At 63.4% G+C, this 115,343-nt stretch carries 100 protein-coding genes and 5 pseudogenes (1 of these 105 running past the window's edge); 72 read left to right on the top strand and 33 right to left on the bottom strand.

What is annotated here, in order from left to right:
- Positions 1–561, bottom strand: a 561-nt coding sequence (locus AB0N75_RS10075) for an N-acetylneuraminate synthase family protein (protein ID WP_364649529.1), incomplete at its 3' end; no start/stop codon positions are given.
- A gap of 126 nt (positions 562–687) precedes the next feature.
- A pseudogene (locus tag AB0N75_RS10080) lies at positions 688–1,788 on the bottom strand (acylneuraminate cytidylyltransferase); the annotation flags it as partial.
- 140 nt (positions 1,789–1,928) lie between these two features.
- On the opposite strand from AB0N75_RS10080, the gene AB0N75_RS10085 reads away from it, so the two are divergent.
- From AB0N75_RS10085 to AB0N75_RS10095, 3 genes are read left to right on the top strand one after another with little or no spacing between them, the layout of a single operon-like run.
- Positions 1,929–3,521, top strand: coding sequence for a glycosyltransferase 87 family protein (locus tag AB0N75_RS10085; RefSeq protein WP_364648808.1), 1,593 nt, complete (start codon positions 1,929–1,931; stop codon positions 3,519–3,521).
- Positions 3,518–4,957, top strand: a complete 1,440-nt coding sequence (locus AB0N75_RS10090) for an NAD(P)/FAD-dependent oxidoreductase (protein ID WP_364648811.1) — start codon at positions 3,518–3,520, stop codon at positions 4,955–4,957. The genes AB0N75_RS10085 and AB0N75_RS10090 overlap by 4 nt, the downstream gene beginning before the upstream one ends.
- Positions 4,958–4,997: 40 nt before the next feature.
- Complete coding sequence (locus AB0N75_RS10095) at positions 4,998–6,017, top strand: PHP domain-containing protein (protein ID WP_364648814.1); 1,020 nt, start codon at positions 4,998–5,000, stop codon at positions 6,015–6,017.
- A gap of 149 nt (positions 6,018–6,166) precedes the next feature.
- On the opposite strand, the gene AB0N75_RS10100 is transcribed toward AB0N75_RS10095, so the two are convergent.
- From AB0N75_RS10100 to AB0N75_RS10110, 3 genes are all read right to left on the bottom strand, one after another.
- Positions 6,167–7,996, bottom strand: coding sequence for a DUF222 domain-containing protein (locus AB0N75_RS10100; RefSeq protein ID WP_364648817.1), 1,830 nt, complete (start codon positions 7,994–7,996; stop codon positions 6,167–6,169).
- A gap of 164 nt (positions 7,997–8,160) precedes the next feature.
- Positions 8,161–8,886 carry an ABC transporter ATP-binding protein gene (locus AB0N75_RS10105; RefSeq protein WP_364648820.1) on the bottom strand — a complete coding sequence of 242 codons (726 nt, stop codon included), beginning with the start codon at positions 8,884–8,886 and terminating at the stop codon, positions 8,161–8,163.
- Between the two features lie 129 nt (positions 8,887–9,015).
- Positions 9,016–10,122, bottom strand: a complete 1,107-nt coding sequence (locus tag AB0N75_RS10110; protein ID WP_364649532.1) for an FtsX-like permease family protein — start codon at positions 10,120–10,122, stop codon at positions 9,016–9,018.
- A 175-nt stretch (positions 10,123–10,297) separates the two neighbouring features.
- Here AB0N75_RS10110 and AB0N75_RS10115 point away from each other — a divergent pair, with 175 nt between their 5' ends.
- The 7 genes from AB0N75_RS10115 (at position 10,298) to AB0N75_RS10145 (ending at position 19,254) form a co-directional block, all read left to right on the top strand.
- Positions 10,298–11,776 carry a sensor histidine kinase gene (locus AB0N75_RS10115; RefSeq protein WP_364648823.1) on the top strand — a complete coding sequence of 493 codons (1,479 nt, stop codon included), beginning with the start codon at positions 10,298–10,300 and terminating at the stop codon, positions 11,774–11,776.
- On the top strand, positions 11,773–12,432 hold the full coding sequence (locus tag AB0N75_RS10120) for a response regulator transcription factor (protein ID WP_364648826.1): 660 nt from the start codon (positions 11,773–11,775) through the stop codon (positions 12,430–12,432). Before AB0N75_RS10115 ends, AB0N75_RS10120 begins: the two co-directional genes overlap by 4 nt.
- Before the next feature lie 294 nt (positions 12,433–12,726).
- A complete protein-coding gene (locus AB0N75_RS10125) occupies positions 12,727–13,209 on the top strand; it encodes a transporter substrate-binding domain-containing protein (protein WP_364648829.1) in 483 nt (160 codons plus the stop codon).
- The gene (locus AB0N75_RS10130) at positions 13,206–14,201 is read left to right on the top strand and encodes a cation transporter (protein WP_364648832.1); all 996 of its coding nucleotides are present in this window, start codon (positions 13,206–13,208) and stop codon (positions 14,199–14,201) included. Before AB0N75_RS10125 ends, AB0N75_RS10130 begins: the two co-directional genes overlap by 4 nt.
- Before the next feature lie 108 nt (positions 14,202–14,309).
- Positions 14,310–15,134: a fumarylacetoacetate hydrolase family protein gene (locus tag AB0N75_RS10135; RefSeq protein ID WP_364648835.1), complete on the top strand. Its 825-nt coding sequence runs from the start codon at positions 14,310–14,312 to the stop codon at positions 15,132–15,134.
- 39 nt (positions 15,135–15,173) lie between these two features.
- Positions 15,174–18,044: an AAA family ATPase gene (locus AB0N75_RS10140; protein WP_364648838.1), complete on the top strand. Its 2,871-nt coding sequence runs from the start codon at positions 15,174–15,176 to the stop codon at positions 18,042–18,044.
- Between the two features lie 79 nt (positions 18,045–18,123).
- Positions 18,124–19,254: an alcohol dehydrogenase catalytic domain-containing protein gene (locus tag AB0N75_RS10145; RefSeq protein ID WP_364648841.1), complete on the top strand. Its 1,131-nt coding sequence runs from the start codon at positions 18,124–18,126 to the stop codon at positions 19,252–19,254.
- A 27-nt stretch (positions 19,255–19,281) separates the two neighbouring features.
- On the opposite strand, the gene AB0N75_RS10150 is transcribed toward AB0N75_RS10145, so the two are convergent.
- Positions 19,282–20,208, bottom strand: coding sequence for a 2-dehydropantoate 2-reductase (locus AB0N75_RS10150; protein ID WP_364648844.1), 927 nt, complete (start codon positions 20,206–20,208; stop codon positions 19,282–19,284).
- A gap of 387 nt (positions 20,209–20,595) precedes the next feature.
- Here AB0N75_RS10150 and AB0N75_RS10155 point away from each other — a divergent pair, with 387 nt between their 5' ends.
- The 6 genes from AB0N75_RS10155 (at position 20,596) to AB0N75_RS10180 (ending at position 27,418) form a co-directional block, all read left to right on the top strand.
- Positions 20,596–22,278, top strand: a complete 1,683-nt coding sequence (locus AB0N75_RS10155; protein ID WP_364648847.1) for an ATP-binding cassette domain-containing protein — start codon at positions 20,596–20,598, stop codon at positions 22,276–22,278.
- A 97-nt stretch (positions 22,279–22,375) separates the two neighbouring features.
- The gene (locus AB0N75_RS10160; protein ID WP_364649535.1) at positions 22,376–23,533 is read left to right on the top strand and encodes an MFS transporter; all 1,158 of its coding nucleotides are present in this window, start codon (positions 22,376–22,378) and stop codon (positions 23,531–23,533) included.
- Between the two features lie 169 nt (positions 23,534–23,702).
- Complete coding sequence (locus AB0N75_RS10165) at positions 23,703–24,845, top strand: ABC transporter permease (protein ID WP_364648850.1); 1,143 nt, start codon at positions 23,703–23,705, stop codon at positions 24,843–24,845.
- The gene (locus AB0N75_RS10170) at positions 24,842–25,558 is read left to right on the top strand and encodes an ABC transporter ATP-binding protein (protein WP_364648853.1); all 717 of its coding nucleotides are present in this window, start codon (positions 24,842–24,844) and stop codon (positions 25,556–25,558) included. Before AB0N75_RS10165 ends, AB0N75_RS10170 begins: the two co-directional genes overlap by 4 nt.
- 114 nt (positions 25,559–25,672) lie before the next feature.
- Entirely contained in the window at positions 25,673–26,239 is a 567-nt protein-coding gene (locus AB0N75_RS10175; RefSeq protein WP_364648856.1) for a TetR/AcrR family transcriptional regulator, read from the top strand.
- A 360-nt stretch (positions 26,240–26,599) separates the two neighbouring features.
- Positions 26,600–27,418, top strand: coding sequence for a class I SAM-dependent methyltransferase (locus AB0N75_RS10180; protein ID WP_364648859.1), 819 nt, complete (start codon positions 26,600–26,602; stop codon positions 27,416–27,418).
- Between the two features lie 71 nt (positions 27,419–27,489).
- Here AB0N75_RS10180 and AB0N75_RS10185 read toward each other — a convergent pair whose 3' ends face one another.
- A complete protein-coding gene (locus tag AB0N75_RS10185; RefSeq protein WP_364648861.1) occupies positions 27,490–28,290 on the bottom strand; it encodes a hypothetical protein in 801 nt (266 codons plus the stop codon).
- Between the two features lie 56 nt (positions 28,291–28,346).
- Between AB0N75_RS10185 and AB0N75_RS10190 the strand changes: the two genes are divergently transcribed.
- Together AB0N75_RS10190 and AB0N75_RS10195 are read left to right on the top strand one after the other, a co-directional pair.
- Positions 28,347–28,562 (top strand): hypothetical protein, encoded by a 216-nt coding sequence (locus AB0N75_RS10190; protein WP_364648864.1) that lies wholly within the window; start codon positions 28,347–28,349, stop codon positions 28,560–28,562.
- Positions 28,559–29,218: a nucleoside/nucleotide kinase family protein gene (locus tag AB0N75_RS10195; RefSeq protein ID WP_364648867.1), complete on the top strand. Its 660-nt coding sequence runs from the start codon at positions 28,559–28,561 to the stop codon at positions 29,216–29,218. The genes AB0N75_RS10190 and AB0N75_RS10195 overlap by 4 nt, the downstream gene beginning before the upstream one ends.
- A gap of 41 nt (positions 29,219–29,259) precedes the next feature.
- Here AB0N75_RS10195 and AB0N75_RS10200 read toward each other — a convergent pair whose 3' ends face one another.
- Positions 29,260–30,489 (bottom strand): alpha-hydroxy acid oxidase, encoded by a 1,230-nt coding sequence (locus AB0N75_RS10200; protein ID WP_364648870.1) that lies wholly within the window; start codon positions 30,487–30,489, stop codon positions 29,260–29,262.
- A gap of 23 nt (positions 30,490–30,512) precedes the next feature.
- The gene (locus tag AB0N75_RS10205; protein WP_364649538.1) at positions 30,513–31,829 is read right to left on the bottom strand and encodes an MFS transporter; all 1,317 of its coding nucleotides are present in this window, start codon (positions 31,827–31,829) and stop codon (positions 30,513–30,515) included.
- A 93-nt stretch (positions 31,830–31,922) separates the two neighbouring features.
- On the opposite strand from AB0N75_RS10205, the gene AB0N75_RS10210 reads away from it, so the two are divergent.
- The 10 genes from AB0N75_RS10210 to AB0N75_RS10255 all read left to right on the top strand — a co-directional run bounded on the left by AB0N75_RS10210 (position 31,923) and on the right by AB0N75_RS10255 (position 39,593).
- Entirely contained in the window at positions 31,923–32,582 is a 660-nt protein-coding gene (locus AB0N75_RS10210; RefSeq protein WP_364648873.1) for a GntR family transcriptional regulator, read from the top strand.
- A 227-nt stretch (positions 32,583–32,809) separates the two neighbouring features.
- Positions 32,810–33,796, top strand: a complete 987-nt coding sequence (locus AB0N75_RS10215) for an ABC transporter ATP-binding protein (RefSeq protein WP_364648876.1) — start codon at positions 32,810–32,812, stop codon at positions 33,794–33,796.
- A 2-nt stretch (positions 33,797–33,798) separates the two neighbouring features.
- Positions 33,799–34,647 carry an ABC transporter permease gene (locus AB0N75_RS10220; protein WP_364648880.1) on the top strand — a complete coding sequence of 283 codons (849 nt, stop codon included), beginning with the start codon at positions 33,799–33,801 and terminating at the stop codon, positions 34,645–34,647.
- A 21-nt stretch (positions 34,648–34,668) separates the two neighbouring features.
- Complete coding sequence (locus AB0N75_RS10225) at positions 34,669–35,937, top strand: sensor histidine kinase (protein ID WP_364648883.1); 1,269 nt, start codon at positions 34,669–34,671, stop codon at positions 35,935–35,937.
- Entirely contained in the window at positions 35,930–36,649 is a 720-nt protein-coding gene (locus AB0N75_RS10230; protein WP_364648886.1) for a response regulator transcription factor, read from the top strand. Before AB0N75_RS10225 ends, AB0N75_RS10230 begins: the two co-directional genes overlap by 8 nt.
- A gap of 261 nt (positions 36,650–36,910) precedes the next feature.
- Positions 36,911–37,216 (top strand): 30S ribosomal protein S6, encoded by a 306-nt coding sequence (gene rpsF, locus AB0N75_RS10235; RefSeq protein WP_127514040.1) that lies wholly within the window; start codon positions 36,911–36,913, stop codon positions 37,214–37,216.
- A gap of 95 nt (positions 37,217–37,311) precedes the next feature.
- Entirely contained in the window at positions 37,312–37,890 is a 579-nt protein-coding gene (locus AB0N75_RS10240) for a single-stranded DNA-binding protein (protein WP_364648890.1), read from the top strand.
- A 59-nt stretch (positions 37,891–37,949) separates the two neighbouring features.
- Complete coding sequence (gene rpsR, locus AB0N75_RS10245; RefSeq protein WP_136787674.1) at positions 37,950–38,189, top strand: 30S ribosomal protein S18; 240 nt, start codon at positions 37,950–37,952, stop codon at positions 38,187–38,189.
- Positions 38,190–38,216: 27 nt separating this feature from the next.
- Entirely contained in the window at positions 38,217–38,666 is a 450-nt protein-coding gene (gene rplI, locus AB0N75_RS10250; protein ID WP_364648893.1) for a 50S ribosomal protein L9, read from the top strand.
- 87 nt (positions 38,667–38,753) lie between these two features.
- Positions 38,754–39,593: a PhzF family phenazine biosynthesis protein gene (locus tag AB0N75_RS10255; RefSeq protein ID WP_364648896.1), complete on the top strand. Its 840-nt coding sequence runs from the start codon at positions 38,754–38,756 to the stop codon at positions 39,591–39,593.
- A gap of 69 nt (positions 39,594–39,662) precedes the next feature.
- Here the strand turns inward: AB0N75_RS10255 and AB0N75_RS10260 are convergent, their stop codons facing one another.
- Together AB0N75_RS10260 and AB0N75_RS10265 are read right to left on the bottom strand one after the other, a co-directional pair.
- Complete coding sequence (locus tag AB0N75_RS10260) at positions 39,663–40,094, bottom strand: DUF1801 domain-containing protein (RefSeq protein ID WP_364648899.1); 432 nt, start codon at positions 40,092–40,094, stop codon at positions 39,663–39,665.
- A 66-nt stretch (positions 40,095–40,160) separates the two neighbouring features.
- The gene (locus AB0N75_RS10265) at positions 40,161–40,871 is read right to left on the bottom strand and encodes a hypothetical protein (RefSeq protein WP_364648902.1); all 711 of its coding nucleotides are present in this window, start codon (positions 40,869–40,871) and stop codon (positions 40,161–40,163) included.
- Positions 40,872–41,359: 488 nt separating this feature from the next.
- Between AB0N75_RS10265 and dnaB the strand changes: the two genes are divergently transcribed.
- Together dnaB and AB0N75_RS10275 are read left to right on the top strand one after the other, a co-directional pair.
- Entirely contained in the window at positions 41,360–42,727 is a 1,368-nt protein-coding gene (gene dnaB / locus AB0N75_RS10270) for a replicative DNA helicase (protein ID WP_353917371.1), read from the top strand.
- A 280-nt stretch (positions 42,728–43,007) separates the two neighbouring features.
- Positions 43,008–45,953 (top strand): hypothetical protein, encoded by a 2,946-nt coding sequence (locus tag AB0N75_RS10275; protein ID WP_364648905.1) that lies wholly within the window; start codon positions 43,008–43,010, stop codon positions 45,951–45,953.
- 656 nt (positions 45,954–46,609) lie between these two features.
- On the opposite strand, the gene AB0N75_RS10280 is transcribed toward AB0N75_RS10275, so the two are convergent.
- Entirely contained in the window at positions 46,610–47,278 is a 669-nt protein-coding gene (locus tag AB0N75_RS10280) for a hypothetical protein (RefSeq protein ID WP_364648908.1), read from the bottom strand.
- Positions 47,279–47,346: 68 nt separating this feature from the next.
- Positions 47,347–48,078, bottom strand: coding sequence for a hypothetical protein (locus tag AB0N75_RS10285; protein ID WP_364648911.1), 732 nt, complete (start codon positions 48,076–48,078; stop codon positions 47,347–47,349).
- A 222-nt stretch (positions 48,079–48,300) separates the two neighbouring features.
- Between AB0N75_RS10285 and AB0N75_RS10290 the strand changes: the two genes are divergently transcribed.
- The 8 genes and pseudogenes from AB0N75_RS10290 to AB0N75_RS10325 all read left to right on the top strand — a co-directional run bounded on the left by AB0N75_RS10290 (position 48,301) and on the right by AB0N75_RS10325 (position 58,022).
- Positions 48,301–48,915 carry a hypothetical protein gene (locus AB0N75_RS10290; protein ID WP_364648913.1) on the top strand — a complete coding sequence of 205 codons (615 nt, stop codon included), beginning with the start codon at positions 48,301–48,303 and terminating at the stop codon, positions 48,913–48,915.
- A 206-nt stretch (positions 48,916–49,121) separates the two neighbouring features.
- On the top strand, positions 49,122–49,892 hold the full coding sequence (locus AB0N75_RS10295; protein WP_364648917.1) for a DUF6414 family protein: 771 nt from the start codon (positions 49,122–49,124) through the stop codon (positions 49,890–49,892).
- Positions 49,882–51,042 carry an AAA family ATPase gene (locus AB0N75_RS10300; protein ID WP_364648920.1) on the top strand — a complete coding sequence of 387 codons (1,161 nt, stop codon included), beginning with the start codon at positions 49,882–49,884 and terminating at the stop codon, positions 51,040–51,042. Before AB0N75_RS10295 ends, AB0N75_RS10300 begins: the two co-directional genes overlap by 11 nt.
- Positions 51,043–51,356: 314 nt before the next feature.
- Positions 51,357–51,776, top strand: a pseudogene (locus AB0N75_RS10305) (TniQ family protein); the annotation flags it as partial.
- Between the two features lie 153 nt (positions 51,777–51,929).
- Complete coding sequence (locus tag AB0N75_RS10310) at positions 51,930–53,897, top strand: LysR family transcriptional regulator (protein WP_364649541.1); 1,968 nt, start codon at positions 51,930–51,932, stop codon at positions 53,895–53,897.
- Positions 53,898–54,118: 221 nt separating this feature from the next.
- On the top strand, positions 54,119–54,832 hold the full coding sequence (locus tag AB0N75_RS10315; protein WP_364649543.1) for a TnsA-like heteromeric transposase endonuclease subunit: 714 nt from the start codon (positions 54,119–54,121) through the stop codon (positions 54,830–54,832).
- Positions 54,829–56,913 carry a hypothetical protein gene (locus tag AB0N75_RS10320; protein WP_364648923.1) on the top strand — a complete coding sequence of 695 codons (2,085 nt, stop codon included), beginning with the start codon at positions 54,829–54,831 and terminating at the stop codon, positions 56,911–56,913. The genes AB0N75_RS10315 and AB0N75_RS10320 overlap by 4 nt, the downstream gene beginning before the upstream one ends.
- A gap of 125 nt (positions 56,914–57,038) precedes the next feature.
- Positions 57,039–58,022 carry an ATP-binding protein gene (locus AB0N75_RS10325; RefSeq protein WP_364648926.1) on the top strand — a complete coding sequence of 328 codons (984 nt, stop codon included), beginning with the start codon at positions 57,039–57,041 and terminating at the stop codon, positions 58,020–58,022.
- 23 nt (positions 58,023–58,045) lie between these two features.
- Here the strand turns inward: AB0N75_RS10325 and AB0N75_RS10330 are convergent, their stop codons facing one another.
- On the bottom strand, positions 58,046–58,531 hold the full coding sequence (locus AB0N75_RS10330; protein ID WP_364648929.1) for a hypothetical protein: 486 nt from the start codon (positions 58,529–58,531) through the stop codon (positions 58,046–58,048).
- Between the two features lie 120 nt (positions 58,532–58,651).
- On the opposite strand from AB0N75_RS10330, the gene AB0N75_RS10335 reads away from it, so the two are divergent.
- On the top strand, positions 58,652–58,954 hold the full coding sequence (locus tag AB0N75_RS10335) for a hypothetical protein (RefSeq protein ID WP_364648932.1): 303 nt from the start codon (positions 58,652–58,654) through the stop codon (positions 58,952–58,954).
- Positions 58,955–59,045: 91 nt separating this feature from the next.
- Here AB0N75_RS10335 and AB0N75_RS10340 read toward each other — a convergent pair whose 3' ends face one another.
- Positions 59,046–59,444, bottom strand: coding sequence for a hypothetical protein (locus AB0N75_RS10340; protein ID WP_364648935.1), 399 nt, complete (start codon positions 59,442–59,444; stop codon positions 59,046–59,048).
- A gap of 402 nt (positions 59,445–59,846) precedes the next feature.
- Entirely contained in the window at positions 59,847–60,527 is a 681-nt protein-coding gene (locus tag AB0N75_RS10345; RefSeq protein ID WP_364648937.1) for an FCD domain-containing protein, read from the bottom strand.
- Positions 60,528–60,902: 375 nt separating this feature from the next.
- On the opposite strand from AB0N75_RS10345, the gene AB0N75_RS10350 reads away from it, so the two are divergent.
- From AB0N75_RS10350 to AB0N75_RS10375, 6 genes are all read left to right on the top strand, one after another.
- The gene (locus tag AB0N75_RS10350; RefSeq protein ID WP_364648940.1) at positions 60,903–61,862 is read left to right on the top strand and encodes an ABC transporter substrate-binding protein; all 960 of its coding nucleotides are present in this window, start codon (positions 60,903–60,905) and stop codon (positions 61,860–61,862) included.
- Positions 61,849–62,808, top strand: coding sequence for an amino acid ABC transporter permease (locus AB0N75_RS10355; protein WP_364648943.1), 960 nt, complete (start codon positions 61,849–61,851; stop codon positions 62,806–62,808). Before AB0N75_RS10350 ends, AB0N75_RS10355 begins: the two co-directional genes overlap by 14 nt.
- 19 nt (positions 62,809–62,827) lie before the next feature.
- Entirely contained in the window at positions 62,828–63,622 is a 795-nt protein-coding gene (locus AB0N75_RS10360; protein ID WP_364648946.1) for an amino acid ABC transporter ATP-binding protein, read from the top strand.
- A gap of 198 nt (positions 63,623–63,820) precedes the next feature.
- Positions 63,821–65,032: an aminotransferase class I/II-fold pyridoxal phosphate-dependent enzyme gene (locus AB0N75_RS10365; RefSeq protein ID WP_364648949.1), complete on the top strand. Its 1,212-nt coding sequence runs from the start codon at positions 63,821–63,823 to the stop codon at positions 65,030–65,032.
- Positions 65,033–65,135: 103 nt separating this feature from the next.
- Positions 65,136–65,999 carry a fumarylacetoacetate hydrolase family protein gene (locus AB0N75_RS10370; RefSeq protein ID WP_364648952.1) on the top strand — a complete coding sequence of 288 codons (864 nt, stop codon included), beginning with the start codon at positions 65,136–65,138 and terminating at the stop codon, positions 65,997–65,999.
- 378 nt (positions 66,000–66,377) lie between these two features.
- Positions 66,378–66,887, top strand: a complete 510-nt coding sequence (locus tag AB0N75_RS10375; protein ID WP_364648955.1) for a RidA family protein — start codon at positions 66,378–66,380, stop codon at positions 66,885–66,887.
- 316 nt (positions 66,888–67,203) lie between these two features.
- Here AB0N75_RS10375 and AB0N75_RS10380 read toward each other — a convergent pair whose 3' ends face one another.
- The 7 genes from AB0N75_RS10380 to AB0N75_RS10410 all read right to left on the bottom strand — a co-directional run bounded on the left by AB0N75_RS10380 (position 67,204) and on the right by AB0N75_RS10410 (position 74,831).
- Positions 67,204–67,935: a fumarylacetoacetate hydrolase family protein gene (locus tag AB0N75_RS10380; protein ID WP_364648958.1), complete on the bottom strand. Its 732-nt coding sequence runs from the start codon at positions 67,933–67,935 to the stop codon at positions 67,204–67,206.
- 129 nt (positions 67,936–68,064) lie between these two features.
- Positions 68,065–68,877 carry a carbon-nitrogen hydrolase family protein gene (locus AB0N75_RS10385; RefSeq protein ID WP_364648961.1) on the bottom strand — a complete coding sequence of 271 codons (813 nt, stop codon included), beginning with the start codon at positions 68,875–68,877 and terminating at the stop codon, positions 68,065–68,067.
- Complete coding sequence (locus tag AB0N75_RS10390; RefSeq protein WP_364648964.1) at positions 68,874–69,941, bottom strand: ABC transporter permease; 1,068 nt, start codon at positions 69,939–69,941, stop codon at positions 68,874–68,876. Before AB0N75_RS10390 ends, AB0N75_RS10385 begins: the two co-directional genes overlap by 4 nt.
- A 4-nt stretch (positions 69,942–69,945) precedes the next feature.
- Complete coding sequence (locus AB0N75_RS10395) at positions 69,946–71,484, bottom strand: sugar ABC transporter ATP-binding protein (RefSeq protein ID WP_364648967.1); 1,539 nt, start codon at positions 71,482–71,484, stop codon at positions 69,946–69,948.
- A 22-nt stretch (positions 71,485–71,506) separates the two neighbouring features.
- A complete protein-coding gene (gene torT, locus AB0N75_RS10400; protein WP_364648970.1) occupies positions 71,507–72,646 on the bottom strand; it encodes a TMAO reductase system periplasmic protein TorT in 1,140 nt (379 codons plus the stop codon).
- A gap of 100 nt (positions 72,647–72,746) precedes the next feature.
- On the bottom strand, positions 72,747–74,234 hold the full coding sequence (locus tag AB0N75_RS10405) for a 4-hydroxyphenylacetate 3-hydroxylase N-terminal domain-containing protein (protein ID WP_364648973.1): 1,488 nt from the start codon (positions 74,232–74,234) through the stop codon (positions 72,747–72,749).
- A gap of 66 nt (positions 74,235–74,300) precedes the next feature.
- The gene (locus AB0N75_RS10410; RefSeq protein WP_364648976.1) at positions 74,301–74,831 is read right to left on the bottom strand and encodes a MarR family transcriptional regulator; all 531 of its coding nucleotides are present in this window, start codon (positions 74,829–74,831) and stop codon (positions 74,301–74,303) included.
- A 178-nt stretch (positions 74,832–75,009) separates the two neighbouring features.
- On the opposite strand from AB0N75_RS10410, the gene AB0N75_RS10415 reads away from it, so the two are divergent.
- The 4 genes from AB0N75_RS10415 (at position 75,010) to AB0N75_RS10430 (ending at position 77,994) form a co-directional block, all read left to right on the top strand.
- Positions 75,010–75,504, top strand: coding sequence for a flavin reductase family protein (locus tag AB0N75_RS10415; protein WP_364648979.1), 495 nt, complete (start codon positions 75,010–75,012; stop codon positions 75,502–75,504).
- A gap of 27 nt (positions 75,505–75,531) precedes the next feature.
- The gene (locus AB0N75_RS10420) at positions 75,532–75,843 is read left to right on the top strand and encodes a Dabb family protein (protein ID WP_364648981.1); all 312 of its coding nucleotides are present in this window, start codon (positions 75,532–75,534) and stop codon (positions 75,841–75,843) included.
- Positions 75,840–76,775, top strand: a complete 936-nt coding sequence (locus AB0N75_RS10425) for a cyclase family protein (RefSeq protein WP_364648984.1) — start codon at positions 75,840–75,842, stop codon at positions 76,773–76,775. The genes AB0N75_RS10420 and AB0N75_RS10425 overlap by 4 nt, the downstream gene beginning before the upstream one ends.
- 145 nt (positions 76,776–76,920) lie before the next feature.
- Positions 76,921–77,994 carry an alkene reductase gene (locus AB0N75_RS10430; protein ID WP_364649545.1) on the top strand — a complete coding sequence of 358 codons (1,074 nt, stop codon included), beginning with the start codon at positions 76,921–76,923 and terminating at the stop codon, positions 77,992–77,994.
- 78 nt (positions 77,995–78,072) lie between these two features.
- On the opposite strand, the gene AB0N75_RS10435 is transcribed toward AB0N75_RS10430, so the two are convergent.
- A complete protein-coding gene (locus AB0N75_RS10435) occupies positions 78,073–78,732 on the bottom strand; it encodes an FCD domain-containing protein (RefSeq protein ID WP_364648987.1) in 660 nt (219 codons plus the stop codon).
- Positions 78,733–79,054: 322 nt separating this feature from the next.
- Here AB0N75_RS10435 and AB0N75_RS10440 point away from each other — a divergent pair, with 322 nt between their 5' ends.
- From AB0N75_RS10440 to AB0N75_RS10470, 7 genes and pseudogenes are all read left to right on the top strand, one after another.
- Positions 79,055–80,359: an ABC transporter substrate-binding protein gene (locus AB0N75_RS10440; RefSeq protein WP_364648990.1), complete on the top strand. Its 1,305-nt coding sequence runs from the start codon at positions 79,055–79,057 to the stop codon at positions 80,357–80,359.
- Positions 80,360–80,398: 39 nt separating this feature from the next.
- Positions 80,399–81,289, top strand: a complete 891-nt coding sequence (locus AB0N75_RS10445) for a branched-chain amino acid ABC transporter permease (RefSeq protein ID WP_364648993.1) — start codon at positions 80,399–80,401, stop codon at positions 81,287–81,289.
- A complete protein-coding gene (locus tag AB0N75_RS10450; RefSeq protein ID WP_364648996.1) occupies positions 81,286–82,317 on the top strand; it encodes a branched-chain amino acid ABC transporter permease in 1,032 nt (343 codons plus the stop codon). Before AB0N75_RS10445 ends, AB0N75_RS10450 begins: the two co-directional genes overlap by 4 nt.
- A gap of 1 nt (position 82,318) precedes the next feature.
- Entirely contained in the window at positions 82,319–83,107 is a 789-nt protein-coding gene (locus AB0N75_RS10455) for an ABC transporter ATP-binding protein (RefSeq protein ID WP_364648999.1), read from the top strand.
- Positions 83,094–83,867 (top strand): ABC transporter ATP-binding protein, encoded by a 774-nt coding sequence (locus tag AB0N75_RS10460; protein WP_364649001.1) that lies wholly within the window; start codon positions 83,094–83,096, stop codon positions 83,865–83,867. The genes AB0N75_RS10455 and AB0N75_RS10460 overlap by 14 nt, the downstream gene beginning before the upstream one ends.
- A gap of 36 nt (positions 83,868–83,903) precedes the next feature.
- Positions 83,904–84,782, top strand: coding sequence for a fumarylacetoacetate hydrolase family protein (locus AB0N75_RS10465; protein WP_364649004.1), 879 nt, complete (start codon positions 83,904–83,906; stop codon positions 84,780–84,782).
- Positions 84,783–84,834: 52 nt separating this feature from the next.
- A pseudogene (locus AB0N75_RS10470) lies at positions 84,835–85,125 on the top strand (Rid family hydrolase); the annotation flags it as partial.
- Here AB0N75_RS10470 and AB0N75_RS10475 read toward each other — a convergent pair.
- Positions 85,051–85,206 (bottom strand): annotated as a pseudogene (locus tag AB0N75_RS10475) (GntR family transcriptional regulator); the annotation flags it as partial. The pseudogenes AB0N75_RS10470 and AB0N75_RS10475 sit on opposite strands and share 75 nt — an antisense overlap.
- A gap of 174 nt (positions 85,207–85,380) precedes the next feature.
- On the opposite strand from AB0N75_RS10475, the gene AB0N75_RS10480 reads away from it, so the two are divergent.
- From AB0N75_RS10480 to AB0N75_RS10490, 3 genes are all read left to right on the top strand, one after another.
- On the top strand, positions 85,381–86,280 hold the full coding sequence (locus AB0N75_RS10480) for a fumarylacetoacetate hydrolase family protein (RefSeq protein WP_364649007.1): 900 nt from the start codon (positions 85,381–85,383) through the stop codon (positions 86,278–86,280).
- Positions 86,281–86,378: 98 nt separating this feature from the next.
- Positions 86,379–86,756 (top strand): RidA family protein, encoded by a 378-nt coding sequence (locus AB0N75_RS10485; protein ID WP_364649009.1) that lies wholly within the window; start codon positions 86,379–86,381, stop codon positions 86,754–86,756.
- Positions 86,757–87,185: 429 nt separating this feature from the next.
- Positions 87,186–89,549, top strand: coding sequence for an FdhF/YdeP family oxidoreductase (locus AB0N75_RS10490; protein WP_364649012.1), 2,364 nt, complete (start codon positions 87,186–87,188; stop codon positions 89,547–89,549).
- A 47-nt stretch (positions 89,550–89,596) separates the two neighbouring features.
- Here AB0N75_RS10490 and AB0N75_RS10495 read toward each other — a convergent pair.
- The 3 genes and pseudogenes from AB0N75_RS10495 to AB0N75_RS10505 all read right to left on the bottom strand — a co-directional run.
- Positions 89,597–89,913: pseudogene (locus AB0N75_RS10495) on the bottom strand (transposase); the annotation flags it as partial.
- Between the two features lie 478 nt (positions 89,914–90,391).
- Positions 90,392–90,607: an FCD domain-containing protein gene (locus AB0N75_RS10500; protein ID WP_364649547.1), complete on the bottom strand. Its 216-nt coding sequence runs from the start codon at positions 90,605–90,607 to the stop codon at positions 90,392–90,394.
- Complete coding sequence (locus AB0N75_RS10505; protein ID WP_364649015.1) at positions 90,523–90,795, bottom strand: FCD domain-containing protein; 273 nt, start codon at positions 90,793–90,795, stop codon at positions 90,523–90,525. Before AB0N75_RS10505 ends, AB0N75_RS10500 begins: the two co-directional genes overlap by 85 nt.
- 334 nt (positions 90,796–91,129) lie before the next feature.
- On the opposite strand from AB0N75_RS10505, the gene AB0N75_RS10510 reads away from it, so the two are divergent.
- The 9 genes from AB0N75_RS10510 (at position 91,130) to AB0N75_RS10550 (ending at position 104,289) form a co-directional block, all read left to right on the top strand.
- A complete protein-coding gene (locus AB0N75_RS10510) occupies positions 91,130–91,834 on the top strand; it encodes an FCD domain-containing protein (RefSeq protein WP_364649018.1) in 705 nt (234 codons plus the stop codon).
- A complete protein-coding gene (locus AB0N75_RS10515; RefSeq protein ID WP_364649021.1) occupies positions 91,831–92,742 on the top strand; it encodes an AraC family transcriptional regulator in 912 nt (303 codons plus the stop codon). Before AB0N75_RS10510 ends, AB0N75_RS10515 begins: the two co-directional genes overlap by 4 nt.
- A 1,059-nt stretch (positions 92,743–93,801) precedes the next feature.
- Positions 93,802–94,221: a fumarylacetoacetate hydrolase family protein gene (locus AB0N75_RS10520; RefSeq protein WP_364649024.1), complete on the top strand. Its 420-nt coding sequence runs from the start codon at positions 93,802–93,804 to the stop codon at positions 94,219–94,221.
- Entirely contained in the window at positions 94,181–94,597 is a 417-nt protein-coding gene (locus tag AB0N75_RS10525; protein ID WP_364649027.1) for a RidA family protein, read from the top strand. Before AB0N75_RS10520 ends, AB0N75_RS10525 begins: the two co-directional genes overlap by 41 nt.
- Before the next feature lie 82 nt (positions 94,598–94,679).
- Positions 94,680–95,489, top strand: coding sequence for an alpha/beta hydrolase (locus AB0N75_RS10530; RefSeq protein WP_364649030.1), 810 nt, complete (start codon positions 94,680–94,682; stop codon positions 95,487–95,489).
- A 1-nt stretch (position 95,490) separates the two neighbouring features.
- Positions 95,491–96,921, top strand: a complete 1,431-nt coding sequence (locus tag AB0N75_RS10535; RefSeq protein WP_364649033.1) for an amidohydrolase family protein — start codon at positions 95,491–95,493, stop codon at positions 96,919–96,921.
- Positions 96,922–98,142: 1,221 nt separating this feature from the next.
- On the top strand, positions 98,143–101,595 hold the full coding sequence (locus AB0N75_RS10540; protein WP_364649036.1) for a pyruvate carboxylase: 3,453 nt from the start codon (positions 98,143–98,145) through the stop codon (positions 101,593–101,595).
- A gap of 244 nt (positions 101,596–101,839) precedes the next feature.
- A complete protein-coding gene (locus tag AB0N75_RS10545) occupies positions 101,840–102,553 on the top strand; it encodes an FCD domain-containing protein (protein ID WP_364649039.1) in 714 nt (237 codons plus the stop codon).
- Between the two features lie 434 nt (positions 102,554–102,987).
- Positions 102,988–104,289, top strand: coding sequence for an MFS transporter (locus AB0N75_RS10550; protein ID WP_364649042.1), 1,302 nt, complete (start codon positions 102,988–102,990; stop codon positions 104,287–104,289).
- Between the two features lie 752 nt (positions 104,290–105,041).
- On the opposite strand, the gene AB0N75_RS10555 is transcribed toward AB0N75_RS10550, so the two are convergent.
- On the bottom strand, positions 105,042–105,464 hold the full coding sequence (locus tag AB0N75_RS10555) for a hypothetical protein (RefSeq protein WP_364649045.1): 423 nt from the start codon (positions 105,462–105,464) through the stop codon (positions 105,042–105,044).
- Positions 105,465–106,043: 579 nt separating this feature from the next.
- On the opposite strand from AB0N75_RS10555, the gene AB0N75_RS10560 reads away from it, so the two are divergent.
- On the top strand, positions 106,044–106,796 hold the full coding sequence (locus tag AB0N75_RS10560) for a peptidoglycan-binding protein (protein ID WP_364649048.1): 753 nt from the start codon (positions 106,044–106,046) through the stop codon (positions 106,794–106,796).
- Positions 106,797–106,803: 7 nt separating this feature from the next.
- Complete coding sequence (locus AB0N75_RS10565) at positions 106,804–109,275, top strand: hypothetical protein (protein ID WP_364649051.1); 2,472 nt, start codon at positions 106,804–106,806, stop codon at positions 109,273–109,275.
- Here AB0N75_RS10565 and AB0N75_RS10570 read toward each other — a convergent pair.
- A complete protein-coding gene (locus tag AB0N75_RS10570) occupies positions 109,226–109,984 on the bottom strand; it encodes a hypothetical protein (RefSeq protein WP_364649054.1) in 759 nt (252 codons plus the stop codon). The genes AB0N75_RS10565 and AB0N75_RS10570 overlap by 50 nt on opposite strands.
- 242 nt (positions 109,985–110,226) lie before the next feature.
- Between AB0N75_RS10570 and AB0N75_RS10575 the strand changes: the two genes are divergently transcribed.
- Together AB0N75_RS10575 and AB0N75_RS10580 are read left to right on the top strand one after the other, a co-directional pair.
- Positions 110,227–111,357, top strand: coding sequence for a hypothetical protein (locus tag AB0N75_RS10575; RefSeq protein WP_364649057.1), 1,131 nt, complete (start codon positions 110,227–110,229; stop codon positions 111,355–111,357).
- Positions 111,358–111,369: 12 nt separating this feature from the next.
- The gene (locus AB0N75_RS10580) at positions 111,370–112,188 is read left to right on the top strand and encodes an oxidoreductase (RefSeq protein WP_364649060.1); all 819 of its coding nucleotides are present in this window, start codon (positions 111,370–111,372) and stop codon (positions 112,186–112,188) included.
- A 30-nt stretch (positions 112,189–112,218) separates the two neighbouring features.
- Here AB0N75_RS10580 and AB0N75_RS10585 read toward each other — a convergent pair whose 3' ends face one another.
- The 3 genes from AB0N75_RS10585 to AB0N75_RS10595 all read right to left on the bottom strand — a co-directional run.
- Positions 112,219–113,490, bottom strand: a complete 1,272-nt coding sequence (locus AB0N75_RS10585) for a diguanylate cyclase (RefSeq protein WP_364649063.1) — start codon at positions 113,488–113,490, stop codon at positions 112,219–112,221.
- A 105-nt stretch (positions 113,491–113,595) separates the two neighbouring features.
- Positions 113,596–115,107 (bottom strand): acetyl-CoA hydrolase/transferase family protein, encoded by a 1,512-nt coding sequence (locus AB0N75_RS10590; RefSeq protein WP_364649066.1) that lies wholly within the window; start codon positions 115,105–115,107, stop codon positions 113,596–113,598.
- Positions 115,108–115,217: 110 nt separating this feature from the next.
- Positions 115,218–115,343 carry the 3' end of a LysR family transcriptional regulator ArgP gene (locus tag AB0N75_RS10595; protein WP_364649069.1) on the bottom strand. 774 nt of this gene lie beyond the right edge of the window, so only the last 126 of its 900 coding nucleotides appear in the window; its start codon lies off the right edge, out of view; it ends in the stop codon at positions 115,218–115,220.

A 115,343-nucleotide genomic window follows, 5' to 3' on the forward strand; every position in this document is an offset into this window, starting at 1 on the left:
CTCCGTGCCCAGCGTCTCCACGGCCTTATCGATCTGCTCGATCGTGGACATCCCGGTGGAGAGGATCACCGGCTTGCCGGTCTCGCGCAGCGCGGCCAGCAGCTCCAGGTCGGTCACCGAGGCGGAGGCGACCTTGTGGGTCAGCGCGCCGGCCTCTTCCATGAACGCGACCGAAGGAACATCCCACGGCGAGGCGAAGCAGTGCAGCCCGCGGTCGGCGGCGTGCGAGATCAGCTTCTGGTAGATCGGCATATCGAACTCCACCCGGTACCGGTAGTCCAGGTAAGTCATCTCGCCCCACGGGGTGGAGCGCATCTTGTCGCGCATGTCCGCCGGGGTGGAAATCTCCGGCGTGCGCTTCTGGAACTTCACCGCATTCGCACCGGCCTCGGCCGCGACGTCGATCAGCTGCTTGGCAATCTCGATGTCGCCGTTGTGGTTGATCCCGATCTCGCCGATCACGTAGACCGGCTGCCCTGCACCGACCTGCACGTCACCGATAGCGACGGGAGCCGGCGCACCGGCGGGAACGGTGTTCGAAACGGTAGCTTCAGTAGTCATGAGCTGCACTCTTTCTGTTGTTGCTGTGGCTTGTAGTTGGCGGCCGCGTTCGTCGTCGGCACCGCTTCGGGCAGCGAGGATGAGTTCACAGACCTCGCGGACTGCGCCTTCGCCGCCATGGCGCTGAAGCACAGTCCGTGCTGCAGCTTTGACCTCGGCGCGGGCGTCGCCCACAGCCACCGGCCAACCAACGACGCCCATGGCGGGCAGGTCGTTGACGTCGTTGCCCACGTAGGCAACCCGGTCGGGATCCAGCCGGTGGGCGGCCATCCAGCTGCGGACGGCTCCGGCCTTGTCCGCGACGTCCTGAAGGACGTCGATGCCGAGTTTGAGCGCCCGGGCACTGACCACCTTGTTCCGCTCGGTGGACAGAATCAGTTGGGGAATTCCGATGCTGCGCAGCCGGGAGATTCCCATGCCGTCTTCGCGGCTCACGCGGACAAATTCCTCGCCATCGGCATTCACGAAGGCGTGGTCGTCGGTGTGGACGCCGTCGAAGTCCATCACCAGGGCATCCACGTCCAGGCCGGCGGTCAGGGGCGTGGATGTCTGGTCGGCCAGCGCGCGGACCACGGCCAGGTCTTCCAGCGAGTCGATTTCGACGGCGTGCTCGGCGGGCACTTCCTGCAGCTTCAGCCGGCCGAAGAAGCGGTGCTTACGGGCCAGGAAACCCTCAGTACGCATGGCGTAGAAGGCACCGGTTTCCCGGTACTGGGGCGTGCGGTCCTGTCGGCGGGGGCGCACGTCGGCGCTGTGCCCGACGGCGGTGACGGCACCTTCGTCGTCGTGCATCCAATGGAACGCGTGGCTCTCGGTGACGGAGAAGGCAACGTCGGCGCGGTCCTCCAGCACGTCCAGCACGGCTTCGTTCAGGTGGCCCGGATCGATGAACGGCGAGGTGCACTGCATCAGGACCGTGACCGCCGGCGGCCGGGGCAGCGATGCGAGCACGTGGAGCACCGCGGACTCGCTGCTGGCGGTGTCGCCGGAGAGGTCCGCCGGGCGCATGACCACGCGGGCGCCGCAGCGTTCGGCTTCCGCGGCAATGTCCGGATGGTCGGTGGTGACCACGACGTCGGTCACCGCCGGGGCCGCCAGCGCGCTGTCGACGGCGCGGGCCACCAGGCTGCGGCCGGCCACGGGCTTCAGGTTTTTGAACGGGATCCCTTTGGAGCCGCCGCGGGCCGGGATGACGACCAGTACTTCCTGGGGGTCGGTGTAACTCATTGGAATCACGGTAGGAAGCGCCGGTAACGGCCCGGGGTGCCCAAGGTTACGGGAAGGCGAGCAACAGCGGACGTTTCACCCAACCCGCCCTACGGTTCCGCAGCTGTGGCCGATAGTGCGGCCGCCAGTACGCTGGGAGCATGCCCTGGCCCCGCTCTTCGCGCCGCAGACCGCTGCGCATTGTGGTGCCTAGCCGCAACGACCCGTTCCTCAGGCAGTTCACCGAACTGGTGGGCGGACCCCTGGGCCGGCACAGTGCCCCGGGCCTCGTCTCGCCCGGCTTCTTCACCGTTGAGCGCGTGCTGATCATCTTGACCACGTTCGCCGCGCTGCTCTCGGTCCTGGTCAAGACGCCCTGCCGGCTGACCGGGTGGGAGCTGCCGGACTACTTCTACATGGGCTGCTATTCGGACTGGCCGGTGCTGTTCGAAACCCGCGGGCTGGCCGAGGGCGTGGTGCCGTTCATCAGCGCGGGCAGTTCGTTTGAATACCCGGTCCTGCTGGGGCTGCTGGCCGGGGTGACGGCGTGGCTGGTGCCGGGCGAGGGCGTGTCTGCGGGCCGGGCCCTGGCCTATTTCGATATCAACGCCACGCTGGCGGCCGTGGCCTGGTTGGTCACGGTGATCGCCACGGCGCGCATGAGCCACCGGCGGCCTTGGGACGCAGCCATGGTGGCGCTGGCACCGGCAATCGTGCTGGCCGGCACGATCAACTGGGACCTGTGGGCCGCCATGCTGGCGGCCCTGGCGATGCTTGCCTTCGCACGGCGCCGGCCGGTCCTTGCCGGCGTGTTCATTGGCCTCGGTGCGGCGCTGAAGCTGTATCCGGTGCTGATCCTCGGAGCCATCCTGCTGCTGGCCATCCGCACCGGGCGCTACCGCCCGCTGGTCGCGTCCACCGCCGCCGCGGCTGCGGTCTGGCTGGCGGCCAACCTGCCGTTCATGCTGCGGGACTTCGGCGGCTGGTTCCATTTCCTGGACTACAGCCGGCAGCGCGAGGCCGGGTATTCGTCCATCTGGTACGCCTACAACCTGACGGCGCAGCGCCAGCAGCTGCCCGTCCTCACCCCGGAGTTCATCAATACCGCATCCTTCATGCTGTTCGCGGCGGCCTGCACAGGAATCACTGTGCTGGCCCTGGCCGCGCCGCGCCGCCCGCGGATGGCGTCGCTGGTGTTCCTGGTGGTGGCCGCGTTCGTGCTGACCAACAAGGTGTATTCGCCGCAGTTCGTGGTCTGGCTGGTGCCGCTGGTGGCGCTGGCCCATCCGCGCTGGCGGGACTTCCTGATCTGGCAGTTCTTCGAGGTGCTGCACTGGTGGGCCATCTGGATGCACCTGGGCCAGCTCACCAGTGGCGGCGAAGCAGTGCGGAACCTGGATGCGCCCTATTACGTGCTGGCCGTCCTGGCGCACATCACCGCAACGGCATACATCATGGCGAAGGTGGTCCGGGCCATTTGGCTGCCTGAGCATGATCCGGTCCGGCGCGTGGACACCGATGATCCCCAGGGCGGTGAGTTTGACGGCACTGCGGACAAGTTCGCCCTCCCGCTCCCGGGCCGCGTACCCGCGGCTCGGGCGGAACCGGCGCCCGGCGCAGGGGGCGCCGCAGCCGAATATTCTGCACACGGCATAGACCAGCTGCGGCCGTCCTCCCGGTGGCCGGGCATTGCCAGCGGGGACGCGGAGGGCACAAGGTTGAACAGAGAGCCGGAAGGGGAAGATCAATCGTGACGGACGTAGCGGTAGTCGGCGCCGGGCCGAATGGGTTGGCCGCGGCCGTGATCATGGCGCGGGCAGGCCTGGACGTCACGGTCTTCGAAACGGCCCCCACGCCCGGCGGCGGCGCGCGGACTCTGGAGCTGATGGAGCCCGGTCACTGGCACGACGTCTGCTCGGCGGTGCATCCGATGGCCGCAGCCTCCCTGTTCTTTCGCGAATTCGGGCTCGACCGGCGGATCCAACTGCTGGCGCCCGAGGTCTCCTACGGCCACGTGATCGACGGGGCAGCCGCGGCGGTGGCCTACCGCGATCTGGAACGGACCGTTGACGGATTGGGCGCCGACGGCGCCGCGTACCGGCAGCTGATGGAGCCGCTCGTGGCGCGGACCGACGCCCTGATGGAGTTCACCATGGACCAGCTGCTCCGCGTGCCTGCCCATCCGGTGACGGCCTTCCGGTACGGAATCCGGACCCTGGAGCAGGGCTCGCCCGCCTGGAACCTGCGTTTTAAGGAACAGTTCGCACCCGCACTGCTGACCGGAGTGGCTGCGCACACCCCGGGCGGCGTGCGGCGCCTATCGTCCGCAGGAGCCGGACTGATGCTCGGCGCGCTGGCGCATGCGGTGGGATTCCCCTTCCCTGCGGGCGGATCGCAGGCCATCATCGACGCCATGGTCCAGGACCTGCGGGCCCACGGTGGCCGGTTGGAGACCGAGCACCGGGTGGCGTCGCTGGCCGAGCTAACCGATGCCCGGGTGGTCATGCTGGACACTTCGCCCACGGAATTTCTTCGGTTGGCCGGCGGCCGGCTCCCGGCCCGTTACGCCCGAGCATTGCGGCACTTCAAGTACGGACCCGGCGCGGCCAAGGTGGACTTCATCTTGTCCGGACCGGTTCCATGGGCGCACCCGGAACTGCGCCGGGCCGGCACCGTGCACCTGGGCGGCACACGGCAACGGATGGCGGCGTCCGAGCGGGCCATTGCCCGGGGCCGGCATTCGGATGACCCGGTGATCCTGGCGGCACAACCGGCCGTGGTCGATCCCTCCCGGGCCCCCGCCGGCCGGCATGTGCTGTGGGCCTATTGTCACGTGCCGAACGGCTCCACCCGGGACATGGAGCCCGTGATCACGGCCGCGCTGGAACGGGCCGCGCCGGGGTTCACCGACCTGGTGGTGGAGTCGGCGAGCATGTCCGCGGCCGACTACGCAGCGTACAACCCCAGCTACGTGGGCGGTGACTTCGGCACCGGCGCGGTCACCCTGCCGCAGCTCGCTGCACGTCCGGTGCTCAGCCCCAAGCCCTGGCAGACCCCGCTGGACGGCGTCTACCTGTGTTCGGCCGGAACACCGCCGGGGCCCGGCGTGCATGGGATGGCCGGCTACCGCGCCGCCGCGCTCGCCCTGCAGACGCATTATGGGCTGGCTGTACCGCCCCTGCAGCCCTGAAGCCGTGGCCCGCGGAGCGGATCGAAGGCAAGATGGTGCCATGGATCCCGTAGCGGCCCTGAATGAAATAGCCTTCTGGCTGGAGCGCGAACTGGCGCCTACCTTCAAAGTGCAGGCGTTCCGGAAGGCGGCCGCCGTGGCTGCCGGGCTGGACCCCGACGAGCTGGCCGCGCGGGCGCGCAGCGGCCGGCTGAAGAGCATGAAGGGGATCGGGGCCAGCACTTTCGTCGTCATTCAGCAGGCGGTCGACGGCGAGGTCCCCGACTATCTGGTGAAGGTGCGGGAACGATCGGCTGAGCCGCTGGCCGAGGGCGGCCGCGAGCTGCACCAAGCACTCCGCGGTGATCTGCACAGCCACAGCGACTGGTCCGACGGAGGCTCGCCGCCGGCAGACATGGTCGACGCGGCGCGCTGGCTCGGCCGCGACTACCTGGCCCTGACAGACCATTCGCCGAACCTCAAGATTGCCAACGGCCTGAGCGCGGAGCGCCTGGCCAAGCAGCTTGACCTGGTGGCCCAGATCAATGCCGAGGCCGACGGTATCCGGGTCCTGACCGGCATCGAAGCAGACATGCTGGAGAGCGGCGAACTCGACCAAACACCCGAGATGCTGGATCGGCTGGACGTGGTGGTGGCCAGCGTCCACTCCAAACTGAGGTCGGACCGGGGCACCATGACCCGCCGGATGCTCGGCGCCATCAACAATCCGCGCACCAATGTGCTGGGCCACTGCACCGGGCGGCTGGTGAAGGGATCGCGGGGAACCCGGCCGCAATCGGAATTCGACGCCGAGCGGATCTTTGCCGCCTGCGCCGAGAACGGCGTCGCCGTCGAAATCAACTCCCGGCCGGAGCGGCAGGACCCGCCGGATGAACTGATCCACTTGGCGCTCGACGCCGGCTGCCTGTTCAGCATCGACAGCGACGCCCACGCGCCCGGCCAGCTGGATTTTCTCCACTATGGTGCGGAACGGGCCGCCAAAAACGGCGTCCCCGCCGAACGGATCATCACTACGTGGCCGGTGGAGCGTCTTCTGGAGTGGTGCAGCCAGGGGAGGTAAAGCGATTCTCGGCGGTTCTAGACGGGGCGGATTCCCGCCATGGGTCGGCTGCCCCCTTGGCGGCGAGTCGCATCGATTCGGCAGCCACCTTCGGGCCGGCATCAGCGGGCTAATCGTCTCGCTGCCTAGAGCGCACGCGCATTCACGTTTCATTGTCTGCTTGCCATCGGTCGGGGTGGGATGTGGGTTTGCCAGTAGGTGTTTCGCAGTGGGTGGCGGTCGGGGTCGATGTAGTCGGGAGGGGTGAACCAGGGGATGCCGTCGAGCACGTTGATTTCCCAGTTGCCTTGCTCAATCAGGTCGTGGTGGAGGCCGCAGAGGCAGACTCCGTTGTTGACGTCGGTGCGGCCGCCGGCCCACCAGGGCACGATGTGGTGTGCTTCGGTCCAGACTGCGGGCATGGTGCATCCCGGGAAGGCGCACCCTTTGTCCCGGATGAGCAGTGCCCGGCGGATCGCGCGGTTGAAGAACCGTTGCGACCGGCCCAGATCGAGGACTTCGCCGTTGGTGCCGAGGATAGCGGGGATGATTTCGGCATCGCAGGCCATTCGGCGCGCGGTTTTGGCCGAGATCGGGCCGTTGAATACTGCGCTTCCGCCGCCAGAGAGCAATCCGGCCAGCTGTTCGTAGCCGCTAGTGACCATCACTTGGGTGCGGTGCCCGCCGGAGTCCGGGAGTTGACCGGTGTTCAGGGCGATCCGGCAGGCACCGACCAGGCCGGCCAGAAGCTTCTGTGCCCTGGTGAAGCCATCCATTGCCTCGACGACCGCCGGATCGGCGTCGCCGTGGCTGTGTTCCGCTGACGCACGATCCTCCTCGTCGGCCAGCCCGGTGTTGCCCTTCGCGGTGCCCGCTGGGAATTCGCCTGAGCAATAGTCCTCAACGCTGGGAGCGTCGAACTCAGTGGTTCCGGCGGTGCTGTCGTCGGGGTCGTGGGTACTGTACCCGCCTTTATCCGTCGCTCCCGCGGTGCCGGCGGAGTTGCCGCCCGCTCCAGACGGCGCACCTTCGCTCGAGCTGTTGTCCTCGGCCTGTTCCACGGTGCTTTCGATGGCGTCGGATCGGATGCGTGGGTTCGCGGCGCTGTTCATCACCGTGGCGAGGGCTTCGTACTGGTCGTCGGTGGTGTTGATGACGAACTGGTGCAAGCCGCGCCGGCGTCCGCGGTAGAACATGCCCTGCCGGGACCGCAGTTCCTCGTCCGAGGGCTCGGCACCGTCCTGATCGACAGCTGTTTCCCAGGTCTTCGCGACAATCGCCAGCGTGTCGGCGTCGCTCTCGGCAGCCTGCCGGACCAGCGACGACTCCATCGCCTCCAGCGTCGTGGGATCGGCGGCGTGGCGGGCACGGGCGATCGAATCGGTGACCAGGGCCGCGGCGTTGGCGCTGATTTCGCCGGCGGCCATCGCCTCAGCCAGCATCGGCAGCGCCGGGGCGCCGGGTTCACCGTCGAACCGCACCGGCGCGGTCACCACGGCTCCGACCCGCAGCCGTCGCCGCGCTTCGACGATGCCGATCCCCAGCCGGGAGCGCAGATATTCGGCGTTGTTCCGGAACTCGGTCTTACGCCGGCTCTGTTGCTGTTTCGGACCCGCGCCGCCCGACCCCGCTGGCTCAAGGCTTTGGGCGTTGTCGAGAGCGCCGCCGGCGTTGTTTCCGGGGCCGACGATAGAGGCAGCCGGGTCCGCCCACCCTGCCGCACCGGCTGCATTAGCCGCCTCCGCAAAGGCACCAGGCCTGGCCGCGGTTTCCCCGTTCGAAGCGATGTCCGCACGCTCCACCGCCTGGGCTCCTACGGCCTGCAGGAACTCCACAACCTTCGAAACTTCCTCGACCGCCGCTACCGTGTTGGCCAGTTCCCGCCTGCTCAGCGAACCGGACCCGGCCGTGAAGCACGCGGCGACATCCTGCAGCACGGCGCGCGCGCCGGAGAGAGCTTCCTCCATCTCCCCGGTCCGGTCCAACGGTGCGAGCGTCATAGCACAATTTTATTCGCACACACATTCGACCCACCAGCGAATCAGCCTAATGTGTAGGGGTAGTGGGGCGCCCCAAGCCACAGACAAACGGCATGAAGTCGTTTCGGTAGGACCACCACTGCCCTCATTGGAATGAAGCTGGCCGACGAACCGCGCTGCTGTGCTTACCGGGTCGCCCCCTGCGCAGGCGCCTGCGTGGCGGGGACGGTGCTCCGCGGTGCCGAGAGCCGGCCGTCGCGCATGGTGGCCACGGCATCCGTGAGCGGAATGAATTCAGTGTCGTGGGTGACCATGACGGTGGCAACGTCGAATTCCCGGGTGATCTGGACCAGCAACCGCACCACGGCCTCGGAGCGCTCGTGATCAAGCGCCGCCGTCGGCTCATCGACCAACAGCACCCGTGGACTGCCCATCAGCGCCCGCGCGATGTTGACCCGCTGGCGCTGGCCGCCGGAGAGCTGGTGCGGGCGGCGGTGGGCCGCTTCGGAAAGTCCCACGATGTCCAGCAGCTCCAAGCCACGGGAGCGGGCGTCCCGCGGTTTGCCGCCGCGCAGGTGGGCTCCGATCTGGAGTTGTTCCAGTGCGGTCAGCGAGGCCAGCAGGTTGGGCTGCTGGAAGACAATCCCCACCTTGCGCCGGCGCAGTTCGGCCGACTCCTTCAGGCTCAGGGCCGTGGCATCCACCCCGTCCACCAGCACGACGCCGGCGGTGGGCCGGATGAGCGTGGCGGCGACCGCCAGCAGGGAGGACTTCCCGGAACCGGACGGACCGGCCAACGACGTCAGGGTGCCGGCCGGAACCTGCAGGTCCACCTGGTCCAGGGCCTTGGTGGTGCCGTCGCCGTCGGGGTAATCAAGTGTGACGTTGAGAAGACTGAGTGCATGTGTCATGGGGCTGTTCCTTCGGGGAGTGGGGGCCGGGCCTGAAAGCCGCGGAGGCCGATGCGGCGGTTGCGCTACGGAGCGCCTGAATGATGCGGCGGTTGCGCTACGCAGCGCCTGAATGAGGGCCGGGAAGTGTCAGCTGCCGCCCAGCGCCGTCAACGGGTTCACCCGCGTCACCCGGCGGACCGCCAGCACGGCACCAGCCATGCCGAGGACCACCATCCCGGCGATCGGCAGCAGGGTGCTGGCGGGGGAGAGCAGGAACGGTGCGGCCCGGGAAGCAAAGACTCCGCCCAGCACTCCGGCGCCGCCGCCGACCGCCGCACCGGCGGCCAGAACCACGAAGGCCTGCGTCAGTGCATCGCGGAGCAGGTAGGAGTCGGAGCTGCCCATGGCTTTGAGCACGGCGATGTCCCGCGTCCGCTGAATGGTCCACACGGTCAGGAAGGCCACGATGACCAAGGCGGAAATGCCGTAGAGGAAGCCCTGCATCAGCATCAGGGATCCGTTTTCGCTCTGGTAGGAGCCCAACGCCTGGAAGGCTCCGGTGACCGAGGTGGTGGTGGTGTCGGCGGCCTGGTTGGCGGCCGCCGCGGCCGCTCCGGACGGATCGCCGTCGGAAAGTCGGGCGGCAACAGCGGTGGCGATCGGGCCATCGGCTGCACCGCCGTCGTTGATGTGGGCCACCTGCTGCCACTTGGCCAGCGAGGTCCACACCACCGGTGTGTGGGAGTACCACTGGTCGTCGACGACGGCCGAGACTTCCAGCTCCCGTCCGGCCAGCTGCACCGTATCGTCCACTGCCGCGCCCAGGTGGTCGGCCGCGGTCCGACTCAGCACCAGAGACGTGTCGGTCACGGGTGCGGGGGCCAGCGCGCCGCCGGGCTCGACGCCGAAGACCGCCACGTTGGTGCTGCCGGTCGCGCTCAACCGGCTCTGACTGATGCCGAGCGGCTCCGCATATTCCACGCCGGCTGCCTGCTGCCAGGTGTGCAACTGCTCGTGGCTGATCTGGGACTCCGTGAACGAGGCGGCGGGGCTGTTGCCGGCGGCCGAGCCGAAGACGACGGCGTTGGCTTTGCCGTCCGAGTCCAGCTGCCGGATGGCAGACACGGACTGGTTTCCCAGCCCGGCGGTCAGCCCGGACAGCATCACCAGCAGCAACGTAATCAGGGCCACCACGGTGCCCATGAGGAGGAAGCGGCCCTTTGCGAACCGGATATCCCGAAGTGCCAGGAACACGATTGGTCCTACTTTCATTGCTTGAGTGCCCCGTTTTCCGGGCTTGTTCCAGCGTCCCGCGCAGGGCGTGCGCGCACATCGGGTGGGTGGTTGATCCGCGGCCGGCAGGAGGTTGAGCTGCCGGTCAACCGATCGGTTGATGTCCGCAGTATTGAACCTCGGTACGCTGAGGACCATGCCTGCCCAGCCCCGTCCGCAAGACCGAACCGGTGCACCGCGGAACGGGACCGGCCGGACCGGAACGGCGGACGCGTTCCCGGCGGAGGCAATCCCGGCGGAGTCGCTGCGGGAGGAAGCCGCTCCGGCCGGCCAACTGGTACTCCGGATCCTGCGCGTGGGCCTGCACGTAGGATTTGCCGGCCTGCTCGGCATCGCGATCGCCGCGACGCTAGCCGCCGATCCGGCCAGTCCGGGCAGTCATCTGGCCGCCGCCCTGGGCGTGCTGCTGGCGGGGCTGTACCTGGCCGGGACGGTCTGGGAAAACCGCCGCAGCGCTGCCGGAACCGGCCGGGACCTCAAGCGTTACGCCCCGTGGTGGCTGGCCCTGGTCACGCTGCTGTGGGCCTGCCTGGTGCTGCTGAGCGGAAACTTCGTCTGGCTGGCCTTCCCGCTCTTTTTCCTCCACCTGCACATCCTGCGCACCGCACATGCCGTGGTTGCCGTCGCCGTCCTCACCGGCCTGGTGATCGCCTCCCAGTGGTGGCACGCCGACAGGCTGGAAGCGGCCATGCTGATTGGACCGGTGGTCGGGGCGGTCTTCGCGGTGTTCATGGGCATGGCCTACCGGGCGCTCTACCTGGACGCGCGGAACCAGCGGCTGGCCCTGGTCGAACTGCGCCGGACCCGCGCGGAACTGGCCAGGTCCCAGCACGAAGCCGGCGTGCTGGCCGAGCGCGGCCGGCTGGCCAGCGAAATCCATGACACGCTGGCCCAGGGCCTCTCAAGCATTGTGCTGCTGTCCCGCGGCGCCGCCAGCGCGCTGGACGCGGGGCAGCCTGAGACCGCGGCGGAACGGATCCGGCTGGTGCAGTCCACCGCGGCCGACAACCTGGCGGAGGCCCGGCGGTTCGTCCGCGGCCTCTCCTCTCCCCAGCTCGACCCGGAGCTCGACGTGCAGCCCGACACTCGACCCGACACTCGGCACGACGCGCGTCCCGACACTCAACCCGGCGCGCAACCCAACCCGCAACCCAGCCCGCAGCCCGGCGGCATTGCCAGCGCGCTGGTGCCCAGCCTGCAGCGGTTGTGCGCGGCGACGGAAAGCCAGGCCGCCGGGTCCGGCCGCCCGCTGCGCTGCCGCTTCGCGCTGGACGGCAGGCCGGTCCCGCTGCCGCCGGCCTGCGAGGTGCTGCTGCTGCGGGCCTGCCAGGCGAGCTTGGCCAACGTGCTGGAACACGCGGGGGCCAGCACCGCCGTCGTTACTTTGGGTTTCATGGCGGACGCGGTCACCGTGGATATTTACGACGACGGAGCCGGCTTCGACCCCTCGGCCGCCGGTCCGCGGGAGGACGGCACCGGGTTCGGGCTGCGCTCGCTTGCCGAGCGTGCCGCCGCGCTTGGCGGGACAATGGCGGTTGAATCGGCCCCCGGAGAGGGCACCGTGGTGGCCGTCCGCCTGCCGCTGCCCGTCTCCGGCCGAGAGGAGCGGCCGTGAACGGGATCAGGGTCCTGCTGGTGGATGACCATCCGGTGGTCCGCGCCGGCCTGCGCGCGATGCTGGCGGACTTCGACGGCATCTCGGTTTCCGCCGAGGCGTCGGACGGCGCGGCCGCCCTGCGCGAACTGGACCGGCTGGACGCCCTGCGCGAACCGGTGGATCTGGTCCTGATGGACCTGCAAATGGGAACCGGGATGGACGGCGTGACCGCCACGGCCCGGATCGCCGGGCGCGCCGCCGAGGGGAAGACGGCGCCGCCGGTGCTGATCCTGACCACCTATGACACCGACGCGGACATTCTGGCGGCGGTGGAGGCCGGCGCCAGCGGCTACATGCTCAAGGACGCCCCGCCGGAGCAGATCCGCGAGGCGGTGCTGACGGCCGCGGCCGGCCGCACCGCGCTGGCGCCGGAGGTTGCCGCCCGCCTAATGGGCAGGATCCGCAGCCCGCAGCCGGCCCTGAGTGCGCGCGAGGTGGAACTGCTGGAGCTGCTGGCCACCGGGATGGGCAACCGCGCCATTGCCCGGCAGTTGTTCATCTCCGAGGCAACGGTCAAGACCCACCTGGTCCACATCTACGCGAAGCTCGGCGTGGAGAACCGGACGGCCGCGATCGCCGAGGCGGTCAAACGGCGGATCATCCGAACGCCGTGAAGCGGCGGCTGCCGGTCAGTCCGCCCGCCGCCAGGCAGCGATCCGGCCGCCGGTCAGTCCGCCCGCCGCCAGGCAGCGATCCGGCCGCCGGAAGTCCGCCCCCGGAAGTCCGCCCCCGGCAGTCCGCCCGCCGCCGGTGATCGCCCTTCGCGAACACCCCGGCCGCCTCGCGGCCCGTCCGGTGAATCCGTTCCCAACGAAATCAACGCGTCCTGGGCGCACCGCCGGCGGACGGTCCCGAGCGAAGCCGCGGTACGCCCTGCAAAAATCCACAACTTGGCTATGGTGCTAAGTATGCTGAACAATTTTTCGAAGGCGGCCTTGGCGGTGCTGGTCATGCTGCTGATGTGTTCCTGTGGCCTACAGCTGCCTGCGGATCCGGAAGGAACGCTGGACCGGATCAGCAACGGGACCCTCAGAGTAGGCGTCTCGCACAACCCGCCTTGGACGGCAGTCCACACGGGGCAGGACCCCGCGGGCCGGGAGGCAGACCTGGTACGGCAATTCGCCGCCGGCCGCGGAGCAACGATCGAGTGGACAGCCGCCGGCGAGGAGTCGCTGATGGGGCAACTGGAACGCGGCGAACTTGACCTGGTCATCGGCGGTCTAACGAAGAAGTCGCCGTGGTCGGACAAGGCCGCCCTGACCCAGCCCTACGCTGAGGGCCGTGCTCCTGACGGAGACAAGGAGGAATACGTCATGGCTTCCCGGATGGGAGAAAACGCCTTCCTGCGGGCATTGGAAAAGTTTCTTCTCGACCGGAAGGAACAGGGATGAACACCAGGTTTGGCCGCACCGAGTTGCCCGGCCAGCAGGAAGCAGCCCTGCGGCGCGCCCTTAAACTCCAGTGGACCACCCTCGCCGTCCTGGCCGTCTCGGTCACTCTGGTCTTTCTGGTGATGGGCAATTCACAGGCGATGAAGGCGGCCTGGATTGAAGACATGCTCTCCTTCGCGCCACCCATTGCGTTCCTGCTGGCAATGAAGATCATCAACAGGCGGCCCACCCAGAAGTACCCCTATGGCTACCACCGGTCGACCGGGATCGCACACTTAGTTGCAGCGGTGGCTCTGTGCACCATGGGCGCCTTCCTGGTGATCGATTCCGGCATCGGCCTGCTGAAAGGGGAGCACCCGCCGATCGGCTCGGTCCAATTGTTGGGCCACACCATCTGGCTCGGCTGGCTCATGATCGCCGTGATGGCAGTGACAGCCGTGCCGCCGGTACTGCTCGGCCGCGCCAAGGAAAAACTAGCCGAGCAACTGCACGACAAGGTCCTCTATGCCGATGCGGACATGAACAAGGCGGACTGGATGACAGCGGTCGGCTCCATCGTCGGGGTCGCCGGGATCGGGATCGGCCTGTGGTGGGCCGATGCCGCTGCGGCACTGTTCATCGCCGGCGGCATCCTTCGCGACGGATACAAGAACATGCGCGGTTCCATCACCGACCTGATGGACACCCGGGCCACCACCTACGATGACGCGGAGCCCGATCCGCTGATCGAGCGCATCGAGGATTACCTTCGCCAGCTGGAATGGGTTGAAGAATCCGGCGCCCGCGTCCGGGACCAGGGCCATGTGTTGCACGCCGAAGCTTTCGTGGTTCCCCGCGACGGCCACCTCCCGTCGGTCAAGGTCCTCGAAGAGGCCAGAGACGCTTGCATCGATCTGCACTGGATGATCCAGGACATTGTCCTGGTGCCGGTCTCCGAGCTGCCCGAGGAAGCGGGCGGAGCGTCGGAGCGCCAGTCCGAGCGAAACCTTTGACCATGCGATGGGGCGGTCCCGGCTGCACCGTATATCGTGCAGAGGGGCGGCTTCCCTTGCTGCCAAGAGCTAACGACGGCGGTGTACGGCTGCCGCGAGGAGGTACAGATGCGTCTGGGAACAGTACGGCGGAACGGCACCACGCAGGCTTTCCGGCAGGACGGCGGGAGCACGGTGTACCTGCCGGCCAAAGACGTGGGCGAGCTGCTGCAGCGCGACGACTGGCGCACCCTCGCTGGCGAACCGGGCCCGGCGCCCCAGCATTCGGAGCTGGAAATGCCGATCTTGCGCCCGGGCAAAATCCTGTGCGCGGGCCTGAACTACTACGCGCATGCCGAAGAAGTGGGCCAGGACGTCCCGAAGTACCCCACCATCTTCACCAAGTACGCCAACGCGCTGGTTGGCCCGACCGACGATGTGGTGCTGCCGACCGCCAGCAGCAAGATCGACTGGGAGGCCGAACTGACCCTGGTGATCGGCTCCCGGGTCCGGCAGGCCGACGAGGCCGCCGCCCGCGCGGCGATCGCCGGTTACACGGTGATGAACGACGTCTCGGTGCGCGACTGGCAGGGCCGCACCTCGGAGTGGTTCCAGGGCAAGAACTGGGACCGGATGACGCCGGTGGGCCCCGTCGTCGTCACCGCGGATGAGCTGGATCCGGAAGCCGGGCTGGCGGTGGAATGCGAACTGGACGGCGTCACCAAGCAGTCGGGCAACACCTCGGACCTGATTTTCTCCTGCGCCAAGCTGGTGGCCTATGTCAGCGAGTTCATGACCCTGGAGCCCGGCGACCTGCTGGCCACCGGGACGCCCGCCGGCGTGGGATTGGCCCGGAAGCCGCGCGAATGGATCCCCGCCGGTGCGGAAATGGTGACGCGGATCGAGGGGATCGGCGAGCTGCGCAACCACTGCGTGCCCGAAGAACACAGCTGAAACGTCGCATTTGCCGGAGCCGCGGCTTAGGATCAAAGCGTGACACAAACCCGGCTGTACGGGCGTGATGATGAGGTGGCGCAGTGGCGCGACCTCGCCACAGCCGTGGAAGCCGGTCACAGCATTGAACTGACGGTCAGCGGTCCGTCTGGAGTCGGCAAGACCACGGTGTTGGAAACGCTGTGCGCGGATGCCTCCGCACGTGGCTGGAAGCTGCTGCGCGCCGCCGGCGCAGCCCGCCGCTCGCTGCCCGGTTCCATGTTCTGGCAGTGGTTCGCGCCGCTGGCCCAGCAGATGCCGGACCACGGCCCGCCGTTCGACGGGCAGGGCAGGGTGTTGCATTCGTTCCTGACCTCGGCCGGCGGTCCGCTGCACAAGGATGCCCTGACCTATTCCGCGTCCTGGGTACTGCGCTCGCTGGCCCAGGAGGCCCCGGTGATCGCCATGGTGGACGACGCGCAGTGGCTGGATGAACTTTCGCTGCAGTCGCTCTCGGACATGGGGGTGCTGCTAATCGGGGCCCCGCTGCTGATCGTGCGCGGGGTGCGCACCGGCCAGGGCGCCGAACGCGGTGACGGGATCCGGACGGACACCTTGCTGCTGGATGGGCACGACGGCGGCGCCCGGCACGGTGCGCCTCGCCCCGCCACCACGGGTCCCGGCGCCACCCGCCCCGACGGGCGGGTGCACTGGCCGTTGGAACCGCTGGACCACCGGGCGGTGGCGGAATGGGCTGCCCATCGGATGCCCGCGCTGGATCCCGCGGAGGCGGCACGCATCCATGCGGCGGCGGGAGGAATGCCGTTCTACGTCCAGGAGATCCTGGAGCGCGGCCTGGAGGTCGGTACCGGCAGGGCCAGCGCCGAGGCAGCTGTGCTGGAAGACCGCCTCGGCGGGCTCTCGGCGGAGGAGCGGATGGTGCTGGACGCCGTCGTCGTGCTGGGGGAGGACGCCAGCCAGCAGCTTCTGGCGCGGATGACCGGGCTGCCCACCGACGCCGTCGCCCCGGTGCTGAAACGGCTGGCCGCGGCGCGTTTTCTGAGTTCGGTGCGCCCCCGGCCGCGGATCCAGCATGCGCTGGTGGCCGAGGCAGTGCTCGCCTCGCTGGAGCCGGAACGCCGGGCGGAACTGCACGGCCTGGCGGCCGCCACGTTGAGGGCACACGGGAGCGAGGCAGCCGTTGTGGCGGGACATTTCTTGGCCACCTCGCCAGGCGCTGATCCCGCTGCGGCCGAAATCCTGCTTGATGCCGCCGGCGGCGCCCGCCGCTCCGGCTCCTGGGAACTCGCTGTCCGGTTGGTCGGGCGGGCGATGGCCGAAGACCGGCTGCCGGCCGAGCTGCGGCGGAGAGTCCTGATTGAAGCCGCGCTGGCCTACCAGGCGGCCGACCGTATCAAAGAAGCCGCGGAGTTCGGGCGCCGGGCACTGGCGATGACCGAGGGAACGCGGGCCCGGGTAGAGCTGTTGATGGATTTTGCCGAGGCCCAGTACGCGATCAACCGGGTGGAGGAAAGTTCGCGCTGCTACAGCCAGGCGCTGGAGGAACTGGAGAAGGACGCGGAACCGGACACCGAGTTGCGGCGCCGCGTCATTGCGCAGGCCACCGGGGCGGGCTTCCAGCAGTTGCAGTTTGCGTCGCAATTCGGCCAGGAATTGGCGGACATCCTGGCCCAGGACCCGGCCGAGGACGGCCCCAGCGACCGCATGCTGCTCATCCAGGAGGCCCTGCGGCTGAGCGTGACCGGAGCGGATGCCAAGCGCAGCGGTGAACTGGCGCTGCGCGGTTATGCCGGCGGAAAGCTCCTCGCCGAGGTCGGCGCGGAATCCAACATCATCAACTATGCAACGGGCGCACTCAACGGCTCGGAACAGGATGCCGCCGCGTTGGAGCTGCTGGATGCGGCAATCGCCGAGGCACGGGCCAACTCGTCGCCGATGGCCAACGCCACGCTGAGCTACTGTCGCGGAGCCATCCACCTCAACCGGGGACGGCTGCGGCTGGCCCAGATGGACCTGGAAACCGCCATGCAGGCGGCGGACGCCGGCTGGCGAACGTACTTGGAAGTGGCCTGCGTGACGCTGGCCGAGATCTACATTGCCCGGGACGATCTGGCCGCCGCCGACGCCCTGTTGAAGCGGGTGCCGCTGGAGGAAGAACGCGTGCCGCTGGTCCAGGCCATGGCCCTGCAGCTGTACGGAGTGGTCACCGCCGGGCATGGTGAGCACCAGGAGGCCCTGGAGTTCTTCTCCGCGGCGATGGACCTGGACGCAGGCCTGGGCCCCACGTTGAGTCTGTGGACGCGCAGCACCATCGAATCCGCCGCGCGCGCCGGGCAGACCGAATACGCCGCCGCGGTGGCCGCCGAGCTGCTGCAGGAGGTCCGGTCCTTCGGCGCTCCCCGCCTGATCGGCACGGTGCTGCGGCTCGCCGCGCTGGCCCAGCCCGGCCGGACCGCCGTGGTCATGCTGCGGGAGGCCATCGCGCTGCTGGAGGCGCACGAAGGCCGGTACCAGCTGGCCCTTGCCTTGGCGGATCTGGCGGAGACCTGCCTGCAGTCCGCGCAGGCCGACGACCTGCAGGTGTTCCGCACCGAGGCGCTGGCCGCCGCACGGAAGTCCTTGGTGCTGGCCAACCGGATCGGCGCCGCCGCGGTATCGCGCCGCATGACGCGGCTGCTGGCCCAGCAGGACTCCCACCTGCCGCTGATCGCGGAGAACAAGGCGGACCGGCTGACGCCGGCCGAGTACCGGGTCTGCGCGCTGGCGGCTAAAGGACTCACCAACCGCAAGATCGCCGCCGAACTGTTCATCACCATCAAGGCCGTGGAGTGGCACCTGTCCCGCTCCTTCGCGAAGCTGGAAATCAGCTCACGCAAGGCCCTGCCCACCGTGATGGACCCGCAGGACTAAGTACAGCCCAGCCGGCAAGTGGCCGGCGGGACGCGCAACCGACAACGCCACCAGACAACCACCAGCTCAAGGAGGGCACATGCGGGTTTCCGTACTGCACGAGGCGGGCCTGCCCCGTCCGTACAGCGAATCCAGGCCGCTGGTCATCGAAGATCTGGACACTCCGATGCCAAGGCGCGGCGAGGTCGGCGTCGACATCAGCTATTCCAGCCTCTGCCACTCGGACCTTTCCGTGGTCGACGGCAGCCGGGTGCGCCCCTTGCCGATGGCACTTGGGCATGAAGCCGTTGGCCGCATCGCCAGCATCGGGGAAGGCGTGGACGATGTGCGGATCGGCGACCATGTGGTGTTGGTTTTCGTTCCCAGTTGCGGGCAGTGCCGCACCTGTCTGGCCGGCCGGCCGGCGCTGTGCGACCGCGCCGCCGAGGCGAACGGCAGCGGCGACCTGCTGCACGGCCAGGCGCTGCTGCGTTCTGCCGACGGCGGCAGGATCAACCACCACCTGGGCGTCTCCGCGTTCTCGGATCACGCGGTGGTCGCGCGGGAGTCGGTGGTGGTGGTCGACGAGGACATCCCGGACGAGGTGGCGGCCATGTTCGGGTGTGCCGTCCTGACCGGCATGGGCGCGGTGATCAACACGGCGCAGGCAGAAGCCGGGCAGACGGTGGCAGTTTTTGGGCTGGGGGCCGTGGGACTGGCATCGGTGATGGCAGCCAGGATTTCAGGGGCCGCGGATGTCATTGCGATCGATCCAAATACTGCCAAGCATGCCGTGGCATTGAAGGCCGGTGCCACCGCGGTGGGGACGCCGGAAGAAGCCGCCGCGCTGGCAGCAAAGGCGGCTGGCGGCGTCGACATTGCCATCGAAGCCGCCGGCTCCGCCCGCGTGCTGGCCGGCTGCCTGGAGGTCACCAATCGGGGAGGCGCCGTCGTCGCCGTCGGCCTCCCGCATCCCTCGCAGGAACTCAGCGTGCCGGCCCTGCAATTCGCCGGCATGGGCAAGCGCCTCCTCGGCTCCTACATGGGCGACGCGATTCCGAGGCGCGACATTCCCCGCTACCTCGGGTACTGGCGCGAGGGCCGGCTTCCCGTCGAACTGCTGCACACGGACACCTACCCGCTGGACCAGATCAACGAAGGCCTCGAAATCAACGAAGGCCTCGAAGCCCTGGCGCAAGGGCAGGTTGTCCGGAGGCTCTTTAAGGCCTGAGAGCGCAAGGGAGCCGAACGCCTTTCCTCAGTGAGGTGTCTGGGTGCTCCGCTCCAAGGCGCGGTGGTGGGTGCGCAGTTGGAGCAGCGTAGCGTCGAGCAAAGGTGTTGCGACCCGGAGCTTCCTAGCGCGGGCGGCGAGGCCTCCCAGAATGTGCTCGGCCTCCACCGGGTCACCGTGCTGGAGGTCCCGATAGAGCGACGACGTGAAAGACGAGCCCGCTTCGGTGAGCAGACCAATGCTTTGGGCGTGGCCTGCGGCGCTGACGGCGTGGCCGGCGCTCCGGGCGACCTCTTCCGTCTCGGCGATGGCCCGGAGGATGTGCGCCTCGCCGCCGGCGGCGAGGATATCCCCGATTGTGCCGCGGAAGAGGCAGGTGATGACGCCGGCGGAAGCGATGAATGCCCATTTCTCCCACAGTCGCGTCAGCACGTCATCATCAACGGTGAGCTCGATGCCGGGAACGTTGAGCGCCTGGGGAATCTCTGCCTTCAACGTCGAACCGTCAAGGGTGCCGACCGTCATCGTGCACAGCGGGGTCATCTGCAGGACCGTGCCCGCCTCGTCGAGGGTTGCGACGATCTTAACGAGGCCGCCCAGGACCTGGCCGGGGTATGCCGCCTGAAGGGCATCGAGGTGGTCCATGCCGTTGAGCATCGGCAGGATCATCGTCGCCGGTCCAATAGCGGGGGCCGCGGTGTTGAGCACGTCGGCGAGGGCGGGAGCCTTGACGGCAATGATGAGCAGGTCGTAGTGGTCGCCGGGTGCGATCGTCGTGGTTGTCTTCGCCTGCAGAGTGCGGCGGCCGTCTGGCGCGTCCAAGGTCAGGCCATCGCGTGCGAGTTGTTCCGCGCGGCGCGGGCGGACCAGGAAAGTTACCTCACGTCCGGCTTCGATGAGGCGGGCGCCGAAGCTGCCGCCGGTCGCTCCGGCTCCGGCAATCAGGATTCTCATGGGGCTCCTTGCGTGATGCGCGCTGACGATGCCGATCAGGGTTCGTGACCATTGTGGCGCACACGCAGTCCGTCCCGCTTCCTCGCAAAACCTCGCCCAAGACGTCGCCTGCTGCCAGCGGCGCTCCGGTAAGGACAGCAGCACCCTAGGGTTTTCTAACTAGGGTGGATTGATCTGGAATCCGCGCGGGTCCTCGACCATGATTGAAGGTGTCAGCAACCGGACGGGAGACCAACCGGAGGCGGCGGTATTGGGATCCGAGTTGGGGGACCTGCCTTCGGGCGGTGGATCCAGATGCCGCACACGAAATGGCTCGAAGTGAGTTGGCTAATGGGGAGGCCTGACTTTGAGCCATTTCGTATGCCCGGGCCATGACAGACTGGTTCAGTGGCCCATCTCGACGTCTCCAATATTGACTATTTCCTCTCCGACGGCCGCCAGTTGCTCAACGGCGTCGGCTTCAAGGTCGGCGACGGCGCCAAAACGGCCCTGATCGGACCCAACGGAACCGGCAAGACCACCCTGCTTCGGATCATCGCCGGGGACGTTTCCCCGGACGACGGCGCCGTGGCCCGCTCGGGCAGCATGGGCATCATGCGCCAGTTCGTCGGCCAGGTCCGCGACCAGACCACCGTCCGGGACCTGCTGGTCGGCGCCGCGCCGCCGGCCCTGGCCGCCGCCGCGCGCGCCGTGGATGAGGCGGAGCTGGCCATGATGGAACACGACGACGAGCCCACCCAGATGCGCTACGCCCAGGCGATCGCGGACTGGGGCGATGCCGGCGGGTACGAGCAGGAGACGGTCTGGGACGAGGTCACGATGGCCTCGCTGGGCGTGCCCTTCGACCGGGCGCAGTACCGCAACGCATCGACCCTGTCCGGCGGCGAACAGAAGCGGCTGGTGCTGGAAGCACTCTTCTCCGGACCGGACGAACTGCTGCTGCTGGATGAGCCGGACAACTATCTGGACGTTCCCGGCAAGCGCTGGCTGGAGGACAAGCTGCGCGAGTCGCGGAAGTCGGTGCTGTTCGTCAGCCACGACCGTGAGCTGCTGGCCAATGCGGCCACCCGGATCGTGACGCTGGAGCCGGGCGCCCTCGGTGCCACCGCCTGGGTCCACGGCGGCGGCTTCGAAAGCTACCTGCAGGCCCGCGACGACCGGAACGCGCGGTTCGAGGAACTGCGCAAACGCTGGGACGAGGAGCACGCCAAGCTCAAAGAGCTGGTGAACATGTACAAGAACAAGGCGGCCTTCCGCTCGGACATGGCGAACCGCTACCACGCGGCGACCACCCGGCTGCAAAAGTTCCTTGAGGCCGGACCGCCGGAGGCCGTGCCGATCGAGCAGAACGTGCAGATGCGGCTCAAGGGCGGGCGCACGGCCAAACGGGCGGTGGTGGCCAGCAAGCTGGAGCTCACCGGGCTGATGAAGCCGTTCAGCACCGAGATCTGGTTCGGCGACCGGGTCGGCGTGCTCGGCTCCAACGGCTCCGGCAAGTCGCACTTCCTGCGCCTGCTGGCCAGCGGCGGCACCGATCCGGAAAGGGAGCACCTGCCGGTCTCAGAGGTGCAGATCGCCGAGGTGCCGCACACCGGCACGGTCAAGCTTGGCGCCAGGATCCGGCCCGGGTTCTTCGCCCAGACCCACGTGCGGCCGGACCTGCTGGGCAAGTCCCTGGTGGATATCCTGCACCGCGGCGACGACCACCGCTCCGGCCTGGGCCGCGAAGCGGCAGCCGCCGTGCTGGACCGCTACGGCCTGGCCCGGCAGGCGGAGCAGTTGTACGACTCGCTCTCCGGCGGCCAGCAGGCCCGGCTGCAGATCCTGCTGCTGGAACTGTCCGGCGCCACCCTGCTGCTGCTCGACGAGCCCACCGACAACCTGGACCTGCATTCCGCCGAGGCACTGGAGCGGGCCATCGACGCGTTCGAGGGCACGGTGCTGGCGGTGACCCACGACCGCTGGTTTGCGCGCAGCTTCGACCGGTTCCTGGTCTTCGGGTCCGACGGCAAGGTTTACGAAAGCGACACCCCGGTCTGGGACGAGGATCGTGTTGTCCGGGAACGCTGACCCCTCGAACGCGGTGTCCGGGAACGCTGAGCAGGAAGGGCGGACGGGCAAGTCAGCCGCCGGCCGCCCTTCCAGCGGTCCGCCCCGCCAAGCGAAGATGGCGAAGTACGCCACCTTCGCCATCTTCGCGCTGAACGGACTGGTCTTTGCCAGTTGGGCAGCCAGGATTCCCGCGGCCGCTGCAGCGTTGGACATCAGCGCCGGCCAAATTGGCGCCCTGTTGCTGGCGCTCGGGTTGGGCTCGGTCATTTCGCTGCCGCTGGCCGGACCCATCGCGGCCCGGATCGGCACGGCCAACACCGTCCGCGCCGGCGGCCTGATCGCAGCCATCAGCGCTGCAGGCCTCGCCGTGACGCTCGCCCTCGGAACGGTTCCGGGCGCTGCCGCTGCGCTGTTCTGCTACGGCATTGGCGTGGCGTGGTGGGACGTGGCGCAGAACATCGAAGGCGCCGACGTGGAGCGGAAGCTGCTGCGCACCATCATGCCGCAGTTCCATGCCGCCTTCAGCCTCGGCGCATTCGCCGGCGCGATGCTCGGCGCGTGGCTCTCCGTGCTCGGCGTCTCGCTCTCCGTCCATCTGGCGGTGCTGGCCGCGGTCGTCGCGGTCGCCACTTGGCTGGTGCCGCGCGCCTTCCTGCCCCATCTGCCGCGCCATGAGGAGCACGACGGCGGTGCTCACCGCGGGCGGTTTGCCGCCTGGCGTGAACCGCGGACCGTGCTGATCGGCGTCGTCGTCCTCGGCGCCGCCCTGACCGAAGGTGCCGCCAACGACTGGATCGCGCAGGCCACCGTCGTCGGGCTCGGTGCCAGCGAAGCCTTGGGCGCGGTGATGTTCGGCGTCTTCGTGGCCGCCATGACGCTGCTGCGCTTTGCCGGCGGCCGGTTCATCGACCGCTGGGGCCGGGTGGCCGTGCTGCGGATCAGCCTGGGCGCCGCGCTGGCCGGCCTGCTGGTCTTTGTGTTCGCGCCGAACCTGCCGCTGGCCTTCGCCGGTGCGGTGCTCTGGGGAGCCGGCGCCGCACTGGGCTTCCCGATGGGCATGTCCGCGGCGGCGGACGATCCCGTCCGCGCCGCCGAGCGCGTCTCGGTCGTCTCCACCCTGGGCTACGTGGCCTTCCTGGCCGGCCCGCCGTTCCTCGGTTTCCTCGGCGAACACGTTGGCATCCGCAACGCCCTGCTCGCCGTCGCCGTCCTGATGGTCGCCTCGCTGCTCACCGCGCCGGCCGCACGCGAGCAGCGGCACCCGCGGCCGTAGTCGGCTAGGACAACTCGCCAGAACACTTCTCTCCCTACGCCTGAACGCTCGCCATCACGGCTTGGTCTGAAGGGGGAATTTGGCGTCCGGTGAGTTTTCCCGACATACTGTTGGCATCATCCCGACAGTATGTCGGGAAAACCACCATGTGACGATAAGGCCAAATTTTATGTTTCTTGCGCTGAGGGAACTGTCCTTCGCCAAGGGTCGGTTCAGCCTGATGGGCGCCGTGATAGCGCTGATCTCGGTGCTGACGGTGATCCTTTCAGGACTGTCATCCGGTTTGGTGAACGATGGAGTGTCCGGGCTGAAAGCGCTGCCTGCCACGGCGTTTGCCTTTGACGAGGGGACCAAGACCGACAACGCGTTTTCACGCTCCGTCGTCGACCAAGACCAAATACAGAGCTGGCGCGGCCAAGAGGGTGTTGCTGAGGCTGCTCCCATGGGCAGCTCCATGCTGAACGCCACCAGCGACAGCGGGAAGCAGGTGGATCTCGCATTCTTCGGAGTCGAGCCGGATTCTTTCCTGGCCCCCGAGGCATCCGAGGGCGAGCAGGTCGGCCCCGTTGCCGGGATCGTCGTTTCTGAGACGGCGCGCGATGAAGGAATAGACCTGGGAACCGTGCTGACGCTGGACCGAATCGACACTGAACTGACGGTGATCGGCTTCACCCAAGGCCAGGCCACCTTCGGGCATGTCGACATCGCGTATCTGCCGCTGGCCACATGGCAATTGATTGCTGCCGGGCAGGCCACGGCCGGAGCTCCCACCGCTGAACAGGTCGACGCCCTCGATTTCGAGCTGGCGAGTGTCGTGGCTATCCGCGCCGCCGACGGCCGCTCCATTGACCTGGCTGCGGGAGACGCCGTCGCCGGAACCACGTCGATGCCGCTGACCGAATCGTTCAACGCTTCCCCCGGCTATCAGGCCGAAACCATGACGCTGAGCATGATCCAGGTCTTCCTGTATGCCATCTGCGCGCTGGTGGTGGGCGCCTTCTTCTCGGTCTGGACCATCCAACGCAGGCATGAGATCGCTGTCCTGCGGGCCATCGGTGCACCCGTGCGGTTCCTGCTGCGCGATGGACTGGCCCAAGCGGCACTTCTGCTGGTCCTCTTTACCGCTGTTGGCTTGGCCGCGGGTGTCGGCCTTGGCACCGCCATGCCGGCGGGCATGCCATTCGCCTTGGAATACGGGCCGGTGATGACCGCGGCGCTCATGACGATCGTGCTCGGACTGGTCGGCGCCGCCGTCTCGATTGTTCGTATTGCCCGCATTGATCCCCTGACCGCACTGGGAGGACAGCGATGAGCCAGCTCGCGCACCAAACCGATCTCCGTTCTTCACGCCCACAAGCATTGGCTGGACTGGAACTGGAAGATGTCAGCCTCACCTTGGGGGATGGCGAAGACCGCATCAAGGTCCTCGACCGGGTCGGCCTGACCGTCCAAAGCGGCGAGTTTGCCGCCGTCGTCGGCCCTTCCGGCTCAGGCAAATCCTCACTGCTTGCCATTGCCGGGGCGCTGTCTCTCCCGGACACAGGAACAGTGCGGGTCGGCGGAGAGGACATTACGGCGCTGAAGCCCTCCGCTCGGGCGCTGCATCGGCTGAAGAACGTTGGTTTCGTGTTTCAGTCGGGAAACCTCATTCCTTCCCTCACCGCGGGCGACCAACTGCGAATGGTAAACCGGCTCGCCAAGGGACCGCGCAGCTTCAGCCCGGATCCGTTGCTGGAAGCGGTGGGCATGGCGCACCGCATCAAGCATCGGCCCGGCCAACTCTCCGGAGGTGAACGTCAGCGCGTCGGCATCGCCCGGGCAATGGTCACCCGGCCGGCTGTGATGCTGCTGGATGAGCCGACCGCGGCCCTGGACAGCGCGCGCAGCCATGAAGTTGTGGTCCTTCTGGCTGAGCGATCCCGCGAACTCGGCATCGCCACCGTCATGGTCACGCACGACACCTCTGTGCTGAAGCACTGCGATTCCGTGTATGAAATGGAAGACGGCAGGCTGAACAAGCGCTAGCGAGGACACGGTGGTGGCGGTGACGGTGGAAACGCCGGCACCGCCGCCACTCCCATCTGCGGGATAACCTAGGGGCAGCCGTGGAACACCAAGATGGGAGGGGCAGACCGGTTCATGCCGCGAATCAAAGCGTCCAGCGTTGTTGAACATCGCGCTCAGCAAGAGGAAGCCATCCTCAATGCCACCTTTGACCTGCTCCACGAACTGGGGGCGCCCCCTACCCTGGCCCAAGTCGCGGGCCGGGCAGGTATGGCCAGAACATCCATCTACCAGTACTTCAAATCGCCTACGGAACTCCTGCAGGCTGCCGCCCGGGAAGTCTACCCACGATGGTTTGCCCGCGTTTCCGGCGCCGTGGACGAGGCCGCCACCCCAACTGAAGCGGTGTTGGCCTATGCGACGACCTGCATTGACCTTGTCGCCGAAGGCGGCCACGCCGTAGGAACTGCATTGGCTTCCATCACGCCGGATCCAGACCTCGACGAGCAGGCCGAACAGATGCATGCTTCCGCCCGCCAACCTCTCGTCGATGCCCTGCAAAGACTGGGGATCACCGAGCCTGAACCAATAGCCGACCTGGTAACAGCGGTCATCCACGCTGCAGGGCAGATGGTTGAACAAGGCATCGAACGCCAAAAGGTGCACAGCCACCTCCGCACCATGCTGGGACACTTGGGCTAGCAAGGGACCGAGTCGGTCTCCGGCAGCAACTAGCGATCGCACCGAGGACGCGGCAGATGAACTCGGTCTGAGGATGGTTGCAATGCGCCCACGGACCTCCGCCGGGCCGCACTGCGGTGAGGTAGAAAGGGTGCACCACGGGGTCGAGCAGGACTCGCCACTGTTCTGGTGACGGTTGAGGGAATTCCTGGCCGCGCCTCGCTGCGGACCGTCCCGACCACCCGCGAAATTAGTGCGCGGCGGACACAGAGATGCCGCTTCGAACAGACGCCAACAACGGCTGCCACTGGAAATTAATCAGGCTCGCACCGATCCTTGTAGAACCACCAATGGGGGCCTTCAACAGCAGGAGGCAAGGTCATGAGTAATCCATCGGCTAATTCGGAAATCAAGGCAAAGCACCGGGCCATGTGGGCACTGGGCGACTATCCCGCCGTCGCCACGGAGGTGGTCTCCGCGCTGGGACCCGCCCTGGTCCAGGCAAGTGGCATCAAGCAGGGCGACCGCGTTCTGGATATTGCGGCTGGGTCCGGCAACGCGACCATTCCGGCCGCGCAGGCTGGGGCGCGGGTCACCGCCGCGGATCTCACTCCCGAACTGTTCGAGCAGGGGCGCAGATTGGCCCAACAGGCGGGGGTTTCCGTGGACTGGCAGGAGGCGGACGCCGAGGACCTTCCGTTCAGCGACGGCTCCTTCGACGCCGCGATCTCCTGCGTGGGGATCATGTTCGCTCCCAACCACCAAGCCAGTGCCGACGAACTGGTCCGGGTGCTGCGGAGCGGAGGTGCGATCGCCCTTTCCAACTGGACCCCGGAAGGCTTTATCGGCCAGATGTTTTCGACCATGAAGCCCTATGCACCCCCGCCGCCCCCGGGTGCGCAGCCGCCGCCCCTCTGGGGCAGCCAGCAGCACGTGGAGGACTTACTTGGCGACCGGGCCACCGACGTCGTGGCCCGCCGCGAAAAGCTGACGGTCGACAGGTTCGATACCGCTGAGGAATTCCGCGACTTCTTCAAGGCCTGCTATGGCCCCACGATCAACACGTACCGGAACATCGCAGAGGATCCGGACCGGGTGCAGGCCCTCGATCAGGCACTTGTGGAACTGGCCCGCCGGAACGATCTCGGCGGCGGCACGATGGAATGGGAATACCTGCTGTTCACAGCCCGCAAGAGGTAAGCGTGCTGGACCGACGGTCAGGAATCCGGATCTTCATCGGCTTCCCGAGTTGGTCCATGTCCTGCACGCCGTCACGGGCGTCCTGGCATCTGACGCGGCCCAGAGGAGCTGAAGTCGCGGTTTCGAAGCAAAGAACTGATCGGGGGAACCGGGTGGCCGCGGAAGTGGATTCCCACCATGACCGCCACGGCTATCGCCCCGAGAACTCCGCAGATGATGTCCGTCATCGTGTCCTGGAGGCTGGCATTTTGTGCGTGCATGCCTAGGAGTCCGTCGCTGGTGTACTCGGCGATTTCCCATGCGGCAGCGACGAAACCGCCAGAGGCCACCACCCCGGACACAACCAGAAAGGGCGGAAGATCAAGGTGTTTCCTGCGGCCGACGATACCGAGGGCGAACGTGATGGCGCACCCTACGAGCAACCCCGAGAACACATGGATGACCTTGTCCCAATCGGGCCTGAATGCATAGAGCCCCAACCGGGTGCCGGCGAACGGTCCCGCAATCAGGAACCCCAGATAGCAGCCGTGCAACCACGCGGGGAACCTGGCCTCGATGCCCCGCTCCAACGCGGAGGGGACCAGTGCGGCCACGGCCAACAAGGCCGGAACCAGGGCCTCGTTCCACGAATTCGTTAGGGCCGCCGCTCCCAGAAAACCAAGAAAGAGCGCCTCCACCGGGATCAACATCACCGTTCCGGGTACGGCCAGGAGCGACCTGACACCCGCGCGGAACGGTCCGGTTACCGTGCCGGTATCGCCTTCCCTGCCCGCGGGGTGGCCGACCAAGGGGGCACGGCTCTCCGGGCGCGTGAGGCTCCTGTCCGGCAAGTCGGCGGCGCCGGAGGGGTCGGGGGCGGGCGGCAGATTCATGGTGTGGAGACGCTATCGGCCTGAGCTCAGGTGCGCAAGGAGCGCGATCCGGCTGGGTGGGACAGGTGGGCTTCCCATCGTTCTTCCACACCTTGGCTGCCATCAACTACAGTGACCCCATCACCTACAAAAGCTCCTCCTCTGCCGTCGCACGCAGACTGTCCAACAATCTGGCCGTCTCGCGGAATCAGTGGACCGACGGCGAGGGCCGGGTCATCCTCGCCGCCGGGACGACCGGCCAAAACTGGCACGCCGCACCGGTGGCCCTATGAACCTGGAAGAGCTGGTCGCACGTGTCAGGCAGTGGAAAGCCTCCAACGAGGCGCCCGTTGTTGTCGGCGTGGTCGGCGCGCCCGGCGCCGGCAAGACCACCCTGGTGGAAAGCCTCTTCAAGGAATTGAACAAGGACAGTCCGGAACCCGAAGTCCAGGAGTTCGCCCACGTCCCGATGGACGGGTTCCACCTCTCGGACCAGGAGCTGATCCGCCTTGGTCTCCTTGATCAAAAGGGCGCACCGGAGACCTTCGATGTGCACGGCTACGCCACGCTGCTTCAACGGCTGCGTTCGGAGCGGGATGCCGTGGTCTACGCGCCGGGATTCGAACGGACCCTCGAACGACCCATCGCCGGCGTCATCCCCGTCTTCCCGTCCGCCACCACCATCCTGACTGAAGGGAACTATCTGCTCCTCGACAGCCCCGAGTGGCGTAAAGTGCGCGGCCAGTGCACCGAGATCTGGTATTGCGAACAGGACGACGGCAAGCGCATCCAGCGCCTCATCCAGCGGCATATCGACTTCGGCAAGAGCCAGTCGGAAGCAGAAGCCTGGGTGAGAACAGTCGACGAAAGGAACGCCCAACTGATCCGCGCAACCCGGGCCGACGCAGACCTCATCGTCAGCTTGGAAGAAGTCGTCGGCGCTGCCTAGCTCAAAGAGGTGCGTGGGCCTGCGCACGGCGCCGAGACTATCTAGGTGGTGCGCTCTGGCTCAGGCCATGTGCGCAGCAGGTGCGGCCCCAGATCCTCGATGGTCGCTGCACCAATAAGCTGCATCGTCACCTCGATCTCCTTCGCCAGCAGTTCGATGACGCGGTCAACGCCTTCGCGCCCGCCGGCCATGAGTCCGTAAAGGTAGGCGCGCCCAATAAGGGTGAAGTCCGCTCCGGCGCATAGCGCAGCGACGATGTCCGCCCCGGACATGATCCCCGAGTCGAGGATGATCTCCACCCCGTCCCCGGCTTCGGCCCGCACCTCGGGCAGTGCGCGGAGCGAGACCGGCGCGCGGTCAAGCTGTCGCCCACCGTGGTTCGAGACGATGAGGCCGTCTGCTCCGGCGTCGAGCGCGCGGCGTGTGTCCTCGGCCGTCAGCACGCCCTTGACTAACAGTTTCCCGGCCCACACCGAGCGGATCCATTCAAGGTCGGCCATCGAGAGCGACGGATCGAACATTGAGTTGATCAGCGTCGGAAGGTCTTGGCTGGTCCCGGACAGCGACGCGAACGTCAGCGGGTCGGTGGTGAGGAAGTTGAACCACCACTCGGGCCGGTAGGAGGCATCGAGCACGGTTTTGATGGTCAGCCTGGGCGGAATCACCATGCCGTTGCGGGCATCCCTCAACCGCTGACCGGCGACCGGCGTGTCGACGGTGACGAGCAGCGTGTCGAAGCCTGAAGCCTCCGCGCGGCGCAGCAGGTCGAGCGACTTCTGCCGGTCCTTCCACAGATACAGCTGGAACCAGCGCCGGCCCTCGGGAGCGGCTGCGGCTACCTGCTCGATCGAGCGCGTGCCCATGGTGGACAGTGAGAACGGGATGCCCGCCGCGGCGGCAGCGGACGCGCCGGCGTCCTCACCTTCTGCATGCATGAACCGCGTGAACCCGGTCGGAGCTATTCCGAACGGCAGCGAGGAAATGCCGCCGGCGATCGACGTCGAGAGGTCAACCTTCTCGGTCCCGTGCAAAACGCGGGGGAGGAGCTCGACGGCGTCAAACGCCTCCCGTGTCCGTCCCACCGTGAGCTCACGCTGGGCGGCGCCATCCACGTAGTCGAAAGCGGGCGTGGGCGTGCGGCGCCTCGCGGTCGTTCGAAGGTCCCACACATCTGCGGCGTGAGCCAGCCGTGCGGCCCGGCGGTCCAGACTCGGGAGTTCGAACTTCAGCAGTGGGCGAAGTTCGCTCACGCGGGGGAATCTGCGCTTCATGAGGGTACCTCCAAGGGGTGGAATCAGGCGGCGGTGGTGCCGCGGCCGCGGGCCAAGAGTACGGCGATCACAGAAGATGCGCAGCATGCGGCAAGGAACAGCGCCGCCGACCACGTGCTGCCCTGTGCTGCCGCGATCAGCGCGCCCGCGATGAGCGGGCTCAGGCCTGCCACGATCGCACCGTTAAGCTCGCGTGCCAGCCCGACGCCGGAGAAGCGCCGATCCGGCGGGAACAGATTGGTCAGGAAAGCGCCTTGAGCGCCGCTCGTCATGGCAATCACGACGCCGTATCCCACGGCAATCGTGGCCGTCGCCACCGCGACCGATCCGCTGGTCAAGGCGGCGAACAGCGGGAACGCGAACAACGCGCCGGCGGCAGAGCCGATTGCCAGAACGCGGCCGGCCCCCAAGCGGTCGGCAAGCCAGCCGCCCGCGGGCGTTGCCACGACGCCCGCGAGGGAACCGACCGTGACGGCGAGCAGCGCCTCGGGACGGCTCATCCCCACGGCAGGGGAGGCCATCAAACCGATGGCGAACACCGCCATGATGTAGTTCAGGGCATTGTGACCGGTGATGGAGAAGAAGCCGATCAGGACGGCAACGGGGTCCTTGCGCAGGAGCTCCATCACGGGCAGCTTGCGCTTGCGCGCCTCGTCGGCGTGCTCGTTCGCCTGGCGGTATTCCGGCGTCTCCTCGAGTTTGGCACGGATGAAGAGGGCCACGAAGAACAGGACGGCAGAGGCGAGGAACGGGATGCGCCAGGCCCAGTCGAGCAGCGCGGCGTCGCCGGCCGAGGAGGCCCAGAGGAAGGCCACGGTGGCGAGGGCGATGCCCGCGGGTGGCGTCGCCAGCACGACGGCGGTGAAGAAGCCACGCCGCTTGGCGGGGGCAAACTCCGCGACGAGTGTCATGGCTCCGGCGAGTTCGGCGCCGGCGCCGAGCCCCTGAAGGAGGCGGAACGCGATCAGCAGGAGCGGGGCAGCAGCCCCGATCGCGGCCGCGGTCGGCAGCAGGCCAATGCCCACCGTCGCGGCACCCATGAGCAGAATCGTCAGCAGCATCGCGGGCCGTCGGCCGTGCCGGTCACCCAGATGTCCAATCAGCACCCCGCCCAACGGGCGGGCCACGAAGCCGACGGCAAAGGTCGCGAACGCCGCCAGCGATGCCTCGGACCCGCTTCCGGCAAAGAAGAGAGGCCCGATGACGAGGCCGGCTGCCGCACCATACAGCGCATAGTCGTACCACTCGATGAGCGTCCCGAGGGTGGCGGCGAAGAGAGCGCGCCGAGCGCCCGGGGTAAGCCTTGCGGGACTGCTGGCAACGGCGGTGTTGCTAGTGATGGTTCCTCCTGGGGCGCGGAAGCTCTGGGATGCTTGAAATATATTTCTAGCACGCAGTGATATGCTTCACCGCAATATTTCGTGAGGAGGGCCGTGGCCGAGTCGATGACCGATAGGGTCGCCAGCGCTTTGCGCCACCGGATCCTCTCAGGGGACTTGGCCCCAGGCTCCCTCGTGGTGGAGCCACGGTTCGCCGAGGAGTTCGGCGTCTCGAAAACCCCCGTGCGGGAGGCGTTGCGTCTCCTGACAACCGAGGGCCTCCTGACGGTGCTCCCTAAGAAGGGCTACCTCGTCGTGACGATGAGCTCGCATGACGTCGCCGAGGTCCTCGACCTCCGCATGCTCCTCGAGCCGCATGCCTGCGCGGGTGCCGCTACCTATGCGGACCACGCCCTGCTGACCACGTTGCGGGAGCTTTTGGACAAGCAGCGCGAGAAGGCTGTGGCCGAGCCGCTGGTGAGCATGGAATACGCCTACTCGTTCCACCGGGCCTTGGCGCGTGGCGGCCGGAACCGACGGCTTGACGACGTTCTGGCCCGTTGCCTCGGCGAGACCTCGCGCGCCTACCGCGTGCTGCCCGGACTTCACGCCCACTTGGCGGCGGAGCAGGAACTGATGGAGCACGAGGCCATCTACACAGCCGTGGCCGCCGCCGACGCCGCTGGCGCGGCCGAGGCCATGCGAACCCATCTGCGCAACGTGCGCTCCGCAATGGCCCGTCAATTCGAACGGCCGAGCGACCTCTGGGCTTAGGGCCGGCACCTCTTCCAGAAGACAGCAGCGCCCGGGGATCGGTCCGGGACAGCTCAGGGCTTCCCCCAGTAAAGCGGGCACAACTAAACCCCGTAGCGTCATCCGCAGGGATGATCCAGTCGGTCGCCAAGATCATCCTTGCGTGCGGTGTGCAGACGCCCGGCAATCCGTAACGTAGCTAGTGGCCCCGGGAATGGGCGCCACCCCACATACAAAGGACGGTTCAGATGATCGAGGCACAGGGCCTGGTCAAGGTCTACGGAAACAAACCGGCAGTGCAGGGCATCTCCTTCACTGTGCAGCCCGGCCGGGTCACCGGCTTCCTGGGTCCGAACGGCGCAGGCAAGTCCACCACCATGCGGATGATCATGGGACTGGACCGCCCCACCTCCGGCGATGTGCTGGTCAACGGCAAGCACTACGCCAAGCACCGCGCACCGCTGCGCGAAGTCGGTGCCCTGCTGGACGCGAAGGCGGTGCACACCTCCCGCACGGCCTATAACCACCTGCGGGCGATGGCCGCCACGCACAGCATCCCCACCAAGCGGGTGCACGATGTGATCGAGCTGACCGGCCTCGGCGCCGTGGCCAAGAAGCGCGTCGGCGGCTTCTCGCTGGGCATGGGCCAGCGGCTGGGCATTGCGGCCGCGTTGCTGGGCGATCCGCAGACCATCATCCTGGACGAGCCGGTGAACGGGCTGGACCCGGAAGGCGTGCTCTGGGTGCGCAACCTGGTCAAGGCGTTGGCCGCCGAGGGCCGGACGGTGTTCCTGTCTTCCCACCTGATGAGCGAAATGTCGCTGACGGCGGACCATCTGATCGTGATCGGCCGCGGCCGGATCATCGCCGATGCGCCCATCGACGACATCCTGAACAACCGCGCCCAGCGGGTGCGGGTGCGCACCGACCGGCCGGACGTCCTCACCCGGGCGCTGGCCGGCGAAGGCGTCAGCGTCGAGGCCCGCGAACCGGAACTGCTGGAAGTCAGCGGCGTCGCGGCCCGCGCCATCGCGGAAACGGCCCTCGCCCAGCAGGTCCTGGTTTACGAACTGACCCCGCTGCAGGCATCCCTGGAGGAGGCCTACATGGACCTGACCAAGGACGAAGTCGAATACCATTCCGGCCCGGTGGCCGATGTACATGACCAGGCCGGCTCCGCAGAGTCCGGACGGCACGCTGCTGTCGCCGCCGGCGCCAGCCAGGAAGGAAACTGACCATGAGCGCTGCAACCCTGACTCCGCAAGCCAGGCGCGTCGCCGGCCCGGGCGTGAGCTTTCCCCGGACGCTGAACAGCGAGTGGATCAAGTTCACCACCCTGCGTTCCACCTGGGTGCTGCTGGCCACTACCATCCTGGTGATGGTGGGCATCGGCCTGCTCGGCGGCTGGGGCATTGCCACCGGCATGGAGCAGATGGAAGCCGCCGGCCAGGACCCGGCCGCGGCGGGCATGGACTCCTCCATCCTGTACCTGATGACCAGCGGCGGCCTTGACTTCGGCCAGCTGATCATCGGCTCGCTCGGCGTGCTGCTGATCGCCTCCGAATGCTCCACAGGCATGATCCGCTCCACCATGACGGCGGTGCCGTCGCGGCTGTCGCCGCTGTTCGCCAAGGCCCTCGTCGTCGCAGTGGTGGCCGCCGCCGTCGGAATTCTCTCCAGCTTTATCACATACTTCCTGCTGCAGCCGATCCTGGCCAATTACGGCAGGGAATTCGGGCTGGACGTGGACCACCTGGTCCAGTCCATGCTGCTCTCCGGCGTGTACCTGGCCGTGGTGGCGCTGATGGGCCTGGCCCTCGGCTCCCTGCTGCGCAACAGCGCCGGCGGGATCGTCTCCCTGGTGGTGCTGCTGCTGGTGCTGCCGATCGTCGCCCAGATCATCCCCTTCGACTGGGTTCAGGACGGCGTCATGCCCTACCTGCCCTCCAACGCGGGTCGGCAAATGGTGATGCTGGAAACCGCCGACGGCGACCTGACCCAGTGGCAGGGCGGCCTGGTCATGGCGGCCTGGGCCGCGGTGCTGCTGGCCGGCGCGGCGGTGACCACCAAGGCCCGGGACGTCTAAGCGCGCAGCTAGGCTCGATGCATGACTGACAAGCCTTCGGTGAGGGAGGCGGCGGAACGAACGGCCGCCGTCTCCTTCACCGAAATTTCTTCCAAGCGCCGGGGCCCCATCCGGCGCTATTTCCATACCCACCCGGTGGCGATGGACTGGGTGCTGATCGGCATCCATCTGCTGTTCGGGCTGCCGAATGCCGTGATGACCGCGGCCGACGGCGAGTGGTCGCCGCTGGTGCTCCTGTTGGCTGGCGGCGCGGCGCTGGTGTGGCGCCGCCGTTACCCGCTGCTGGTGCTGGCGGCCATTGCGGTGGTGGACATGCTGATTGTGCTGCTGACCAGCACCGGCAGCGGCTCCTTCGCCATGTGGTTCGCCGTCTACACGGTGGCAACCACCCAGCCCGCGGTGCGCGCCATCGGGGCGGCGGTGCTCGCCGTCGTGCCGATGATGGTGGTCATGGCGGTCCGGATGCCGCCGGAGATCGCCAAGCAGATCGCCAGCGGGGAGGTCCCGGCATTTGTCGGCCTGATCACCGGGCTGGTCCTGGTCCTGGCGAACGTCATCGCCGCGGGGATTGGCGTCACCGTGCGCAGGGACCGGATGCACGACGCCGAACTGCAGCGCTGGGCGGCGGACAACACCAAGCTGGCGTCGGCGAACGAACGCACCCGCATTGCGCGGGAGATGCATGACGTGGTGGCGCACTCGCTCTCGGTGATGATCGCGCTCTCGGACGGCGCCGCCGTCGTGGTCCGCAAGGATCCGGAGCGCGCCGGCCAGGTCCTGGACCAGCTCTCGGCGACGGGCCGCACGGCGCTGGCGGACATGCGCCGGGTGCTGGGCGTGCTGCGCACCGAGAACGGCGTGGAAGCGGCCCCGCTGGCGCCGGCCCCGTCCGGCGATCAGCTGACCGGGCTGCTGGACGGCTTCCGCGCGGCGGGCCTGCCGCTGCGCACGGTGATGGCCGGGCCGCCGCTGCCGGACGACCAGAATTTCCGGCTGACCGTGTTCCGGATTGTGCAGGAGTCGCTGACCAACGTGCTGCGCTACGCCAAGGGAGTGTCCCGGGTGGACGTGGCGTTGATCCGCGACGGCGACGCCGTGCACATCACGGTGTCGGACGACGGCCGGCAGGTTGGCACGCCGGATTCGCTCGGTGCCGGCCAAGGCCTCGTCGGTATGCGCGAGCGGGCCGCCATCTACGGCGGCCGCGTTGCCAGCGGCCCACGATCCGGCGGTGGTTGGATGGTGGAAGCAACCCTTTATTGGCCCGGAGAGGAAGACAAGAGTGTCTGAGAGCACCGAAAGCATCCCGGCGGGGCCGGTGAGGGTCCTGCTGGTGGACGACCAGCCGCTGCTGCGGATGGGCTTCAAGCTCATCCTCGAAGGCGAGGACGACGTCGCAGTGGTGGGGGAGGCGTCCGACGGCGCCGAGGCGCTGGAGTTGACGCGGCAGCTGGTGCCGGACGTGGTGCTGATGGACGTGCGGATGCCGGTGCTGGACGGGATCGAGGCGACCCGGCAGATTGTCACCGCCGGGCTGCCGGCCCGGGTGATCATCCTGACCACCTTCGATCTGGACGAGTACGCCTTCGCCGGGCTGCAGGCCGGAGCCAGCGCCTTCCTGCTGAAAGACGTGGCCCCGGCAGAACTTGTCCAGGCGGTGCGGCTGGTCTCCTCCGGCGACGCCGTGGTGGCGCCGCGGGTGACGGCGCGCCTGCTGGAGACGTATGTTCGCGGCCTCGCCCCGACCGGCAGTCCCGCGGCCCCGCCGCAGCGCGACCCGTTGCTGGATGACCTGACGCCGCGGGAACTCGAAGTGCTGGAAACCATTGCGGAGGGCCTGTCCAACGCTGAAATCGCGCACCGGTTCTTCCTCTCGGAGGCGACCGTGAAGACGCACGTGCGGCGGATCCTCGCCAAGCTGCACCTGCGCGACCGGGTGCAGGCCGTGGTCTACGCGTACGAGACCGGCCTGGTGGTGCCCAGCCAGGGGCTGGATTACTGAGGCGGGCAGGTTCCTGGGCACTGGCCGGTTTCTCGGCAGGAGCCCGGGGGCTGTGGAGGACGGGTCGGCTGCGCGGATTTACGCGCCCGGTCCGCTGTCCGGTAGCATTGATAAGTCTGTGCTGTCAGCACCAGCCGGTAATCCTTGTGACAATAGCCAAAACACTCTGAGTATCGCTGTGCGGTGGCAGGCAGGCAACGCAACAGAACCTCCTGTTACGGAAAGACCGTGACCGCTTAGCCCGAAGGAGGTGGGTTCACAATGCGTGCTTATGAACTGATGGTAATCATCGACCCCGAGGTCGAAGAGCGTACCGTAGAGTCCTCGCTCGACAAGTTCCTCAACGTTGTCCGCAACGATGGTGGAACCATCGACAAGGTGGACATCTGGGGACGCCGCCGGCTCGCCTACGACATCAAGAAGAAGTCCGAAGGCATCTACGCGGTGGTCAACTTCACCGCCACTCCCGCCACTGCTGCTGAGCTTGACCGCCAGCTTGGTCTGAACGAGACCATCCTGCGCACCAAGATCACCCGCCCGGAGGAGCAGAAGATCTCCGCTGAGTAATCAGCTGTGATCGCCGCGTCCTTTCCGGGACCGGCATTGACGAAGACAATCCCGCGCACCACTAGGCAAGCGGGACTAGGACATCAGGAGGCAACATGGCAGGCGAAACCGTTATCACGCTCGTCGGTAATCTCACCAACGATCCCGAGCTGCGGTTCACTCCGTCCGGGTCCGCGGTAGCGAACTTCACCGTTGCATCCACGCCGCGGACCTTCGACCGCCAGTCCAACGAGTGGAAGGACGGGGAAACCCTGTTCCTCCGCGCGTCGGTGTGGCGCGAAGCTGCCGAGAACGTCGCAGAGACCCTGACTAAGGGCATGCGCGTGATCGTCCAGGGCCGGCTGAAGTCCCGTTCGTACGAAACCAAAGAAGGCGAAAAGCGTACCGTCATGGAGCTTGAGGTCGACGAGATCGGCCCCTCGCTGCGCTACGCCTCTGCCAAGGTCACCCGTACCCAGCGCTCCGGCGGCGGGCAGGGCGGCTTCGGCGGCGGTCAAGGCGGCCAAGGTGGCTTTGGCGGCGGCGGCTTCGGCGGAAACCAGAACCAGGGCGGTTGGGGCGGACAGCAGTCCGGCCAGCAGCCCGCACCCCAGGATGATCCGTGGGGAGCACCGGCCGGCGGCAACTCCGGCGGCTGGGGCAACGGTCCGGATTCCAACGAACCCCCCTTCTAACAACAAACCCCATCCCGTGGAAAAGATCCACGGGCTCCACGAGAAAAAGGAGCTCCACGATGGCTAAGGCTGAAATTCGTAAGCCCAAACCAAAGTCCAACCCCTTGAAGGCCGCTGACGTCACCGTCATCGACTACAAGGACGTAGCTTTGCTGCGCAAGTTCATCTCTGACCGCGGAAAGATCCGCGCCCGCCGCGTGACTGGTGTCACCGTGCAGGAGCAGCGCAAGATCGCACTGGCTATCAAGAATGCCCGCGAAGTTGCCCTGCTGCCCTACTCCGGCGCTGGCCGCGGCTAAGCGAAGCGAAGAGGAGAGAGTACTGACATGGCAAAGCTCATTCTGACCCACGAAGTGACCGGTCTCGGCACTGCTGGCGACGTCGTCGAGGTAAAGAACGGTTACGCCCGTAACTACCTTCTGCCCCGCGGCTTCGCCCTGACCTGGACCAAGGGCGGCGAGAAGCAGGTGCAGTCCATCAAGGCTGCCCGTGCCGCTCGCGAGATCGCATCCCTGGAAGACGCACAGCAGCTCGCAGCCAAGCTGTCCGGCAAGCCGGTCACCCTGACCGTCAAGGCCGGGGAATCGGGCCGTCTGTTCGGCACGGTCAAGCAGGCCGACGTTGCTTCCGCCGTCGAGGCCGCCGGCCTCGGTGCCATCGACAAGCGCAAGGTCGAACTGACCGAGCGCATCAAGTCGGTGGGCAACTACCAGGCGACCGTGCGTCTGCACGAAGAGGTCTCCGCAGTCATCGACCTGAAGGTCGTTGCAGGCTAACCGCCTCAGATTAAGCAGCATGCCGGGTCCGTTGCGGGCCCGGCATGCTGCATTTAAACGCGTATTAGCACCGGTACGCTGTAACCCATGAGCACACATCAGTTCAGCCAGGTGGACGTCTTCGCTACCGGACCGTGCACGGGCAATCCGCTGGCCGTGGTCTCGGCGGCCGAGACCCTGGATGGCGAGCAGATGCAGCGCTTCGCCAACTGGACCAACCTGTCCGAGACCACCTTCTTGTTGCCGCCGGACAGCCCGGAAGCCGACTACCGGGTCAGGATCTTCACGCCCAGCGGTGAACTGCCCTTCGCCGGACACCCGACCCTCGGTACGGCCGCGGTCTGGCTCGCCGACGGCGGGCTGCCGCAAGCCGACGGCGTGATCATCCAAGAATGCGCCGCAGGCCTGGTGAAGGTGAAGAACGACGGCGGACGGCTGGCTTTTGCTGCCCCGCCGCGGCGCCGGTCCGGGCCGTTGCCGGAGGAGAATGTGGCCAAGATCTGCGCGGCCCTGGGGCTGGACCGCGGCGACGTGCTGGGCCACCAGTGGGCCGATAACGGCCCGCAGTGGCAGGCCCTGCAGCTCCGGGACGCACAAGCCGTCCTGGACGTGGTGCCGGACTATGCGGCGCTGTCACCCTTCGGCGTCGGCCTGGTCGGCGCCCACTCCGGCGGGACCGGGATGGACTTCGAGGTCCGCGGACTGATGGGCTTCGAAGAGCTGCCGGCGGAAGACCCGGCCACCGGCAGCCTGAACGCCGCGCTGGCCCAGTGGCTGATCGGCGAAGACGCGGCTCCGGCCAGCTACACGGTCCGGCAGGGAACGGCGCTGGGCCGGGACGCCCGGCTGTATGTTGATGCGGACGGCGACGAGATCTGGATCGGCGGGGACGTGCAGACGTTGATCACCGGCACCGTCGACCTCTAAGACCGGCCCGGGCGGCCAGTTGGCCGGTGCAGACCGGCGTCGGCCAACAGGGAGCTATCCTGCGCCAGGCTAGCTCTGGAAGGTTTCCGGATCCGCCGTCGTGATGGTGCGGTAGCCGAGCTCAATCAACTCCCTGAGCACGTCAAGGTCGATGTCCGCCAGCTTGTTGACGTACAGGCAGGCGACACTGGTCTTGTGCTTGCCCAGACGTTCCAGCAGCGGCGCGGACTCCGGCGCGTAGGTCAGTCCGTAGAGGGCCAGGTTGCCCTTCCGGGGGGAGAAGCCGACGGCAGCAGCGTCACCTTCGTGTCCGCTTGCGTACTTGTAGTGGTAGCTGCCGAAGCCGATGATCGACGGCCCCCACATGACCGGTTCCTGGCCGGTGATTTCCCGCATCAACTCCACGACGGTTTCGCCGTCCTGCCGCCGGACCGGATGTTCCACTGATGCGAGGAACTCCTCGACGGGAACGTCGGTCGGTGCGGTTTTGTTCTCGGCCATGGGTTGAAGTGTCGCAGAAAGCCGGAGGGGTTGCCAGCATCCGCCACAGCGTCCCCGTCCCTGTGGTCAGGACTCTTCTTCCGGTCCAATCAGATCCACAAACTCGCGCGCGTCAGCCTCGGTTGCTTCCGAATGGTCCAGGAGCAAGCGCACGGCGTCTTCCCGGTCGCCACCGAGGGCCGCGGTGCGGATCCGGTCAAACACGTCGTCGTTCAGGCGCGTGCTGGCGATCTCCCTGATGGTGTCGCCTTTGGACACGATGGCCCGGTAGCGGTATCCCCTGGGGGCTGTCCGCGGGGCTGGGGTGGGCTCCTGCGGCTGAGCCTCCTCTGCCGGGGCCGGTGCCTGTGCGGGGGCCGCCTGTTGGGGTTCCGTGTCCTCCCGCGGCTGCTCCGGCGCTGGCTCCCGCAGCGCCTTGTCCTCGGGGCGGCCTGTAGGGGCCTCGTCGGGGGAGGCCTTGTAAGGCTGCGGGTGCGCCGACATCTGCGCGACGGCGCCGGCGGCCTCGCGGAGTCCGGCTCCGGTGGCATTCCGATACTCGCGGATGGCGGCGAGTGCCTGCCCTTGCGCGATGAGCGCATAGATCGCTGTGTGTTGCTGCTGGTTCAGCCGGGCGCTGGCTTCGGCAGCAGCTTCCCTGGTCGTGGCCGGTGTGGATTGGCCCGGCGACCTGCGCACTCGGGCGGCGCCGGGCTTGTTCCTCGCCGCGAGACGCATGATGACCAGTCCGATCGCGATGACCAGTACGACGATCAGCAGCGGCACCACAAATTCCATACTTGAATCCTACGTCCCGCACTGGAAGCGGCTTCCCGGCCGGGCCTCCGGCGTATGACACCGGTGTAATTCACATTGTGGATAACCAGTGGATAACTTTTGCCTACGCTGCATTTTCCGTTCTGTCAACAGGGAAAAACCGGAGAAAATCAACGACCAATTTCTTTTAATCCACAGTCCGCGGATAACGTTTGCGCAGGTCAGAAGCATGTTACTGGGGAGTTAAGTTTAATATCCACAGCTCTACGCACAGCCTGTGCACAAGACACGCCTACGTATCCACATTTTATCCACAGGGGTGGTGGATAAGTCGCTTGGTGGAAGCGGGGAAGGGGGTTACCGTTGCGGAGTATCCCACTCTGAAGTCCACGCCCGGGCTGTAGTCCAGCGCGCCCTTCCGGCAGTTCGAACGAATGTCCGAACCGCTTGATAGTTCTGGACTAGAAGGGATTCGATACCCGTTCGAGGAACAAAGAAAGCAGGCAGCGGTGTCGTTAGCGCACGCGGATTCGGCAACTGGTCGGGATTCCGAATTCGGACGCACGCCGCCGCAGGACCTCGTGGCCGAGCAGTCGGTGCTGGGCGGCATGATGCTTTCCAAGGATGCCATCGCCGACTGTGTCGAGGTGCTCCGGGGCGTGGACTTCTACCGCCCTGCCCACGAGAGCATCTACGAAGCCATCATCGACCTGTACGGCCGCGGCGAACCGGCTGACGCCGTCACCGTTTCCGACCTGTTGACCAAACGGGGCGAAATCTCCCGCATTGGCGGACCGGCTTACCTGCACACGCTGATCCAGTCCGTGCCTACAGCTGCCAACGCGGGCTTCTATGCGGAGATCGTCCGCGAACGCGCAGTGCTCCGCCGCCTCGTCGACGCCGGCACCAAGATCGTCCAGCTGGGCTACTCTCACGACGGCGAAGTCGACGCGATCGTCAATGAGGCGCAGGCGGAGATTTACAAGGTCGCAGAACGGCGCACCGCCGAGGACTATGTCCCGTTGAAGGACATCATCGAAGGCACCGTCGATGAAATCGAGTCCGCTGGCCACCGCGGCGAAGGCATGACCGGTGTCCCCACCGGATTCTATGAACTCGACGAACTCACCCAGGGCCTGCACGGCGGCCAGATGATCGTCATCGCCGCACGCCCCGCAGTCGGCAAATCCACCTTCGCCCTGGATTTTGCCCGTTCGGCAGCCATCAAGAACAACATGACCACGGTCTTCTTCTCGCTGGAAATGGGCCGGAACGAGATCGCCATGCGCCTCCTCTCCGCGGAAGCCACCATCGGGCTGCAGGACCTGCGCAAGGGAACCATCAAGGATGAGCAGTGGGGCAAAATCGCCACCACCATGGGCCGGATGAATGACGCCCCGCTGTTTATCGATGACAGCCCGAACATGTCGCTGATGGAGATCCGTGCCAAGTGCCGGCGGCTCAAGCAGCGCCATGACCTGAAGCTGGTGGTGCTGGACTACCTCCAGCTGATGTCCTCCGGCAAGCGCGTCGAGTCGCGCCAGCAGGAAGTCTCCGAGTTCTCCCGTGCGCTCAAGCTGCTGGCCAAGGAACTCGAAGTCCCGGTGATCGCGCTGTCGCAGCTGAACCGTGGCTCTGAGCAGCGTACCGACAAGAAGCCGATGGTCTCGGACCTGCGTGAATCCGGCTCGATCGAGCAGGACGCGGACATGGTCATCCTGCTTCACCGCGAGGACATCTACGACAAGGAATCCCCGCGCGCCGGTGAAGCCGACGTCATCGTGGCCAAGCACCGTAACGGCCCGACCAAGACCATCGTGGTGGGTTTCCAAGGCCACTACTCCCGCTTCGCCAACATGGCGGTCGAACACGGCTAGTAGTGTCGATTCCGGTCCATCATTAGCAATTCCGCGCGAACATTAGCAGCCTCTCACCAAAGCAGGGCGCGGGAGGGCCGGATCGGGGTTGAACGGCAATGCACCTCGGAAAACTTTGCGCTCTTAGCCCGTCTCGTGGAGGTCTCGATCATTGGAAACACCCACCCAGCTCGCGACGCAGATTCGGTTCCACCTTGAGAGTTTGTGTGAGTCAAACGCCCATCACCCTTTCGAACAGCTCTGCTTAGGTCTGACACGCCGCAGGATTGCCAGCAACGTCATGCCGGCCACGGGGCCGGTCGCGGCCGGCGGTGACGACGGTCGAGACGGCGAAAGCTATTGGAGCATCGTCGCTTCGGAGCTGCCTGGGACATCCCTCTTCACCGCACTGGCAACGGACGAGAACGTTGTGCTCGCCGTGACGACGCAACGCACGGAAATTCCATCGAAGATCCGTAAGGACCTGGCCAAGATCTGCGCGGACAGCGCGCCAGTGGACAGGGTAATCTACTTCACTGTCGCTCCTGTGGCCACGTCGAAGCGCCACAAAATTCAAAAGCATGCGAGAGAGACATATGCGGTAGCACTCGACATTTGGGACGCGCAAGCGATAGCAGATGAGCTCGCCACGAACGATCTTTTCTACTTGGCGATAGCCTACCTCCACGTCCCGTCAGCGCTCGCTCCCGAACGGCCCGAGACAGAAGCCGCTCTGCCGGACTGGTACGCCGAGGACCGGGCCAATTGGAGAGCGGAAGGTGATCTCACCGGGACAGTCGGTGAACTGGTGGACTTGCGAGAAGGTCTTCGCTTCTCTGCGCTCAATATCGAGGCCCGTGCCGACCTACCGGAATGGCTTGCTGCTGGGCACCGGTTACGAGCTTCCGCGAGCGGAAATCCCGCACTCCTGAACCGGATTGAGTATGAGCTCATCATTGCCACAGCCTTCGGTATGAATACACTCCTACCGGTCGATTCGATACTTCGCGATCTGTTCGGTCGGCAACAGATAGAAGAGCCAGACCCTGGCGTTGTCGTGGACTCAATAACTCTCCTAAGGCTCGTCGAAGCCATGCAGCCCCGGCGTCTGACGCAGATCACCCTCGAGGAGTCGCGCACCTGGCTCGACAACCTTGAGCAGACGATCGACCGGATGCTTGCCAACGCCGGTGGGCCTAACGTGCGTGCGCACCTGCTGTGCGCTGCCGCCATCCTCGCCCACGGCCCCGCGAGTCTCACGGCGAAAGAGATGTGCGATCTGGACCCCGAGACCGCCCCAGACGTAGCTGAGATACATCTGTCCCTTCGTCAAAAAAAGCGAAACGGGCTCCCAATGCCGTCTGCCCCTGCTGATGGTGAGGTCCGCAACCTCGACAAGGGCATGAACTTTTTGGTCGCGCTTGCAGACCTCTTGCCGTCGACGCCGCTCGTCCCGATTGAAGAGGTCACGACGATGTTTGACATGGCCGCGCCGCTCCTGGTCCACCACCGCGATTACTCGCGGGTGCGGCAGGCGCTGGACAACGCAACACTCGAGCGCGCCGGCTTGGCGGCAGCGGGACACCGGGCACAATCCCGTGCTCTCGCGCTCCTCCAGGCCAAGCAGCCGGTCCATGCCTTACGAGAGGTTCATGGGGCGAAAATGGACTGGCTGCACGGCGAGTCAGCAGAAGGCGCTGCCCTCATGATGCTTTTGGCCGCCCGAATCTACTACGAGCTGCGGCTCCCCCTCGCCGCCAAGCAGTATGCACTGAGCGCTGCAAGCGTCGCTCAAACAAACGGGGACCCCGAACTCGCGGTCCTGGTGGCTCGCAGCTTCATGGTCGCCGCGACCTGCGAGCACCTGGCGGGGCAGTGGCTGACCGCGACCCAGACATTCAGGATCGGAGTCTGGGCGCAAGGAGCGCTGGCCGGCGATCCCTGGAGCTTCGAGCGCTACCCATACTTCCACGACATGCTCATCGACCAGTGCTTCATTCTTCGCGCTGCGCGTGCCCTTCGTCCTGCCTTCCTCTACCTTATTGAGCCAGTCCTCGAGTCGACCGATTTGAATCGCATAACCGACACGATTGTCGAGAGCGTCGACTCGACGGAGCACGCGGACGAAGTAGAGAGCGCCACCATGGCGGATAAGGGGGGACTGGGACGGCCATTCTCTGATGCAGGCCCCACACGCCGCTATACGTGGAGCACCCTTGGCAACGTTTGGACCGTGGAGACCCAGAATGATCGAAGGCATGTTCTGGCGGCCGAGAGATTCGTTGCAGCAACCCAGATCGCGCTTGGCGACTTGGCTAGCGAGGACCTGCTCCTCGTGCCCGGATCCATCACGATCCAAGTCGATGTCTCCAGCGACCCGGTACCGCGAGACGAACTGTTCGTTGAGCAGGCCGAGCATGGCGGCAAAGCCCATCTAGTCACACTCACCCGAGGCGGGCTTCTCGATCTGGACGCAGGTCAGCTTGAAGTGACGACGGCCGCCATGCAAGTAATCGCAACACAGTCCCTGCTCAGCCAGGCCGCCTTTGTGGAATCGATGGAGCGGACATTCGAGCGCGGACTGCCCCACATGCTGAACTGCGTCTTACCGTACGACGAGCTCGCCGACGTGCACAAAGAGGGTTTCTTCGATGACTTGCGCCGTCTCGACGACACGTATTTGGCCCCGGAGCTACCATGCCTTCCTGACCCTGCACCGGACCTTGCAGAGCAGGAGTTCGAACAGCCCGCTCCAGGCTATGACCGTGCCGAGGCGCTGCAAGCTATAACCTCCAGATACGAAACCCTACATGCGCCCGTCCGACTTACGCTGAGAAGGCTTGCATCGAGCGAGGCCTTCAAGCGTGTAGTCGAGGATCTGCGCAAAGAAGGGTGGCAAGACTGGCACCTGCTTACTGCAGTCGCGAACATCGTCGTCAACAAGAGAGCAGTTGAAAGTGGCATCAACATGACGACGAGTATCAGCGCGGCCGATGTGGAGCGGTTCCGGGCGCTCATGTACGCCGAGGAACAATCCAGCGATTCTGTGACGCCGGATGAGGCGTTCACGATTGATCAGATGTGGTTCCACCTCGCGAATGCCGCGGTTGCGACTGCACGGGGATGGGGCTTGGAGGTGAGGTTCAGACGCTTGGAACCAAAGGCCTTCACACGTGTTCTCGGCAAACGCTTCAATTACTGGTCCGACGACGTTCCACATGCTCCTCTGTTCCCCGAAAGTTCATGAGACAGCCTACAGAGTCAGATGCGTGCGGCGCCTTCAGCCGCTGTATTCCCCGCAGGACTTCCGGGCGCGCACCGTAAAAGTAGTCGCTTTTGACCCGCCGGGAACAATGACGGCAACTTTTCGTCTCCCACCCTTCGACTGCGAGAACTGGCCCCTCGCAAAAGACGCCTGTTGCACTGTTGTACCGACTACGATATCGCTGATCGTCTTTGGCTATTTACTTTCGGTCTCTTCTGAGACGTCAAGGCAGGTAGAGCGATAGATATGTCCTTTACGTCTTGTAATTCATCCTCGATCAGGGACTGTTCGTCGAGAGGGTCAACCACCGAATGTGTTTCTTTCGTGGACATGCTCGAGGCCCAGAGCCGAAGAGTAGCGGCTCATTCCGCGCAAACACCAGCAAGTTATGCAGAGCATCAATATGGTCGACACCCCGGCCTACACCGAAAATATCTCTCACGAGCATGACCGAGGAGCTTTAAACTTCTCCCAGCTGGGCTTGCGCTCTGCTTCCATGTGGCTGCCCGCCGCGTATCCGGTTCGGCAGACGCCGGAGGGACGAAAGCCTGCCATGTCGACCCTGCTTCGGCGCCACTCCGGCGATCCCTAGGTGACCCGGGTCAGGGCCGTCTGAAGCAATCATCTTGAGTTTGATTCTAGGCCTCGCGGCCTAGGTGTCGCAGGAAGCGGCGCCCCTTCTCTGTTGCCATCCAGCCATTCTGAAAAACTTCCTCAATCGTGCCAGCCCCACCTGGTCTATTCACGAGCATGCCATCGGCATAAAGGTCAGCCCACACCGAGTCGCTCATGAGTTCAAAGTCATCGGTCATGGCGAATACGTGGGAACGTACTACATCACGGAGGTCGTCGCCGGCTGATACGCCTTCGCCATAAGCTTTGAGCCATTCGTTTGGGGAGGCGGCTAGATAAAGTAGTTTGACGTGCTGTGGGGTGTATTTGATGACGTAGTCAGCAAACATCTCTTGTACGTAGTCAGGATTGGGGGCGGTGCTTCCGGAGTAGGCCAGTGCATCGACCAAGAGTGCCCACTTGTCATGACGGGATGTCTGCAGCGCCGCGAACGTTAGCTTGTTGAATATGGCCATCGCTTGATGGTCGTGGGGATCGAGAGCCCTCTCCATCTTGGCGAGGCGACTATCAACGTATTGCGCCCACCGTTCCATAGCGGCTGCATTCCAGAAACTGAAGAAACCAGCGCTGACCATGGCCGCAGCGGGGCCAAGCGCGGCGCCCATCGCACCTGTGACCAGTGCCTCTGAAATGGCAAAGGACCTAGTTCCCGGTTCCCCCGGCAATGCCTCCATGGATTTACTCTACGGCCCCTCTCTGCCAATTCACCGAAGTCACACGGAACAGGTCTCTGACATCGGCCCTAAGCGCATTTGACAGGCTTTGCCTGATCCCAGAAGAGCGGTTGGTTCCACCAGGAATATTCTTCCGCGCAGATGGTACGTGTCTGGATGTCGTTCGAGTGAATCCAGGATGGGCGCTTTTCGCGGTCGATGACGAGGAGCTGTCCAGCCTCCTCTCCCATGACATATCCCACTAATCCTTCAACGTCTTCCTTGCTTTCCAGTGACTCCAGTGGCACCCATGGTCTAAAGAGAAGAGGCATCAGGACGATAAGGACGATCACAGTCGGAATCAAGTGCAAGAAAAACTTTCCCGCGGCTCTTACCCTCTTGTACTTGACGTCCCTAAACATCGCTGACCTTCGAGCATCCACGATCAAGTACCCAGTCAACAAGATCAGGGCAGCGAGGACTGATGGAGTGAAGCCACCAGTGAAAAGAGGCGTCGTCGGACTCCAAATTAGCGCCGTGCGCCAGCGTTCCTCATGCGATGCTGTTCGGCCGTTACCAGCCATGATCCAATTGCCGGCAGGGGAGAACACCGCAATCGGTAGGGCCAGGGCAAGGACAGTCGTCAAGGAAGCCAGCAGCACCGCGGGATAATTGACAACCCTAATGATGGCTAATGCTGTGGCAATGTCCAGATTTGAAAAGTAGAAGATCCGTAGCGCGGCTACACTCACCAGCGCCAAAGAGGCAAGCAACGCCAAGTGTTCACGGATGAGCCTCAGCGGGTCGGAAGTAGATCGCATGGTGACATGATCTCAAGAAATGCGATTATCCCTGACTCCGCTATTCTTAGTCCGGCCGGGGCTGGGCCTGCTGGAAGCGGCGGTTTTACCAGCGCCTTTGCACAGGACGTGGAAGGCTACAGCAACCACATTCCAATTTGACATTTATTGAGCGTTGCGGCTGATGCTTTCCAGATGCCTAGTAACTCAGGCTGGCTTCTAAATGTATGAGACTGTGTCTACATGACAGCGCCAGTGTTCATTTCCTGCCTTGCCCTTTTCTTCACCATCGGTTCGTTCTACTGGCTTCAGGCACGCAAAGGCCGCTTGAAGCTGTATCCCGTAATCACCTTCAGCGGGTTCTGGAACAAGTCGCGGCTGGTGCTCCGGCTACCAATGATCTTGTTCAACTCCGGAGCGTGCCCGCGTGTGATCACTGCGCTCAGGCTTGTAACAACCGACGACAAGGGCACAAACATAGAGCTGGAGTGCCACTCATTCAGGAGGACCATAGGCCCCACGTCAGAGGACATGGAGGACATGGCACACGCGTACACAATACCTCCTCGACAAGTCGTTACTAAGTACGCCCACTTCGCAGTGGACAGTTTGCCGGCGTTCAATCAAGCCGGGCCAGTCTCGTTTCAAGTGCAGGCATTGGTAGACGACAGCACTGTGTGGCGCAAGCTGGGGGACCTGGTCGTGCACATAGAGATCATGTACACGTCGAGCTACATCACATATAGCAACAACCCTGGTGTCTGGCCGACCAACCTCAAGGATGATGCCGAAAGTTATCGCGCTTTGCTCTTTGGTGCGGAAGCGTTGCCTCTGCGGAACGCCAGTGCGTCTGAATAGACGGTTCCACAGTCAGAAGCTAATTCTGAGAAGGATGGCACTGAATGGCTGTAATCTGGCTCGGCCTGCTTTAAACGTCCCTTTGTGACCGTCGCGGTACCACCTCCGTAGTCGCGATACGGTAGTACCTCAAGGTCGCCCCAGATATCCGCGGGCGTCCTATCCTGCCGGTTGAAGAACCGAAATTGAGATGGTGATGGATGGCAATGACCAAGCGTGAGCAGAACTCCGGCTCCTCCTTCATAAAGATCGTCTACTTTGATGAAGAGTCGGTCTCTGACTTGCTTGATGTCTCGGCTGGGGGCAAGGAGGCGGCGACGACGGAGCAGGTTAAGGAGCGTGCCGCCGATATTCATAGCAAGGCAGAAGCACGTGCGGCCGCCAAGTTCAACTGGCTTCCTTTCTTCGGTGGCTCAGCTGAGGCCAGTGCTGGCGTCAGCGCATCGAACCTCGGGCGAAGCATCTTTAACAAAACCATTTCGAACACGATCCTCACGGATTATCTTGCTAGAGCCAATGAACATGGTGGCATCACGCAGCTCGCAGATCTCCAGGTTATAGCCCGCAAGGAGTCTGCTGCCTTTATGAAAATGTTCACCCCATACATGGCAATGTTAAAAATGGGTGAACTCCCTATTAATTTGGCCGGTTTGGATGAGGCGCTCGAAGCGGCCAAAGGCTATTACGAACTAGTGGGCGAAAGCCCTCGCGGAGAAAAGTGCATTTTGCGCTTCAATATCCGGGCCTTCAGAAACAATTACGGGCTAGTTGATTTAGGCCGGATGCAACTCGTGTTCCACGGCATCCTGGTCGGCAGAGCAGCCGAGAACAGCCTCACAATGGCAGCTGAGATGGCTCCTGGAACCGATGCAGCGCCCGTCAACGTGCGGGAACTGCTCGACGGCGCCGAGGCTAAAGACGACGACCTCCTCGACGTCTACGACGTTCTCCTGGCAGGGGTCGAGCATGTCAGGTGATACAAGGATCACCATCTATTACGGCCCACTATCGTGGTTCGAGCAACGTGTCGGGAAGAAGAAGAAGTCCGAAGGCTTGCTGGAGGCAATCTTTGCGCGGGATGAAAGCTTTCGCCAACTAAAAGTCGTAGTCCCGGATCGAGACAGCGACGCGGACAAGATAGAGCCTAAACGGAAGCGACCGAAGCGCTTGGTTGCCGAGTCGGGCGACTACGCCAGTCTGCAGGAACACGCAATTACGAACTTCCCGGGCTTGGTCCAGGCACATAACCCGAAAGAATTGCTCCTCCACAATCCGCCCGAGCATGTACATGAGCATCTCAAGCGAATCTTCGCAGGCAGCGTCGAAGTCATTCACTACGACTACCCCTCGGTTACATGCAGCACCCTCGTGAAATTTCGCGATGACTTCGCCAAGCATCTGATTGGACAGGAGAACGTCAAGGAGTCGCTTTTGGCCGCGCTCTACCCACTGACTAGAGGATCGCGCAGCAAGCCAGTGGTTACCATGTTTTATGGCCCGTCGGGCGTCGGCAAGACGGAAACCGCGCAGTTCATCAACGGGCTTCTCGGCGGAGCACTCATGCGCAAACAATTCTCGATGTTTCACAACGAAAAATTCGCGTCATATCTGTTCGGCGGAGGCCACTCAGAGCCGTCGTTCGCCCATGACTTGCTTGATCGGGAGTCCGGGGTAGTGCTCATTGACGAGTTCGATAAAGCTGCTTCAGTCTTCCATAGCGCGTTTTATCAGTTCTTCGACGGTGGCGTGTTCCAAGACAAGAACTACCGCGTGGAGGTCGGGCGCTCGCTCATTATCTGCACATCGAATTACGGTTCCGAGAAGCAGATCCGGGACGAACTAGGCGATGCGCTCTACTCGAGGTTCGACTCCCTGATTAGGTTCGAGCCCCTTTCGCAGGATGAGGTTACCGCGGTCATTGACCGCCTCGTCGATGGTCGCTTCGAGGAGCTGGATGCCGATGAGCGCCAGCGCGTCGACGCGGCGCACGTCAAGGAGACGTTGTACCCTTTGGCTGCGCACGCGGCCAATGTGCGAAAGCTTGGGAAGATGACGGATGAGCTCATTTCCACCCTCCTCGTCCGAGACCTCCTTAGCGAGAACCGTCCGAGGGACGTGGTTACATGACGCACCACTGCCGCCGATGGAGTGCGTGACGGTTGCCAGAGGCGCCGTTGAGATGTCTCGTCGGCAACAGGAGCGTCGGTAGTTGAAACTGCTCCTTGGTGCGAAGATATGACTAGGGGAACCGAGAGGCTCTTGGAAAACTGACCTGACAACTGTCTATAGTCCGTGTTCTTGCCGACGCATGTTGACAGTGTGGGACGCTGGCCGAGGCCTGGTAGAAGGAATTCTTGGACTAGGGAGAGACGCGGCGAAACGATGGTGTCCTCACAGAGAGGGCGCTTATGGTAGCGCTGGTAGCGCAACAGGAACCCCTAATGCTTCCTAGAGAGTTACCAATCCGTATCCCACCGTTCAACGGAGAGTCGTTGGGAGGTTGGTTGGAGCGCTATTGCGCCGCCCTGTCCACGACCCGCGACGATTTTTTTAGAGCCGTGGGAGTGGAGGGGCGGCCCGGGAGCCCGCAGTTGATGGACATGTCCATCCGGTTGCCGGTGGAAGATATGAAGAATCTGAGCGCCGCGACTGGTGTCTCGTCGGTAGTTCTGGCAGGCATGACTATGCAGCGGTACGACCACCGAGTAATTGCACTAGAAGTCTCGCGACACTCTGTCGACCGCCATTTCCACTGGGCCCGGGGGAACGGGACACGATTCTGCCCCCAATGCCTCAAGGAGCTTCCGGGCGTGTGGCCTTTGTCCTGGCGGCTGACCTGGTCGTTTGCATGCCTTAAGCACTCTTGTCTGCTTCTCGACGCTTGCGTTGAATGCGGTCGGATCCCCTTCACCATGCACCCTCGCAGACAGGAGGTGCCGGTGCTCAATAGATGCGGCAACGCTCTCAGGGATCGGGGCGGTGGGCGTTGTCACGAAGATTTATCGCATGCCCCAATGGCCCAGCTGGCGGCCGAAGGCCCAATTCTGCAGGCACAGGCATGGTTGAACGGGCTGATTTCTTCCTCTGTGCTGCCGGCTTCTGTCCTCCAGCAAACCCTCAGTGATGTTAAGTTACTTGCAGGGCGGGCGCTCAAGGTCATGCCCACTGGCGAATTACGCGAGTGGAACGGCACAGTCGATGAGCCACGGTGCAGGTTCCGAATTGACCCTGAGCGCAAGCGCACGGGCTTGTTTAGGCCTGAATCCGCGGCCCAGACGGCACATGCGGTGTCCTTTGCCGCAGCTGCCCTGCACAATGAGGATCGCACGGAATTCGTGCCCATCTTGCGGAAGCTCATGTCTGGGGACGATAAGCAGATCATAAAGGAGTCGCCGTCGGGCGCCATTCGGCACTGGGGCGCGCCGTCAACGAGTCTGCAACGGAAGATGCTCGCAGCGTTGCACACGGATCTGGGACCTGCGGATGCCCTACGGTACCGAACAGTCGGCGCTGACGTGTCGGTCCCCACTATGGATGACCAAGAAATCGCTCGGCGCAGTCGTTCGATTCCGCAGCGGTTCTGGCCTGAATGGACTCAACTTCTGCAGCCCAAGACATCGATAGATGCCGAAGTTTTTCAAACTGCGCTGAGCATTGCCGCCCTTTTGCCTGGATACCGGCGCCATGCAGTCACTCATCTGGCACACTTGCTGGCTTCGCCGAGGCGCGGGGGCTTTTCCTATGTCTTCATGCGGCTGAACAATAACGAACGAGACCGAATAATCGACGCCCTTATCAATCTAGCGAACTATCTGGACGGCGTTGCGGGTCCGATCGACTACGAGCGCCGCCGTGGGTTGACTCTATCGGGGCTGCTTTCGCTGCCTGTCTGGGGCGGTCTTTGGCCGAGACCGGAGCGAGACAAGAAGCGGTCAGCAGATGCAGCGCGGCACTACCTTGCGTATCGGCTGACGGGATCGCTGACGGAGAGGCCAGACTCTCCCCACTCCACGTATTACACGCTGCAGAACTTCATTGCCTCTACCCCGACTCAAGTGCTTGGCTCGTTGGATGAACACGCGGAGGCATTCCTGGTGAAGGAGGGAATTGCAGAGCCATTGAGTTGGGAACCGCCCCTACACCTTCTGGAGAGTCAAGGCGCTCACGATCTGCAAGCGGATCCGTTGTCCGCTCAGACCGCTGCCCTTGTCCGTCGAGGACTGGTCGACAGACGCCTGATCTCCCAAGCCGAAGCACGTGCAACAAAGGCGGCGAAGGCCCAGCGTCCCAGCGACTCCTTTGAGGTGGCACTACGTTCCGCGTTGGATGCAGGCAAGTCGGTCGATGAGATGGCAAAGGCCTTAAACAAGTCGGCCAGAATGGTGAGGTGGCATCTGGCACGGCTCGGACTGCCGCCCAGCCTTGGGGAAAAGGAATGGCTTGACACCCAGTTGGTTCAAGAACTGTACCTGCGAAAACGGCGCACCCCTCGGGAAATTGCAGAACAGACCGGGTGGAGCAAAACGACCATCCGAAGATGTCTTCTGGATGCCGGCGTCAGCTTGCGGCAAAAGGGGCGGAACAGCGGTCCAACCGGAATCGAAGCGGACGATTACGAGCGGTTGCCCGCACTCCTAAGAACAGCGCTGCCTGGTCCTCATGGAGTGGCACGGCTACGGAGATTCGCGGAAGTGATGACGTATCGGACACTGAACGAGGCGGTGCAGGGCATGGGGCTCAACCAACCGTCATTGGTGCAGCAGTTGAAAAACCTGGAAGGGGATGTAGGAGGTGAGCTCTTCATCCGGGCTGAAGCGGGCCCACTCCATGGAACTGACGAGGCTGGGTCGAAGTCTCATCGGTGCCGGCGTGAAGTACGGCCTCTTGGATGGCCACGGAGAGCCGTAGTCGCGAAAGGTGTGATTCCGACCGGTCCAGCCCCAAACCTGAAAAGCCTAGCGGTGGCCCACACAACGGCCTAGAATGTCGCCATGCAAACTTCTTGCATGGCACAACAAATAGCCCGCCCTCGGCAGATATCTATAGCGTAGCACTTTATGCGATTTCCACAAGCAGATGCGCGCATCATCCGCGACGTGGTGGCGGTTCCTCCGCTTCCAGCCCAACATCCGCGCCCGCCTACGGTGAGCGATGATAAGCCGTGAAGCCGTTTCCTTTTCCAGAGTTCCCCGCCGGAGAGATCATGCTGAGCTTCAGGCGGGAACGTGATGTCATAGATTCTTTGCCTCTACCGCGAGTAATCCATCGAAGCTTTTATGGCGTCCTGCCATGGCGTGCATTCACCTACCGCCAAGGCCAAACCCACAGACCGGGACTGTACTGGGCCGCCACCTCTGAACGCCACGTGCCGTACGAGTCAGGCCTGGAACTGTCAGTCCTGCTCACGCTCGATAGAGACCCCGAAGTTAGACGCATTCTGTCCCAGCCATTCCGCATGGACCTTAACGGATCGGACGAGAGGTGGCATGTTCCGGACTTCTATGTTGAAGGAGCAGACGGAAGCGTCCGGGTGATCGAGGTCAAGCCAACCCACAGGTTGAAGAATCGAAAAGTTCGGGATGCGCTTGGGTGGGCTCAGAGCGAACTTCAGAATCATGGTTGGGCCTATGAAGTGCGCAGCGAAACGCCTGCGCAGGAGGCCCTGAACCTACGGTTCCTGGCCGGATACAGAAGGGCGTGGCAGTTTCACAACATCCTTCTCGACTGCGTGCGGCAGGAAACGACCGAACAGGAAGTGTTTCGGGCGCTGGAGTGGCGGATTTCGGAAGCCACCGGGGTAAGCAAACCTGTCGTCCGAAGTCACCTGCTGCATCTTTTGTGGAGAGGGGACCTTGTGGCAGACCTATCCCTTCCGTTGGACGTGCACACCCTTCTGGCCCCGGGGAGGCGGCAATGAACGGGACTATCGTGATGACCCTTGGTAGCCATGTATCGCATTCGGGTGCAGTCTGGACTGTCGTCGAATTCATTGGAACGGAAGTCCTGCTTGAGGCAGACACGTCGAAGGCCATGGCCAGAGTCCGGGTAGCCAGCCTCTTGGATCCTGCAGGGGACTTCCACCTTCTTCGGGAGGAAGGTCCATCCGATGAAACGAATGAGAGTGCGACGTTTGACCTGATTGCTGGGACACTCAGCCCGAATGCGCGAGAAGAGGTAACGCGAAGGGCAGCAGACGTTCGTGAAGTCCTGACCGGATACAAGTCAGGCAGCGCCGATGTCGCTTTGTCTGGGGAGCCAAAAGCTGAGTACGCGCCCGACACTGGGCTAATGGCGCGGTATAGGGCAAAGGCTTCAGAGCTTCGAGTCAGCCCGGTGACGGTTCGCAGCTGGGTGGCGAGGTACCGACGTGACAGGGAACTCGGACTTGTGGACAGGCGGTCGCAAAGACCTACTTCGCGATTCCACGCCACTGATCTGCGCTGGGTCAAGATCGCGCAGGAGGTAATTGACGAGCGGACTAACGAATCGGACCGGGACCGTGGAGGGTTGCTTCGCACGATCAGGGCCAGAATCGAGGCAACATACGGCGACTCAGTGAAGCTCCCGGGCAGGACTTCCGCTTACAACGCCTTGAACGAACTGATGGCCGGCAAAAGCACTTCGCACAATGCCATACGCCGTCGGTCGATCGCTGCTACACCTCAGCATTCCTTCGGCCGATTTGAAGCATCCAGACCAGGGCAGGTGATTCTTATGGACACAACCCGAACCGACGTTCTGGCCATAAACCCCATCACCGGCAAGTGGATCAACACGGAACTCACAGTCGCCATGGACCTGTACTCCAGGTGCATCGTTGGACTGCAGCTAACACCGATTTCTACGAAGAGCGTGGATGTCTCCTCCGTTCTTTACGAAGTCCTGGTACCCCGCCCAGCGCCAGCGGAATGGCCTGATGAGGCTGTCTGGCCCTACCACGGTGTGCCCGAAAACGTTCTGATCGATGCCGACAGGAACGAGGTCAACGAGCGCCGACTCAGCGGCCCCGGCTTGTCAATCGATAACATCGTCGTTGACCACGGAAAAATTTTCGTGTCCTCCCATTTGACCGGCGCCTGCGAACGGCTCGGAATCTCTCTTCAGCCGGCGCGTAAAGGCACGCCTTCGGACAAGTCACCGGTCGAACGCTTTTTCCACACCATCAGGACCGGGCTATTCCAGCACTTGCCCGGTTACAAGGGGCAGGACGTTCAAGCCAGGGGAAAGTGGGTTGAGAAGAATGCCTTCTACCTGATCAACGAACTAGACGCCACAATTCGAGAATGGATCGCGGTCAGCTATCACCGGAGCCCTGGTTCCGGGGTGGCAGATAACCAGTTGCCCGGAGTGAACCTCAGCCCTAGGGACCGCTACGCTCACGGCGTAGCACGTGCCGGAGTTATCGTTATGCCGAGCGATCCATCCTTGGCCCTCCGCATGCTTCCAGTGATTTTAAGAAAGATCGAGCCGGAAGGTGTCTCGTACCTGGGACTCATATATAGGGGCGAGATCCTGACAAAGTACCGGAAACGTCATGGCCCGGCCGCGGGGGGAGGCGGGAAGTTTCAATTCTCAGTTGATGCCGAGGACCTCCGCCAGATCTACTTTCAAGATCCTGAGGACCACCAATGGCACGTGCTGGCGTGGGAAGCCGCATCCAACGCAAAACAACCGTTCAACTCTGATGCCCTGAAGGTCGCGAAGGAACATGCCGCAGCAAAAGGTTATGACACTGAGCAGGCACTCATAGCGCTTCTGGCGCGACGGGAGGCTGGACTCGAAATGAATTCGCGAGAGCGGAAAGCCGCGCTTCGGGCAAAGCAAAAAAGAGAGGAAGTTGAACGGGCAGTAGAGAGTCTTCAAGCATCTTCGACGGCATCAGGTGGGCAGCAAGAGCCCAGTCAATCCGTGACGGAAAGGCCAGCAGATCCAGCGCGTGAAAAAAGGAACGACACCGATACAGGGGACTACTACGACGGGGCTGTGGAACTCTATTGAACGGCTCATTAGCGCAGACGCCAGGGGCGAACCATTCGCTTTCACGGAAAGAAGGCTGGTTCGCTTTCGCTGACCGCCCAGACATTCGGCCTCCCGAGAAGCTCTCCATTCCTGAGCTTCGTAAGTTGACTCAAGCCGAATCCACGGATTATGCCGAACGACGCAAGTGGTACCACGCGAATCTCACGCTTAGTACCCCGCAACTGCTCCGCGTTCATGCGGCCTTAGACGAAATGCTCGACGCCGACGTCCAGAGTTTCGACCGTGTCCGTAGCGCTCCGGTCATCGACGCCGATCCCGGTGTCGGGAAGTCAACGGCAGCAAACATGTATGGACGCCGCTTCCACCGGAGGGCGATCAACGCCTCCAGAGCCGCTGCTGCCGAGTCCGCAGAACACATCCCCGTGGCCCGAATAGGACTCACTGGCAACACGACACCGAAGTCTTTGGCCCTGCAAATGCTGGAGTTCTACGCTCATCCGAGAAGGACCGGCAACGCCCTACAGCTGACGTCGTCGGCCTTGGACTGCGTTCTCCGATGCAGGACGCAGTTGATCATCATCGACGACGTACACTTCCTAAACCTCAAAAGAAGAGATGGAAAGGAAGTCAGCAATACCCTAAAGTCACTCGCCAACGACTTCCCAACGACATTTCTCTTCATCGGGGTAGGCGTCGAGAGGGAAGGAATGTTCGACGAGGGAAACGCTGGGGGAACAAACGCACAGCTAGGGCGTCGTTGGACAAGGCTCGAGATGTCCGCGTTCAACGTCTTCACCCCGGAGGGGGCTGACGAGTGGCGCTCCACCCTGCTCGGCCTGGAACAGGCCTTGGTACTTCTCAAGTCCTACCCGGGCATGCTGGCCGAGGAATTGAGCGACTACCTATTCGTAAGAACAACCGGATATATCGGATCATTGATGGAACTGCTGCGACTGGGAGCAGCCAAGGCCATCAACACCGGGAAGGAGGCCCTCTCTCAAAAGATGCTGGACAGCATAACGATCGCGCAGGCAGCCGAGGCAAGACGTAAAGATACCCAAGCCAGGCTAGTCACCTTTCGCCGTAAGCAGGCCGCTACCGCCAGCGGCGCCGCCGCTTCTCCATGACGATTCCCTGGTCGTGAAAATCGTCACCACACAACCCCGTAATGGTCCTTGGCGGCTTCGACCACCCGACCGATGTCGTGAAGATGGTCAACTGGCCTATCCCCACTCAAGTATCCGGAAGGGTCACAGAGCCACTGCGCGAGTTCCTTCGAGGGGATCTGGTATTCGGCTGCGACCGAGAGGAGCAACGGTACGGCTTCGCGTATCATCCCGGTCTTAGGGTCGAACTGGAAACTTGGGTAAACGGTCCTTCCACGATAGGTAAATCCCAACAGTTTGCCTTCGCGGAGGAGATCTTTCGGTTCCCGCAGCGTCTCAGCTATGACAAGGTCGGTAATGTCGAGTTCGGAAAAGAACGTGAACTCCCGCTCCATATCCCTCATCGCCTGCTCTGTCGCCGCGATGCCTGCTGCAGTCTCGGGCGTGACCATCGGCTCCAGGTACTCAAAGAACTGCCGTAATTCGCGGCAGGCTGCCTCGTACGCTGCAGACGTCTCTTGCTCCCTCATGGTTCCCGTCCTTCAGCACCCATCGCATGGGACCACGATGTCCTCGATCCCGTAAGATTGCCCCAACTCGGGAAGGACCCGGCGCGTCACCGGATCCCGCGCAACTAGAGACGACGCCCGATGAAAACCAACATACCCCTTGAGATGCAGAAAAAGTTCCTGACTGAGGATGGCTTCGAGCCGTGGCCCATCCCAGACGATTGGCTGCCAACAATAGAGTGGCTGGACGAGACTCTTGAAGCACTCGCCCCGGGATATAGGATCGTTCAGATCAAGGAAAAGTTCGGGCGACTGCGGTTCTACTATCAGCTGCCAGACGAAACTCCGATTGCCGTGGCCAGAGCATTCAGAGCACTCATCTTCCAGACCGAAGAAGCCATCAGACACGAAGGCACAGCTGAAGGCAACGTCCTGTTGTACTAAAGCGGCCAAGCCGGCCTACCAGAAGGTTGCAGCCGCCTGGTGCAAATTCGGAACGTCCTGCAAGTAGGGATTGCCTAACAAAGAGGCTGGATCACTTAGTCCATGCCGCAACGTCCCTGCGAGCAATTTCCAGCACTGGCTGCAAGCATCGACCTTGACTTAGCCACTCCCGGGGACTCAGCCCGTCCAGCCGGTCGGAGGTCTCTCCGGTGAACCAAAGCGCTACAGTCCAGCCGTCATTCAGGCCGGTCAGGAGAACTTTGAGTGCTTCTGCTAAACCTGGCAGCAACTCACCGTCTTCCTGAAACTGCCAGACCGGATACAGCCATTTGCCGTCCACGGTCCGACAGCCCAATAGCTGGTGGGCTTGTCGACGTTTGTCGAGGGCTTCCTCTGGGTATTCGAGCCAAGAGACCAAGCCGGCGGTGTCGTAGAAAGGGCCAACTTCATGACCATCGTATCGGCCGTTTCTTAGGGGCATCGCGGCCATCATTCCTTCCGCATTTGAAGCCCGAGCGGACAGATGGGGCTCACGCTAGCTATCTGCAGGCCTCAAAACAGCTGAAGCAAGACGGCTAAAAGCCGGGGTCTCGGGTCGCGTTTCGTGGTTCTTCACAAATTTATTACCCGCACGCTCACAATCCAATGGTTGGGCCCTCTCCAGGTTCCGTATCGCGGGATGTGTGACTGACCTATTCTGGCCCGGCTTGAACTACTCGAAGGTCTCGCCAAAAACAGCGACGCACTCTCGAATTATCCCTTGAATGTCGGTGACGGCGGTTCTTCGAACAAGAGGTTGCGTCAACGACTCGTCCAAAGGATCCAATTTGCGGACACGCAGTAAGGTTCGAGCTGCCATTGCGCCTCTACATGGCTGTTCGGGGGTCGTCCATCACCCTAAGATCGTTGTGCGAACCGACTCGAGGTGCTGGCGCATCGCTTGCTCAGCGGCCAGGGCATCGCGTTCTTGCAACGCCTTGACGATTCGACGGTGCTCGTCGCGGTACGAGTGGCAGCGGGCAGCGTTGAACGTGCGTCGCTTGAGCCCACCCCACGACGGATCGTGCCTCGACGAGTGCAGGATGTCGACGATCGCCGTAATTACTCCGTTGTGTGTAGCAATGGCGAAACTGCGGTGCAAAGCAACGTCCCAGGCCTCGAACTCCTCGTGGATATCTGCTCCGTCTCCACCCGCGAGGCAACGTTGCATCTCGTCAAAGTCGGCCTGGGTGGCAGTCAGAGCTGCCATAGAGGCGATCTGTGGCTCCATTAGGAGACGGGCCGCCATGAGTTCGGCGGGGCTAACGCTGATGATGCTGGCGTCCGAGGAGTCATTGCGAGGAGGCGCCACAAAGGTGCCTCGCCCGACGTGCCGCACCACTCGGCCGTCAATCTCCAGCTGTAACAGTGCACGACGAATGTCGGTTCGGCTGCAGGCTAGCGACTGTCCGAGTGCCCGCTCAGTGGGGAGCCGATCTCCTGGTTGCAGTTCTTGCGACGAGATCAAGTGCTCGAGGTGCTCCACCACTAGCCGAGCGTCTCGTGTGTCGATCAGACCATGTGTCACGGGCATCTCCCTTCTCTACCAAAATGACTCTACCAATGCGAGTCAATCACGACCATTCATCGAATGGATGACGGGCGGCAAACGGCCCTCAGGATCCAAGCGGAGACTTTTTCGCGCGTAAACTTGACGCGCGTGATTCAAGTCACCTACGCTCCAAACCAATCAGGTTCATTCGCAACCAAACTTGCGAATGAGGACGGATTGGTCACTGAACGCCATGGTCACTCCATGGATGGTCGGCGACCTGGGCGAGGTGCAGCAGCACGGCAATGCTGTAGTCGCTGCATGTCCTCACCACGTTCTACCAGAGACAGGGCGTGCAGTCCGCGCACTGCTCGACCATGGCAGTCATTGTTCAACTCAATCGAACGGAGCATTTAGATGCGTACAACATTCCCGCGGTTATCTGCGCTTGCAGTCGTAGCAGCTCTCGGCCTGGCCGGGTGCAGCGACCCGTCGACCGGAGACGCGACCGCCGGCAGCAGTAGCGCCGCCACGGGCGAAGCTGCTGCGGCCATCCCGAACAACTCTAAAATCATCGACGCGGTCCAGACCGATCAAGCGCTGGCCGACAAGGTCCCCGCGAACATAGCCGAGGATGGGACGTTAACCGTTGGCACTTATCTCTACTTCCCGCCCAGCATGTTCCTCGCCCAGGACGGCGAGACCATCATCGGCAACGACAACGACATCATGCTGTCGATAGGCAAGAAGCTCGGTTTGGAAATCGAGTACCAGAACATGGACTTCGCCGCGCTCATCACCAGTTTGCAGAGCGGCCGCGTCGAGGCCACGATGGCCGCGATGAACGACAACGCCGAGCGGCAGGAGGCCATTGATTTCGTCGACTACCTCATGTCCGGCATCGCTCTGGTCATCCAGAAGGGCAACCCTGCGGGAATCGCGGGCCCTGACGACCTGTGCGGTAAGACAGTCGCCACCACCACGGGCACGATCAATCAACAGTGGGCCGAGGCTCAGAGCGAGCAGTGCGTCGCGGCCGGCAAAGAAGCCATCGAGACCTTCGTGACTGATAGTGATACGACAAACCAGAATCAGCTGCGCACCGGCCGGATCGACGTCCTGCTCCAAGATCTTCCTACTGCCATCTATCTCGAGCGCACCATCGAGGATGGCGAAGCCTTCGAGGTCGTCGACATCCCGGTGATCGAGGGAGCGCCGTACGGCATCGGAGTCAATAAGCAGAACCCTGAGCTGCGGGACATCATCTCCGAGGCACTGAATTCTCTCATCGCCGACGGCACTTACGGGAAGATCCTTGAGGCCTGGGGCACCGAGCACGGTGCGATCGAGGAAGCCACCATCAATGGTGGCAAGTGACATGAGGGTGGATGCGCCGCGCACACAGGAGGAGCGCACCCTGCTCCCGCAAGTGCGGCTCAAGCACTGGGGTCGTTGGGTGGTAGGCGCCCTGATCATCGCATTGGTGCTGGCCCTCGGATGGAGTGCCGCAGCTGGGAATATCGACTACGCAGCCATCCCCGGATACCTGGTCCATCCGGTTGTTCGTGCCGGCTTGGTCAACACGATCATCCTGGCCATCGGCTCCATGGCGGCAGCCATCGTGGTCGGCGTGATCATCGCGTTGATGCGCGTCTCCAACAACCCCGTGGCCAATGTATTTGCTGTCTTCTACATATGGTTGTTCCGGGGCCTGCCGCTCTTGGTGCAGATCCTTCTTTGGTACAACCTTGCGCTGGTCTTCCCGCAGATCAGGTTCGGCATCCCGGGTACCGATCTCAGCCTGTTCAGTGCCAACACGAACGACGTGATGACGGCGTTCTTCGCCGCCTTCCTCGGTCTGGCCTTGAGTCAGGGTGGCTACATGGCTGAGATCGTCCGGGCAGGACTCAAGAGTGTCGACCCGGGACAGATTGAAGCGGCGCAGTCGATTGGGCAGACCCCGATGCAACGCACGTTCCGCATTGTTCTGCCGCAGGCCATGCCGGTCATTATTCCGCCGACGGGCAACAACTTCATCGACCTCCTCAAGAGTACGTCTTTGGCGTCGGTCATTGGCTTTCTGGAGCTCGTCAAGGCCTCGAACAACATCTCGTCCTTCAACCTCCAAGTGATGGAAACTCTTATCGCGGCCGCCATCTGGTACATGGTGCTCGTAACCGTTGCAAGCATCGGTCAGCGATACCTGGAAAGGGCCTTCGACAAACGAGGCCGCAAGCAGGGAATGCCAGCCGTGCGCCCATCTGCCGGCCGCAGCCTCTCGTCAAACATCTTCTCGCCCCCGTTTGTCAGGACCAAGCGATGACAAGTCTTAGGAGCAAGTCATGACCGCGGTAAACACCGCCCCTGAAGTCGGGGCGCCCGTCTTGGAAGCAGTACGCGTCAACAAGTCATATGGACATCATCAGGTCCTCAAGGACGTTTCGCTTGACGTTCATCCCGGTGAAGTCGTTTGCCTCATCGGCCCGTCGGGCGCAGGGAAGTCAACCTTCCTGCGTACCCTAAACCGGCTGGAAGTGCCTGACTCAGGCGAAATCTGGGTGGGCGGAGACCCGATCGGATTCCGTCCGGACAATGGCAGGCTCCACGAGCTGACCGAACGTCAGCTCTCAACCCAACGTGCCCGCACGGCAATGGTGTTCCAGCACTTCAACCTCTTCCCTCACTTCACTGCGTTGCAGAACGTGATGGAGGGCCCGGTGCGCGTGCAGAAGCGCAAGTCCGTCACCGTCCGTGAGGAAGCGGTATCTCTGCTCAACCGCGTTGGCCTGGGAGACAAGATCGATTATTACCCTTCCCAGTTGTCTGGCGGGCAACGACAGCGAGTGGCGATCGCGCGCGCGGTCGCTATGAAGCCCCTGTTCCTGCTGTTCGATGAGCCGACCTCTGCCCTTGACCCCGAACTCGTCGGCGAAGTGTTGGACGTGATGACAGCGCTCGCAAAGGACGGTCGAACGATGCTCGTCGTTACCCACGAGATGGGTTTCGCTCGACGCGTCGCGGACCGAATCGTGTTCATGGCGGACGGGGCCATCGTCGAGCAAGGCACATCGGATGAAGTCCTGGACAACCCCAAAGAACCCCGCACCCAACAATTCCTCAAACGGGTTCTCGCGTGACCAGTCACCGCATCCTCTGCAGAGGGATTCAACCAGATGCAGGTCTGAGTCAGCCCCAGGGCAAAGTCGTAGACCAGCAACACGCCGGCCCCCCAACTCGTAGCCGAAGCCACGGTGGGTCACTGGGGCAGATTGGCAGCAAATGTCTTATGCCCGGCCGAATACGTTTCGTATCAATGGATATTGAAGGAAATTCCCATGAGCTTTACTGAGAACCCGCTTGAGGCGCTGTCGCTGGAACAGCTCCAGGCCAGAAGCAGTTGGAAATGGCGCGCCTACCCAGATGACGTGCTGCCTCTATGGGTTGCCGAGATGGACGTGCCACTGGCGCCGCCGGTTGCAGAATCGCTTCACCGAGCCGTGGCAATAGGCGACACCGGATACGTGGCCGGCACCGAACTAGTGGAGGCGTTTCAAGGCTTCGCTGCGCGCCGTTGGGGCTGGAAGACCGTCGAGGTGGACCGGACCTTGGTCGTGGTGGACGTCATGAACGGTTTCGCACAGCTTCTGGACGCCATCACCGACCCAGGTGACTCAGTCATCGTTAATCCGCCCGTCTACACTCCGTTCTACTCCTACACGCAGCACCACGGACGGCGCATCGTAGAGGCGCCTTTAGGCGAGGACTCACGAGTCAACTTCGAAAGCCTGGATGCAGCATTCATGGCGGCGCGAGCCGAGTCGTCACGAGCCGTGTACCTCCTGGCCAACCCGCACAACCCCACGGGAACGGTACACACGGCCGCCGAACTCACCGCCATTCTGGAATTGGCTGCACGACACGACGTTACAGTCGTCTCCAACGAGATCCACGCGCCACTGGTGTACTCGGACGCATCGTTCACGCCCTTGCTTAGCCTCCCGGGTGCCGAGCGCGCATTTTCTTTGACGTCGGCCTCGAAGGCGTGGAACCTTGCAGGCGCCAAAGCTGCTCTGCTCGTAGGCGGGGCCGATACGGCTCCTGAGCTGGCTCGCATTCCAGCGTGGACCTCGCGTATAGCCAGTCAGCTCGGCGTCATCGCCCAGGCCGCCGCCTACAACGAAGGTGAGGAATGGCTCGACGCACTACTTATCGGGTTGGAACGGAACCGCGCTCTTCTCGCCGAGCTGCTGGCCACCCACCTGCCTCAGGTGGGTTACCTGCGACCTGAAGGCACCTACATGGCTTGGCTCGACTGCCGCAACATCGTCCCATCCGACGCGGACGACCCGGCAGCGGTCGGAAACTTCGGGGCGATGGTCGGTCCCGCCAAGCTCTTCTACGACGAGGGCAAGGTCGCGGTCACCTCCGGACACGTCTTCGGTCCAGGAGGAATGGGACGCGTGCGCATCAACTTTGGTACGAGCACTTCCATTCTGACCGACGCGCTGACCCGCATGGGCCAAGCAGCGCGCTCGCTCCGAACTTAAACATCCGCCGTTAGGCGAGCCCCCAATTGCAGACGTTCTAAAGCGGCTGTGCCATAAACCACCATCAATTTTGCCTGTACACCCGGGCTGAAGGGACATGATCATGAAGATCGCGCGCTACCTCTCCGATGGAGCAGACCGCACCGGCGTCGTCGAAGGCGACGTCATCCGTGAGATCCACTGGTCGCTGCGCGACCTTCTCGTGCTGGCTGCCACAGGCCACGAGGGACACAACCCGCCGTACACCGGGCACGAGACCACCGTCAACGAGGTGACCTTCCTGCCGCCGGCCATTGCCGGAAACCGGGTATTCTGCGCCGGCATCAATTATGTGGCGCACCAGCGCGAATCCGCTGACGTCTTCGTGGCCCAAATTCCGGAGGAGCCCATCTTGTTCCTCAAGGACTTCAGCACGCTGGCAGGCGCCGGCGCGGTCCTCCATCTGCCCAAGGGCGTGTCCGAGCAGTTCGACTGGGAGGCCGAGCTGGGCGTCGTGATCGGGGCACCGGTGCGCAACGTGTCCGTGGAGGCCGCCCTCAACGCGGTCGCCGGCTACACGGTAGTCAACGACATCACCGCACGCGATCTCCAAACCAAGCACGTCCAGTGGACATTGGGAAAGAATAGTGTCGCTGCGACTCCGATCGGACCGTGGATCGTCACGAAGGACGAACTCGGTGGCGAGCCGGAGCTCGAGATCTCGCTGAGCGTCAACAATGAACTCAAGCAGACCGGCAACACGCGGGACATGCTCTTCAGCGTGGCACGCCTCATCTCGACCATCTCGGCCGTCATGCCCCTCATGCCCGGTGACGTCATTGCCACCGGCACGCCGAGCGGCGTCGGGTTCAAGCGGAACCCCCCAGAGTTCCTCCACGACGGCGACATCGTCGAAACCCGCATCGAAGGGATCGGTGCCCTGACCAACTCCGTCCAGACTGGAGTGAACTTGCGCGTTGCCGGCTGAGAGAACACTAAATTCTGTCCGCCGAGGGGAGCCGCGCTCGCAGGAATTGTTGAGCTGCCTGCGCGGTAACCACAACCAGTTCGCCCTGGTCCCAACAGCAGCACCACAAAGGTCGCAGTCTTCCCCACCCCTAGCTATATCTGGCCTATGGAGTGTCTCGGACTGATCTTGGCGCCGAAGTTCTTGAGAGGTGCCCTTGGTGCGGTTGGCCTAACAAATATCAAATATCCAGCTTCGAAGGCCAACAGATCCATGCGTACGAATCCCGACTTCACGACCGATCGACTCAGAAGCCAACGACCGGTTGGCCGGTGCGCCGGTCAACGATTTACCTCGTTCCGTATCCAATAACCCCGCGACTTCTGGAGAGGCAACAACATGTCTTCAAGTACCGAAACACGCCTTCAACAGCTGGGCATCGCCCTACCTAAGCCCCACGCAGGGGCGGCGATGTACGTACCCTGGGTGAAGACAGGCAACCTCCTTTTCACGTCGGGTCAGCTCCCGCTCAAAGATGGGAGACTCAAGGCGACAGGCCTCCTCGGAGAACACCTCGACCTAGCCGAAGGGCAAGAAGCTGCCCGCTGGTGCGCAGTCAACCTGCTATCCCAGCTCCGCGCAGCCTTGGGCGACCTGGACAGAGTGCAGCGGCTGATCAAAATCACCGTGTTTGTTGCTGCAGCAAACGGATTTAATGACCACCATCTCGTGGCAAACGGCGCCTCGGAACTCCTCGCCGACGTGTTCGGGTTCAAAGGAGACCACGCCCGTTCGGCAGTGGGTGTTGCTGGCCTGCCAATGAATGCGCCAGTCGAAATTGAAGCAGTCGTCGAGTTCGCCAATGCAAACTCTTGGGAGGGTCTTGCAGAGTTCAGCAATGGATATTGACTCCGCTCCGTAGCTGCCGGGTGCGCTGCGCCCGGCACGGGCCGCTTAAAACCCTTCGTGAACAGACGGGCTGATGACTGCGACGGCTTGATTCTCAATCGGTTCAGCGCATTCCTCGTCTAAGGCGGCGAAACATGTGATGTCGTCCGGCGCTACCGCGACATAGTCATAGCGCCCGTTCATTTCCCTCCACTTGGGTGAGGGGGCCGAGAGAGAAACTACGGTCACACCAAGAACGATGCCCATCCGGAGGCGATCCGGAGACGCGGAACAAGCGACGTGCGCCGAAAACGAAGTGGACTAGGCGATAAAAACGTTACACAACGGAGTTGGTCAGAGTGCCGATGCCACCGAGGGTGATATCAACTCGATCACCGGGCTGAACATCTGCACACGTGCCTGGCGCGCCGGTCATGACAATGTCTCCCGGTTCGAGGGTCATCCACCTTGTGACGTAGACCAAACAGTCGGCGACGCTCGAGGGTAGATTGAAGGATCCGGATTTTGCCTTGGGTTGGCCGTTGATGGTGACTGTGATGCTGACATTTTCGGGATCCTTGATGTCTGTTTCAATCCAGGGTCCTAGAGGTGTGTAATTTGTGCCGGCTTTGGCTTGGAATAGCCTCTCGTCGGCCTGCCCCAGATCTGCATTGGTTACGTCGTTTGCCACTGTGTATCCCAGAACATGGTCTCGGGCATTGTCAGTGGTGAGGTGTGCAGCGCGTTTGCCGATGACGGCGGCAAGCTCACCTTCCACGTTCACGGTGCCGATGCCGCGCGTTATCCGGATGGGATCGCCCGGGTTCGCTAACGTGTGCAGGGATTTGTGCCATGCCTGCACGGGTAACGGGTGGTCGGTGTCGTTATGTCCGATTCCCACAATGGCGGCGGGACGCACGGGTGCAAGCAGCTTTGCGCTCTCTGCCGGCGTTGTATCCCCGGTGAAGCTTAAGACGTCGGCGAACGGATCCTCGACATGATGCCACCCACCGTCCCTCCACACGGCGTGGCGGGTTCCGACTGCGGTTTGTAGCCGCGCAATTCGCATGATTCGTTCATTCCTCGGGGATCAAACCATTGTCACGGGGCGCCTATGGCTTCTGGTGGCGGCGTCGCGGCCCGACGTGCTTGCCTGTGAGGTCCTCACGTTGATGACCTCACAGGCGTTCGCACTGGCTCACGCCCTAGGGGCAGTTGCCGGGAGATCGATCCGGCGCATTTTCAGGGCGGGGTTTTCGCTTCTCACGCCCTGGATGTGTTCCAAGGTGAGAGTGCCGGTGGCCAGTCCCGTCGGTTCGAACAAGCTGTCGATGCAGGCACCGGCTGGATCGTATATGGCTGACAGGCCGATACCCGCGGGCGGACCGTGGTCAGCGGCGACGACGTAGGCCGTATTTTCGATGGCTCGGGCGCGAAGCAGTGTTGTCCAGTGCAGCTCCTTCGATGGTCCCGGCACCCATTGTGCCGGGACAAGAAGTACCGATGCTCCAGCCGCCGATCTTAACCGCGAGAGTTCAGGGAACCGCAGGTCGTAGCAGGTCTGTATTCCGAAGATGAGGCCCGAGTGCTCGAAGAGCGGTTCCTGGTCAAGGGGCCCTGGCCGGATCCAACGGGATTCTTCCGAGCCGAAAGCGTCATACAGGTGAACCTTGCGATAGCACGCCAGGAGCGTGCCGCCGGGGCCCACGGATACGACCGTGTTGTACGGGCGGGGGTCAGAGTCCGGGACCGTTTCGAGCATGCCGGCAGCGATCGTCACCTTGTACTGACTGGCGAGTCGGGACATCGCTGCGACGAAGGGGCCGTCCAGAGCTTCCGCGTTTCCTGACACCTGTTCTGAGAGTTGCCCGGGGAACCATGAGGAGTATTCGGGGAACAGGACAACTTCGGCGCCCTGCCGGGTAGCGGCCTTCACGAGCCGTTCGATCGCGGTGAGGTTGTTGGCTTTGTTCCTGGTTGGGGCGAATTGTGCGGCGGTAACGACGGTCATTTCGTCAGTTCCAGGACAGCGACTGCCCGGCGGGTTCGCTCACGTGCCCGGCTGATGAGGATGGACAGAACCAACGCGATGCCAAGGGCGATGGCCTGCTGATTGGAATCGAGGCGAATCAGGTTCATTCCGTTCGTCAGGCCGACGATGAACAGGACGCCGAGAATGGTTCCCCCGACACCGCCGCGGCCGCCGCGGAGAGATGCGCCACCGATGATCGCGGCGGTGATCGACATCATCATGTATTCTCCGCCCAGCTGGGGCTGTCCTGAGGAGACACGGGCTGTGAGCAGCCATCCTGCGAAGGAAGTCAGTACGCCGCCGATTACGTAGGCGACCAGGAGGTTGGTCTTGACCCGGATGCCGGCAACGGTGGCGGCGATTTCGTTGCCTCCGATCGCGTAGATGGACTTGCCGTAGCGTGTCCACCGCAGCACGACGAAAAGCACCGCCACTACTGGAATGGCAAGGAGCAGCGCTACCGGGATCGGGCCCAGGCGGCCGGAGCCGATCTCGTGGGTGAAGAGCTTAGGGAGGCCGCTGATCTCGCGGCCGCCGCTGACGACCATGGTGACCCCGGAAAAGACGGACATCGTGGCCAGGGTGACGATGAAGGCGTTGACCCGCAGGATGGCGACGCCAATCCCGTTGACGAGACCGACGATGAGTCCGATGACGACGGCGATCACCAGGCCCCATACGATCGCCAGTCCAGCGTATTCTTCGACCCCGCCATACACGGAGTTCATCACCATTGCCGAGCAGACACTAGTGAGGGCGATATTTGATCCCACGGACAGATCGAATCCGCCACTGATCAGGATCAACATTTGGGCGAGGGCGGTCAGCAGTAGGAAGACGCCCATTGTGGCAACTGAGTTCAGGTTCTGGGGCGAGAGGAAGACCGGGTTCACAATGGAGAAACCGACGACCAGCAGGATGAGCAGGAAGGGGAGCGGGCCGCCGACGGCGAACGCCTTCATGCCCCAGTAGGACGTGTTCCGTCGTTGGCCTGGCAGCGGGCCCGGCTCGGTGGCCGGACGCTGAAGAGTTTGCTGAGCCATTTGTTTATGCACCTTTCTGAAGGTTTTCGGTTAGGTTCTCGCCGAAAGCGCCCGCTACGACGGCCTCATCGGTGATTTGATCCCCTATAAGTTCTGCGGTGATCCGCCCGCTGTTCATGACGTAGACGCGGTCTGCCACGCCTATGACTTCCTCAAGATCACTGGAAACGAGCAGAATGCCGGCACCTTGGGAGCAGATGTCCCGCAGGACTGCATATATCTGCTGGCGTGCACCTACATCGACTCCTGATGTGGGTTCGGCGACGACGAGCAGGGAGCGTTTTTTGGTGAGCGCACGGGCCAGGACAACTTTCTGTTGGTTGCCTCCGGAGAGCAGCCCTACTGCCGCCTTCGGCTCATGCGGGCGTACCTCGAGCATTCGCATGAGTTCATCCGCCTGCTGCCGGAGCATTCCCCCGGAGAGGATTCCCCATCTGGAGTTGCCCCTGTGGTTCATTGCTTCGAGGAGGAGGTTGTCTTCGACCGACAGATCGAGTGCCAGGGACTCCGTCTTCCGGTCTTCGGACATGTAACCCACCCCGTGGCTGATGAGAGTGCGCGCCTTCGGGGCGGAGGTTTTGTAGTCGCCGACGCGGACGGAACCGGCGCTCATCTTTTCCACTCCTGAGAGGATCCGGACGACGTCACCCTTTCCGGCCCCTACCAGCCCGGCTATGGCAACGATTTCACCGCGCCGCACAGTGAGCGAGACGTCCTTGACTTTGCCGTTGGCGCTGGAGACGTTGTCCAGCTCCAGGATGTTGTCTCCGAGGGTCGCAGCATCCGCCTTAGGTGGATAAATGGCGCTGACTTCACGTCCCACCATCTCGTTTACGAGTTCCTGGTTGGATACGTCGCTGACAAGGTGATCGGAGATGTACTTGCCGTCGCGGAGGACGGTCACGCGGGTCCCGAGCCGGCGGATTTCCGCCATTCGGTGCGTTATGTAGAGGATCGCCCAGCCCTGGCCGGTGAGGCGTTCGACGATGCTGAACAGTCTTTCGGATTCGCCCTCGCCGAGCGCTGCGGTCGGTTCGTCCAGGACCAGGACGCCTGGTTCACCCATGACGGCTTTCATGATTTCGACGAGCTGCTGTTCAGAGCGGGGCAGGGCTCCCGCTTCTGTCGAGAGGGCGAACGTGCCGCCGATCAGGTCCCGGGTTTCTTTGGCCTTCGTGCGCATGAGTTTTGTGTGGATCAGCCCGTACTGTTCGGGCTGCCTGCCCAGGAACAAGTTGTCCTGGACCGAGAGGGTGGGAGCGAGGCTGAAATCCTGCATCACGACGTTGATTCCGGCTTTACGCGCGTTGGCCGGGGAGTGGTGGGCGACTTCTTCACCACGTATGTGAAGCCGCCCACTATCCGGCTGGTAAGTGCCGAGAATGGTTTTGACAAGGGTTGACTTTCCTGCCCCGTTTTCCCCCAGGAGCACGTGGACTTCACCGGGGTACAGGTCTAGCGACACGTCGCTTAAGGCAAGGGTGGAGCCAAAGCGCTTCGAAATGTGTTGAAGCGAGACGATAGGCGTCAAGGTCTTGGTCATGATTCTTTTCTCGGCTTATGGGTTAGGAGTTGGGCTTGGATTCGTAGACCGGGTTGAAGCTGTCGGGCCCGAACATGTCCTCGAAAACAACGTCCTCAACGTTTTCTGAGGAAATCACCTCCGGTTTCGGGCCCACCCGGGCGCCTCCCAGCTCCTGCCCCTCGAGGGCGCGGGCGGCCTGGGAGACGGCCATGCGGCCCTGGTAGGGGGTCCAGTCGGTGACAGCGGCTGTGGCTTCGCCGTCAACGATTGCCTGGTGGAGGTTGGGGATCAGTGTGTAGCCGTAGACACCGAGTTCGCCTGACTTGCCCGCGTTCCGCAGGGCGATGGCGCCGGCCTCGGCAGCAATGTCCACACCGAAGACGTCGGTGGCATCCGGATAGGCGCGCAGCGCATCCTCGATCAGCTGCAGCTGGATGTCCAGGCCATTGTCTCCGCGGCGGATGACCTCTGTTTTCAGGCTTGAACCTTTGATCGCTTCAGTGAATCCGTCTACGGCGTCGTTGGCGAAGGCAGCCCCGTCCGGTCCGGGGAATACCGCGACCTTGCGGGATTCGCCTCCGGCCTGGTCCACCATGTAGTTTCCGATGAGCTCGGCGGCTTCCTTGTAGCTGACCATGACCTGTGTGTACAGAGGGTCGCTGGTGACGCTTTCTCCGCAGGAGGTGCCGTTGATGAAGTCGACGACTACGATGTCCTGATCCAGGGCCCGTTGGATGGACGAGCAGTTGCCTTCGGCGCTGATGGCTCCGATGATGAGGGCGTCATAGCCTTGAACGATGCAGTCATTCGTCTGGTCGACCTGCGTGGAGAGGTTTCCGTAGCCGCCGGCTTCGAACATGTTGTATTGAATGCCGAGGCGCTCGGCTTCCACGACGTTGCCGTAGTTGGCGGAAACCCACAAGGCATCCTTTACGTGGGGAAACAGGGCACAGACTTTCCAGTCACCAACGACTGATGCTTTATCGATCGGTTCGTAAACGGCTTCGGTGATCGTGCCGTCCTCGGCGGTGTACTCGGCGTCAATGGACCAGTTCTCCGCGGAAACGGCGGCGGCACTCTGCGCAGGTTCGGCGCTCTGGCCCGCGGCACCACAGGCGCTTAGCGCCATCACAAAGGCGGATGCTGACAGGACTGCGGTGGTTTTCCGTGTGGCGTTCATAATCTTCCTAGTTAGTAGATGGCAGAAATGAGAGCAGGGTGGAGCAGTGGGTCCTGGGTCCGGAAGGGTCCGGACCCAGGATCCCGGGGGAGCCGGCGGCCTAGCGGACGGTGAGCAGTTCCGGCTTCGGGACCGAGAGTTCCGGCCCGCCGTAGGAGTTGAGGAATCCGTCCAGCAGAGTGCGTCCTTCCGACCAGTCAAAGGTGCGGTACGCGTTGCCTCGGACGACGAACGAGGCGCCGTTGTAGAACATCTCGTACTGCAGGTGGCGGGAGGCGAATTCGGAGCCGATCACGTCCCACGCCAGCTTGAACAGCTTCACCCGTTCATCGGGGGCGGCCACCGCTGATTTCTGGACGCGGCGGATGCGGTCTGCGGTGATGGGGTTTTCGTAGTCCTTGAGGCTGGAAGGCAGCATGATCACACCGCCGCCGGAGAGCTCGCGCAGAGTATGAATCACCTTGGGGTAGAGCTGCTGAGTTAAGACCTGCGAGGAATAGAGCAGTGCGGGGTCGGGCACGAAGTATTCGCCGTACTTGTATCCCTTGGTCTCCATGGCGTGGGTCAGGGCGTCGATCATACCGATCTCGGCGGCCAGCTGGCCCAGGGACTCCTTCACCTGCGGGAAGTGGGTCGTGCTGTTGATCTCGGTGATGCGGTGTGCGATGGCGGCCAGGAACTGCAGCTTTACCAGCAGCCGGATATTGCACTGGTAGTTCTGGTACACGTGAACGGGCGTTCCGTGGAACTGCTTCTGGAGCAGGCCAATGTTCTGGTTGACGAAGACCCGCTCCCACGGGACCTTCACATTGTCGAAGAAGATCACGCCGTCGGTTTCATCCAGCTGACTCGACAACGGATGGTCGAAGGTCGAACTCGCCGCGGCCTCGTACGAGCGCCGGGACAGATTCTGGATGCCGGGGGCGGACATTGGTATGGCGAAGGAGACGGCGTGGCGTTCGTCTCCTTCCTTGAGCGGCTGCACACCGCTGACGAAGATCTCATTGGCCATCACGCCTGAGGTCGCGAGCATCTTCGCGCCCCGAACCGTGATCCCCTCGGCGTCTTCGTCGACGACTGCAAGGGTCAGGTCGGCATCTTGTTCGTGGACGTCCTGAGTCTTGTTCGTCTGCGGATTGACGATGGTGTAGGTCAGGTAGAGATCGTGGTCCCGGGCGTATTCGTAGTAATCACGGACAGCGGCACCGTACTTGGGGTCGACTTCGTCGTAGACGTGGGCGGACATGTACATGGCCGCGATGCAGGACGCGACGTGGTCAGGCGAGCGGCCCAGGAATCCCAAGTGCGGTTCCTGCCATTTCATCAGGGCGCGGCGGCGGTCGGCGAGCTCCTCGTAGCTGCGGGGCAACTGCCAGGAACGGCTCACCCGGTTGCCCGTGCGGGGGCTCTCGTAAGTCAGAAGCGATTCGAATTCGGGGTTGGCCTGCATGTCATAGAGGCCTGCGGCGGAGCGAACTGCATTGCGGAAAGCTGCATGCTCGGTGACGTCCGCTACCCGCTCGCCGTCGATATAAACCTCTCGCCCATCCCGTAGGGAGGCGAGATGGTCAGTGCCGTTCTTGGTCACGATCTGTTCCTCTCAAAGGTTCTCTAATTCGAGAGGAAGTTGAACCCGGCCCGGGAGAGCTACGGTCTAGCCGGCCATGTTGCTCTGCTTTTTCAGGAGATAGTTCACTTCCCGCACAGCGGAATCCCCATCAACAACCAACACCGGAAAAACGGAGCGCAGCACATCGAACTGTTCACGATTCAAGGACCCGAAAAGCGTATCGTTCACCGGAACCTGGTACTCCGTCAGATCGATCAGCCGTTGCTCCGCCGCCTCGGTAAGAGTAAGCAGGACACGCCTGCGGTCATCCGGATCAGTCGCTTTGGCCACAAGCCCGGCCTTCTTAAGCTTGTTGACCTCCGACGTCACGAATGCGCCGCTGACATGCATGTAATCAGCGATGTCACCTATGGATGCCCTGGATCCTTTCTGCTCCAGCATGCGAATCGTGATGAGGATCGAGTACTGCGGTCCGGTCAGTCCCATCAGTGCCCCCAAGCCGTCCCTTACTGCCTCCAGCCGTGTGCCGAAGGCAAGGACGTCGTAGATGAACTGTCGGAACTGATGATCGTCGCCATCATCGAGCAATGCCGGATTCGTTGTAGTCGTTCCCATGTGGTGCGGTTCACTTCCTCATAGCGAACATATTTGCCTAAGTAAGTTCGCTATGTCAATAGTCGATTTTTATTTATCTTCGCATGGTCAAGGCTTGACAAGCCTGAGGCTTGGCTCTCACGATTAGCTAAGTAAGTATGGCAACTCAGTTAGCTAATGTATTCCGAAGGGGACCAGCATGAACCAGATTTTGGAGCCGCGAGAACTGCGGACCGCGTTCTCGCGATTCGCTACCGGCGTCACCGTCGTCACCTACGAGTTCGAAGGAGAGCCGCGCGGGGTGACGGTCAACTCCTTTACCTCGGTCTCGCTGGATCCGGCGCTGGCGCTGGTGTCGATCGGCAAACAGGCCGCCACAGCTGAGCGGATGGCTGCCGGTCCTTTCGCCATCAACGTTCTTTCCGAAGAGCAGCAGGCGCACGCGCTGCAGTTCAGCGGACGGCAGCAGGCCGGCCTCGACATCGAGTGGAACCGGGGGCCGGGTCTGGCCCCGTGGCTGGCCGGAACAGTGGCCGTTTACCAGTGCGCCGCCTGGCAGATCATCGACGCCGGCGACCACAATCTGCACATCGGGGAAGTGAAGTCAGTGCAGACCAGCAGCGAGCGGAATCCGCTGCTGTTCCTTGACGGGAGATTCCTCTCTGCCGGCCAGAACATGCTGGCGGCTGTCTAAAATCCGCAACGAAAGGAGAACACTCACGTGATACGCCACGTATTCCTATGGAAGGTCACCCCGGACGGAAATCCTGACTATGTTTTGAAGCGGCTCGACGAGCTGCCGCTCAAGATCCCCGGGTGCCTGTCATGGACCACAGGAAAGCACGAGGGGGAGGAGGGAATCTCGGGTGGTCTTTGGGACTACGCCCTGGTCGCCGACTACGCCACCATGGCCGACCTCGAAGCGTACTCGAACCACCCGTTCCACACCGAAGTCGTCGAGGAACTTCTGCCGTTCTTCGCCGAGCGGGCCGTCTGCGATTTCCACATCGACCTGGAGGGAGAAAACCAATGACGGAACTGGACACCGCACCGCTGCGCGAGCTCGAATCCGAATGGGGCACCGAGGATGAACACGGTGCCACGAACCGGATCACCCCCGAATCCCGGGCCGCGATCATGTCGCAGATGGATGGGCGCCGGGTCTACGACCTGAGCGTTGACTACTTCCTCGGAATGCCCAGCTTCCAGGCAGCGGGAGACCCCGCCTACCAGATCTGGATGAGCCACACGCCGCGCGGAACGATCGTCGATAACCTCAACGGCGTGGGAGAACGCATCAACCGCTCCTGTGGATACTCCGGGGACGTGATCCTCATGTACACCCACACCGGCACGCACATCGACTCGCTCAACCACTTCTCCTACGGCAACAAAACCTACAACGGCTTCGACGCCGATGAACACCTCGGAAGCCGCAACTGGCAAAAGGCCGGCAGCGAACAGATCCTGCCCATCATCGCCAGGGGCATACTCCTCGACGTCGCCGGATACAAGGGCGTTGACTGCCTGCCACCGTCATATGGGATCACCGCCCAGGACCTCCGGGACACCCTTGCACACCAGGGCACGACCATCGAAGAGGGAGATGTTGTCCTCATTCGTACCGGCCGGATGCAGTACTGGCCGGATGGGTCGCAGGTTTTCGGCAACAGTCCCGGGCTCACGGTTGAAGCAGCGGAGTGGATCACGACACACAATGTCGTGGCAGTCGGAGCCGACAATGAGGCCGTCGAGCACACACCCTCAACCGACGAGGACAACTGGCTGCCGGGCCACTGCCACTTCCTCATCGACAAGGGCGTTCCCCAGATGGAATGCCTCGACCTCGAAGCCCTGGCCGCCGACGCCGTCTACGAATTCGGATTCATCGGCGCACCCATCAGGCTCCGGGGCGCCACCGGTTCACCCCTGCGTCCGCTTGCCTTCCCGCTGAAGTCCGCCTAGACCCAGGGGGCCGCAGCGAAAAATGCTCGGCCCCCTGGCCCTCCATTCCGTTATCCAGCCCTGCTGCTGAGCACCACCGTGACATGAAAGGTTCAAGGTGTATTCCCCGCCTCCTGCCCTCCCGAGAGTCACCCATCCCGAGACGCTGCACAAAGCCCTCACCCCCGCCCAGTTCGGACGACTGAAGCTGCGGAACCGGTTCGTCATGGCGCCCCTGACCCGTCTTCGCTCGACCCCGGACGGAACACCTGGTGCTCTCCTCGCCGAGTACTACCGGCAGCGAGCCAGCTCCGGACTAATCATCACCGAAGGCACCTGGCCCTCCCCTGAATCCAAGGCACTGGACGGACAGCCCGGAATCGTGACAGAGCAACAGATCACCGGCTGGAAGCAGATTACCAAGGCCGTCCACGACGCCGGCGGACAAATGGTTCTGCAGATCATGCACGCAGGCCGGGTCTCCCACACCCGGATTACCCAAACCCCAAGAATCGTTGCTCCCAGCGCCATCGCCATGCCCGGGGACGTACACACCGCGACCGGGAAACTGCCGTACCCGGTTCCGCACGCCCTGACAACAGCCGAAATCACAAATGTCATCAACGAATTCGTCGCCGCTGCGCAAAACGCCATGCGCGCAGACTTCGACGGCGTAGAAATCCACGCCGCCAACGGATACCTTCTCCACCAGTTCCTCGCACCCAACACCAACCGGCGGGACGACGAGTACGGAAGCAACCCCGAGAATAAAGCCCGCCTGGCAATTCAGGTGACGAGAGCAGTGGCTGAATGCATAGGGGCCGACCGTGTCGGCGTCCGGCTGTCTCCCGGGAACAACATACATGGCATCGAAGAAGAGGACACCGAAGATCTGCGTCAGACCTATCAAACCATTGCCAAGGGCCTGGCCCCTCTCGGACTGGCCTATGTCAGCGTCGTCCACCCCGTTCCTGCATGCGACTTCATCCAAGGGCTGCGCAGGACCATAGCCGCACCGCTGATCGCAAATACCGGGCCCAACACCCAAACCACCCGACACGATGCGTACCGGATCCTGACTGAAGACTCAGCAGACGCAGTCGCCATCGGCCGAAGCATGATCGCCAACCCCGACCTCGTCGAACGCTGGACACGCGGCTACCCCGAAAACGAACCGGATGCAGCAACCTTCTACGGCTCATCATCACGTGGCTATACTGACTACCCCGCTCTGCGCTGACTGACAGGACGTGGTCGACCCCACCGGCACTGCTTTACTCAGCGCTGCAGACCACGCACCCCGAGTTATCGATCCGGGTCATACTCGGATGTTGTTTCGTATGGAGGCCAGGTGCTGCGCCATGGCCGCGGTGGCCTGGTCACGGTCCCTCTTCATTAGCGCTTCCACTATGGCCCGGTGTTCGAGACGGTATTCCTGACATGTGGAGTGGTTGAAGCTCTTCCTCTTCAGGTCGCCCCAGACAGGGTCATTTCTAGATGTATGGAGCAGGTCCATCATCGACAGGATGATGACGTTATGCGTTGCCGCTGCAAAGCTCCGGTGAAGTGCCATATCCCAAGATTCGAATTCGTGATAGTCGTCGTTGTTCTCGCCGCCTTCGAGGCAACGGAGCATTTCCCGGAAGTCTGACTCGTTCGCAGTCACCGCTGCCATGCCTGCGATCTCCGGCTCCAATAGGGCACGCGCGTTCATTAGCTCTACTGGACTCGCCGTACTCGAATCGGCTGCGCTGATGGACGTCGAGGTCAGAAAGGTCCCGCGGCCAACGTGGCGCGTGATTTGGCCCTCCGATTCCATGTGGGCCAATGCCTGGCGCACATCGTTTCGGCTGCACGCCAACTCTGTCGCCAGCGTCCGTTCCGCAGGGAGTCTGGAGCCGGCACTCATCTCGCCGGAATCAATGAGTGCGTTGAGGTGAGCCAGTACCTGGCCAGCTCCGCCCCCCAGCACAGCCATGGTCGTCTCCCCTCTCAGTTGGTCCTCTAGGACTGCTTGCTTAAAGACATTAGTGCCAATGTAACCACATTGCCTAACAATTTTGCGCCAAATGCCCGAATGGTCGAAATGGTTGAGGTTCGCCAAGCTAGGACCGCATATTGGGCTCACGACTAAGACCTGAGAAATATGGGATTGTGCTCTTGACTGTGAGCCAAATCTCAACTTGAATGTGAAAACCAATAGCTACCAAAGCTGACCCAAATAGCACCAATTGGTTATGAATGGTTCCTGCTGGCGTCGCCATCACAGGCTTGACTTACTCACACCTTGAGGAGTTCTAATGCGGAACAAAAGAAGGCTCACGAGCGGAGTCGCACTATCCGGGGCCATCTTGCTGGGTGCCACGGCGTGTGGAGGGGGCGGTGCTGGAACGAATGCGCCCCTGACCTTGGGCATGCTCATGGCCTTTAGCGGTCCTTCGGTCATGGAAGGCCAAGAAGCGGTCAACGGGTGCCTGCCCGCCGAGAAGCTCATCAACGAGGCGGGTGGCGTGCTCGGACGCGAAGTGGATTGCCAGGAGTTCGACACTCGCGGGGCTGCCAGTGACGCGGTCCCAGCGGCTCGGCAGATGATGAGCACAGCAGGCGACATCCTCAGCGTGGTCGGCCCGAGTACAGCAGAGTCGGCCGCAGTCGCTCCGATTCTCGACGAAGCCGCGCAGACTATGTTCTCAGTGGCCGGCGACCCGCAATTCGACAACAACGAACTTGAGCACTTCTACCGCCTGGTCAGTTCCGACAGGGCTGGGGCCCTGGCCATGGCCTACTACGCCCAGCAAGAAGGCTTCAAGAACATTGCGCTGGTCTTCCCTGCTGGTGCATCGGCCCAGGCCAACGTGCCGCCGCTGCTGGAGGCTGCCGAGTCGTTGGGGCTGAACATTGTCCAGAACATGACCATCACAGCCGAGCAGCCGTCCTACCGCACTGAGGTGGCACGCATGCTTGAATCGAATCCCGACGCCATTCTCTTCGAGACCGACGCGGTCACCGCCGGTACCTTCTTGGCGGACCTGAAGCAGGGGGGCGGCGCAGACATTCCGTTGGTCACCACCATCTGGGCTTACACGCGTGACTGGCAGGACGCGGCCATTTCGGCTTACGGATCGTCAGAAAGTCTCCAGGGCGTCCTTCGGATGGTCTCTCGCTACAGCGACGACGAAGGCGCGGGCGTCCAACTCTTCGACGAGACACTGTCTTCCATGGCGGACCAAGACGGAGTCGACTATGAGACCTTCGGTGACAGCGTCTACTCGCGGGCGCACTACGACGGCGCGATCATCGCCGCCCTGGCTGCTACCAAAGCGGGCTCCACCGAGTCGACTGTCTTCAACAAGATGGTCCGAGACATCGTCGCTCCCGGGGACGACAAGACGGTGGTGTCCAGCTATGCCGACGGCATCGCGGCGATCGAGGCCGGTAAAGAGATCCAATACGTCGGTGCGAACGGCGAGATCCTGCTGAACGAGTACAACAACGTGATCAATCCCTTCGCCGTCTACGACTGGAATGCCGCTTCTGACCGCTTCGACGTGGCCACGGTGTTCGACGCCGAAGACCTCGCCGAGATCAACACACCCGGAAACTGAGTCGACAGTACTAATCAACATGGAAACTGGTGAAGTCCGATGGAAATACTTGGCGCAGGCATAGGCTTCGGCCTGGTCATCGGTGCCGTCCTCGCGATCGCAGCCGTTGGCTTCTCGCTCCAATACAGTGTCACGAACGTCCTGAACCTCGCGTTTTCCGAAACGATGATCGTCTCCGGCTTCGTCGGATACTGGGTGAACAGCCAGGGCATGAATATCTGGGTCTCGGCGCTTGCAGCGATCGGCTGCGGTGTTGCCGTCTCGTTCCTGATGAATCGATTTGTTTACCAGCGATTTATCGACAAGGGATCTTCGCTCTTCGTCTTGGTGGTGGTCAGCCTCGCCCTGAGCATGATCCTCGCGAACCTGCTCCTGGTAATCGCCGGACCGCTCTCCTTTAGGTACGACGTGCCCGTCTCCACCGTCTTCAGCATCGGGGGCGCGGCCTTCACGAACGTCCACATGGTGGTCGTGGTCCTGGCGGCCCTGACCATGGTGGGCATCCACTACCTGCTCAAGCGGACCCGGCTTGGCAAGGCCATGCGGGCCGCGTCGGTTGACCCCACCCTCGCCCAGTCCTGCGGAATACCCACCAATCGGGTCGTGAACCTCGCCTGGGCGATCTCCGGTGCCTTGTGTGGGCTGGCCGGCGTGGTCTACCTCGTGAGCACCTCCACGTTCTCTGCCACCTCGGGTCGCAGCTTTGTGGTCCTCGTTATCGCGGCCGCCATCCTAGGCGGGATCGGCGATGCTTACGGCGCCATGCTTGGAGCACTTGTCATCGGCATCAGCACCGAACTCGGAGCGATCTGGTTCGACTCGACTTTCAAGCTCGCCATCGCCCTAGCGATCCTGATCCTAGTCCTCCTGGTGCGGCCGCAAGGTATCAGGGCCGAGTTTGCACGTGAAAGAGAAGTGAGCGCAGCATGAGCGCCGATATCCAGTACTACGTAGCCCTGATCGTTGTCTTTGCCTGTGTGGCCGCCATCTCCTGCTGGGGACTGGACGTCCACTTCGGACACACGGGGATCCTGAACTTCGCCTTCATCACGTCCCACGCGGTCGGCGCCTATACGGTCGCCCTGCTGACACTCGGGGCGCCCGAGGCCGAAGGCGGCATTCCAGGCCAGGCCTACTTCTGGGGGACCGAGATCCCGTTCCCATTCACGTACCTGATCGCCATCCTCGCAGGAATCTTGGTCTCTCTGCCTTTGGGACTCGTTGCCCTGCGGAGGCTCCGGTCGGATTATCAAGCGATCGCGTTGTTGGCGGTGGCCATGATCGCCTCTGTCATGGTCATCGCGGTTCCGGCCTTTCTGGGCGGGGGTCTGGGACTGCACTCTATTCCGGCGCCGTTGGAGGACCAGCTCGACCTCCCTCGAACCCAATACAGCTGGTTTTTCGCCGGCTTCTGCGTAGCAGTGGCTGCGTTCGCCTATCTTGTGGTGACTCAGATGACCCGCAGCCCACTGGGACGTACCCTTCGTGCTGTTCGCGACAACCCGGCTGCCGCCGACGCCCTCGGCGTCAACATCGTCAGCAACCGCATGGTGGCCTTCGCCATCGGCAACGGCTTGGGCGCCCTGAGCGGCGCGCTCCTGGTTTCATATTTGGGGACCTGGTCTCCCAACGATTGGTTGTACGGGGAGACGCTGATGCTCCTCGGCGCCGTGATCGTCGGCGGGGCCGGGAACAAGTTTGGCGTGCTGCTGGGAGCATTACTCATCCCGGTCGCGCTCACCGAGGGAGCTCGCTTCCTGCCGCCCATCGGCGCACCGGGAACGGTGGAAGCACTCCAGTTCGTCTTGGTCGGAATAGTCATCATCCTCTTCCTCTGGTTCCGACCCCAGGGGATCGTGCCTGAGCTAAGGAGGCGTTTCGACGATGCAGGTAAACCTGTCCCTGCCCTCAAGAGCTTTGCGCTCGACAGGGCAGAACGAACCACAAGGAGGTCCTGAGATGGAAGCGGTCCGACCCAAGACCGGACCGAACGTCGCGATCTCGCTGCGGGGGATCGGCCAGGACTTCGGTGAGGTTACTGTCCTCGACGACGTCAACCTCGATATCGCTCACGGTTCGGCTACTGCGCTGGTGGGCCCCAATGGCGCCGGGAAGTCCACCGCGATGAACGTTATGGCCGGCAGCCAGATCCCGACGCGTGGAACCGTCCTTCACGAGGGCAAGGACATCACCAAGGCCCGGCCCTACGTCCGTGCTCGTCGGGGGATCCTCCGCACATTCCAGCTTCCCTCCGACTTCGGAAGGATGACCGTGCTGGAGAACCTGCTGGTCGGGGCATCCCAGATCATCGGGCGCGAGCGTCTCTACGGGTTCTTGGACTGGCCCGGCTCGTGGTCAGCCAAGGAAGCCGAATCGGTGAAACGAGCCCGGGCTTTGTTGTCCGACTTCGGGCTTAGCGCCAAGGAAAGCGACTACGCTCAGGACCTCAGCGGCGGCCAACGGCGGATCGTAGAACTGCTGCGGGCCATGATGGCCGAGCCCCGGGTCCTGCTGCTCGATGAACCATTCGCCGGGCTCCACCCGAGCATCATCAGCACCGTCGGTGACTTCGTGCGGGACGTTCGTGAACAGGGCGTGACCGTCGTGATGATCGCCCACGAGCTCGACGCGGTGGAGGACATCTGCGATCACGTGGTGGTCATGGCCCGCGGAACGGTTCTCTTCGAGGGGTCCATGGCAGAGGCTCGCCGGGACCAGAAGGTGGTTGAGGCATATGTCGCAGGTTAAGGAAGCACCCGTCGTCCTGGACGTCCGGAACTTCAGTACCGGATATCGGGGGAACCCGGTGATCCGCGATGTCTCGCTCCAGTCCCGCGGCGGGCAGCTCACGTGCATCGTCGGTCCGAACGGCTGCGGCAAGAGCACACTGCTCAAGGGCCTGGCGGGGGTGTTGGCCCCAATGGGAGGGTCCATCTCGCTGCACGGTGAGGACGTCACCGGGAAAAAGACCCCTGAACTCGCCCTCTCCGGCGTGGGTTACGTGCCCCAGCTCAAGGACGTGTTTGGCCCGCTGACCGTACAGGAGAACCTCGAGCTCGGCGGGTACGCACTGTCCCGAAGCAAGACTAGCGAACGGATTGACGCGGTCGTTGAGATGTTCCCACGCCTAAAGGAGATGCTCACCCGCCACGCAGGGAACCTCAGCGGTGGGGAGCGCAAGATGTTGGCCGTAGCGCGGGTTCTCATGCTCGAGCCGAAGCTCCTGCTCCTGGACGAGCCGACGGCAGGCCTGACAGAGGAACTGGCGCACCGGATGCTGGAGGAGCAGCTCAGCGGTGTCATGCGGGCAGGGGTGGCCGTGGTCCTGGTGGAACAACGAGCCAACATCGCCCTGCACGCCAGCGACTACGCCTACCTCCTGACATCGGGTCAGGTCCGCAGGGAGGGCCCTTCGAGCGAACTGCTTGCCGATCCCACCTTCGCGGAGGTGTTCCTCGGTGGCGAGGGCGCCACCGGCATCAGAGCTACCAGTTGGTCCAAGCAGTAAGACACTTCACAGGTCCAGAGATAAGGAAGAAGCTCCATGAAGTACATCAACTACATCCACGAAGGCCGCACCGCGTGCGGAGTCGTCATTGGGGACACTGTTCACCGGGTGGATTGGAACATGCGGGACCTGATGGTCCTCTCAGCGGCAGGACAGGAACGGGAGGTTGGGTTGCAGCGGGGTCCGGGGATCGATCTGGGCGCCGTCACCACCCTGCCCCCCGTCCTGCCCGAATCGCGGATCATCTGTGCCGGCATCAATTACGTGGAACACCAGATCGAATCGGCCGACGTCTTCTCCGCGAACATCCCCGAGAACCCGATTCTCTTCATGAAGGACGAGGCGGCCATGTGCGGGCCGTACGACGTCCTCGAGCTGCCTGCAGACGTCTCCGAGGAGTTCGACTGGGAGGCCGAGATGGGCGTAGTGATCGGGGCCCCCGCACGCGGGGTGGACCGAGCCGAGGCCTGGGACGTCGTGGCCGGGTTCACGGTGGTCAACGACATCACCGCCCGGGATCTGCAGACCAAGCATCAGCAGTGGACCCTGGGGAAGAACGTCGAACGGTCCACTCCGATCGGCCCTTGGATCGTCAGCAGGGACGAGATCGGTAGCGAGCCGGACCTGGAGCTACAGCTCCGTGTAAATGGAGCGGTCAAGCAGTCTGCTCGGACCAAGGACATGATCTTCGACATCCCGACCCTGATCTCCGTGGTCTCGAATGTCATCCCATTGCGCCCAGGCGACATCTTGGTTACCGGAACGCCTGCCGGTGTGGGCTTCAAGCGGAATCCGGCCGAGTTCCTGCGGGACGGCGACGTCGTGGAGACCTCCATCGAGTCCGTCGGCACCCTGCGCAATCCAGTGCGCGTCACTCGCACGGCTCCACTGGTCGCCAGCAACACGCCAGCCTAGCGATCTGCCTTTCACGTCATCACCTACATACTAGTTCGGCGCCTACTCACCCGTCTCCGAAACGACGCCCGGGGAGCTCGTCGTCGTCGCGGGGCAATTCGGAATGGACCAGACAGGTGCCTTCCCGCGCACGAATTCAGCCCAGGATCAGGTCCGCGGATGTTTCGAGAAAGTGGGACACGCTCTGGCTGCAGCTGGCCTGGGATTCGAACACGTGATCAAGTTCCAGACTTTCTTGGTAGGCCGGGACACTCAAGAAGGTCCCCCTGCCAACATGTCGGATGAGAAGGCCTTCATCTTCCAGTTGTCCAAGAGCTCGTCGTACAGCACTCCGGGGCGCTGAAAATCGGGTGATGAGGTTTCGCTTGGTTGGCAATTTCCCTCCCGGGCTCAAGGCGCCGGCAGCGAGGCCCTCGAGGAGCATCGAAACGAAGCTTCTGCTTTAGGTCCAGCACCCCCGTCAGCGTATCGATAGCGACCAATTGTCACCAATGTATTCGTATACGAGACCGGTTGGTCCAAGGTATTGCACATTAATTCCGCAAGAGGCTATGCTCGTCTTGTAATATTGGTTCGATTGATACGGATTGGTTCGCGCATGAAATTGGTTACATTCTCAACTGGCTGCGGCGATACCCATGTGGGGATTGCCGACCCAGAGAGCGAGACACTTCGGGACCTCAGCTCACGTCTCCCCGACGGCCTGGGGCTCCTGGATGTGATCGAGTCATGGAACAAGTACGAGCCGCTGTTGAAAAGCACTCAGGATCTTCCCGAGTTGTCACTCGCGGACGTGAAAGTACGCGCTCCTATCCCGGTCCCGCGACGTGACATTTTTTGCGTTGGAAAAAACTACCGCGACCATGTCGTGGAATTTGGACGATCCGGATACGATATGCCAGACCGTTCAGAAGAAACACCTGAAGCCCCGGTTGTCTTCCACAAAGCCACGACCTCAGTAGCCGGACCCTACGATCACATCGAGCCTCATACCGCGGTTACCCAGGAACTGGATTACGAGGCTGAGCTAGGAGTCATCATTGGGCGGGGTGGGCGAGGAATCTCACGCGAGAACGCCTTCGACCACGTGTGGGGATACACCATCATTGATGACTTCACGGCGCGAGACCTCCAGCGCAAGCACAAGCAATGGCTCTTGGGCAAGTCTCTGGATACGCACTGCCCCATGGGCCCCTACGCTGTTACAAAGGATGAGGTTCCGGACCCCGGAGCGCTCCGTGTGCAGTCTTGGGTCAACGGCGAAGCCCGTCAGGACGGGCAAGTAAGCGATCTAATCTTCGATATCCCGGAACTAATTTCCACCATCTCCGCGGGAATCACCCTACTTCCCGGAGACATTATCGCCACGGGAACGCCTGCGGGCGTGGGTATTGGATTCGATCCACCACGTTTCGTCCAGCCCGGCGATGTCATCGAGATTTCCATCACCGGCCTGGGTACTCAGCGCAACGAGGTTCGCGCTGTTGTGCCTGCGTAATCCTCACAGTCAAGAAAATCATCGCTGAGCAGTCAGCAATGAACACGAGGAGCGAGTGCACATCATTCGTAAGTTGAAATTACAGAAGGAGCAACAGCATGGCTGTGAAGTACCTATCCGAGGTCGATGGGCTTTCAAAGTTCGGAGACTACTCACCGGTGGCAATTGCTGATGGCGTTGTCGCTATCGCAGGACAATTTGGACTTAACGAGACAGACCCCGCGGGGCAGGTTCGCGGTGCTTTCGCTAGCGTAGGCAAGGCACTCAACGCAGCGGGCCTGGGCTTCGACGACGTCATCAAGTTCACGACCTACGTTGTGGGCAGGGAGACCATCCCTCACTTCATGGAAGCCAGAAAGGAAGTATTCGCAGAAATCTACCCCGAAGGCAACTACCCGCCCAACACCCTTCTCATCGTCGCCGGACTCGTCCACGAGGAGTTCGTCGTTGAAATCGAAGCGATTGCCCAGAAATAACCCGCTGACGTCTTGACGTAACGCAGACCCATGAATTGCGGGGCCTGGTCTGATAGCCGACACCGCCACTACTTCCCCCAGGACGCATCGCGGAACTGCCAAAAGTGGGAACACCCCGAGGACTGATTTTGGTTCCAGTCGAGAGCAAACCAGGAACTGCACCGTCTGACGCATCCGCAAGATGAACCACGATCGGGACCCCATTCCGGTCGTGGTTCCTCCTGCTCACGGAGGCTGGTTCCGAACCTGAAATGGAAACAAACGGACCAGCCTGGTGAGCTTTAGGCCCGAAAGGCATGCGAATGCGGTTGTCTCCGTAATCGCCCCACCCGACGCTCATGCCGGTCGCGGAAGGCGGAAGTGTTTCCACTACGCCACAGGAAGCGAGTGAAGCGACGGTCAACCCTGTTGCGTAAGGAAAGGTAGACGATGAAGTTCGGAAAGCAGACCGCCCCCGTCGCGGATATCAACGAGGACGACCTAGAAGTCCACAAGCCCAAGACCGAGGCCGCCGGGGTCAAGGCGGTGATGGTGGCGTTGGAGCGTGCGGTGGCGCAGGCCGGAGTGACCCGCACCGCCCAGTCGCTGCTGCGGTTGAACCAGCGCGGTGGGTTCGACTGCCCGGGCTGCGCCTGGCCGGAATCGGACAAAAAGCGCAAGGCCGCCGAGTTCTGCGAGAACGGGGCCAAGGCCGTGGCCGAGGAGAACACCCTGCGGACCGTGGGCGCCGAGTTCTGGGCCAAGCACTCCATCAAGGAGCTGTCGGAGAAGACGGAGTACTGGCTGGGCAACCAGGGCCGGCTCAGCGAACCGGTGGTGATCCGGGAAGGTGATACCCATTACTCCCCAATCTCCTGGGCTGAGGCGTTCGAGCTGATCGGCGAACACGTCCGGGCATCTACCCCGGACCGCTGCGTTTTCTACACCTCCGGGCGGACCGCGAACGAGACCGCGTTCATGTACCAGCTCTACGCCCGGGCCATCGGCACCAACAACCTGCCGGACTGCTCCAACATGTGCCACGAATCCTCCGGATCGGCCCTGAACCCCACAATCGGCATCGGCAAGGGCACCGTGTCCCTGGACGACATCCACGATTCCGAACTAATCTTTGTCGTCGGCCAAAACCCCGGCACTAACCACCCCCGCATGCTGTCGGCGCTGAAGGAATGCAAGGACAAGGGCGGCAAGGTGGTGGCCGTGAACCCGCTGCCCGAGGCCGGGCTGTTCAACTTCAAGGACCCGCAGACCGTCTCCGGCGTCATCGGCGGCGGCACCCCGCTGGCCGATGAATACTTGCAGATCAAAGTCGGCGGGGACCTGGCCCTGTTCCAGGCGCTCGGCCACCTGCTCCTGGCCGAGGAAGAGCGGAACCCGGGCACCGTCGTCGACCATTCCTTCATCGCCGCCCAGACCGACGGGTTCGATGCTTACCGTGAAGCCCGCGCAGAGCTGGACTGGGCCGAAACGGAGAAGGCCACCGGGCTGTCCCGCGGACAGATCGAGACTGTTGCCGGCATGCTCATCCGCTCCAAGGCCACCATCTTCTGCTGGGCGCTGGGCGTGACACAGCAGCCGCACTCGGTGGACACCATCAAGGAAATGGTCAACGTCCTGCTCCTGCAGGGCAATTTCGGCAAGCCCGGCGCCGGCGCCTGCCCCGTCCGCGGGCACTCCAACGTCCAGGGCGACCGGACCATGGGCATATGGGAAAAGCCCAAGGAAGAGCTCCTGGAAGCCTTGGACAACGAGTTCAGAATCACCTCCCCCCGCCGCCACGGCTACGACGCTGTGGAGGCCATGGAGGCCTTCGAACGCGACGAGGTGGACGTCTTCGTGTCCATGGGCGGCAACTTCTCCCTGGCCTGCTCGGACACCGAGATGCTGGAGGCCGGGATGCAGCGGATCGGCCTGACCGTGCACATCTCCACCAAACCCAACCGCTCCCACATCGTCCACGGTTGCACCTCACTGATCCTGCCCACTCTCGGCCGGACGGACAAGGACGACAAACACCCCAAGGGCGCGCAGTTCCTCTCCGTGGAGGACTCCATGTCCGTGGTCCACTCCACCCAGGGCCGCCTCACTCCGGTCTCCGAGCACCTGCTGGCTGAGCCGGTCATCGTCGCCCGCATGGCTGAGGCAACATTCGGCCCCGAGCACCCGGTGGACTGGAAAGCCATGGCCGATGACTACGACGTCATCCGGGACCACATCGAACGTGTCCTGCCCGGCTTCGAGGACTTCAACACCCGGGTCCGGACCAAGAACGGGTTCGTGTTGCCCAACCCGCCACGGGACACCCGCTCGTTTGCCACGAACATCGGCCGCGGCCGCTTCACGGTCAGCCCGCTGGAGTACCTCACGCCGCCGGACGGGCACCTGGTGCTGCAGACCATCCGCAGCCACGACCAGTACAACACCACCTACTACGGCCTAGATGACCGCTACCGGGGCATTTCCGCCGGCCGACGCGTGATCCTGATCCACCCCGAAGACCTGGAAGAACTCGGCTTCAAAGACCGGGACCTCGTGGACGTCGTCAGCACCTTCCGCGGCCACGACCGAACAGCGGACAGGTTCCGCCTCGTGGCCTACCCCACCGCCAAGGGCTGCGCCGCCGCGTACTTCCCCGAAGCCAACGCTCTGGTCCACAAAGAAAACGTCGCCCGCGAATCCAACACCCCCGGCTTCAAAGCCATGTTCGTCCGCTTCCGACCCCACACCGCAGAAGCAACGGCTGGCGAGCTAGTCTCGCGCCAAAACGCGGCAGCCGACCACATCATGACTTAGAGGCTATGGAGGGACTGTCTCATTAAAGGTGTATCCGGCGGTTTCCTTTAGTAGTTTTCGGCGGCCGGGAAGCGGTCGCTGAAGGTGATGCGAAGGCGTTCAAAGCGGGCTTCCAACGCGTGGCCCATCGGATCCTGCCGGCACCGGTCGGATCGAGTGACCGGGTGACCAGATAGAGGCACTTTAGCGCGGCCTGCTCCGTGGGGAAATGACCGCGGGCCTTCACCGCGCGCCGGTACCTGGCATTGAGCGACTCAATCGCGTTGGTCGAACAGATCACGCGGCGGATTTCCACGTCATAGTCCAGGAACGGGATGAACTCCTCGCACGCGTTCGCCCACAGGCGGATGACCGCGCCGTACTTGCTGACTCAGTGCTCCGTGAAGTCCTCAAACGCCGCTCGACGAGGCCGAGGATGATGCCCACGGTGATCGGGTCGCCCAGAGCCGAGACAATGCCGTCCCAGCCGCGGACCGGTACGCCGGCGGAGAAGAACGCGAGATCTACGCCGAGCGGATCCTGGACGGCCCACTGCCCTGGACCGGGATGCGCGTTGTCTAACGCCTGATCGGCCTGGCCAGGCAGTACGGGACTTCTACGAGATCGTGGTCGAACGCCACCGCCGCAAGGCAACCATTCCCACTTCCACCAGGGAATCGGCCGAATGGCTGACGTTGACACGATGCTTACCGGATTCTGACTGAAGAATCAGCAGACGCAGTCGCCATCGGCCGAAGCATGATCGCCAACCCCGACCTCGTCGAACGCTGGACACACGGCTACCCCGAAAACGAACCGGATGAATCAACCTTCTACGGCCCATCGTCACGTGGCTATACCGACTACCCCGCTCTGCGCTGACGCCCGAACCCGACAGGACGTGGTCGAACCCACCGGCGCTCCTTGGCTCCGTGTCGTATGGAGGCCAGGTGCTGAGTCATGGCCGCGGCGGCCTGGCCACGGTCCCTCCTCATCAGCGCCTCCACGATGGCCTTATGTTCACCACGGTATTCCTGGCATGTGGAGGGGGTGAAGCTCTTCTTCTTGAGGACCCACAGACGGGGTCATTCCTTGACGTGTGGAGCAGGTCCATCATCGACAGGATGATGACATTGTGCGTGGCCACGGTGAAGCTTCGGTGTAGCGCGATATCCCAAGACTCGAACTCGTGATAGTCGTCGTTGTTCTCGCCACCCTCGAGGCATCGGAGCATTTCCCGAAAGTCCGACTCGTTTGCAGGTCGCACCGTCCGGGCATCCGCTGGGAGCCATGGCGTGTGAAGGCGGGCGGCACAGAAGCGAGTTCACACTGCACCTGGGCCGGACCCTGATCTGCGCGTTCTCGAGGGTCATCCCATTGCGTCCCGACGATTGGGTACTGGCTTCCCTCGGAAATGGCGCACCGGTCTCATATCTGTGGTCCTGATAGGAGAGGCGGGTGCGCTCAGGCCATTGCTGGTAGCCCGCAACCGACGGTTTCGCTGAACGCCTTGGCAATCTATCAGCAGGGCCGACGGGCTGCTAACATGCAGAGCATCCCTTTGTTCGCCATGGAGATGAGCCCTAGTGATAACACCGCAAATGCCTCAACGCTCAGCGCTTGTGCAACAAATCATTGCTATCCTCCAGAGCAACATAGCCTCCGGTGCATGGCCTGTAGGCAGCAGGGTGCCATTGGAAGCGGAACTGCTCACCCAGTACGGAGTCAGTCGGGTAACTCTCCGCCAAGCGATTCAATCGCTCGTTCATGTGGGGATGCTTGAGACGATCCAAGGCAGCGGCACCTTCGTCCGGGCGTCCAGTGAGCTCGACACCGTGCTGGCGCGATTCGTCGCCGGAGAGGAACTGGCATATGTATTGGAGGCTCGCCTAGCGATCGAAGCGCAGGCGTCAGAAATCGCGGCAACGCGCGCCACCAACAAGAACATCGAGCAGTTGGAGGCATTGCTTGAAAAATCTAGGGAAGCCGCCGAGGGCAACGATGGCGACGCTTTGGCCCCGCTGTCGGCGGCCTTTCACAGGTTAGTTGTCGATGCAGCGCGGAACCCGGTATTGTCCCGGCTCTACCACGGCATCGATGAAGGCATGGAACGTTCGGTGCGGGAAGTCTCGGCTCATCAGCCCCTGACCACGTTCGTCGACGAACACGCCCGTGTTGTCCAGGCCATCAAGAGCGGCGACGGCTCCACCGCAGCGGCGGCCGCAAGGGCTCATCTCGTGGGCGCGCTTCAAGGGTATGCCGCCGCTGCAGGAGACCATGGGTCCGCAGAGGTGAAGAACAAATGACGACGATCCACACTGTCACGCATCCAGAAGTTTTCTCATCTTCGAAAGCGCTTGTTCGAGTGCAAAACTCACTGCACACCAGCGATCTTCTGGCGCACGGGCATGATTTCGCCGAGATAGTCTTCGTACGTGACGGCAGGGCGCATCACAACACACAGGCTGGCTCACTCGATATTCGGTCGGGAAGTGTAGTTACGCTCGGACCGAATTCCTGGCATGCCTACCAAACTCACACACGGCTGAAGCTCTCTGTTCTGTACTTGTCCACCGCACTCCTTGACCACAGCACTCCACTCCATGCCGAGCAGGAAGCTCTCCGAGATGTCAAGGCGCCAGGACAGGTCACTGCCCGAAGGCTTACGGCGGGTGCTTTCACCGCGATGGCCTCCTTGGCCGACCGCTTTCGCGAGGTTCCGGGACAGACCGTGTTCGCGGAACTGGGCTTTTTCTACCAAGTCCTGGACTGTCTCGCGAGCACCCAGCCCTATGCACGGTTTTCGTCGACGGTTCCCTCACCTGGCGGTCACTCCAAAGGTGCGGGGGATGCATTCCACAGCGTCGTGCTGACCGAGGCAGTCGGCCTCTTACGAGACAGGCTGAACGAGGATTGGAATATTCATCGCCTGGCGGCCCAAGTCGCTCTCTCGCCTGGGCACTTGTCACGGCTCTTCAAGCAAGAGGTGGGTCATTCACCCATAGCTTTTCTCAACCAACTTCGTGCAGAGCAGATGGCCCGCATCCTGCGCTCTGAGACGGCGACGGTGGCATCGGCCGGACGGGCGGTTGGGTGGCCGGATCCCTCCTATGCGACGAGGCGATTCGCCTCCCATTGGGGCATTACTCCGACCGCGTACAGAAAGCGTGCGGCGCTTGTGACAGGCCAGGATAATCCCCGCAGAGCCTCCTGATGCGCGCGCCGTTACTGTACCGCGCCGTACTCTCGGCTCAAGCCGGTAGGACTGAAAGATCGTAAGGGCCTTTGGACGCCGCATCCGCGGCTCGACCTATCCGTCCTGCGTCGCCCAGGAAGTGACAATCCGGTGCCTGCTCGACCAGGTGGAAGTCATTCGGGACCTGTACGAGGGCGACCTGGCCAAAGGCTGGCGCGGCCGGCTGGAAAGAACACCTGCTCAGAGACACGGTCAGCCAAATGACCTACCAGAACGCCATGGACGGTTTTGAAGGCGACTTCGAGATGAACATGCAGCTTGGACTGGCCCTGATGGATCTGAAGGATTGTTCGAGTCTTTAATGACTCTTGCGTCCCGGCCTTCGTAGGCTGACAACAACACACCGAAGCCCCTATTCCGAGACAATAAAAATTGCAGGGTTGGTGTCAACAGGCTCACGACAACGGAGCTCCAGCGGTTTCTGCGGTGCGGACCCGTGCACCCGCGAGGCCCAGAGCGAGATACCAGTGGGTGCCCTCCGGTCTGACATTGCCCAAGCCGGTAAGTGGCGAGGACTGCGATCATGGCCTCAACATCCGAACTGTCGGGGCAGGCTTGCAGCAGGGCGTTCGTGGCGAAGGTGTGGCGGAAATCGTGCAGTCTCGGGGCCTTGCCGGCCGGGGCGGGCGGTCAAACTGAGGCCAGTGCGCGCGGTGACATCCACTCCGTGTTGCAAGACCCGGGCGCAAGCATAAGCTCGTCCAACCCAACAGACCCTGACAGAACAACAAGGCCGAGATCCTTCTCCAAATCGCGAACGGTCTGTCCTAGCTGCAAAAGGACTTGTGCATGGAGAGCGCCAGTCGGGAGAGGGAAGCGCCGGAGGCGTATGCAGACGCCGACAGATCAGTGGGCGTCCTTCGATCTTGGAAAAGGGTCTGGAATACACCAGCGGGGGGCCCGCACGATTGGAACGCGCTCGTATAGTGCCAGATGATGGCGGGATTGTCCTATCCGCCATGAGAAAGCAGTCCATAGGGTTATCAGCTAAGGGTTCCTAAATACGGAGTGTTCCTAATGCTTGACTTTATTTCATCGCGCAATTGGATCCGTCGCGTATCTTCTTCAACTTTCGCTGCCAGTCTCGTTGTGTTGCACGCCGCGTTCTCATCTGCAAGGTCGGAAGCGACAAGCTCCTCTGATCTCAGTGGTCTCAACGTTTTCTCATTGCGTCCAAGCGACATCTTGGTTACCGGGACGCCTGCCGGTGTGGGCTTCAAACGGAAGCCGGCCGGGTTCCTGCGGGACGGCGTGGTGGAGACCTCTACTGAGTCCATCGACAGCCTGCGCAATTCGACGCGGGTCACTCGACGGCTCCACTGGTCGCCAGCGGCACATCATCCTAACGAGACCCTCACGTCATCACCTACACATAAACCGAAATGGAGTTATCGCCATGTCCGTCACTTACCATCCGACAGTTCCCAAGCTAGCTAAGTTCGGCGCCTACTCACCCGTCTCCGAGGCGACGCCCGGGGAGCTCGTCGTCGTCGCGGGGCAATTTGGAACGGACCAGACAGGTGCCTTCCCGCGCACGAATTCAGCCCGGGATCAGGTCCGCGGCTGCTTCGAGAACGTGGGACACGCTCTGGCTGCAGCTGGTCTGGGATTCGAACACGTGATCAAGTTCCAGACTTTCTTGGTAGGCCGGGAAACCATCCCTCACTTCATGGACGTCCGCCGCGAAGTATTCGACGAGATCTACCCCGGGGGGATCTATCCTCCGAACACCCTGCTTGTGGTCAATGGGCTAGTCGAGGAGCGGTTCGTCGTAGAAATCGAGGCCCTTGCCGTCCGTCCAGCTGGGGAGTGACGCTGTGACGAGCACTTATTTCCAACAGGGCAGAGAAACGGCCATCAGTTACCCGGTGACTGTCGGTGGCGTCACTACCCGAGTGGTCGAGTCGGGCTGCGGGGAACGCGTGCTCTTCTGCATCCACGGTGTCGGTTCCCGCGCCGATCGTTTCATCCCTGTGATGCCGGCCTTGGCGGCCTCCGGATTCCGAATCCTCTCCATGGACTTACCCGGTCATGGACTGGCCTCCAAACCGGCCGACTTCGGATACCGGCCCAGGGACTTCGCCCGATTCGTAGAGGGAGTCCTCGACGCTCTCGACCTGCGTGAGGTCATTATTCTGGGAACGTCCCTCGGCGGTCAGGTGGGTGCGACACTGGCCTGCAATCGGCCTGACTTGGTCGCCGGACTCGTGCTGATCGGAACCATGGGCATTGTCCCGATGGAAACAGAATGGATGGTGCCTCCCGAGAAGGTCTCGGACGGCAGCCCCGAGGCAGTGCGGGCGAAACTAACCTTCCTGGTGTCGTCTCCCGATCAGGTGGTCGATGCCTGGGTCCGGGAGGAATCCCAGATCAACTCTTCCGCAGGGGCGCGACAGGCCCTGCACAAGGCTGCCCAGGCGCTCAACGAGGATTCGGTAACGGACCTACAAACGGAAAGACTGCTGGAGTTCAGGCCTAACCTGCCCATCCTGCTCGTGTGGGGTGCGAACGACGGGTGGACGCCGTTGCCCATGGGGTACCGGAGCCGCGACGCACTTCCTGGGGCGGAGTTACGCGTGATGGACAACTGCGGTCATGCGCCTTATTTCGAGAACCCCGTCGAATTCGCCGGAATCGTCGAGGAGTTCTTCACTAATCAATCGGCCCACACTGGGCACAGCCAATCAGCCACAGGAGGCAATTGAAATGTCATCCAAGTACTTGCTCATCGAGAACGGCACCGTGATCGACGGGGACCTGAATCCTCCCATGGAGAACTGCGACGTCCTCGTTCGCGATGCGCGCATCGTCAAGGTCGGCAAGGTCAATATCGAGAATGACGTGCCTCGTGGCGCGGACCTGGAGGTCGTCGACGCCAGCGGCAAGACGGTGATGCCGGGCCTGATCGACATCCACTGCCACATGACGTATGGGCTTGCCCGGACCGAGGAAGAGATCAGCATGTATACGCCGCCAGAGCTGCGTACGTTGATCGCCGCGGTGAATGTGGAGAAGGTCTTGGCAGCTGGGGTTACCAGCATCTCCCAGCCCGGCGGCAGCTACTTCATCGGTGTGGGCCTGCGCGAAGGCATCCGTCAAGGCATCGTGCACGGCCCCCGGATGACCACCGCCGGTCGATACCTGACGACCAGCAATGGCCTGACTGATTGGTTCCCCGACTCGACCGGGGTTCCGGAGGCAAGCACCGGCCGCCTAACCAACACCAAGGACGACATGATCGACGAAATCCGTCGTCAGAAGAAGGGGGGTGTCGACCTCATCAAGCTCGCGGACTCCCCGTTCGGCGATTACCAGGCGTTCACAGACGACGAGCTGAAGATGTGTGCCGATCTCGCCCACCAGTTAGGCTTGCAGATCACGATCCATGCCCGCGGCGACGGTGAGATGAACGCAGCGGTGAACGCCGGCTTCGACCACATCATGCATGGCAACCACATGTCGGACGCCACGATCGAGAACCTCGCGAAGAGCCAGATTCCACTTGCTCCGACTCAGCTGCTGATGCACCACGTGGTCGAGTTTGCGAAGGAGGCCCGCGCCCGCCACTCGATCGTAGAGGCCACCAAGCGCATGAACGAGGCCACCATGGACTCCCTGCATCGCGCCTACAAGGCCGGCGTAAAGTTCGCAATGGGCACCGACAGTGGCTTCTCGCTCGTCCCCTATGGACAGTGGCACGCACGCGAACTCGAGATGCTGATGATGTACACCGGCATGAGCGCGCTCGAAGCCATCCAGGCCGGAACGAAGCACGGCGCCAACGCCATGAGGTTGCCCGACGATCTGGGTGTCATCGCAGAGGGCATGCTCGCCGACATCATTGTCGTCAACGGTGACCCGTTGAAGGACATCCGTGTCCTCTACCAGCCCGGGAAGGTGGAGGTAGTGATCCTGAATGGTGAGGTTCAGACCTTCCCCGATGACGTCCGCAGCACTTTCGTTCGCAACGATTACCTGCCCCATGAGTACGGATGGGACCTCATCACCTATGAGCGCGTCTATGAGGGAGCGGAAATCCCCAAGACCCAGCTCGACTGGTCCGGTGAGCGTCGCCGCGACATGCTCAACGACATACGCAAATTCGAGAAGCTTGCTGTTGCTCCCGTCGGAGTGTGACAGGAATCTCCCAGCAGCTGATCACGGCCGTTAGTCGCTGAAGACCAAGTGCTGGGAATGACGGTCAGACAGCTTGACGCGAGACGCGCGTCAAGCTGTCTGATCTGGATCCTCCCGGTTATATCAGCAGAAAAAATATGGACCTTCTCAGATATATCAGTACAGCAGTAGCCAGGTTCGGCAGAGCCTCAGTGCGCCGACTTCCGACCTGACGCCACTCCCGGCCCCGGATGTCGCCCGGTGGCCCTAGTCAGGCACTTCTTTCAGGAGCTTGAGGAGAGGAGTTAAACCGGCGGGACCATAAGGCCAATGAAACTCTCACCTTTTCATCAACCCGCATCAGCCCCCTGGAGAACCGTCCGTTCGAAACCGCGGCGGAGCGTCGCCACTGAAGCAAAAACCACGTCCAGAGGAGAAGACATTGTCCAGCAACACCGCCCTTTCTCCCTCCCGGCAACCAAGTCCGATAGAGACGGCCGTTTGCCAATCCATGAGCCATAGCCTAGCTGCCACCCTCTTGAAAATGCTGAGCGAGGCACCGGGGTATGCATACGATATTGCCCTCAGCCTAAAGGTCTCTCCCCATACGGTGGAACGCGAGCTCGGAAGGCTCGCCAAACAGGGGCTCGTGCTTCGAGTTAGGGATTCCGGAGGGAATTGGTTTCGTCTAATGAATCGTCAAGTGGCTGACGCGATCCACTCAATTTCCGTTCTCGCTTCCCCGGAGTAGATGTTCTGAACATTGCGACCTACGCAAAAGAACCCTATAAGAGAGCGTAAATCGAAAGGGCTTACCTTTTCCGGGGGGGGCATCGTGCCTCGGCCTGTTGTGGCAGCTCCGTTACCTCTGCAAGCCTTTAGGCGGCTGCTCTGGGACAGGCTGGCAGGGTAGGTTCTGACGGTCTCGGCCATTGGCTCGTGACTCCAACACCCCACGGCCCTCGTTGGGCCTTGCATCCTTATTGTCCGGTTGAGGGGAAGCCGCGGTGCCTGCCCGACCCACGCCGATGGCTTGATCACAGATTTGCCCGACCCCTGGAGCCGTGGCTCGCTACAGGAAAGCCTGGATTGACCTCTACCCGCGGTTGCAAGGCAGGTGTCGCGAATATTGCCCCGGCCGTCATGACTGACAGCAGGTTCGCCGCTGCCCAGGATCTGATCCGCAACGAAGAGCAACCAGCCCTGCAACTTACGCACTATCCGCCCAGACTAGGAGTTCCATTGTTTTCGAAGGTTTTGGTGGCCAATCGGGCCGAGATCGCCATCCGCGCGTTCCGTGCCGGATACGAGCTCGGGGCCAAGACGGTTGCCGTTTACCCCAACGAGGACCGCAACTCGATCCACCGGCAGAAGGCCGACGAGGCGTACCTGATCGGCGAGGAGGGGCACCCGGTCCGGGCGTACCTGAACGTTGATGAGATCGTCCGGGTCGCGAAGGAGGCGGGGGCGGATGCGATTTACCCGGGCTACGGGTTCCTGTCGGAGAATCCCGACCTGGCTCGGGCGGCCGCGGAGGCCGGGATCGCGTTTATCGGACCTCCGCCGGAGGTGCTGGAGCTGGCCGGCAACAAGGTCGCCGCGCTGAAGGCAGCCCGCGCGGCCGGGATCCCGGTACTGGCATCCTCGGAGCCGAGCGCCGACGTGGACTGGCTGATCGGCGAGGCGGACAGGATCGGGTTCCCGATCTTCGTCAAGGCCGTCGCCGGCGGCGGCGGGCGCGGCATGCGCCGGGTGGACACCCGCGAGGCGCTGCCGGAGGCCCTGGCCGCGGCGATGCGCGAGGCCGGGACCGCATTCGGGGATCCGACGGTGTTCCTGGAGATGGCGGTGCTGCGTCCGCGCCACATCGAGGTGCAGATTCTGGCGGACAAGGCCGGGAACGTGGTGCACCTGTTTGAGCGAGACTGTTCCCTGCAGCGGCGCCACCAGAAGGTCATCGAAATCGCCCCGGCCCCGAGCCTTGACGAGGACATTCGCCAGGCCTTGTACGCGGACGCGGTGAAGTTCGCCAAGGCGCTGAACTACCAGAACGCGGGCACCGTGGAGTTCCTGGTGGACACCGTGGGTGAACGGGCCGGGCAGCACGTGTTCATCGAGATGAACCCGCGCATCCAGGTCGAACACACGGTTACTGAGGAAATCACGGACGTGGACTTGGTGCAGGCGCAGATGCGCATCGCCGCCGGGGAGACCTTGGAGGACCTGGGCATCCGGCAAGAGGAGCTGAGCATCCGAGGCGCGGCCCTGCAGTGCCGTATTACGACGGAGGACCCCTCCAACGGGTTCCGCCCGGATGTGGGTACCATCACCGTGTACCGCTCTGCGGGCGGGTCCGGGGTGCGTTTGGACGGCGGGACCATCTATACCGGCGCCGAGGTCTCCCCGCACTTCGACTCGATGCTGGTCAAGCTCACCTGCCGGGGGCGGGACTACCTGGCGGCCGTTGCCCGGGCGAGGCGCGCGCTGGCCGAGTTCCGCGTGCGCGGGGTGGCCACGAACATCCCGTTTCTGATGAACGTGCTGGATGATACGCAGTTCGTCGCCGGGGACGTGGCCACCGACTTCATCGACTCCCGGCCCGACCTGCTGGTCGGCAACCGGTCCCAGGACCGTGGCACCAAGGCGCTGTCCTTTTTGGCCGACGTCACGGTGAACAGGCCCAACGGGGCCCGCCGGGATGGGATCGACCCGCGGGAGAAGCTCCCCTCCTTCCCAGGGGACAAGCGCCAGGAGCCATCCCGGTCCCCGTTCGACGACCCTGTCGAGGTAGCCCCTGTCGCCGGCTGGCGTCAGCGCCTGCTTCACCTTGGCCCGGAGGGCTTCGCCCGCGCCTTGCGCGAACAGTCTGCAGTGGCGGTCACGGACACCACTTTCCGCGACGCGCACCAGTCGCTGTTGGCTACCCGGGTCCGCACCCGCGACCTGCTCGCCGCGGCCCCCGCCTACGCGCACACCCTGCCGCAACTGTTCTCCATGGAGGTCTGGGGAGGGGCGACCTACGACGTCGCGCTGCGCTTTTTGAGCGAGGACCCGTGGGAGCGCCTGGCCCTGCTGCGCCGGGCCTTGCCGAACATCCCGCTGCAGATGCTGCTGCGCGGACGCAACACCGTCGGCTACACCCCCTACCCTACCGAGGTCACCGACGCGTTCGTGGCCGAGGCCGCGGACACCGGCATCGACATCTTCCGCATCTTCGACGCCCTCAACGACGTCTCCCAGATGGCCCCAGCCATCCGAGCCGTCAGGAACACCGGCATCGCCGTGGCCGAGGTCGCCCTGTGCTACTCCGGGAACCTGTTGGACTCGGCCGAGGACGTCTACACCCTCGAGTACTACCTGGATCTGGCCCAGAAAATCGTCGACGCCGGCGCGCACATCCTGGCGATCAAGGACATGGCCGGGCTGCTGCGGCCGGCCGCGGCCGGGATCCTGGTCACTGCGCTGCGCGAGCGCTTCGACCTGCCCGTGCACCTGCACACCCACGACACCGCCGGTGGCCAATTGGCCACCCTGCTGGCCGCCGTGGACGCGGGCGTGGACGCCGTCGACGTCGCGGCGGCCTCCATGGCCGGGACCACATCCCAGCCCCCGGCCTCCGCACTGGTCGCCGCGCTGGCCAACACCGAGCGCGATACCGGCATCGAACTCCAGGCCGCCGCCGCGATGGAACCCTACTGGGAGGCGGTGCGGGCCATGTACGCACCGTTCGAGTCCGGCTTGGCCGGGCCTACGGGCCGGGTCTACCGGCACGAGATCCCTGGCGGGCAGCTGTCCAACCTGCGCCAGCAGGCGATCGCCCTCGGCTTGGGCGAGCGGTTCGAGGCCATCGAGGACATGTACACCGCAGCCAACAAGATCCTAGGACGTCCCACCAAGGTCACTCCATCCTCGAAGGTGGTCGGGGACCTGGCCCTGCAGCTGGTGGGCATGAATGTGGACCCTGACGAGTTCGAGGCCAACCCAGCCGCGTTCGACATCCCCGACTCCGTCATCCAGTTCCTCTCCGGGGAGCTCGGGGATCCGGCCGGAGGCTGGCCCGAACCCTTCCGCACCAAGGCCCTGGCCGGCCGCACCGTGCGCCCCCACGTAGAGAAACTCACCAAGGAGGACTCCGCGGCCCTGGCCGCCGATTCGGCCACACGCCGGGCCGCCCTGAACCGGCTGCTCTTCGCCGGTCCCACCCGGGACTACGAGAAGGCGGTGTCTGAATACGGGGACGTGTCCATCCTGCACACCCGCGACTACCTCTACGGGATGCGCAAGAACCACGAACACGTGATCCCTTTGGGCAAGGGCGTGCGCCTGTTGGTGACCCTGCAGGCCATCTCGGATCCCGACGAGAAGGGCATGCGTACCGTTTTGTGCACCCTCAACGGGCAGGCGCGCAGCATCACGGTCAGGGACCGCAACGTCGAATCCACCGCCCGGTCCGCCGAAAAGGCTGACGCGTCCAACCCCGGCCACATCGCGGCCCCCTTCGCTGGAGCAGTCACCGCGACCGTCAAGGTCGGAGACACCGTCGAGGCCGGAGCCACCGTCGCGACCATCGAGGCCATGAAGATGGAAGCCGGCATCACCACCTCCACCGCCGGCACCATCTCCCGCCTCGCCATCGATGGAATCGCCCAAGTCCAGGGTGGAGACCTGCTCCTCGAAATCAAAACCGAGGCCTAACAATTCCGTTCCCCGGGCTTCTTGGCAGCCCGGGGAACGAGGTCCGGACAGCTCGGAACCTCCGCAAGCGGCCCGGGGGTCCCTATGTTCTTCGTCAAGGGTTCAGGCTGCCTTGAGCTGAGTGTTTCGTAGAGGGTCACGTCGCGGAGCATGGCGTAGAGGACGTCGCAGCGGCGCCTGGCGGGGCAGACCGTTGGTAATATGTAAAGCATCCCTTTTGCTGGCTAAGGAAGAGGACCCATAAGTGACAACACCCCAGGTGCCTCAACGTTCGGCCCTTGTTCAGCAAGTCATTGCCATCCTGAAGAGCAATATAGCCTCCGGCGCCTGGCCGGTCGGAAGCAGGGTGCCGTTGGAGGCAGACCTACTTGCCCAGTACGGGGTGAGCCGTGTCACTCTGCGCCAAGCGGTCCAGTCACTCGTTCATGTCGGGATGCTTGAGACCATCCAAGGCAGTGGAACTTTTGTTCGGGCAGCCAGTGAGCTTGACACCGTTCTGGCGCGCTTTGTCGCCGGGGAGGACCTGACGTACGTGTTGGAAGCGCGACTCGCTATTGAAGCGCAGGCCTCCGAAATCGCGGCAACACGAGCAACCGCCGAAGATATTTCGACATTAGAGGCGTTGCTGGATAAGTCACGGCGTGCCGCCGAAGGCGATGACGTCAATATTTTGGCGCCGCTGTCGGCTACCCTTCATCAGGCAATCGTCGACGCGGCCCAGAACCCGGTGCTTTCGCGGCTCTATCGAGGTATCGACGAAGGAATCGAACGTTCAGTCAGGCAAGCCTCGGCCCACCAACCCCTCACCGTCTTCGTCGACGAGCACAGCTTAATCGTGGAGGCAATCAAGAGCGGAGACGGGGCGGGCGCAGCGGCGGCCGCTAGGGCCCATCTCCTGGGGGCAATTCGCGAGCAAGACGACGTTTCCGGAACCTCTGCGCGAACTGGGGTGAAGTAGTTGCGGCCATCCACGCCGTAACGCACGTAGAGGCCTTTCCATCTTGAAAGCGCTACGTCGGCTGCCTTCGAGTGCCGTGGCCGGCGGGATTGCAGGACTTTGTACCTGCAACTAACAGCCCCTGCTCATCGTCTCTGCAAGCTGTTCGATTAGGGGACCTGTAGCGTCAACCGCGCCTAGAATTTCCTGGCCGGGACAAGGGGAGTTGCAGGGTTTGACCGACTTTCACAGGCGGGCCATTCTAGGTGTGACGCAGAGGGCCGCAGTCGCGCCTTGCGAACAAGCATGGCCAGTTTGATGGCTTTTGCGGGAACGGTGCCGGTCGTTTTGAGGGTCGCTGTGCCCCCAGCCACTAGCTAATCTCGCCGTGCCGCCGTGCCTCTGTCATAAGACGGTGTTGCACAACGAGAAAGGGATGCTCTTATACTCTTTGAGTGACTACTCAGCTAAATGGATCAAATCGACGTTTGTTTTCGCCGTGGGCCACCACTGCATGCTGCGCCGCCATGACGGGACTCGGACTGCTGTGGGCCGCCTATGGGCCAGCTATTCCACAGCTTCAAGAGCAGTTCGGCATTGACAAAAGTGTTGCCGGGCTACCCTTTGCGATTCAGTCGGCGTGTTCGGTGGTGGGTGCTCTCTCGGTGCAAATGGTGCTACGCCGATTTGGGTATCGAGCGGCGTTCGGTGGCGCGTTCCTCGCTCTGGGCATCGGGGCGCTCATCATCGGTACGGTTCCCGCTTGGTCCGCGATTCTGACGGGGGCGGTCCTGGCCGGCCTTGGCCTAGGCTGCTGCGACACTCTTGTTAGCCAAGCATTCATCACTGGCCAGGGCCGCCGTGGCGCAGCCATGGTCAACATTGCTCATGGGTGCTTCGGTGTCGGGACGGTACTGGCCCCCGGCCTGCTCGCGGTCCTGGGGGCAGAGCGCTGGTCCCTAATGTTCCTGGTCGTTGCTTGCCTTATGCTCTTCGCCGTCACCGGAGTGAAAGGGATTGCCAGCTGGAAAGAGCCGAAAACCGTACACTCCATGAAGGTGAACCGGGGGACCCGCCCCGTCCAAGTGTGGGTCATCGCAGGCTTCTTGGTGCTTTACATAGCTCATTTTGGCGTGCAATCCGGTATCGGCACCTGGGAGCCAACACGGCTCATGGATCAAGGCCATAGTGAAATCCAGGCAACGCTTGCCGTCTCGGGTTACTGGCTGGCCATGGTTTTGGGCCGGGTCGCGGCCATTCCTTTCACGGCCCGGTTCCGTCCCTCCAGCATCGTGATAGTCAGCTCCGCCGGGATGACACTCGCCTTGTTCGTCGCCGTCGTCGTACCTGACTCGGCGGTATGGGCATATCTGCTCGCAGGGCTAATGATCGGCCCAATCTTCCCAACGGGGCTCACATGGTTGATGACAAGCGGCTATGCCCGTGGCGGGACCTTCAGCTATGTTGTAGCAAGTGCCCTAGCCGGCTCAATTTTTTTGCCACCACTGCTCGGGATACTATTCCAGACTCATGGTTCCGACGCACTCGCGCCCACAGTCCTGGCAGTTTCGGTCGTTACAGTGGCGGCAACAATCCTGGTCGCACGGCTGCTGCGACCTGCGCACGAGTCCAAAAAGTCCCTGTGCCCCCGACGCCAATTCCCGAGGGAGCCGAACACTGTCAGGATCCGCCGCGGTTACTGCACGGCGCGCCGACCAAATCAGTGTTTGTCTCAGCGGACCAGCAGCCGGTCTTGAGCCTTTTCGCGGCGTTCACGTAGCGGCGGGAGCCTGCTCGAAGACATCAGCTTAAAGCCCAGCGCACATTGGGTCGTTCCGCTGCAGGTGTGCTGGGCGAATAATCGGTATGCACTGGAAACGTTGGAGAGCATATCGACCTGTTGAGTTCCGCATCTATCGCGGCGAAGGAGACACCGGTGGAGGGGCAGCTTGAGATTTTGATCGAGATCCTCAGAACTGACGATGTTTGAGTCCCGAGATGCGTAGGCATGCTCATCGCACCTTTCAGGCCGTCAAACGTGTCCCTGAGTACGACCAATTCATACCGGGGATGAACTTCTGCCGACGCGGTTTATGACCTCTGGACGCCACCAACGCTGCGTGCGGTGACACGACCAGGGAAGCTCATCAAGCGAGATGGAGAGATGCAGGGAAACGGTTGTGGGAGGAAGCCCGAGGTGGTTTCACCGCATCGATCCCGAGTAATGCACTCGCGCTCGCACAACTGAATCAAGCGCTGGGACTGGGATAGCTGTTGAAAGCCGTTCCTGCTTCTTTTCGATGACGCCTTCGAGCGGCGTGGCCGTTCTCCGTGACGCACTCTTCCGGCCTTGCGTCTTAGCTCTGCCCGGCTGACTGCCGTCGCCCCTCAGCCAGTTTTGTTAGTTATGGAGCGGACACGTTGCAAGCGCAAGGTGTTAATCTTCGACCGGACGGCGCATGGCTCCGGGCGCCGATTGCTAAGGTTCGGCCGGAATCGACAAGTAGGGTTAGCCCGGCTTAGGGCAGTTCCAGTGTTCGCGCTTCATCCGTAGGAGATCGCCGTTCTTGGCTGGATCGAGCACTTGGCTTTTCCAGATCTGTTCGGGGTCTTCGAAGAATTCCGCGAAGTAGGGATCGGAAACCCAGGTATCGAGCATTGTCAGGGCGGCTGCCTGCCGGCCCCGATCACTACTTTCGTGGGCGTCAAGGAACTCGCCTTCCCAAGCGCAGCGCCAGTACGTGGACGCTATGCTCTCGCCAAGCGAGTCGGCTTCGTAACGTGCGTGAGGGTCGTCGTAGCCCTTGGGAATAGTCGCAGGCCAGTCAGTACCTTCGGGAAGGGCGTGGGGAAAGCTCTCGACCGCCGCCAGATAGAAGGCCGGAATGTCCTTGAGACCGATGAAGCCCAAATCGTCGACCAGAGTCTCCAACGGAGGACCGGAAGTCGGGGCAGCGCTTGGCGATGCAGGAAAGGCTTCGGGCTCCGCGACAGCCTCAGTTGCTCCTGCCGCAGCCTCCGTCGCAGAAACCCCGGGCCCCGGACCGCTGCCGCAGCCGGTCAAGGGCAGCACGAGAACAACCGCAGCAGCTCTCAGTACGGCAAAACGGCCCAATATGTCCCCCTGATGTAAACGTTTTTCCTACGCTATCCGCGGATCTCTCGGCAGGGATGGATTCGGACATTGCGAAGCAATAACTTCCGATCACGAGATAGGTGAAGCCTAACCCTCGAACCCTGGTGGCATGGTCACGGCGCAACCGAGGGTCTATCAACTGAACAGGCTGCGGCGTCGGGCAGCCGGATCCGCACCGCTTTCCCCGGACACTAGTAAGCACGGCAGCCGGCGGTCCTTCCCGATGGAAGGATTCATCAGTATGCTTTTCATCGATGCGGCGAACAGGAAGTCTGACCACCAGAAGCCCGGCGCCGCGCGGCTTTAACAAGAATCGGCATATTTCGGCCACTGGTCGGAATGGATGGCGCCTTGCGCCGGAAACGGAGATTTCTGATGAGCAACGAAACAGGTTCCACGCCGCTGTCGCCGGAGGAACTTGAAGCCCAATCCGGGACGGCGCTGCCGGACAAGGAAGTCGCCTCCATTCTGGATTTAAATGCGGACCTGGACCTGGCCATCGATGCCGCCGCGCCGATCGACCTGGCCGTTGCAGCGAACGCCAACGTTGCGGCCCCCATCGATGCTGCCGTCTCGGCCAACATCCTCTCCGACGGCTCCAGCGCGCAGGCCCTGTCCGATCAGGGAGTCATCATCGACCAGGGCATCGCTGCCGACGCGACCGCCGAGTCTGCACAGGACAGCACCATCGACCAGGGCAACGACACCGTGGACGGTGCAGAGACAACCGCTGGCTCCGCGGCTGCCGGCACGGACGCGGCGGCGGGCGATTCCGGCCTGCCGCAGCAGGGCATCACCGGGCAGGAGGCCACTGATCCGGCGCTGCTGCCGGACGGCACACTGCCCGACACTGGATCGGTCACGGAGGGCCTCGGCTCGAGCCTCGACGGGAACCTGCTCAACATCAACGTTGACCTTGCCGCGGACGCCGATATTGCCGCCCCGATTAACGGTGCCGTGGCTGCGAATGCCAACGTCGCTGCGCCGATTGACGCAGCAGTTGCCGCAAACATCGGTTCGATAGACAGCCAGGCGACCGCGGTGTCGCAGCAGGACGCCATCATCAACCAACAGATCGACGGTGCCGCCGAGGCCAACGCCGGCCAGCAGTCCGACCTCGAACAATAGTCCCCGCATGACCATGAGTCCGAGCGGGCCGCCAGCCCTTGGCGGCCCGCTGCCCGGCGGCCAGCCTGCACACTCCATCGACGTCCCGGTACTGGCCGACGGCGTGCAACTCCTCGGAACGGCACAGGGTTCCGGCTACCGGGAGCCACCCGCGCTGGCCCGGCGCGCAGACGGGCAAGCGATCCAGCTCACACCACTGCTTTATGCAGTGCTGGAGGGCGTGGACGGCTCCCGCAACCTCGACCAAATCGCGGACCATGCTGGTGGTACGTCGGGCAGGCTGATCACTGCCGGAAACGTGCTGACCCTGATAGAAAAGCAGTTGTTGCCGCTGGGTCTGTTGCGTCTTGCTGACGGCTCGGAACCCGTCGTCAAGAAATCCAGCCCGCTCTTGGGCATGCGCTTCCGCTACACGGTCACCGATCCCGTGCGGACCCGGAAGCTGACCACGCCGTTCGCCGCACTGTTCCATCCCCTGATCGTCATGCCAGTTACGGTTGCGTTCCTGGTGGTGTGCTGGTGGGTGCTCATGGTCAAGGGCCTGGGCTCGGCAACGCACGAAGCCTTCGCCAACCCCGGCTTGCTGCTGCTGGTTTTCGCCCTGACCATCCTCTCGGCCGGCTTCCACGAGTTCGGCCACGCCGCCGCGGCCCGCCGCGGCGGCGCCACCCCGGGCGCCATGGGCGTAGGCCTGTACCTCATCTGGCCCGCCTTCTACACCGACGTGACGGACTCCTACCGGTTGGGTCGCGGCGGCCGGATCCGCACGGACCTTGGCGGCTTGTACTTCAACGCCATAGTCGTGGTGGGCACCATGTGCGTCTGGCTGCTCACCGGCTTCGATGCGCTGCTGCTGGTTGTAGTGACCCAGATACTGCAAATGGTGCGCCAACTGCTGCCCCTGGTCCGGTTCGACGGCTACCACATCCTCGCCGACGCAACCGGCGTCCCCGACCTTTTTCAACGCATCAAGCCCACCCTGCTAGGGCTGCTGCCCTGGCGGTGGTCGGACCCCGAACCAAAGATGCTTAAACCCTGGGCGAGGGCTGTCGTGACCGCGTGGGTCCTGGTCACGGTTCCGCTGCTCCTGTTCTGCCTCTTCATGATGGTGATCTCGCTTCCCCGCGTGGTGGGGACGGCCTGGGCCAGCATGATGGAACAACAAAGGCTGCTGGCGGACGCCAGTTCGGACGGAGACCTCGTTGGCATGGCCGTGCGTGTCCTGGCCATCGCCGCCGTCGCCCTGCCCATTCTCGGCATCGCCTACATCCTGCTGCGCATGGCCCGCCAACTCGGCACCGCGGTCTGGGCGAAAACCCGTGGCCGGCCGCTTCGGCGGGCTACCGCCATTGCCGCCGTCGTCGCAGTTCTCGCCGGCCTGGCCTGGGCCTGGTGGCCCGATGACGGGGCGTACCGCCCGGTGCAGCCCTACGAACGCGGAACCTTGTTCGATGCAGCTGCTTCCATCGCCCCGGTTTCCTCTGTAGGGCTTGCCGAGGGCCGCGGCGGGACAACGCTGACGGCGTGGCCGTCCGGAAAGGACCTGCCCGGACCGGCGAATCCCCAACTGGCGATGGTCCTGGTTCCCCGCGGGGCCTCCACCGCGGATACCAACGAACATCCCACGAACGACGGCGGCGTCCGCGCCGATGCTGATACTGGCGCCGGGGACACGCGGCCGGCCTGGGTCTTCCCCTTCGACCGACCACTGGCGCCGAAGGAAGACGGAAACCAGGCCCTGGCTGTCAACGTCGAGGATGGATCCGTTGTCTATGACGTTGCCTTCGCCCTGGTCTGGGCCCAAGGCGGACCGGTAGAGGCCACGAACGAGGCGTACGCGTTCGCCTCCTGCCGGGGCTGCACCGCGGTCGCCGTCGGCTTCCAAGTTGTCCTGGTCCTCGGCCAGGCGGACGTCGTGGTCCCTCAAAACCTCTCGGCCGCGGCCAACTACAACTGCATCGAATGCCTCACCTACGCTCTAGCCAGCCAGCTTGTCCTTACCCTCGACGGTCCGCTCAGCGACGCAGGGATGGCCAAATTGGAAACCCTGTGGGAAGAGATAGCAGCCTACGGGCGGTCGCTTGAAGACATTCCCTTAAGCGAAATCCAAGCCCGGCTCAACGACTACAAGACGCGAATTCTCGGCGTCATCGAGCAGGACGCCGCGCTGAGTGACAGCCGCGCCGGCGCAGACACCGACGCGGACACCGATACTCAGCCGACCTCCGAGCAGGGCACGGACCGGGAGCCTCAACCGCCGGGCGAATCAACCACCGTTACGCCAGAGACGGGCAGCCCTGACCCGGACTCGTCAGCGGATGCAACACCACCCCCAACGGATACCGATAGCGAGCCGGAACCAGCCCCGATAACGCCCAGCACTCTGCAGCCCGCACCCGTGCCGGAGCCGACTCCTGAACCCGCTCCGGCTAAGGAACCGACGCCGGTGCCGACCGGGGCCGACGCCGCCACGCGCTGACCAGAAGCCAGATACTCCAGACGATGCTCGTCGCTATCCCCGCCAGGGTCGGCACGGCGTTGGCCGGGGAAAAACCTTCGGTGCCAATGACCCAGCTCTGGACCAGGTAGGCAAATCCGGTCAGGGCCAGGAAGGAACCCACGAACCTGGACACTTTGCCGCTCCAGATGATCGCCACGGCAAACAGCACAAACGAGGTACCCAGCAGCAGGCTCTGGTAGCTCCTGACCCCCCATTCCAGCCAGCGGATGCCTTCCGCGACATCGAGGCGGGCAGCCTTCTCCGCCTCCGGTGCCGCGGCCCACGCGTCCACGGCATGTTTTAGGGCGACGCCGTCCACGGCTTGGAGGACCGCATAAAGCGCCAGCGCTGCCACGGCGGCGACGGCGGCAAACCTCGCCAGCCAGGCTGCGGCGCCGCGATGGAGGTCCAGGGCCACGAACAGGACCAGCAGTCCGGCAACCAGGATCGCCATCCCCACGAATTGGCCCAGATGGATCCCGGTCCACGCAGCACTGTCCGCATACTCGGAGAACGCGGCTGCATGATTGTTGGCGCTGGCGTTGTCAGGGTGGAAAAGCCCGGCCAGCAGCGAGACCAGCACGCCGGCAAAAAGCAGAATTGCAGCCAGCCGCAACGGCAAACGGATGGGCGCGGAGGAGTCCGGCTCACTTTCCGGAGTGGGACGGACGACGCCGTCTTGATCCATCGGGATCCACCTCCTGACGGTGCCGGCCGCGTCTGCTGCCCTGAGGGGAGCCGGCACACAGGGGCCGGACAAGACAACGGCATCAAGCCCCATGATCCAAACAGTGTGCTCCGGACGTCACCACTTGTCGAGAAGACCGCAAGGGGCGCGGATCGCCACCGGCGGTGGAGTTGACGGACGTCCGGCCGGAGGCGGCTTCGGCTGCTCCTTCGCGCGGACTGGCTACACTGACGGCATCAACGGTGATCGGGGGCGCGGTGAAGCAGGAGTGGCGAACGGGAGATCGCCGGCGCGTGTTCAGGGTCGCTGGTGCGGCAGCGCTGACGCTGGGCGTCCTGACGGCGTGCGGGCAGTTGCCGGGCGATGACGGCCAGGCACAACGCGAACCGGCCGAGGTGGTTGATGCCGTTGACTGCACGGCAGGCGGCCGAGCGAATGAGCAAGGGGAGCCGGGCGTGGCGCCGCTGCCCGCTGCCGGCGGGGTGCCGGAAGGGTTTGTTGCGGTCGAAGCGATCCGTTGCGACGCCTTCATGTTGGCCACTCTCGAAGACGAGGAAGGTCTGTGGTCGGCGGTCACGGAGGAGCGCCTTGCCGGGGACCTGATCGCGCTGGTGGACGCCTTGGCCCAGCCGAGCGACCAGCCGAGGGCGAACCAAGCCTGCACGGCGGACATGGAACTGGTTCCCGATCTCTGGCTGGTGGATGTCGAGGGCCGGGCCATGCGCGCGGCATGGCCGACGAATTCCTGCGGGAAGACGAAGCCCGGAGTCCGCGAGGTCCTTGGCGGCATGGAGGTGGTGGAGTCCACGCAGCACAAGCTGGAACTCATCCAACCGCGGGCGGCGCTGGACGCGAACTGCCCGGCGGAATGGAGCATAACGCCTTTAACGGGAATTGCCCTTGAACCGCCGATGGGGGATCTGCCCGGTCCCGGTGCTTCCCGCGATGGCGAGGGCGTACCAGGCTCCCCGGGTCTGCTGCCCAGTGCGGATGAAGCCGACACACTGCGGATTTGCCAGTACCGAACGGGCCCGGCACTGAACGAAGAGGATGGTCCTCCTGCTGGTGCGGAGCAGGATCTGCCGTTTGAAAGCGTCAAGATCGTGTCGGGAACGTTCTCGGGTGGTGGAAGCCTTGGTGGCTCGGCCAAGGATGCCATTTTGAAAGCAGCCGCGGCTGACGCTATTGATGGCACATGCGACGATGAGGCGGCGGAGTTCGCGGTGTTGTGGCCGGTCGCCGACGGGCTGGACGTCGGCGCACCGTTGACAGCAGAACTCGATGGCTGCCAGCGGCTCTTCGGGCCCGACGGCGCAGCCCGGAACCTGCCGCGCGAGGCGAGCACCGCCGTCGTCGTCGCGTTGGAGAAGTGAGGGGAAGCCGTGATGGACAAAGTGGCACTGGTGACCGGGGCATCCTCGGGGATAGGCGAACATACCTGCCGCGAACTGGCACGCCGCGGCTTCACGGTATACGCGGCGGCGCGCCGGCTGGAGCGGATGCGTCCGCTGGAAGAGCACGGGGTCCGTGCCCTCGGCATGGACCTGACCGACGACGAGTCGATGGTCGGCGGGGTGGAGCGGATCCTGGCCGAGCAGGGCCGGCTGGACGTGCTGGTCAACAACGCCGGCTACGCGTCCTACGGGGCGGTGGAAGACGTGCCGCTGGCCGATGCCCGGCAGCAGTTCGAGGTGAACCTGTTCGGGATGGGGCGGCTCATCCAACTGGCTGCGCCGGCGATGCGCGCGCAGGGCGGCGGCCGGATCATCAACGTGTCCTCGATCGGCGGCGTCTTCTACGAGCCGCTCGCCGGCTGGTACCACGCGGCCAAATTTGCGGTGGAAGGTTTGTCGGACAGTCTCCGGGTGGAGCTCAAGCCGTTTGGCATTGGCGTGGTGATCATCCAGCCCGGGCCCATTCTGACCGAGTGGAGCGCGATCGCGGACAGCCTGCTGCAAAGCTCGGAGGGGACGGCCTACGAGCAGCAGGCCGAGAGCGTTGCCCGGACCGTTTCCGCGGCCTATGCGGGGCAGACGGCAACGCGCCCGGAGGTGGTTGGCCAGCGGATAGCCCGCGTCGCAGCCGCACGGCGCACGCGGAGCCGGTATCCGGTGGGCCGCGGTGCGCGCACCATCATGAGCGCTCGCCGGCTGTTGCCGGACCGGGTCTTCGACGCCGTGCTTGCCCGGGTTTACCAGCGCTGAGCCGCGCCGAAGTTCTGCGCGTCGAGCCTGTCAGATGGCGTCGTCGTGCGCCGGCAGGAGCCCGCTCCGGTGGCCGAGCTTGACGGCGAGGACGGCTCGGTCCCGGCCTTGGGACTTTGCCTCATACAGGGCCGCGTCGGCGGCCGCGATGAGGTCTGCCAAGGCATCGGCCCCGAGTTCCCCGATCGGCGCGATTCCATAGCTGACGGTCGGCAGCACAAGTTCAGGAGAAGCCGTTCGGCGCAGGTTTGCGCTGATTAGTTGGGTCAGGTCCTCAGCCTGTTCTGCGTCTGCCCCGGACAGCAAGAGGATGAATTCCTCGCCCCCGTAGCGGGCCACAAAGTCGGTGGAACGCACCGTGCCGATACAGGCTGCGGCGAAGGCGCGCAGGGCCGCATCGCCGCTGGCATGGCCGTGAGTGTCGTTGATCCGTTTGAAGTGGTCCAGGTCGGCCAACACCAGCGTTCCGGAGGCCCCGGCCCGGTGGAGTGCACGGATTCTCTCGGCCGCCAGCTCCAGGAAAGCACTGCGGTTCAACAGCCCGGTCAGTCCGTCGTGCATCGCACGCTCGCGCAAAACCATGGCTGTCTGCTCGGCGCTGAAGGCCGCCATGCTGAAGGAAACCACCGTCAGCAGCGTCAGGGTGAGCAGTGTGGTGGGCGCTGAACCGAAGACGCTCCGGAAGATTGCACCATCGGCGCCGACTGCGAGGAAGGCGACCAGCCGGCAGAAGTAGAAGAACCCGACCAGCGCGGAAGTCAGGGCGAGCGAGGTTCGCAGACGCTTGGAGGCCCGCCGCAGCAGGAACAATTCCGCCGAGGACAGCCCGAGGAACAACGCAACGAACCCCAGATAGGCAGGACCGCCGGCCCAGATGTTCGCGGCAGGATTGTCGATTGCGGCGGTGCCGGCCGTCACGGCCAGTGCCGGGATCAGTAGCCACGGAACGGGCTTGAGGGAACGGAGGGAGCGGGCGGCAGCCCAGACGCTCCACGCGCCGGATACTCCCAAGACGTTTCCCAGCGGGTTGGCCCACCACTGCGCGGCGGTTCCATTCAGCAGGTAAGCAGTGGCGCCGACGAGGAACAGGACCAAGGCGGCGCACCACCAGGCGCTGTACGCTGCACGGGTCCGGCGGTAGGTGACCAGGTAAAACAGCATCAGCAGCGCCAGCGACATCACGCCGAAGGCCACCCTGAGGGTTACGGTGTCCAGCTGCAAAGGTCGTGTCCCCTCGTCTGCCGGAATCGCCGGCGTACCGTCGGCGGCTTCAATGGCGTCGTCAGCTGCAGCAACAGGCACTGGCGTGCGAGGACATCCGGCGAAAAGCATACCTTTAACCAGCTGCCGGACCGGCACCTCCGGGCGTAACGCCAGGAGGTCCTCAAACATGTCGGCTGGCCGAACTCAGGGGCGCATGCTGCCCGTCTCCAGGAAGCGCTGGTGCCAGGACAACGCCTCACCCAGCAGGTGCGGAGTGTGCTTGCCGAAGCTGTCGCGGCAGGCCCGGTCGAAATAGTCCTGCAGCATCGGCCGGTAGTCCGGATGCGCGCAGGTTTCGATGATCTTGCGGGCACGCTGCTTCGGGGCCAGGCCGCGTAGGTCGGCCAGGCCGTGTTCGGTCACCACGATCATGGTGTCGTGCTCGGTGTGGTCCACATGGCTGGCCATCGGCACGATGCTGGAGATGTTCCCGCCCTTGGCCGTGCTCGGCGACATGAACACGGACAGGTAGCCGTTCCGGGCGAAGTCGCCGGAGCCGCCGATGCCGTTCATCACCTTGGTGCCGGCGATGTGGGTGGAGTTGACGTTGCCGTAGATGTCCGCCTCGATCATGCCGTTGAGCGCAATGCAGCCCAGCCGGCGGATCAGCTCCGGGTGGTTGGAAATCTCCTGGGTACGCAGGATGATGCGCTCGCGGTAGTAGTCGACGTTGTCGTTGAACTCCTTCACCCCGGGCTGGCTCAGCGAGAAGGACGTGGCCGACGCCATCCGCAGCACGCCGTCCTTGATCAGCTTCAGCATGCCGTCCTGGATGACCTCGGTGTAGGCGGTCAGGCCGCGGTAGCCGCCGGCGGCCAAGCCTTCCAGCACCGCATTGGGGATGTTCCCGACGCCTGACTGCAGCGGCAGGAGCTTATCCGTCAGCCGGCCGCGCTGGACCTCCTGGTCCAGGAAGTCGAGCAGGTGGCCGGCAATTTGCTGCGAGGTCTCGTCCGGCGGATTGAACGGGGAGTTGCGGTCGGGGGCGTCCGTGTGCACGATGGCCACGATCTTGTCCGGGTCCACCTGCAGATACGGTTCACCGATCCGGTCATCCGGGTGCAGCAGCTGGATCGGTTTCCGGTTCGGCGGCAGCGCAGTGCCGTAGTAGACGTCATGCATACCCTCCAGCTCGGCCGGCTGCCCGCTGTTGACCTCCACAATGACCTTGTCGGCTTGTTCCAGCCAGGTCTTGTTGTTGCCGACCGAGGACGACGGAATCAGCCGGCCATCCTCAAGAATGCCGACCACCTCGACGACGGCGAGGTCCACGTCGCCGAAGAACCCGTACCAGGTGTGCTGGGCGACGTGGCTGAGGTGGATGTCGATGTAGTCCAGTTCGCCGGCGTTGATCCGCTCGCGCAGCGCTGGGTCGGATTGGTAGGGCAGGCGCAACTCCATGCCGTCCACCTTGGCCAGCGCGCCGTCGAGCTCGGGGGCGGTTGATGCGCCGGTCAGTACACGGATCTTGAACTGCTGGCCCGCGGCATGGGCGGATTCCATCCTCGCGGCCAGCGCCTGCGGCACGGCCTTCGGGTAGCCGGCCCCGGTGAAGCCGCTCATGGCCACCGTCATGCCGGGCTGGATCAGTTCGGCCGCCTGCTCGGCGGACATTACGCGCTCGAGCATGCGGGCATTGCGAATGCGGTCTTGCATCATGCCCCTTCGTCAGGATCTTCCCCTCCACCTTAGGCGCCGGTCAGAGATGTCCGGGCCTCGATGACGGGCGGAGGCGCCGCGCGGAGCCGGTCCTGCGCCCGGCGGTGCTACGGCTGGCGCAGCTCTTCCTCCGCCGTCTGCCGCACGCAGGCGGAGAGTTCATCGAGGATCGGTGAGCTGATCTTCCAGCGCTGCCAGTACAGCGGCACGTCCACCGGCAGCTCCGGAGCCAG

The organism is Arthrobacter sp. NPDC089319, assembly GCF_040684925.1.
In the GTDB taxonomy this organism is placed as follows: domain Bacteria; phylum Actinomycetota; class Actinomycetes; order Actinomycetales; family Micrococcaceae; genus Crystallibacter.

What these genes read in the sequence shown, in the direction of transcription:
- AB0N75_RS10085 (WP_364648808.1), top strand. Translation starts at nt 1,929, where the DNA reads ATGCCCTGGCCCCGCTCTTCGCGCCGCAGACCGCTGCGCATTGTGGTG.
- AB0N75_RS10095 (WP_364648814.1), top strand. Translation starts at nt 4,998, where the DNA reads ATGGATCCCGTAGCGGCCCTGAATGAAATAGCCTTCTGGCTGGAGCGC.
- AB0N75_RS10100 (WP_364648817.1), bottom strand. Translation starts at nt 7,996, where the DNA reads ATGACGCTCGCACCGTTGGACCGGACCGGGGAGATGGAGGAAGCTCTC.
- AB0N75_RS10105 (WP_364648820.1), bottom strand. Translation starts at nt 8,886, where the DNA reads ATGACACATGCACTCAGTCTTCTCAACGTCACACTTGATTACCCCGAC.
- AB0N75_RS10115 (WP_364648823.1), top strand. Translation starts at nt 10,298, where the DNA reads ATGCCTGCCCAGCCCCGTCCGCAAGACCGAACCGGTGCACCGCGGAAC.
- AB0N75_RS10125 (WP_364648829.1), top strand. Translation starts at nt 12,727, where the DNA reads ATGCTGAACAATTTTTCGAAGGCGGCCTTGGCGGTGCTGGTCATGCTG.
- AB0N75_RS10130 (WP_364648832.1), top strand. Translation starts at nt 13,206, where the DNA reads ATGAACACCAGGTTTGGCCGCACCGAGTTGCCCGGCCAGCAGGAAGCA.
- AB0N75_RS10135 (WP_364648835.1), top strand. Translation starts at nt 14,310, where the DNA reads ATGCGTCTGGGAACAGTACGGCGGAACGGCACCACGCAGGCTTTCCGG.
- AB0N75_RS10145 (WP_364648841.1), top strand. Translation starts at nt 18,124, where the DNA reads ATGCGGGTTTCCGTACTGCACGAGGCGGGCCTGCCCCGTCCGTACAGC.
- AB0N75_RS10150 (WP_364648844.1), bottom strand. Translation starts at nt 20,208, where the DNA reads ATGAGAATCCTGATTGCCGGAGCCGGAGCGACCGGCGGCAGCTTCGGC.
- AB0N75_RS10160 (WP_364649535.1), top strand. Translation starts at nt 22,376, where the DNA reads ATGGCGAAGTACGCCACCTTCGCCATCTTCGCGCTGAACGGACTGGTC.
- AB0N75_RS10165 (WP_364648850.1), top strand. Translation starts at nt 23,703, where the DNA reads ATGTTTCTTGCGCTGAGGGAACTGTCCTTCGCCAAGGGTCGGTTCAGC.
- AB0N75_RS10170 (WP_364648853.1), top strand. Translation starts at nt 24,842, where the DNA reads ATGAGCCAGCTCGCGCACCAAACCGATCTCCGTTCTTCACGCCCACAA.
- AB0N75_RS10175 (WP_364648856.1), top strand. Translation starts at nt 25,673, where the DNA reads ATGCCGCGAATCAAAGCGTCCAGCGTTGTTGAACATCGCGCTCAGCAA.
- AB0N75_RS10180 (WP_364648859.1), top strand. Translation starts at nt 26,600, where the DNA reads ATGAGTAATCCATCGGCTAATTCGGAAATCAAGGCAAAGCACCGGGCC.
- AB0N75_RS10185 (WP_364648861.1), bottom strand. Translation starts at nt 28,290, where the DNA reads ATGAATCTGCCGCCCGCCCCCGACCCCTCCGGCGCCGCCGACTTGCCG.
- AB0N75_RS10195 (WP_364648867.1), top strand. Translation starts at nt 28,559, where the DNA reads ATGAACCTGGAAGAGCTGGTCGCACGTGTCAGGCAGTGGAAAGCCTCC.
- AB0N75_RS10200 (WP_364648870.1), bottom strand. Translation starts at nt 30,489, where the DNA reads ATGAAGCGCAGATTCCCCCGCGTGAGCGAACTTCGCCCACTGCTGAAG.
- AB0N75_RS10215 (WP_364648876.1), top strand. Translation starts at nt 32,810, where the DNA reads ATGATCGAGGCACAGGGCCTGGTCAAGGTCTACGGAAACAAACCGGCA.
- AB0N75_RS10220 (WP_364648880.1), top strand. Translation starts at nt 33,799, where the DNA reads ATGAGCGCTGCAACCCTGACTCCGCAAGCCAGGCGCGTCGCCGGCCCG.
- AB0N75_RS10225 (WP_364648883.1), top strand. Translation starts at nt 34,669, where the DNA reads ATGACTGACAAGCCTTCGGTGAGGGAGGCGGCGGAACGAACGGCCGCC.
- rpsF (WP_127514040.1), top strand. Translation starts at nt 36,911, where the DNA reads ATGCGTGCTTATGAACTGATGGTAATCATCGACCCCGAGGTCGAAGAG.
- AB0N75_RS10240 (WP_364648890.1), top strand. Translation starts at nt 37,312, where the DNA reads ATGGCAGGCGAAACCGTTATCACGCTCGTCGGTAATCTCACCAACGAT.
- rpsR (WP_136787674.1), top strand. Translation starts at nt 37,950, where the DNA reads ATGGCTAAGGCTGAAATTCGTAAGCCCAAACCAAAGTCCAACCCCTTG.
- rplI (WP_364648893.1), top strand. Translation starts at nt 38,217, where the DNA reads ATGGCAAAGCTCATTCTGACCCACGAAGTGACCGGTCTCGGCACTGCT.
- AB0N75_RS10255 (WP_364648896.1), top strand. Translation starts at nt 38,754, where the DNA reads ATGAGCACACATCAGTTCAGCCAGGTGGACGTCTTCGCTACCGGACCG.
- AB0N75_RS10260 (WP_364648899.1), bottom strand. Translation starts at nt 40,094, where the DNA reads ATGGCCGAGAACAAAACCGCACCGACCGACGTTCCCGTCGAGGAGTTC.
- AB0N75_RS10265 (WP_364648902.1), bottom strand. Translation starts at nt 40,871, where the DNA reads ATGGAATTTGTGGTGCCGCTGCTGATCGTCGTACTGGTCATCGCGATC.
- AB0N75_RS10275 (WP_364648905.1), top strand. Translation starts at nt 43,008, where the DNA reads ATGCCGGCCACGGGGCCGGTCGCGGCCGGCGGTGACGACGGTCGAGAC.
- AB0N75_RS10280 (WP_364648908.1), bottom strand. Translation starts at nt 47,278, where the DNA reads ATGGAGGCATTGCCGGGGGAACCGGGAACTAGGTCCTTTGCCATTTCA.
- AB0N75_RS10285 (WP_364648911.1), bottom strand. Translation starts at nt 48,078, where the DNA reads ATGCGATCTACTTCCGACCCGCTGAGGCTCATCCGTGAACACTTGGCG.
- AB0N75_RS10290 (WP_364648913.1), top strand. Translation starts at nt 48,301, where the DNA reads ATGACAGCGCCAGTGTTCATTTCCTGCCTTGCCCTTTTCTTCACCATC.
- AB0N75_RS10295 (WP_364648917.1), top strand. Translation starts at nt 49,122, where the DNA reads ATGACCAAGCGTGAGCAGAACTCCGGCTCCTCCTTCATAAAGATCGTC.
- AB0N75_RS10300 (WP_364648920.1), top strand. Translation starts at nt 49,882, where the DNA reads ATGTCAGGTGATACAAGGATCACCATCTATTACGGCCCACTATCGTGG.
- AB0N75_RS10310 (WP_364649541.1), top strand. Translation starts at nt 51,930, where the DNA reads ATGGCCCAGCTGGCGGCCGAAGGCCCAATTCTGCAGGCACAGGCATGG.
- AB0N75_RS10315 (WP_364649543.1), top strand. Translation starts at nt 54,119, where the DNA reads ATGCTGAGCTTCAGGCGGGAACGTGATGTCATAGATTCTTTGCCTCTA.
- AB0N75_RS10320 (WP_364648923.1), top strand. Translation starts at nt 54,829, where the DNA reads ATGAACGGGACTATCGTGATGACCCTTGGTAGCCATGTATCGCATTCG.
- AB0N75_RS10330 (WP_364648929.1), bottom strand. Translation starts at nt 58,531, where the DNA reads ATGAGGGAGCAAGAGACGTCTGCAGCGTACGAGGCAGCCTGCCGCGAA.
- AB0N75_RS10335 (WP_364648932.1), top strand. Translation starts at nt 58,652, where the DNA reads ATGAAAACCAACATACCCCTTGAGATGCAGAAAAAGTTCCTGACTGAG.
- AB0N75_RS10340 (WP_364648935.1), bottom strand. Translation starts at nt 59,444, where the DNA reads ATGGCCGCGATGCCCCTAAGAAACGGCCGATACGATGGTCATGAAGTT.
- AB0N75_RS10345 (WP_364648937.1), bottom strand. Translation starts at nt 60,527, where the DNA reads ATGCCCGTGACACATGGTCTGATCGACACACGAGACGCTCGGCTAGTG.
- AB0N75_RS10350 (WP_364648940.1), top strand. Translation starts at nt 60,903, where the DNA reads ATGCGTACAACATTCCCGCGGTTATCTGCGCTTGCAGTCGTAGCAGCT.
- AB0N75_RS10355 (WP_364648943.1), top strand. Translation starts at nt 61,849, where the DNA reads ATGGTGGCAAGTGACATGAGGGTGGATGCGCCGCGCACACAGGAGGAG.
- AB0N75_RS10360 (WP_364648946.1), top strand. Translation starts at nt 62,828, where the DNA reads ATGACCGCGGTAAACACCGCCCCTGAAGTCGGGGCGCCCGTCTTGGAA.
- AB0N75_RS10365 (WP_364648949.1), top strand. Translation starts at nt 63,821, where the DNA reads ATGAGCTTTACTGAGAACCCGCTTGAGGCGCTGTCGCTGGAACAGCTC.
- AB0N75_RS10370 (WP_364648952.1), top strand. Translation starts at nt 65,136, where the DNA reads ATGAAGATCGCGCGCTACCTCTCCGATGGAGCAGACCGCACCGGCGTC.
- AB0N75_RS10375 (WP_364648955.1), top strand. Translation starts at nt 66,378, where the DNA reads ATGTCTTCAAGTACCGAAACACGCCTTCAACAGCTGGGCATCGCCCTA.
- AB0N75_RS10380 (WP_364648958.1), bottom strand. Translation starts at nt 67,935, where the DNA reads ATGCGAATTGCGCGGCTACAAACCGCAGTCGGAACCCGCCACGCCGTG.
- AB0N75_RS10385 (WP_364648961.1), bottom strand. Translation starts at nt 68,877, where the DNA reads ATGACCGTCGTTACCGCCGCACAATTCGCCCCAACCAGGAACAAAGCC.
- AB0N75_RS10390 (WP_364648964.1), bottom strand. Translation starts at nt 69,941, where the DNA reads ATGGCTCAGCAAACTCTTCAGCGTCCGGCCACCGAGCCGGGCCCGCTG.
- AB0N75_RS10395 (WP_364648967.1), bottom strand. Translation starts at nt 71,484, where the DNA reads ATGACCAAGACCTTGACGCCTATCGTCTCGCTTCAACACATTTCGAAG.
- torT (WP_364648970.1), bottom strand. Translation starts at nt 72,646, where the DNA reads ATGAACGCCACACGGAAAACCACCGCAGTCCTGTCAGCATCCGCCTTT.
- AB0N75_RS10410 (WP_364648976.1), bottom strand. Translation starts at nt 74,831, where the DNA reads ATGGGAACGACTACAACGAATCCGGCATTGCTCGATGATGGCGACGAT.
- AB0N75_RS10415 (WP_364648979.1), top strand. Translation starts at nt 75,010, where the DNA reads ATGAACCAGATTTTGGAGCCGCGAGAACTGCGGACCGCGTTCTCGCGA.
- AB0N75_RS10425 (WP_364648984.1), top strand. Translation starts at nt 75,840, where the DNA reads ATGACGGAACTGGACACCGCACCGCTGCGCGAGCTCGAATCCGAATGG.
- AB0N75_RS10435 (WP_364648987.1), bottom strand. Translation starts at nt 78,732, where the DNA reads ATGGCTGTGCTGGGGGGCGGAGCTGGCCAGGTACTGGCTCACCTCAAC.
- AB0N75_RS10440 (WP_364648990.1), top strand. Translation starts at nt 79,055, where the DNA reads ATGCGGAACAAAAGAAGGCTCACGAGCGGAGTCGCACTATCCGGGGCC.
- AB0N75_RS10445 (WP_364648993.1), top strand. Translation starts at nt 80,399, where the DNA reads ATGGAAATACTTGGCGCAGGCATAGGCTTCGGCCTGGTCATCGGTGCC.
- AB0N75_RS10450 (WP_364648996.1), top strand. Translation starts at nt 81,286, where the DNA reads ATGAGCGCCGATATCCAGTACTACGTAGCCCTGATCGTTGTCTTTGCC.
- AB0N75_RS10455 (WP_364648999.1), top strand. Translation starts at nt 82,319, where the DNA reads ATGGAAGCGGTCCGACCCAAGACCGGACCGAACGTCGCGATCTCGCTG.
- AB0N75_RS10460 (WP_364649001.1), top strand. Translation starts at nt 83,094, where the DNA reads ATGTCGCAGGTTAAGGAAGCACCCGTCGTCCTGGACGTCCGGAACTTC.
- AB0N75_RS10465 (WP_364649004.1), top strand. Translation starts at nt 83,904, where the DNA reads ATGAAGTACATCAACTACATCCACGAAGGCCGCACCGCGTGCGGAGTC.
- AB0N75_RS10480 (WP_364649007.1), top strand. Translation starts at nt 85,381, where the DNA reads ATGAAATTGGTTACATTCTCAACTGGCTGCGGCGATACCCATGTGGGG.
- AB0N75_RS10485 (WP_364649009.1), top strand. Translation starts at nt 86,379, where the DNA reads ATGGCTGTGAAGTACCTATCCGAGGTCGATGGGCTTTCAAAGTTCGGA.
- AB0N75_RS10490 (WP_364649012.1), top strand. Translation starts at nt 87,186, where the DNA reads ATGAAGTTCGGAAAGCAGACCGCCCCCGTCGCGGATATCAACGAGGAC.
- AB0N75_RS10510 (WP_364649018.1), top strand. Translation starts at nt 91,130, where the DNA reads ATGCCTCAACGCTCAGCGCTTGTGCAACAAATCATTGCTATCCTCCAG.
- AB0N75_RS10515 (WP_364649021.1), top strand. Translation starts at nt 91,831, where the DNA reads ATGACGACGATCCACACTGTCACGCATCCAGAAGTTTTCTCATCTTCG.
- AB0N75_RS10520 (WP_364649024.1), top strand. Translation starts at nt 93,802, where the DNA reads ATGCTTGACTTTATTTCATCGCGCAATTGGATCCGTCGCGTATCTTCT.
- AB0N75_RS10525 (WP_364649027.1), top strand. Translation starts at nt 94,181, where the DNA reads ATGTCCGTCACTTACCATCCGACAGTTCCCAAGCTAGCTAAGTTCGGC.
- AB0N75_RS10535 (WP_364649033.1), top strand. Translation starts at nt 95,491, where the DNA reads ATGTCATCCAAGTACTTGCTCATCGAGAACGGCACCGTGATCGACGGG.
- AB0N75_RS10560 (WP_364649048.1), top strand. Translation starts at nt 106,044, where the DNA reads ATGAGCAACGAAACAGGTTCCACGCCGCTGTCGCCGGAGGAACTTGAA.
- AB0N75_RS10565 (WP_364649051.1), top strand. Translation starts at nt 106,804, where the DNA reads ATGACCATGAGTCCGAGCGGGCCGCCAGCCCTTGGCGGCCCGCTGCCC.
- AB0N75_RS10570 (WP_364649054.1), bottom strand. Translation starts at nt 109,984, where the DNA reads ATGGATCAAGACGGCGTCGTCCGTCCCACTCCGGAAAGTGAGCCGGAC.
- AB0N75_RS10580 (WP_364649060.1), top strand. Translation starts at nt 111,370, where the DNA reads ATGGACAAAGTGGCACTGGTGACCGGGGCATCCTCGGGGATAGGCGAA.
- AB0N75_RS10590 (WP_364649066.1), bottom strand. Translation starts at nt 115,107, where the DNA reads ATGCAAGACCGCATTCGCAATGCCCGCATGCTCGAGCGCGTAATGTCC.